The organism is Metapseudomonas resinovorans DSM 21078 (assembly GCF_000423545.1).
GTDB classification, from domain to species: domain Bacteria; phylum Pseudomonadota; class Gammaproteobacteria; order Pseudomonadales; family Pseudomonadaceae; genus Metapseudomonas; species Metapseudomonas resinovorans.
This window is the reverse complement of sequence record NZ_AUIE01000021.1, coordinates 1-109,921: the sequence shown is the minus strand read 5'-3', so window position 1 is coordinate 109,921 and position 109,921 is coordinate 1. Positions and strand designations below refer to the sequence as shown.

Here is a 109,921-nt window from a genome sequence, read left to right as displayed (position 1 = left end):
TCAGCACTGAGCACTTCGCCACCTTCGACCTGGACGGCAAGATCGAGCTTGGCGGCATGCAACATGACCTGCTGATGGGCGTGGACCACGAGTACCGCAAGTTCTTCCGCGAGGACCTCATCCGCCAGACCACCCGTCAGCGGCTGAACTACAACGCGCCGGTCTACGGCCAGGTACCGGTGCCCACCACCGTGGTCGCCAGCGACAGCGACCAGACCGACCGCATCGAAACCCAGTCGGCGTTCATCCAGGATTCGCTGCATCTGACCGATCGCTGGATATTCGTCGCCGGCGCCCGTTACCAGCTCTACGACCAGCTTGCCGGACGCGGTCGCCCGTTCGTGAAAAACACCGATATCAACGGCCAGACCTGGGTGCCGCGCGCCGGGCTGGTCTACAAGTGGAGCGATTCGCTGTCGTTCTACGGCGGCTACAGCGAGTCCTTCAAGCCCAACTCCACCATCGCCCCGCTCACCGGCAATGCCTCCATCAACGGCCTCGATCCGGAGGAGGGCAGGAGCTGGGAGATCGGCGCCAAGCTGGACCTGCCGGGGCGCATGACTGGCACCCTGGCGCTGTTCGACATCGACAAGTCCAACGTGCTGGTGATCCAGAGCATCGACGGCATCGCCTATGCCACTGCCGCCGGCGAGGTGCGCTCGCGCGGGCTGGAGCTGGACCTTACCGGCCAGCTCACCGACGAGATCAGTCTGATCGGCAGCTTCGCCCTCATCGATGCCGAAGTGACCCAGGACCCGGTGCTGGAAGGCAATCGCCTGCAGAACGTCGCCCGCCACACCGGCTCGCTGTCGGCGGTGTATGACTTCGGCCCGCTGTTCGATGGCGACCGGCTGCGTGCCGGCGTCGGCGCGCGCTACGTGGGCAAACGCGCGGGGGATGCGGAGAACACCTTCGACCTGGACGCCTATACCGTGGCCGATGCCTTCGCCAGCTACGAAACACCGCTGGGCGAGAATCGTCTCAAGGTGCAGTTGAACGTGAAGAACCTGTTCGACAAGACCTACTACAGTTCGGCGGTGAACAACCTCAACGTCTCCATCGGCGATCCGCGCCAGGTGCAGGTAGCGACCACTCTGGAGTTCTGACCGCGCTGCGCTTTTCACTTCCACCCTCAGGTGTTCGGGCCGGCTCCGATTGGTGGGTCGGTGAAGCGTGACCCACCCGACGAGGCCCATGTCGGATCGTTAACTTCGCCGTAACGATCCCCTCGCGGGCTTGATTGATGACCAACCGGTCGCGCTCCTAATGTGGGCCCCACGACAGCGGAACTCGTGGAGCCACCATGACAACAAGACCCTCTCCCCCGCCGCAATGGTCGCGTCGGCGCACAGAAAAGCAGCGCCGTCTCGACCAGGTACGCAACCTCGCCGATGGCGTCGTGCTGCCCAGTGAGCGGATCGTCGAAGCCCTCGAAGCATTGATCGCCCCAGGCGACCGTGTGGTGCTCGAAGGCAACAACCAGAAGCAGGCGGATTTCCTTTCCCGCTCCCTGGCCAAGGCGGATCCCGGCCGCCTGCATGACCTGCACATGATCATGCCCAGCGTCAGCCGCGCCGAGCACCTTGATCTCTATGAACGCGGCATCGCCCGCAAGCTCGATTTCTCCTTCGCTGGCCCGCAGAGCCTACGCATCGGCCAGCTGCTGGAAGACGGCCTGCTGGAAGTGGGCGCCATCCATACCTACATCGAGCTCTACTCGCGCCTGCTGGTGGACCTGATCCCCAACGTCGCCCTGGTGGCCGGATTCATGGCCGACCGCGACGGCAACATCTACACCGGCCCCAGCACCGAAGACACCCCCGCCCTGGTCGAGCCCACCGCCTTCAGCGACGGCATCGTCATCGTCCAGGTCAACGAGTTGGTGGACGACGTGCGCGACCTGCCGCGCGTGGACATTCCCGCGTCCTGGGTCGACTTCGTGGTGGTCGCCGACAAGCCCTTCTACATCGAGCCGCTGTTCACCCGCGACCCGCGTCATATCAAGCCGGTGCACGTGCTGATGGCGATGATGGCGATCCGTGGCATCTACGAGAAGCACAAGGTCCAGTCGCTCAACCACGGCATCGGTTTCAACACCGCCGCCATCGAGCTGATCCTGCCCACCTACGGCGAATCCCTCGGCCTGAAGGGCAAGATCTGCCGCAACTGGACGCTCAACCCGCACCCGACGTTGATCCCCGCCATCGAGACCGGCTGGGTGGAAAGCGTGCACTGCTTCGGCACCGAACTGGGCATGGAGGACTACATCGCCCAGCGCCCGGACGTGTTTTTCACCGGCCGCGACGGCTCCATGCGCTCCAACCGGATGATGTGCCAACTGGCCGGGCAGTACGCGGTCGACCTGTTCATCGGCGCCACCTTGCAAGTGGATGGCGATGGTCATTCCTCCACCGTCACCCGGGGCCGCCTGGCCGGTTTCGGCGGCGCGCCGAACATGGGCCATGACCCGCGCGGCCGTCGTCACGCCACGCCCGCCTGGCTCGACATGACTGAGCCGGTGACGATGCTCGAGCGCGGCAAGAAGCTGGTCGTCCAGATGGTCGAGACCTTCCAGGAAGGCGGCAAACCCACCTTCGTCGAGACGCTGGATGCCGTCGATGTGGCGAAGAAGGCCGGCATGCCCCTGGCACCTGTGATGATCTACGGCGACGACGTCACCCACCTGCTCACCGAGGAAGGCATCGCCTACCTCTACAAGGCGCGCAGCCTCGAAGAGCGTCGCGCAATGATCGCGGCGGTCGCCGGTGTCACCACCATCGGCCTGCGCCACGACCCGAAAGACACCTTGCGCATGCGCCGCGAGGGACTGATTGCATTGCCGGAAGACCTCGGCATCCGCCGTACACAAGCCACGCGGGAACTGCTGGCGGCGAAAAGCATCGCCGAACTGGTGGAGTGGTCCGGCGGCCTTTACAACCCCCCAGCCCGCTTCAGGAGTTGGTGATGAGCGCACTTGTCCTACGCAACGCCGACCTGCCGCTCGCCGACTGGCTGGCGGACCTGGCGGTCGATGCCCTGATCGACGAAGCCGACCTCTCGCCCAAGCCGGCGCTGGTTGACCGCCGTGGCAGTGGTGCCCACAGCGACCTGCACCTGGGCCTGATGCATGCCTCTGCGTTGTCTCTCTGGCCCTGCTTCAAGCAGATGGCCGAGGCGGCGCTGGAGCATGGCGAAGTCGGCCAGCCGCTGCGCGAAGCGCTTGGCCGGATTGGCCGCGAAGGTGAAGCGGCGATGCTCAGCATCACCGGCGGGGTGAATACTCATCGCGGCGCGATCTGGGCCCTGGGCCTGCTGGTGGCGGCGCTGGCGCTGAAACCCGCTAGCCGCGCCGCCCATGCCATCGCCCTGCGCGCTGCGCGCATCGCGCTGATCGACGACCGCGCCGCGCCGCTCAACGACAGCCACGGTGCCCAGGTCGCCCGCCGCTACGGTGCCCGTGGTGCGCGGGAAGAAGCCCAACTCGGCTTCCCCACCGTGATCGAACAGGGCCTGCCGCAACTGGCCCGCAGCCGTGCCGCCGGTGCCGGTGAGCAGAACGCCCGCCTCGATGCACTCTTGGCGATCATGACCACCCTGGCTGACACCTGCGTGCTCTGGCGCGCCGGCCTGGAAGGTCTCGCCGCTATGCAGCAGGGCGCCCGTGCCGTGCTCGACGCCGGTGGCAGTGCCAGCCTCGCCGGCCGCCGCCAACTGCGCGCGCTGGACGCCCGCCTGCTGCAACTCAACGCCTCGCCGGGTGGTGCCGCCGACCTGTTGGCCGCCTGCCTGTTCCTCGATAAAGCCGGGAGCCTGTGACCATGGAAACCCTATCCTTCCAATTCCCCGCCGGGCAGCCGGCACGAGGCCGCGCCCTGGTCGGCTGCGTCGGCTCCGGCGACCTCGAAGTGCTGCTGGAACCCGGCAGCGCCGGCACCCTGTCGATCCAGGTGGTGACCTCGGTGAATGGCAGCGGCCCGCGCTGGCAGCAGTTGTTCCAGCGCCTCTTCGACGGCCAGTCGCTGCCGGCCCTGAACATCGACATCCACGACTTCGGCGCCACGCCCGGCGTGGTGCGCCTGCGCCTGGAACAGGGGCTGGAGGCCCTTTCTTCTCAAAAGGAGCCCGCACATGACTGATATCGCACGCCTGCTCGAAGCGCGCAGCTTCATCGAACTTGGCGCCCGCCAGCGCGCCCGCGAGCTGCTGGATGCCGGAAGCTTCCGCGAACTCATCGGCCCCTTCGACCGGGTCATTTCCCCCTGGCTGCCGCAGCAGGGCATCGTGCCCCAGGCCGACGACGGCGTGGTGGTGGCCAAGGGCAGCATCAATGGCCAGCCGGCGCTGGTCGCCGCCATCGAAGGCGCCTTCCAAGGCGGCAGCATGGGCGAAGTCGGCGGTGCCAAGATCGCCGGTGCGCTGGAACTGGCGGCGCAAGACAACCGTCAGGGCATTCCGACCTGCGCCGTGCTGCTACTGGAGACCGGCGGCGTGCGCCTGCAGGAAGCCAACCTGGGGCTCGCCGCCATTGCGGAAATCCAGGCGGCCATCGTCGAGCTGCGCCAGTACCAGCCCGTGATTGGTCTGGTTGCAGGGCCGGTGGGTTGCTTCGGCGGCATGTCCATCGCCGCCGGCCTGTGCAGCCACCTGATCGTCACCCGCGAAGCGCGCCTGGGCCTCAACGGCCCGCAGGTGATCGAGCAGGAGGCGGGCATCGACGAATATGACTCCCGCGACCGTCCCTTCATCTGGAGCATCACCGGTGGCGAGCAGCGCATGGCCAGCGGCCTGGTGGACGCCTATGTCGCCGACGACATCGACGCCATCCGCGAAACCCTGCAAGCGTTGCTCGTGCAACCGGAACAGGGCCTGCCGCGCAGCCGCCGACATGCCTGGTTCCTTGAACGCCTGGCGCAACTGGGCGACGCGTGCGAACAACTGGACGCCGCCGCTGTGCGTGCCCTTTATCAAGGAGACCGGACATGAGCCGTGGACTGAACTGGCTGCAAGGCCTTGCCGGCGGCGAAACCCTGCAAGGCTTCCCGTCTTCGGTGAAGGTGATCGACGGTGAGCTGGGCAATCGCGCCGCGCGCTTCATCGCCGTTGTGCCCGACCCGCACAACCCGTTTCCCCGCGCCCGCAATGGCGAGGTCGGCCTGCTGGAAGGCTGGGGCCTGGCCAAGGCGGTGGATGAGGCCATCGAGGCTGATCGAGACGGCGCCAAGCGCGTGCTCGTGGCCCTGGTGGATGTTCCCAGCCAGGCCTATGGCCGCCGCGAGGAAGCCCTGGGTATCCACCAGGCACTGGCGGGAGCGGTGGACGCATACGCCCGCGCCCGCCTTGCCGGGCACCCGGTGATCGGCCTGCTGGTGGGCAAGGCCATGTCCGGTGCCTTCCTCGCCCACGGCTACCAGGCCCAGCGCCTGATCGCCCTGGATGACAGCGGGGTGATGGTCCACGCCATGGGCAAGGCCGCCGCCGCACGCATCACCCTGCGTAGTGTGGAGGAGCTGGAAGTGCTGGCCGCCAAGGTGCCGCCGATGGCCTATGACCTGGAGAACTACGCCTCCCTCGGATTGCTGTGGGAGCGGGTTGCCGTGGGCGATGCGGAGCAGCCGAACGAAGCCGATATCGGCCGGGTGCGTGAGTGCCTGCTGCGGGCAGTCGAGGACATCGGTGCGAGCACGGATCTGGCTGGAAGGCTGGGTGCGGAGAACCGTGCGGCGTCTTCGAGAGTCAGGGAGATGTTAAGGGTGCAGTGGTAGAGCCCCTCACCCCCAGCCCCTCTCCCGCAAGCGGGCGAGGGGTGAGGGGGAGGCCCGAGCCGCCGAACTTCAAGGAGCCACGAATGAACAAGACTCCAAAACCCCACGACCTGCTCTGGGGCATGACATCGGACCAGCTCCCCGCTGATGCCCCTGCCTGGGCACATCAGGCCCTGGCAGCCGGTCATCCTGTGGTGGTGCGCCGTGCTGTTTGTGCGGACGGCTGGGTTGCCGTCGGCATCCGTGGCACCAGCCGTGACCAGCGCCTTGCTGCTGTCATGCCCGTCCATGCCATCCAGCGCCTGCTCAGCCCCGAACAACTGCGACCTCGTGCTGTAGCCGATTTCCCGGCGCTGCGGGCGCTGGAAGTCGTTGCCCCGATACTGGCCGCCACCGGCTTGCCCTGGGGTCCCACCGGCAGCGTCGGCTTCCAGCTCGCCACCGGTATTGCCGTGCTGCACGAGGCCAGCGACCTCGATCTGATCCTGCGTACCCCATGTGCCATCGACCGCCAGCACGCCCGCGCGCTGCTGGCAGTGCTGGACGACGCGCCGTGTCGCATCGACCTGCAACTGGAAACCCCCAATGGCGCAGTGGCCTTGCGCGAATGGGCCGGTGAGGCGCGTCGCGTGCTGCTGAAATGCGTCGAAGGGGCCCGCCTTGTGGATAACCCCTGGCACGTTCTGGAGCATGCCGCGTGAGCAGCCTGTTCGCCTTTCCTGGCCAGGGCGCGCAGCAGGTGGGCATGCTCCACCAGCTGCCGGCGGAAACCGCCGACGTCCTGGAGGAAGCCAGCGCTGCCCTGGGCGAAAACGTGCTGGCGCTGGATTCGGCCGAGGCGCTGCAATCCACCCGTGCCGTGCAGCTCTGCCTGCTGGTGGCCGGTGTTTCGTGCGCGCGCTTGCTGCTCGAACGCAGCCCGGCGCCGGACTATGTCGCCGGGCTCTCCATCGGTGCCTATGCGGCAGCGGTGATCGCCGGTTCGCTGGACTTCGCCGATGCCGTGCGCCTGGTGGCCCTGCGCGGCGAGCTGATGCAGCAGGCGTATCCACAGGGCTATGGCATGACCGCCATCATCGGGCTCGATCAGGGCACCGTGGAGCGCCTGCTGGCTGACGCGCCAGGGCCGGTCTACCTCGCCAATATCAATGCCGACAACCAGCTGGTGATCGCCGGCAGCGATGCCGCCATGGCCGCCGTCGCCGAGCGTGCCCGGGTGCTCGGCGCCGGTGCGGCGAAGCGTCTGGCGATGAGCGTGCCGTCTCACTGCGAACTGCTGGAACAACCCGCCCGCGAGCTGGCCGACGCCTTTGCCGGGGTAGAACTGCGCCGCCCGGCGATCCGCTACCTCAGCGGCAGCACGGCGCGGCCGATCTTCGATCCGGAGCGCCTGCGCGACGACCTCGCTTTCAACATGTGCCGTGTCATCGACTGGCACGCCACCCTGCGCACCGCGTACGAGCGCGGCGTGCGCCTGCATATCGAACTGCCGCCCGGCACCGTGCTCAGCGGCCTGGCGCGGCGGGTCTTCGACCAAGGTACGGTGATCGCCTTCCAGGGCGCCCGTCTGGATACGCTGGACGCCTTGCTGCGTGAGGAGGTAAGCCGGACCCGATAACCGCCGTGCACTTCGAAGGACAAGAACAAGCAACTTCGACCCGAATGCGAGGACAACAACAATGATCATCTACGGTGTGGCCTTCCTGGCCCTGTGCACCCTGGCAGGCCTGTTCATCGGTGAACTGCTGGGCAAACTGCTGGGCGTCCCGGCCAATGTCGGCGGCGTCGGTATCGCCATGCTCCTGCTGATTTTCGTCGGCAGCTACCTGCACAAGCGCGGTCTCATGAGCGCCAAGTCCGAAGTGGGCGTGGAGTTCTGGAGCGCCATCTACATCCCCATCGTCGTCGCCATGGCTGCCCAGCAGAACGTACTTGGCGCGCTGTCCGGCGGCCCCATGGCCATCCTCGCCGGCGTCGCTGCGGTGGTGCTTGGCTTCGCCATGGTCCCGGTGCTCGATCGTCTCGGGCAAAAGAAGCCGGTGGCGGTCGCCGCTGAATCCCTGAATCCTGCCCAGCGGTGACCGCCATGTACGAATCCATGCTGAAAGTGATCAACGGTTACGGCCTGATCAGCGGTTTCGCCGTGATCGGCGTGACCATGTGGCTGTCCTACTGGCTCTCCGACAAGCTCACCCGTGGCCGCCTGCACGGCTCGGCCATCGCCATCTTCCTCGGCTTGGTGCTGTCCTATGTCGGCGGCGTGATGACCGGCGGGCAGAAGGGCCTTGTGGATATCCCGTTGCTGTCCGGCATTGGCCTGCTGGGCGGTGCGATGCTGCGGGATTTCGCCATCGTCGCCACGGCGTTCGGGGTGAATATTGAGGAGCTCAAACGTGCCGGCGTGTCGGGCGTGGTGTCGCTGTTCTTCGGCATCGGCACTTCGTTCGTTGCCGGTGTCGGCGTGGCCCTGGCCTTCGGCTACACGGATGCGGTGAGCCTGACCACCATTGGCGCTGGCGCAGTCACCTACATCGTCGGCCCGGTGACCGGTGCGGCCATCGGCGCCAGTTCCGAGGTCATGGCGCTGTCCATCGCCGCCGGCCTGGTGAAGGCCATCCTGGTGATGGTGGTGACGCCCTTCGTGGCGCCCCTGATCGGCCTGAACAACCCGCGCACGGCGGTCATCTTCGGTGGCTTGATGGGCACCTCCAGCGGTGTGGCGGGCGGCCTGGCCGCAACCGATCCGAAGCTGGTGCCCTATGGCTGCCTGACCGCGGCCTTCTACACGGCGCTCGGCTGTCTGCTCGGGCCGTCACTGCTGTTCTTTGCCATGCGCGGCATCGCGGGCTGATCCCGGCCTGCCCGACAACGCCCTGGCCAGTGCCGGGGCGTTGTCGTTTCAGCCCTCGTTGCGCAGGCTGTACATGCGGCACTCGGCGATCAGCGCGAGCAGGTTCGGGTCGCGCTCGCGGGCTTTCAGGAAGACCACGCCGATGTGTTGCAGCAGGCGATAACGCGCCTGCAGGCGGATCAGCTTCACCCGGTTCTCGTAGACCGCCGCGATGCGCCCGGGCAGCAGCGCGTAGCCGACCCCGGAACTGACCATGCTGAGCAGGGTGAAGATGTCGTTCACCTGCATCGCCACCTTGGGCTCGAAGCCGGCCTGCTGGAACACCCGCGCGCCGTCGCGGTGGGTGGCGAAACCCTGGGTCAGGGTGATGAAGGTGGAGTCGGCGAGGTCCGCCAGGTCCACTTCGTCCTGGTCGGCGAAGGGCGAATCGGTCGGGACGGCGAGGAAGATGTCGTCGGAGAACAGCGGCAATTGCTCGCAATCCGGGTCGTTCACGCTGTCATCCAGGGAGACCAGGATGGCGTCCAGTTCCATGTTCTTCAGGCGGTAGAGCAGGTCGACGTTGGATCCCAGGGTGAGGTCGATGTTCAGCTCGCTGCGTCGCAGCTTCAGGCCCATGACCAACTGCGGCACGGTCTTCACCGTCAGCGAATAGAGCGCGCCGAGCTTGAAGCGTTCGGCAGAGAAGCCGGCCGCCTCGCGGGTCAGACGGACCATCTCGACGGCGTCCTGGATCAGCTTCTGGGCCTTTTCTTCCAGCACGTAGGCGCTCTCCAGCGGCGTCAGGTTGCGCCCTTCATGCTTGAACAGCGGGCAGCGCAGGGCGCTTTCCAGCGAGTGGATGGCGCGGTGTACGCTGACGTTGCTGGTGTTCAGCTCCGCTGCCGCACGCGACAGGTTGCCGCTGCGCATGAAGGCGAGAAAGGTCTCCAGCTTCTTCAGGGTCAGTTCTTCGTCGATCTGCATGGGCGCCCGGCTGCCTTCATCGCGTTTGTGGGATGGGTATCGCATGACTCAACCCATCCTACAGGGGCGTCGCTGAGCCGCCGAGGCGACCTTTAGTGGATAAGCTAATAATGCATAAGCAAATAAATTCTTATTCCTTAACAGATATATGGCGAGCACCTAGACTGCCCAGCATCGAAATTCAGCAAGGAGGGCTCGCCATGCGCAGCCAGGCCATTCGCTACCTGATCCTGCCGGGATGGCAGGGCTCGCCAGACGAGCATTGGCAAAGCCACTGGCAACGCAGCCTGCCCAATGCGAGCCGGGTCGAGCAGGCCGACTGGAACAACCCGGACCGTGCGTCCTGGGTGGCGGCGCTGGAGCGCGCCATCGATGCCGAGCGTACCCCGGTGATCCTCATCGCCCACAGTCTGGGCTGCGTGACCGTGGCGCACTGGGCTGCGCAGTCCGATCCGGATGTGCTGCGTCGCGTGCGCGGTGCCCTGCTGGTCGCGCCGGCGGACGTGCAGCGCCCTGGTTGCCCGGACGCGCTCAAGGGCTTCGCGCCCATCCCGCGTGACCTGCTGCCCTTCCCCAGCCTGCTGGTGGGTTCGGACAACGACCATGCGGCCAGCCCCGCGCGAGCCCTGGAAATGGCCCGTGACTGGGGCTCGGAAGCCGCGATCCTCACCGGCGCCGGGCACATCAATGTGAAATCCGGGCATCACCGTTGGGAACAAGGCTTCGCCCATCTCTATCGCTTGCAAGCGCGCGTCGAGCAATCGTCCAGAAAACGCGCCTGATCCAATCCAATTCAGCAATACGTCGGGGCCCGCTGCATCGCAGCCTGGGCCCGGCGGGAGATTTCGCCATGAGCAAGGAAAAACCCGGTCAACCGCTGCTGACCTTCGCCGATGCCGACCGCAGCCCCCTCAGCATCCGCGCCCGTGCGCTGGTGTTCGTCGACGAGCGATCGCGGCGGTTGCGCGAGGAAGTCGATCAGCTTGCGCCGAGCACCCTGCCCGTGCTGATCCAGGGCGAAACCGGCACCGGCAAGGAATTGCTGGCCCGGCAGATCCATCGTTCCAGCGACCGTCCCGGCCTGTTCGTGGCGGTGAGCTGCAGCGCCATCAGCAAGGCCTACGCAGAGGCCGAGCTCTTCGGTCACACGGCCGGCGCTCACAGCGGCTCGGCCAGCAGCCGCGCCGGCTGGTTCGGTTCGGCCAATGGCGGAACGCTTTACCTGGATGAGATCGGCGACCTGCCATTGCCTCTGCAGACCAAGCTGTTGGCGGCGCTGGAAAGCCGCGAGGTGATCCGCGTTGGCGCCCACCAGCCGACCCCGGTGGACGCGCGTCTGGTAGCCGCTACCAGCATCGACCTGGCCAAGGCGGTGCGCGTCGGCAAGTTCAATGCGCGGCTCTACCAGTACCTGGACGAAGGAAGGGTGGAGCTGCCGCCATTGCGCGAACGGCCGGACGATATCCTGCCGTTGGCCGAGTATTTCCTCGGCATCTACGCACAGCGCCTGGACCTGTCATTGCCGCTGATCAGCCCGGCCGCCCAGGCTGCGCTGGAAGCTTACCCCTGGCCGGGCAATACCCGTGAGCTGGAGAACAGCGTGCACTTCGCCCTGCTGGTCAGCGAGGGCGCCGAGATTCTCCCCGAGCACCTCAACCTTCCACCGTTGCCGGGCTACGCACAGCTCGCCGTCCAGCTGCGCCGGCTGGCGGCCAACGACGAAGAGCGCGACCACCTGCGCTAGCTTTTCGCCGAGGTGCTGGCAGGGTAGCCATGCTTCACCGGTGCATCATTCGGGACATCGGAGAGCACCATCGGTGGATGTGAAAAGCGACATCCACCCTATGCACGGATTGAGCTTTTCGTAGGATGGACCACGCTTCATCGGTCCACCATGAGAGGTTGCGGCGGGCGCTACTCGTGCAGGTAGTAGAGCTTGTTGATGATGCTCCAGCGACCGCCGATCTTCAGCAGCGAGAGGAAGTCGGTGAAGCGCATGTCGGCGTAGTCGTCGACTACCTTCGCCGAGGCGGCGTCGCCGGTGATGTCCAGTGCCTCGATTTTCCAGACGGGCGTTTCGCCTTCAGCCAGCACCGGGCCGGCGTCGAGGATGGCGCCCGTGAAGTCGTCTACCGAGAGCCATTCGAGCTCACCCTGGAAGTGGCCGATGATGCGGCTCTGCGGGTGAAAGGCCCGGCGCAGGCGGTGTTCATCGGCGAATACCATGCCTTCGACATAGTCACGCACGACGCGGTGGATGGCGTCTTGGTCAGTCTCGTGGGCAGTCATTTCGCGCGCTCCGTTGATATCGGCGAATCAGCCAAGCCGAATGCTAGTTCGCCCGGTGCGGCGCGAGCGATCCATTGCGAATAAGCGCGTGGGGAGTGCTTCCGAATCGATCTCCGCGCGCTCGTCAGTGAATCTGTCCGCTTTCCTTGAGCCGATCACGTACCGCGCGCAAACGCGGCAGCGGAAGGCAGACGAGGATGGTCAAGGCCAGCACGCCCACACCCATCAGCGGCAGGCTGGACAGGCCCATGCTGGTGCTCAGCCACAGGCCGCCGATGAAGGCGCCGCTGGCATTCCCCAGATTGAACGCGGCGTGGCTGAGGGTGGCGGCCAGGCTCGCCGATTCGCCAGCCTGTTCCACCAGCAGCAGTTGCAGGGGCGAGGAAATGGCAAAGCTGGCCACGCCCCAGAGGAACAGGCAGCCCAGTGCCAGGGCTGGAACCTGCGCAAAGACGTATAGGCCCAGCAGGCATAGCGTGCTCACCCCGAAGGCCATCGGCAGCGCGTAGCGGAAGCCTTTGTCGGCCAGGCGCCCACCTAACAGGTTGCCCACGGTGAGGCCGACGCCGAACAGCAGCAGGGCGAAGTTGGCGTGCTCCGGGGAGAAGCCGGAGACGTCCCGCAGCAGCGGGCTGATGTAGGTGAACACGCCGAACAGCGCCACCGACGACAGGCTGCAGACGAACAGCGCATGCAGCACCGGGCGCCGCAGGATGCCGTCCCAGGCACCGGCCGCATTGGCCTGGGGCTTGGGCGTGGCGGGAAGCCAGAGGGCCTGGGCGAGCAGGGTGAGGAAACCGAGGGCCGCCACCACCATGAAGGTCACCCGCCAACTGGTGGCCTGGCCCAGCCAGGCGCCTGCCGGCACACCGAGCACGTTGGCGATGGTCAGGCCGCTGAGCACCAGGGCCATGGCCGAGGCGCGGCGATGCGGGGGGGCCAGTTCGGCGGCGAGCAGGGTGGCGCAGCCGAAGAAGCCGGCGTGGCTGAAGGCGGTGAACATGCGCATCGCCAACAGCCACTCGTAGTTCGGCGCCAGGGCGCAGCCGAGGTTACCCAGGGCGTAGGCACCCATCAGCCAGAGCAGCGCCTGGCGGCGCGGCAGGCGGCCGAGCAGCGGGCCCAGCAATGGCGCACCGATCACCACCCCCATGGCGTAGGCGCTGACCAGCAAGCCGGCGTCGGACAGACTGACCTGCAGGTCGCTGGCCACTTCGGGCAGCAGGCCCATGATGATGAATTCGCTGCTGCCGACGACGAAGCCGCCCAGGGCGAGGGCCAACAGCGGCAGAGAGAGGAGGGTGCTCGGGTTCATGCGTGTTCCGGTGGCGGGGCTGTATTGCGAGGGGCGCGGATTCTACGCGCATTTCCTTGCAGGGGGCTTGTGGGGTGTGGGCCGCCGGTGGAGATGGACACTGTGGGGGCGAATTCATTCGCCAAGGGCAGCGCAGCTGCCCCCATGAATGCTCGAATGGCAGGCCTGCGGCCTGCGGCCTGCTTGGCGAATGAATTCGCTATGTCTGCGTTAGCTGTTGCGAGAGATTTACCATCGAGCCAAGAGCCTTGTAGGAGCTGGCTTGCCAGCGAAACGCCGCCATTCGCTGGCAAGCCAGCTCCTACAGGCAATGCAGCTGCCTACAACACGTAGTGCAGACATAGCCAATGAATTCGCCCCCACAGGACCCGCCGGATCAGCCGCCCAGGAACTTGCTCAGGAACTGCTTGGTGCGCTCTTCCTTCGGTGCACTGAACAGGGCCTTGGCGTCGCCTTGTTCGACGATCACGCCCTTGTCGATGAAGATCGCGCGGTTGGCCACGTCGCGGGCGAAGCTCATTTCGTGGGTGACGATGACCATGGTGCGGTTCTCTTCGGCCAGGCCGCGAATGGTGGCGAGCACTTCGCCCACCAGCTCCGGGTCGAGCGCCGAGGTGGGCTCGTCGAAGAGAATCACGTCGGGCTCCATGGCCAGGGCACGGGCGATGGCCACGCGCTGTTGCTGGCCGCCGGAGAGGCGCTTGGGATAGGCGTCTTCCTTGCCTGCCAGGCCGACCTTTTCCAGCAGCTTGCGTGCCTTCTCGACGGCGCGCTCGCGGGGTTCCTTCTTCACCACCACTGGACCTTCGATGACGTTCTCCAGCGCGGTGCGATGGGGGAAGAGGTTGAAGTTCTGGAAGACAAAGCCGACGTGCTGGCGCAGCTTGCGGATCAACCCTTGCTGTTGCTTCAGCGGCTTGCTCGCGTCGATCTCGATGTCGCCCACCTTGATGAGGCCGCCACTGGGCACTTCCAGCAGGTTGAGGCAGCGCAGCAAGGTGGTCTTGCCCGAGCCGCTGGGGCCGATGATGGCCACCACTTCGCCCGGCTCGATGGTCAGGTCGATGCCCTTGAGCACCTCCTGGCCTTTGAAGGATTTGGTCAGGTTACGGACGGTGATCATCAGCTGTCCTGCTCATGCTGGTTGACCCGCGCCTCGAGGCGACTCTGGAAATGCGACAGCACGGTGGCCAGCACCCAGTAGATCAGCGCGGCGGCCAGGTACATGGTGAAGATCTCGAAGGTGCGCGCGGTGATCAGCTGCGCCTGGCGGAACAGTTCCGGCACCTGGATGGTGGCGGCCAGGGCGGTGTCCTTGACCAGCGAGATGAAACTGTTGCCCAGCGGCGGCAGGGCGGTGCGCGCAGCCTGCGGCAGGATGGCGCGGACCAGCGTCTGGGTGCGGCTCATGCCGATGCTGGCGGCGGCTTCCCATTGGCCCTTGTCGATCGAGGCGATGGCGGCGCGGAGGATTTCCGAGGTGTAGGCGGCCATGTTCAGCGAGAAGCCGATCAACGCCGCGGGCAGCGGATCGAGCTGGATACCCAGCTGCGGCAGGCCGTAATAGATCATGAACAACTGCACCAGCAGCGGCGTGCCGCGGAAGAACGACACGTAGATCCGCGAAAGCCACTGCAGGGCGGTGAAACCGTAGAGGCGCATCAGGGCGAGGACGAACCCCAGCAGCAGTCCGAAGAACATGCCGCCGAGGCTCAGTACCACCGTAAACACCGCGCCCTTCAGCAGGAAGGGCGCGGAATCCAGCGCAAGTTGCAGGCTGGTTTCGATCATTGGGTCACGTCAGCCTTGAACCATTTTTCGGAGAGTTTTTTCAGGGTGCCGTCGGCCTTCAGCTTGGCCAGCGCCTTGTCGATGGCCGCCAGCAATTCCGGGTTGCCCTTGCGTAGGGCGATACCGGCTTCCTGACGGGAGAAAGGTTCGCCGGTCACGGCCAGCTTGCCACCGGTTTTCTCGACCATTTCGAAGGCGGCCAGGCGATCCACCAGGATGGCGTCGATGCGGCCAACGTTCAGGTCCTGGAATTTGGTGGGGTCGTCGTCGTAGGTACGGATGTCGGCCTGCGGGACGTTTTCCTTCAGCCATTGCTCGTAGTTGGTACCCAGGCCCACGCCGACTTTCTTGCCGGCCAGGTCAGCGGCGGTCTTGATGCTGCCTTCGGTACCCTTGCGCACCAGCGCCTGGATGCCGGAGACGGTGTAGGGGGTGGAGAAGTCGTACTTCTTCTTGCGCTCGTCGGAGATGGTCACCTGGTTGATCACCACGTCCAGGCGCTTGGACTCCAGCGCGGCGAGGATGCCGTCCCATTTGGTCGGCTGGAACTCGGCCTTCACGCCCAGCTCCTTGGCCAGGGCCTCGGCCAGTTCCACTTCGAAGCCGGTCAGCTTGCCGCTCTCATCCTGGTAGTTGAAGGGCGGGTAGGTGCCTTCCAGGCCGACCTTGATGGCGCCTTTCTGCTGAATGTCCTGAAGCAGGTCGGCGGCGGAACTGGTGCCGACGAAGCTGGCGCCGAGCACCAGGCTCAGGCTGCCGAGGATGAACTGGCGACGCAGGGTTGCAAATGTCATATGAGCCTCACGGGGCAGGTGGCTAAAGGTGTCGCAACTCTAGGGATTTGGTTATATGCAATAAAATAATTAAAAATTATCTATTGCTTCAAATAGAGAATAAGCAGGTGTCACGGGGTACCCGCAGGATGATAGGCGAACAGCGCCGGCGAGCCACCGGTGTGCAGGAACAGTACCGGGCCGTCGCCATCGAAGGCGCCCTTGCCGATGCCATCCAGCAGACCGGCGAAGGCCTTGCCGGTGTACACCGGGTCCAGCAGCAGGCCTTCCAGGCTGGCGACCTGGCGCACCGCGTCCAGGGTGCCGGCGTTCGGTTCGCCATAGCGCGGGAAGAAGTACTGGTCCCACAACTCCACCTTGAGCCCGGCCGGTACCGGCACGCCGAGCAGGTCGGCGGTGCGTTGCAACAGGCCTTCGACCTTGGGTCGCTGGGTGGCGTCCGGGCGTGAGACGGTGACGCCGACCACGCGAGTGCCAGGCAGGGCGTATTCCAGCGCCAGGGCGAGGCCCGCGTGGGTACCGGCGCTGCCGGAAGCCAGGACCACGGCGGAGAAGTGCTCGCCACTGGCCTTGATCTGCTCGGCCAGTTCCAGGCCGGCGCGCACATAACCCAGCGCACCCAGCGCATTCGAGCCACCGATGGGCACCAGGTACGGTTTCTTGCCGGCGGCGCGCAGGCGCTCGCCAGTGGCGGCGAGGAGTTCGTCGGCGTTGTCCAGGTTGGGTACCAGCTCGCACTCGGTGCCGAACAGGTCCAGCAGCAGGCGGTTGCCGTTGCCGAGGTAGTTGCTGTCGGAGGTGCCGATGGGGTTTTCCAGCAGTGCTACACAACCGAGGCCGAGGCGCGCGGCGAGGGCGGCAGTCTGGCGAACGTGGTTGGACTGGATGGCGCCGGCGGTGACCAGGGTATCCGCACCCTGGGCCAGGGCATCGGCGGCGAGGAACTCCAGCTTGCGCACCTTATTGCCGCCGAGAGCGAAGGGGGTGATGTCGTCGCGCTTCACATAGACGCTGCGGCCGAGCTTCTGCGACAGATGCGCAAGCTTCTCTAGCGGGGTGGGCGAGGGAACCAGTTCCAGGCGGGAAAAGCGGGCGAGGGCTGCATCGAGCATGGCGTGGTTCCGATAGGCGGTTGCGAAGGCTGCCACTCTAGTGAGCCGGGGCGTCGCAGGCAATTCGCAGAGGCGACATGAACGTACCGGGCAGTCAGGGTGTGGGCATTAACATCCTGCATGTTTTTAATTCGATTATTGAATATAAAAATAAGAAATTAGTATTTTGTTGGAATAAAGAATTTCCGTAGTGTCGCCCTCAACCCGGCGCACCCAGACCGGGCATCCCAACACCCGCTCGTGGCTGAAGATCCAGCCGGAGCCGCAGATTCGAAAAGGACCACCATGAAGAAGACCTTGCTGTTGACCGCCCTGGCCGCTGCCCTCTCCGCCACCCTCGCCCATGCCGGCGAGAAGCTCGTAGTAGCCGCCACCCCGGTACCGCACGCCGAAATCCTTGAGCTGATCAAACCTCAGCTGGCCAAGGAAGGCGTGGACCTGGAAGTGAAGGTCTTCACCGACTACGTGCAACCTAACGTGCAGGTGGACCAGAAGCGCCTGGACGCCAACTACTTCCAGACCAAGCCTTACCTGGACAACTTCAACAGCGGCAAAGGCACCCACTTGGTGATCGTCAAGGGCGTGCACGTCGAGCCCTTCGGCGGCTACTCCAGCAAGTACAAATCTCTGAAAGAGCTGCCGGACGGCGCCACCATCGCCCTCCCCAATGAAGGCAGCAACAGCGGCCGCGCCCTGATCCTGCTGCAGAAAGCGGGTGTGATAAAGCTGAAGGACCCGAAGAACGCCCTGGCCACGCCGAAGGACATCGCTGAGAACCCGCACAACTTCAAGTTCAAGGAACTGGAGTCGGCCCTGCTGCCGCGCGTGCTCGACCAGGTCGACCTGGCCCTGATCAACACCAACTACGCGCTGGAAGCCAAGCTGAACCCGACCAAGGACGCGCTGGTGCTGGAAGACCGCACCTCGCCCTACGTGAACTACCTGGTAGCCCGTCCGGACAACAAGGACAGCGACGCCATCAAAAAACTCTCCTCCGCGCTGACCAGCCCGGAAGTGAAAGCCTTCATCGAGCAGAAGTACTCCGGCGCAGTGGTGCCCGCCTTCTGATCACCTGCTAGCCACGGTGGCGCACTGGCCAGTGCGCCTCTCCTCACGCCGACGAGTCTGTACTATCGTCGGCGTTCTTTTTTCTGCTGCACTTGCAGGGACGATTCCTTGTGGGGGCGAATTCATTCGCTGAGGACCGCGCAGCGGTCCCCGACCAGCCAGGGCAATCCTGCGGACTGCATAGCGAATGAATTCGCCCCCACAAAACAGCAAGAGCACCGTCCCTCGGCCTTCTATCCTTATGCAATAAAAGTATTTCGCTGATCGTTCTTATGCCCGCTATTCTCTCGCCACAACTTGTTATAACAAGTCAGGATCACGAGCGAACAACGACATGGCCGAACTGCTTCCCCTCTCCCCGGTACCGCTCTACAGCCAGCTCAAGGAGCTGCTGCGCGGGCGCATCCTCGACGGTACCTACCCGCCCCACAGCCGCATGCCTTCGGAAAGCGAGCTGGGCAAGGTCTTCGGCGTCAGCCGTATCACCGTGCGCCAGGCGCTAGGCGACCTGCAGAAGGAAGGGCTGATCTTCAAGATCCACGGCAAGGGCACCTTCGTGGCCAAGCCCAAGGCCTTCCAGAACGTCAGCACCCTGCAGGGGCTGGCCGAGTCCATGACGCAGATGGGCTACGAAGTGCTCAACCGCTTGCGCAGCTTCCGCCATGTGCCAGCCAGTCCGCTGGTGGCGGCGCGCCTGCAGCTGGAGGAAGGCAGCCCTGTAACCGAGATCCGCCGCGTGCGCCTGATCAACCGTGAGCCGGTATCTCTGGAAATCACCTGGTTGCCGAAGGCGGTGGGCGAAAAGCTGGAGAAGGCTGACCTCGCCACCCGCGACATCTTCCTCATCCTCGAGAACGACTGCGGCATTCCCCTCGGCCATGCCGATCTCGCCATCGACGCGGTGCTGGCCGACGGCGACCTGACCCAGGCGCTGGAGGTGGAGGAAGGTTCGCCGATCATGCGTATCGAGCGCCTGACCCACGCTGCCGACGGCACCCCGCTGGATTTCGAACACCTCTACTACCGCGGCGATGCCTTCCAGTACCGCCTGCGCATCGACCGTCAGAAGGGATCCCAGGCATGAGTACGCGAGAGCAGGACTACGACATCGTCGTCATCGGCGGCGGCACCGCTGGCCCCATGGCCGCGATCAAGGCCAAGGAGAAGAACCGCGAGCTGCGTGTGCTCCTGCTGGACAAGGCCAACGTCAAGCGCAGTGGTGCCATCAGCATGGGCATGGACGGGCTGAACAACGCCATCATCCCCGGCCACGCGACGCCCGAGCAGTACACCAAGGAAATCACTATCGCCAACGATGGCATCGTCAATCAGGCCGCCGTCTACGCCTACGCCACCCACAGTTTCGAAACCATCCAGCAACTCGACCGCTGGGGGGTGAAGTTCGAGAAGGACGAGACCGGCGACTACGCAGTGAAGAAGGTCCACCACATGGGCGCCTACGTGCTGCCGATGCCCGAGGGGCACGACATCAAGAAGGTGCTTTACCGCCAGCTCAAGCGTGCGCGGGTGGAGATCAGCAACCGTATCGTCTGCACCCGTCTGCTGCTGGATGGCGAGGGTGCGGCGAGCGGGGTGATGGGCTTCGACTGTCGCAGTGGCGAATTCCGGGTGATCCGCGCCAAGGCGGTGATCCTTGCCTGCGGCGCCGCTGGCCGCCTTGGCCTGCCATCTTCCGGCTACCTGATGGGCACCTACGAGAATCCCACGAATGCCGGCGACGGCTACGCCATGGCCTATCACGCCGGGGCGGAGTTGGCGAACCTGGAGTGCTTCCAGATCAATCCGCTGATCAAGGACTACAACGGCCCCGCCTGCGCGTACGTCACCGGCCCGCTGGGTGGTTACACCGCTAACAGCAAGGGCGAGCGCTTCATCGAGTGCGACTACTGGAGCGGCCAGATGATGTGGGAGTTCCACCAGGAACTCGAAGGCGGCAATGGCCCGGTGTTCCTCAAGCTTGATCACCTGGCCGAAGAAACCATCCAGACCATCGAAGAGATCCTCCATAGCAACGAGCGCCCCAGTCGCGGGCAGTTCCACGCCAACCGCGGCACCGACTACCGCTCGCAGATGGTCGAGATGCACATCTCCGAGATCGGCTTCTGCTCCGGCCATTCGGCCTCGGGTGTGTGGGTCAACGAGAATGCCGAAACCTCGGTGAAAGGGCTGTACGCAGCTGGCGACATGGCTGCCGTGCCGCACAACTACATGCTCGGCGCCTTCACCTACGGCTGGTTCGCCGGGGTCAATGCGGCGGACTACGTGGCCGGGCGCGACTTCGCCGAAGTCGACCCGGGACAGGTGGAGCGCGAGCAGGCGCGGGTCTTCGCGCCGCTGCAGCGTGAACATGGTCTGCCGCCGGCCCAGGTGGAGTACAAGCTGCGGCGCATGGTCAACGATTACCTGCAGCCGCCCAAGGTGACGAAGAAGATGGAGATCGGCCTCACGCGCTTCGCCGAGATCGAGCGGGACCTGGCGCAGATGAAAGCCAGCAACCCTCACGAGCTGATGCGCGCCATGGAAGTGGCGGTTATCCGTGACTGTGCCGAGATGGCCGCCCGCGCTTCGTTGTTCCGCGCCGAGAGCCGCTGGGGCCTGTACCACCACCGCGTCGACCACCCCGAGCGTAATGACATCGACTGGTTCTGCCATTGCCACCTGAAGAAGGGCGAGGACGGCCACATGACGAGCTTCAAGAAAGCGGTGGAGCCGTACCTGATCCCGCTGGATGCACAAGAGCAGCAGGCCTACGACCGCCTGCGCGTGAAGGCCGAAGCGGCAGCGTAGGTTTTAGGGTGGGCTTCAGCCCACCCTATGTTGACCAGCGTACAAGACCCATAACGAGAGCCCCAGGCTCCAAGGAAATCGTGAAATGGCCCATCAACCCCAGGAAATTTTCTTCCGCAGCAGTGCGCCGGTGACCATCGACGAAGACAAGTGCATCGCCGAGAAGGGCTGCACGGTCTGTGTCGAGGTCTGCCCGATGGACCTCTTGGCCATCAACCCGGCCACCCAGAAGGCCTACATGGCCTTCGACGAATGCTGGTACTGCATGCCCTGCGAGAAAGACTGCCCGACCGGCGCGGTGAAGGTGGAGATTCCTTACCTGCTGCGCTGACCGAGTGTGAGAAACCTCTAGGAGCCAGCTTGCTGGCGAACAACGGACCTGCAGGCAAGCGCTTCGCCAGCAAGCGGGCTCCTACAAAAAATGCAATCCGCCATCCGGCCAACCCCCGGACGCCTCACCTGAAAGCCCCTCGTTTCCCACCACCCGACCACGTGGCGGAGACGATTCCAACACTCATGATTCGAGGGGAAAAACCCATGCGTCTTCGTGCAACCGTCGCCGGCCTCGCGCTGGCCATCTCCAGCCTGTCCGCCTCCGCGGAAACCATCCGCATCGCCATCGGCACCCAGGACACCACCATCAACTGCGCCACCGGCGGTCTGCTCATCCGCGAGCTGGGCCTGCTGGAGAAATACCTGCCTCGTGATGGCAAGTACAAGGACGCCGACTACCAGGTGGAGTGGAAGAACTTCACCAGCGGCGCACCGCTGACCAACGAGATGGTCGCCGGCAAGCTGGACTTTGGCGCCATGGCCGACTTCCCCGGCTCCTTCAACGGCGTCGCCCATCTGGATGCGGGCAAGCGGAGCCTGTTCATCAGCGTGCTCTCGGGCAGCACCCTTGGCAGCGGCAACGGCATCGTGGTACCGGCGTCCTCTCCGGTGCAGTCGCTGGCCGAGCTCAAGGGCAAGACCATTTCCGTGCCCTTCGCCTCCACTGCTCACGGCATGTTGCTGCGCGCTGTTGCTGCCCAGGGCTGGGACCCGGAGAAGGACGTGCGCATCATCGCCCAGCCACCGGAGATCGCCGGCTCCGCGCTGCGCAGCAACCGCATCGAGGCTCACGCTGACTTCGTGCCCTTTGCCGAGTTGTTCCCCAACCGCGGCTTCGCAAGGAAGATCTATGACGGCTCCCAGGCCGAGGCGCCTACCTTCCACGGCGCACTGGTGGATGCGGCCTATGCGAAAAAGTACCCGGAGATCGTCACCGCCTACCTACGCGCCAGCCTGGAAGCCGACCGCCTGATCGCCGAGTCGCCTGAGAAGTACAGCGAGCTGATCGAGAAGGTCACCGGCATCGAGGCCGAGGTGAACTACCTGTTCCACGGCCCCCTTGGCCTGCAGACCCGCGACCTGACCTGGAAGCCCGAGTACCGCAAGGCGGTGGCCACCTCGATCGATACCCTGAAACTGCTGAAGAAGACCGATCGGGGCCTGGATACCGCCCAGTTCATCGACGACCAGTACATCCGCGCCGCCTTCGAGCAGGCCGGGCAGGACTACGACAAGGCGCTGAAGAACTATGCGCAGCTGCCACTGGTGGCCAACGACGCGGCCACCGGCAAGCCGATCACCGACTTCAAGCGCCTGGCGCAGATATGGGTGCGCGGTGAGGGCAAGGTCCGTCATTACGCGTCGCCGGAAGCTGCGCTGACCGCCCTGGCGCAGCTGGAACAGGAGGGCAAGGACATCCGCGCCATCTATGCCCAGGCCGCCGACAGCGGGATCAAGCTGCTGGCCAACCAGGCCTGGTTCGTGCGCAACGACAAGGGTGAGCTGAGCGCCTTCCTGCTCAAGTCCCAGGCCGAGCTGTACGCCCAGCAACACGGCGGCACGGCGCTCGATTTTGTCAGCGCCAATCAGAAGCAGGCTGTCGCCAGCCGCTGATCGCCTTGCCCTCTCCCCCAGCCCCTCTCCCGCAAGCGGGCGAGGGGTGACTCGCGCCGGTTACGCCGTGCACGGATCGCCCCCTCTCCCTTCAGGGATAGGGTTGGGGAGAGGGAAACGAGCAGGAGACGATCCATGACAAATCTGTACCGCTGGCCCCTGCGCCTCGCCTCATTGGCCGCCTGCCTGCTGTTCTGGCAACTGGCTGCCAACGCGCGCCTGGACCTCGGGCTGTTCACCTTCACCTACGTGCCCACGCCCGCCGCCGTGCTCGATGCGGCCTGGCAGCTGGTGCACTCCAGCAAGCTGTTGCCGCACCTCACCAACAGCCTTTCACGGGTGTTCGCCGGTTACCTGGCCGCGGCCTTGCTGGGCGTCCTGCTGGGCCTGGTCATCGGCCGTTCGAGATGGGCCGAGGACAGCCTGCTGCCGCCGTTGGAGGTGCTGCGGCCGATTCCTGCGGTGGCCTGGATTCCCCTGGCCATCCTGATGTTTCCCTCGTCGGAGCTGTCGATGGTGTTCATCACCTTCACCGGTGCGCTGTTCCCCATCCTGCTCAACACCGTGCATGGCGTCGAAGGCGTCGACCCCCGACTGATCGCTTCGGCACGCAGCCTTGGCGCTGGGCGTCTGGCGATCCTGCGCGAGGTGATCCTGCCCGGCGCGGCGCCGAGCATCGTCACTGGCCTCGCCATCGGCATGGGCACGTCGTGGTTCTGCCTGGTCACCGCCGAGATGATCTCCGGGCAGTTCGGCGTCGGTTATTACACCTGGGAGTCCTACGTGGTGCAGAACTACGCCGACATCGTCGTCGGCATGCTGCTGATCGGCTTGCTAGGCATGGGCAGCAGTGCCCTGGTCAAACGCTTGGGCGCGCTCGCCACACCCTGGTACCGCGCGCGGAGGAACGCCTGATGAGCAGCTTCGAGCGCGCAGTGGAACCAGGCCGCATCGAGGCCAGGGGCGTCTCCATCCGTTTGGGACAGGGCCGCGAGGCCTTCGAGGCGGTACAGACGTTGGACTTCGCCATCGCGCCGGGGGAGTTCGTCTGCATCCTGGGCCCTTCCGGCTGCGGCAAGTCCACCTTGCTCGGCGCCCTAGCCGGGCATCTGAAGCCCAGCGCCGGCAGCCTGGAGGTGGATGGCCAGCCGGTGGAGGGACCTTCACCCGAGCGTGGCATGGTGTTCCAGCACCACACGCTTTTGCCCTGGCGCAGTGTGCTCGACAACGTCGCCTTCGGCCTGAAGATGCAAGGCATCGGCAAGGCCGAGCGGCAGCGCCGCGCCGCCGAATTCCTGCGCCTGGTAGGCCTGGAGGATTTCGCCGGGCGCTGGCCCAACCAGCTCTCCGGCGGCATGCAGCAGCGTGCCGAGATTGCCCGCGTGCTGATCAACCGCCCGCGCCTGCTGTTGATGGACGAGCCCTTCGGCGCGCTGGATGCGCAGACCCGCTCGCGCATGCAGGAACTGCTGCTGGATATCTGGACGCGCATCCGCACCACCGTGGTGTTCGTCACCCACGACATCGACGAAGCCTTGTTCCTGGCCGACCGCATCCTGGTGATGAGCCCGCGCCCCGGACGCTTCATCGAAGACCTGCGCCTGGACTTCCCGCGTCCGCGCTGCGCCAGCCTCCTTACCACCCCCGGCTTCACCCATCTCAAGCGCCATTGCCTGGAACTGCTGCGCCATGAAGACGGCCGCGAGCTGCCACGCCTGACGCCGCTGGGGCTGCCCACCGATCACCCGCCACTGCGAGTTGCCCTATGACCAACCGTGAAACCGACAACCCCGACATCCTCGAACTGCTGCCACGCCTCGCCGATGACGACGCTGGTGTGCGCCGCATTGCCCTGATCGAACTCGCCGACCTGGCAGACCCGGAGGGCCTACCCTGGCTCACCGACGCCCTTGCCGTGGATGACGCTGCTGAGGTGCGCGCCGAGGCTGCGCGTCTGCTGGAGGCCTGGGAGGAACCCGACGTCGTCGAGGCACTCTGCGCGGCCCTGGCCGATGGTGCCGAGCCGGTGCGCCTGGCCGCTGCCCAGAGTCTCAGTGAGCTGAAGAGCCTGGAGGCGGGGAGGCTGATTCTGCCGTGGGTGACCCATGCCGATGCCTTTGTCCGCGCCAGTGCGCTGCGTGCTCTACGTGAGCTGCGCCTGGAGGAGGCCGCCGGCCCTGCATTGTTGGCGCTGCACGACGGCGAAGCGCCGGTGCGCCGGGAGGCGGTGGGCATCCTCGGCTGGTTGAAACACGAAGCTGCGCTGCCAGCGCTGGCCCGCCTGGCCAGTGACGACGCGGATACCGAAGTACGCCGCGCTGCCACCGGTGCCTTGGGGCTGGCCAGTGACGGGGAGGTACTGCCAGCCCTTTACGCTGCCTTGGCTGATAACGCCTGGCAGGTGCGCGAGGAGGCCGCCACCACCCTCGGCAAGGTCGGCCTGGCAGACGCTGGCGCGGCACTGGTGCGGGCCTTGGAAGACGATTACTGGCAAGTGCGTTTGCGCGCCGCGCGTGCCCTCGGTCGCCTGCGCTATCGCGAGGCTCTTGCAGAGCTTTCCGTGCTGCTCGGCCACGGCATCGCCAACTTGCGCAAGGAGGCTGCGCTGGCCTTGGGCGAGCTGGGCGACGCCGCCGCATTGACGGCGCTGCGCCAGGCCGAGGTCGATGGTGATCCGGAAGTGCGCAAGGCAGTACGCATTGCCCTGGCGCAACTCCAGGGAGCGGCCTGATGGACGCCCCCAGTGCCCTGCGCAGTTCGCGCAGCGAAGCACGTTTGTTTCTGGAGTGGGCAGATGGGGATCGGCGGGAGATCAGTCATGCCCGCTTGCGTGGTGCCTGTCCCTGCTCGCAGTGCAAGGCGACGCGGCTGCGTGGGGCGATTGCGCTGGTGGATGAAGGCGTGCGCCTGGAGCGCATCGCGCTACAGGGCTATGGCGTGCAGCTGGTGTTCAGCGATGGGCACGAGCGGGGGATCTATCCCTGGGGGTACTTGCGGGAGTTGGGCACCGCTGCCCTCACCCCCAACCCCTCTCCCTGAAGGGTTGGGGTTTGGGGGAGAGGGGGCGGACTTTCAGAACGGCTTGTCCCCCAGGATCGTTGCGCGGTGCATCACGCGACGCTGCGGACGGTAGTCGTCGACCGCGAAATGCTGGGTGATGCGGTTGTCCCAGAAAGCCACGTCATTGGCCTGCCAGCGCCAGCGGATGGTGAATGCCGGGTGGGTGGCATGGGCGAAGAGCAGGCGCAGCAGTGCATCGCTTTCCGTGGCCGACAGTTCGTTGATGCGGGTGGTGAAGCCTTCGTTGACGAACAAGCCCTTGCGTCCGGTGACCGGATGGGCGCGCACCACCGGATGGCTGCGAGGCGGGTACTTGCGCTTGGCGTCTTCCAGACGCTCGTGCTCTTCGGCTGTGAGGCTGAAGCGTTCCTCGGGAAAGGAACGGGACAGGTCGTGGGTGGCGGTCAAGCCATCCAGTAGCTCCTGGATGGGTTTCGACAATGCGTCATAGGCCGCGCTGCTGCTGGCCCAGAGGGTGTCACCGCCGTAGGGCGGGAGCTGTTTGGCGGCGAGCACCGCGCCGAGCGCCGGGGTTTCCAGGAAGGTCACGTCGGTGTGCCAGAGGGCGTTGTCGCGCACGTCGGTGACGGCGGTGTCGAGTACCAGCACCTCCGGCTGCTCGGGAATGTTCGGATAGATCGGGTGGATGTGCAGGTCACCGAAGTTGCGGGCGAAGGCTGCCTGCTGCTGCGGGTTCAGCGGCTGGTCGCGGAAGAACAGTACCTGGTGGTTGAGCAGAGCTTGCTCCACTGCAACGCGCTGCGAGGCGTCGAGCGGCTTGCTGAGGTCGAGGCCTTCGGCCACGGCGCCGAGGGCGGGGGAGAGCGGGGTGATATGCAGGGTCATGGCAGTGAATCTCCAGATAGCGCGGAGCGGGGATTCCCCTCACCCCGACCCTCTCCCGGAGGGAGAGGGGGTAATGCGGGATCAGTGGCTTTGCCCGTGCCAGGGCACGAGCTTGCGTTGCAGGGCGCGCAGGCCGAGTTCGAGGGCGAAGGCGATCAGGGCGATGACGAGGATGCCGAGGATCACCACATCGGTGACCAGGAACTGCGCCGCCGACTGCACCATGAAGCCCAGGCCACGGGTGGCGGCCACCAGCTCGGCGGCCACCAGGGTGGACCAGCCGACGCCAAGGCCAATTCGCACGCCGGTGAGGATGTCCGGCAGGGCACTGGGCAGGATCACATGGCGGATCAGTTGGGCCTGGCTGGCACCCAGCGACTGCGCCGCACGCAACCGCGCCGGGTCGACATTGCGCACGCCGGTGGCGGTGGCGATGGCGATGGGGGCGAAGATCGCGAGGAAGATCAGCAGCACCTTGGACAGCTCGCCGATGCCGCACCAGATGACGATCAGGGGCAGGTAGGCCAGCGGTGGAATGGGCCGATAGAACTCGATCAGCGGGTCGAAGATGCCACGGGCAATGCGGTTGCGACCGATAGCGATACCCAGCGGAACGGCGGTCAGTACCGCAGCCAGCAGCGCGGCGCCGATGCGTCCCAGGCTCGCGCTCAGATGCTGCCAGAGGCTGGCGTCCATGTAGCCCTGGGTCAGCAGCACCCAACCCTTGCGGGCGATGGCCTGCGGGCTGGGCAGGAACAGGGGTTCGATCAGGCCGGCGGTGGTCACGGCCCACCAGGCCAGCAGCAGGCTGCCGAGGGTCAGCAGGCTGATGGACAGGGTGCTCAGGGGCCGGCGCTGGCGTGGTTTCACAGTCGTGGCGGTCTTGCTGGCCAGGGTCAGGTCGAGACTACTCATGTGCTTCTCCTCTGGCGTTCGGCGAAGACCTGGGCGAGTACATGTTCGCGCGTCTCGATGAACTGCGGATCGGACTTGATCGCCCGTGCACTTTCCCCGGCGGCGTAGCGCTGGCCGAAGTCCAGGCGCAGGCGTTCGCTGATGCGGCCCGGGTTGGGCGACAGCAGGATGAGTTCGGTGGCGAGGAAAACCGCTTCCTCGATGTCGTGGGTGATCAGGAAAACGGGTTTGGCCGCGCGTCGCCAGACTTGCAGCAACAGCTCCTGCATCTGTTCGCGGGTGAAGGCATCGAGGGCGCCGAAGGGCTCGTCCATCAGCAGCACGCGCGGGTCGGCGGCCAGGGCACGTGCGATCCCGACGCGCTGTTTCTGTCCACCGGAAAGTTCCCAGATGCGGCGCTTGTCGAAGCCGACGAGGTCCACCAGGGCGAGCATTTCGCGGGCACGTGCCTCACGCTCGGCACGGGGAACGCCGGCGAGTTCGAGGCCGAAGGCGACATTGCCGAGCACGTCCTGCCAGGGCAGTGGGGCATCGTCCTGGAACACCACGCCGCGTTCGGCGCTGGGGCCGTTGACGGGCACGCCGTCGAGGCTGATGCGACCGGCGCTGGGGCTGACAAAACCGGCAATGAGATTGAGCAGGGTGGTCTTGCCGCTGCCGGACGGGCCGAGGGCTACCAGTAGCTCGCCTGGGCCGAGGTCGAAGGAAATGTCGGTCAGTACCGGCTCGGCCGCGCCTGGGTACTGTGCGCTGATGCGCTCCAGCTGGAGTAAGGCCATTTTCTGCAGGGTCTCGAAAGGGCCTGCCCGACGTGTCGGGCAGGCGGGGTGAATCAGTTCTGGACGTACTTGGAGCTTACGTACGGGGCGTAGTCAGGCAGCACGGCGTCGACCTTGCCTTGCTCCTTGAGGAAGCGCGCGGTCTCGCTGATGGCCTGGGTGGTCGGTGCACCGAGGGCGGTTACCTGGTCGGCGGCGAGCGGGAAGACGTTGCCCTGCAGCAGCAGCGGGATGTCCTCGGCCTTGGCGCCGGACAGTTTCACCAGCTTGTCGATGTTGGCCTTGTCGGCCAGCCAGGCTTTCGGGTCCTTGCGGTAGGCGGCGTAGGCGTCGAGGGTCACCTTGGCGAAGGCGCGGACGACTTCCGGATGCTTCTTGGCGAAGTCCTTGCGCACGATCCAGGCGTCGAAGGTGGGCGCGCCCAGCTTGCTCAGCTCACCGGAGCTGATCAGCACCTTGCCGTTGGACTTGGCAACGCCCAGGGCCGGATCCCAGACGTAGGTGGCATCGATGTCGCCACGCTGCCAGGCGGCGACGATGGCTGGCGGTGCGAGGTTGAGGATGGTGACCTTGGTGGGGTCGATCTGCCAGTGCTTGAGGGCGGCCAGCAGGCTGTAGTGGCCGGTTGAAACGAAGGGCACGGCGATCTTCTTGCCGATCAGATCTTCGGGCTTGGTGATACCGGCGCCATTGCGCGCCACCAGGGCTTCGGCGTCGCCGATCTGGGTGGCAATGAGGAATGTCTGGATCGGCAGCTGGCGAGTGGCGGCGGCGGCCAGCGGGCTGGAGCCGACATAGCCGATTTGCACGTCACCGGAGGCGACGGCGGTGATGACTTCAGCGCCGCTGTCGAACTTGCGCCAGTCAATGCTGGATTTGCTCGCCTTCTCATAGGCGCCATCGGCCTGGGCGACCTTGGCCGGGTCGACGGTGGTCTGGTAGGCGACGGTGAAATCCGCGGCCTGGGCGCTCAGGGCCAGGCCGCCAAGGGTCAGGGCCGCCAGCAGGCGACGGGGAAACTGGGACGAAAGCATGGGGTGCTCCTCAACGGGCTGGGGCCGGCCTAGGAGGCCGGTCCACGGGACAGGGGGTATTGCGTTCTGGGTGTCCGGTGGTCCGGTAGAGACAAGCTAATTGATCTAAAAAATAAGAAATAAATAATTTTTTAGAATTAGCTTAGGTCCGACGAATCGGGGGAGAGGAGCGGTCTGCGCACAATTGCTTATTTCTAAAAGTTATCTTTATCAAAAAAATAATTCTTTTTAGAAATTAGCATTCGCCTTCTAGAGTGGCGGCCTGCCGAAAGCGGACCGCCGCATCGCATATGCACCGGAGCCTGTGAAAACGACAGTGGCTTCGAAGGTCACGCGGCGGCGCATCGCGTCTGCTCCTGCTCCGGGCATCTCACTCCCCTACAAGATCGCAATGGAGCATCGAGCATGAACAAGTCGTCCCTCGCCCTGGCCGTCGCCCTCGGCGTGCTGGCCCAGCAGGCCGCCGCTGGCGGTTTCATCGAAGACAGCAAGGCCAGCCTGGCCCTGCGCAACTTCTACATCAACTCGGACAACCGCCAGTTCGCCGACGCACCTTCCAAGCAGGAAGAGTGGGGCCAGGGCTTCTTGTTCAACTACGCCTCCGGCTACACCGAAGGCACCGTTGGCGTGGGCGTCGACGCGCTCGGCCTGTTGGGGGTGAAGCTGGATTCCGGCAAGGGCCGCCACTACAACCCGACCAGCGCCAGCTACGGCGGCACCGTGTTTCCCACCGACAATGACGGTCGCGCCGAGGACGACTTCGGCAGCCTCGGTGTGACCGGCAAGGTGCGTATCTCCAAGACCGAAGCGCGCATCGGCACGCTGCTGCCGAAGCTGCCGGTGGTGACCTACAACGACGGTCGCCTGCTGCCGCAGACCTTCGAGGGTGGCCAGGTGACCTCCAGCGAGATCGCCGGCCTGACCCTGGTCGGTGGCCAGCTGGAACACGCCAAGGGGCGTAACTCCAGCGACGCCCGCGGCCTGTCCATCGCCGGCGCGAACAACGCCCGTACCGGCCAGTTCGTCAACACGTTCTACTTCGCCGGTGGCGACTACAAGGTCAGCGACAACCTGCTCGCGCAGTACTACTACGGCAACCTGGAAGACTTCTATAACCAGCACTTTCTCGGCCTGACCCACAACTGGGCGCTGCCGGTGGGCGCGCTGAAGTCCGACCTGCGCTACTTCTACAGCGACTCCGACGGCAAGAACGCCAGCGTCGCCGGCCGCCGCGAAGGCTTCCGCAGCTCGGGCAACTGGGCGGCCAACGATCCGGACCGCTTTGAAGTCGACAACCGCACCTGGAGCGCCCTGTTCACCTACACCCTCGGTGGCCACGCGGCCAGCCTGGGCTACCAGCAGGTCTCCGGCGACAGCGCCTTCCCCTTCCTCAACCAGGGTGATGGCGCCACCGCCTACCTGATCACCGACCGCCAGATCGGCAAGTTCCTCAGCGCCGGCGAGCGCACCTGGGTGGCCGAGTACGGCTACGACTTCGCCAAGCTCGGCGTGCCGGGCCTGAAGGCGGTGGGCACCTACCTGAAGGGCAGCAACATCGAGACCCAGGGCAGCGACCAGGGCGAGTGGGAGCGCGATTTTCGCCTCGACTACGTGCTGCAGGGCGGTCCGCTGAAAGGCCTGGGCGTGTCCTGGCGCAACGCCGCGCTGCGCAGTGATGCCGCCCGTGACCAGGACGAGAACCGCCTGATCCTGAGCTATACCCTGACGTTGCTGTAAGGCCGGTGGTGGGCTGAAGCCCACCCTACGATCGCGAATGAATTCGCCCTCCTGGCACTGACAGCCCCCTCTCCCTCCGGGAGAGGGTTGGGGTGAGGGCGACGGCCCGCAGTGAGCACCATGAGACCGCCGGGAACCTCATTCCAGAGGCCTTCCCGGCTTCTTCACGTTTGTATTTTTATATCTCTAAATCGCATAAATAAATCGTTATTTATTCTTTTTAATTTGCAGTGCAGCTACGCATAGTGGGCCCCACGGAACGACACCCAGACACAGGAGCCGCACCATGAGTATCCGCCTCGGCGACATCGCCCCCGACTTTGAACAGGACTCCAGCGAAGGCCGCATCCGCTTCCATGAATGGCTGGACGGTAGTTGGGGCGTGCTGTTTTCGCACCCCGCTGACTTCACGCCGGTGTGCACCACCGAACTGGGATTCACCGCCAAGCTCAAGGATGAATTCACCGCCCGTGGCGTGAAGGCGATCGCCTTGTCGGTCGACCCGGTGGATTCCCATCACCGCTGGATCGATGACATCAACGACACCCAGGGCACCCTGGTGAATTTCCCGATCATCGCCGACGCCGACCGCCAGGTGTCCGACCTCTACGACCTGATCCACCCGAACGCCAACGACACCCTCACCGTGCGCTCGCTGTTCATCATCGACCCGAACAAGAAAGTGCGCCTGATCATCACCTACCCGGCCAGCACCGGGCGCAACTTCAACGAGATCCTGCGGGTAATCGACTCCCTGCAACTGACCGACAACCACAAGGTCGCCACCCCAGCCAATTGGCAGGACGGTGACGACGTGGTGATCGTGCCCTCGCTCAAGGATGAAGACGAAATCCGCCAGCGCTTCCCGCGCGGCTACAAGGCGGTCCGGCCCTACCTGCGCCTGACGCCGCAACCCAACCGCTGATCCATCCGGCGCCTCGCGCGCACTTAACCCGCGCCTTACTCACCCGCCAACGGGCCAGCAGGCAACGACATCACAAGCAAAGTCATGAGGAGAGCGCCATGCGCACCATCACTTTGCGTCGGAGCCTGGCTGCCCTGTTCGCGGCTGCCCTGGCTTTCGGCGCCATCACTCAAGCACAGGCCGAAACCCTGCGAATCGGCTACCAGAAATACGGCACCCTGGTGCTGCTAAAGGCCAAGGGCACGCTGGAGAAGCGTCTGGCCGAACAGGGCATCGACGTCAAATGGACCGAGTTCCCCGGCGGCCCGCAGCTGCTGGAGGGCCTCAACGTGGGCTCCATTGACTTCGGCGTGACCGGCGAAACCCCACCGGTATTCGCCCAGGCAGCAGGCGCCGACCTGCTCTACGTGGCCTATGAGCCGCCGGCCCCGCAGAGCGAAGCGATCCTGGTGCCCAAGGGGTCGTCCATCCAGTCGGTGAAGGCGCTGGCCGGCAAGAAGGTCGCCCTGAACAAGGGTTCCAACGTGCACTACCTGTTGGTGCGTGCGCTGGAGGAGGCCGGTCTGAAGTACAGCGATATCCAGCCCGTCTACCTGCCCCCGGCCGACGCCCGCGCCGCCTTCGAACGCGGCAGCGTGGACGCCTGGGTGATCTGGGACCCCTTCCAGGCCGCCGCCGAGAAGCAGCTCGAGGCGCGCACCCTGCGCAATGGCGAAGGGCTTGTGGATAACCACCAGTTCTACCTGGCCACTCGCACCTATGCCCAGAAGCACCCGCAGGTGATCAACACCCTGATCGAGGAAGTACGCGCCGTGGGCGAGGACTCCAAGGCCGATCCGGACAAGGTCACCGAACAGGTCGCGCCGCTGCTGGGCCTGCCAAAGGACATCACTTCCATCGCCGTGAAGCGCCAGGGCTACGGTGCCCAGCCGCTGAGCCCGGAGGTGGTCACTGCGCAGCAGAAGATCGCCGACACCTTCACCGCGCTGAAGCTGATTCCGAAAAAACTCAGCATCGCCGACGTGATCTGGACGCCGCCGGCCAAGGTCGCGCAGCAGTGACTTGAACCCCTCTCCCGGAGGGAGAGGGGGACACCTTTAAGGAGACCACTCCATGAGCTTGAACATCTTCTGGTTCCTGCCGACCCACGGCGACGGCCACTACCTCGGCACCTCCGAGGGCGCCCGCGCCGTCGACCACGGCTACCTGCAACAGATCGCCCAGGCAGCCGACCGTCTCGGCTTCGGCGGCGTGCTGATCCCCACCGGGCGTTCCTGCGAGGACTCCTGGCTGGTGGCGGCTTCGCTGATCCCGGTAACCCAACGCCTGAAATTCCTCGTGGCCCTGCGCCCCGGAATCATTTCGCCGACCGTGGCCGCGCGCCAGGCGGCGACCCTGGATCGCCTGTCCGGTGGCCGCGCCTTGTTCAACCTGGTCACCGGTGGCGACCCGGATGAACTGGCCGCCGATGGCCTGCACCTGAACCACGCCGAGCGTTACGAAGCCTCGGTGGAGTTCACCCGCATCTGGCGCCGCGTGCTGGAGGGCGAAACCGTCGATTACGACGGCAAGCACCTCCAGGTGAAGGGGGCCAAATTGTTCTACCCGCCACTGCAACAGCCGCGTCCGCCGCTGTACTTCGGAGGTTCCTCCGAGGCCGCCCAGGACCTCGCCGCCGAGCAGGTCGAGCTGTACCTGACCTGGGGCGAGCCGCCGGCAGCGGTGAAAGAGAAGATCGAACAGGTGCGCGCCAAGGCCGCCAAGCTGGGTCGCACGGTGCGTTTTGGCATCCGCCTGCACGTGATCGTGCGTGAAACCAACGAAGCTGCCTGGGCGGCTGCCGACCGCCTGATCGAGAACCTCGACGATGCCACCATCGCCAAGGCGCAGGCTGCCTTCGCCCGCTTCGACTCGGTAGGCCAACAGCGCATGGCTGCCCTGCACAACGGCCGGCGCGACAAGCTGGAAGTCAGCCCCAACCTCTGGGCCGGCGTCGGCCTGGTGCGCGGTGGTGCCGGTACGGCGCTGGTGGGCGATGGCCCGACCGTGGCCGCGCGGGTGAAGGAGTACGCCGACCTCGGCATCGACACCTTCATCTTCTCCGGCTATCCGCACCTGGAAGAGTCCTATCGCGTTGCGGAATTGCTGTTCCCCCATCTGGATGTCGCCCGTCCGCGCACCAACGACGGCCTGGGCTTCATCAGCCCCTTCGGCGAGATGGTGGCCAACGAGGCCCTGCCCGAAGCCAAGCTGGCATCGCAGAGCTGAGGGCGCGGGGATGAAATTCAATTCCATACTCCTGCGCCTGGCGCCCTGGGCCTTGCCCGTGGCGCTGCTGGCGATCTGGCAGGGTGCAGTGGCAACCGGCCTGCTCTCCACCCGCATCCTGCCAGCGCCAAGCGCGGTGCTGGCGGCGGGCTGGAGCCTGCTGTCCAGCGGCGAGATCTGGACCCATCTGGCCATCAGCGGCTGGCGTGCGGGTATCGGTTTCTCCATTGGCGGCGGCCTCGGCCTGTTGCTGGGCTTCATTACCGGCCTGTCGAAGTGGGGCGAGCGCCTACTGGACAGCTCGGTGCAGATGATCCGTAACGTGCCGCACCTGGCGCTGATTCCACTGGTGATCCTGTGGTTCGGCATCGATGAATCGGCGAAGATTTTCCTGGTTGCCCTCGGCACCCTGTTCCCCATTTACCTCAACACCTACCACGGCATCCGCAACGTAGACCCGGCGCTGGTGGAAATGGCGCGCAGTTACGGGTTGTCCGGCTTCGCACTGTTCAGCCAGGTGATCCTGCCCGGGGCGCTGCCCTCGATCCTGGTGGGCGTGCGTTTCGCCCTTGGCTTCATGTGGCTGACGCTGATCGTCGCCGAGACGATTTCCGCCAGCTCCGGCATCGGCTACCTGGCGATGAACGCCCGCGAGTTCCTGCAGACCGATGTGGTGGTTCTGGCGATCCTGCTCTACGCGGTGCTCGGCAAGCTGGCCGACGTCGCCGCTCGGGGCCTGGAGCGCGTCTGGTTGCGCTGGCACCCGGCTTACCAGGCCAAGGGAGGTGCCGCATGACCGCTGCCCAGGTTCCACAACGCCTCAAGCGCGGCATTCCGCTGGCGTTGCGCGGTATCGGCAAGGCCTTTGGCGAGCGTGAAGTGCTCAAGGGTATCGACCTGCTGATTCCTGCCGGCCAGTTCGTTGCCGTGGTCGGTCGCAGCGGGTGCGGCAAGAGCACCCTGCTGCGCCTGTTGGCCGGGTTGGACAAGCCCTCCCGTGGCGAGCTGCTGGCCGGCTCGGCGCCGTTGGAAGACGCCCGCGAGGACACTCGCCTGATGTTCCAGGATGCGCGCCTATTGCCCTGGAAACGGGTGATCGACAACGTCGGCCTGGGCCTTTCCGGCGACTGGCGTCCGCGCGCCCTCGAAGCCTTGGACGCAGTGGGGCTGGCCGACCGTGCGCATGAGTGGCCGGCGGCGCTCTCCGGTGGCCAGAAGCAGCGCGTGGCCCTGGCCCGCGCCCTGATCCACCAACCGCGCCTGCTGCTGCTGGACGAGCCCCTGGGTGCCCTAGATGCCCTGACCCGCATCGAGATGCAGCAGTTGATCGAGCGCCTCTGGCAGCAACACGGTTTCACTGTCCTGCTGGTGACCCACGACGTGAGTGAGGCGGTGGCCGTTGCCGACCGGGTGATCCTGATCGAGGACGGTGCAATCGGCCTGGATCTACCGGTTGAGCTGCAACGTCCGCGAGCCCGTGGCTCGGCCCGTCTCGCTGCGCTGGAAGCCGAAGTGCTGGACCGGGTGCTGGCGCTACCGCCGGCCCCGCCGGAACCCGAACCCATATCCCCCCTGCCCACGCAATTGCGTTGGGCACTTTGACCCAAACCCCAATACCCCGAGCAAAGGAATAACCGCCATGACCATCAAAGCCATCAACGTCCGCAACCAGTTCAAGGGCACTATCAAGGAAATCATCGAAGGCCCGGTGCTCTCGGAGATCGACGTGCAGACCGCCGCCGGCATCGTGACTTCCGTCATCACCACCCGCTCCGTGCGCGAGCTGGAACTGGGCATCGGCTCCGAGGTGATTGCCTTCGTGAAATCCACCGAGGTGTCGATTGCGAAGCTGTGATGCAGGCTGTGCTTCCGTAGGATGGGTAGAGCGGAGCGAAACCCATGCTGGCGTGCCCAGCATTCGATGGGTTTCGCAGGCTCTACCCATCCTACGGATACAAAAAACGAACCCCCGCATCTGCGGGGGTTCGTTCATTCCAGCTTGGCTCAGCGCTTTTGCGGCGCCGGTTGCTGTTGGGTGATGCAGTGGATGTTGCCGCCGCCGAGGAGGATCTCGCGGCCGGGCACCATCACCACTTCGTGCTGCGGGAAGACGCGCTTCAAGATGGCTTCGGCCGTGGCGTCTTTCGCGTCGTCGAACTTGGGCGCGACGATGCCGCCGTTGACGATCAGGAAGTTCACGTAGGAGCCAGCCAGGCGGATCGACGGATCGCGTTCCTGGGTGCCTTCCACCAGGTCCACACCGGCGCATTCTTCCTCGGTGGCGTAGATCGGGCCGGGGATCGGCATCTTGTGCACTACCAGCTGGCGGCCCTTGGCGTCGCGGGCGTGCTCCAGAACCTTCATGGCCGCCTGGCAGCGCGGGAAGTTCGGGTCGTGCGGGTCATCGGTCCAGGCCAGCAGGACTTCGCCCGGGCGCACGTAGCAGCAGAAGTTATCCACATGGCCGTCGGTCTCGTCGTTGTACAGGCCGTCCGGCAGCCAGATCACAGTCTCGATCGACAGTTGCTCGCGCAGCACGGCTTCGATCAGGTCGCGGGTCAGGTGCGGGTTGCGGTTCTTGTTCAGCAGGCACTCTTCGGTGGTGATCAGGGTGCCTTCGCCATCCACGTGGATGGAGCCGCCTTCCAGCACGAAGCCATCGGTGCGGTAACGCTTGCAGCCTTCGATTTCGAGGACCTTGCGGGCCACCTGGTCATCGCGGTTCCAGGGGAAGTAGAGGCCGCCGTCGAAGCCGCCCCAGGCGTTGAAGGTCCAGTCCACGCCGCGCACGTCGCCGTTGTCGTTGACCACGAAGGTCGGGCCGGTATCGCGGACCCAGGCGTCGTCTGTGCTGATTTCCACCACGCGGATGTTCGGTTCGTCGAGGCGTGCGCGGGCATTCTCGTACTGGGTGGCGGAGACGCAGACGGTCACCGGCTCGAAGCGGGCGATGGCCTTGGCCACGGCGGTGAAGGCCGCTTGCGCGGGCTTTCCGCCGAGGCGCCAGTTGTCGGGGCGTTCCGGCCAGACCATCCAGGTGCGGGTATGGGGTTCCCATTCGGCCGGCATGCGGAAGCCGTCATCGCGGGGGAGGCTGCTCAGTGTGTTCATCAACAATTCACCGTCTGAAATGGAGCAGGGGCCAACCCGCTGGCGAACAGTGCATCGCCATCGGGCTGGCCCCTGGATTCGGGCATTACGACTCGAGGGAGCCGTCCAGGGTCTTGATCGGGGAGTATAGGTTCGGGCGGCGGTCGCGGAACACACCCCAGGCGCTGCGCACATGCTCCAGTTTGTCGAGGTCGAAGCTGTGCACCAGGATGCCTTCTTCGGTCTCGTTGAGTTCCTCGACCTTGGCGCCGAACTGGTCGGCGATGAAGGAGGAGCCATAGAAGGTGATGTCGTAGCCGTCCTGCTCTTCCTTGCCGATGCGGTTGGACGCCACCAGCGGCATCAGGTTGGCGCCGGCATGGCCTTGTTGCACGCGCTGCCAGTGATCACGCGAGGTGATGTTCGCATCATGCGGCTCGCTGCCGATGGCGGTCGGGTAGAAGAGGATCTCGGCACCCAGCAGGGCCATGCTGCGGGCCGCTTCCGGGAACCACTGGTCCCAGCAGATGCCCACGCCGATCTTGGCGTAGCGGGTGTTCCAGACTTTGAAACCGGTGTCGCCCGGGTTGAAGTAGTACTTCTCGTGGTAGCCGGGGCCGTCCGGGATGTGGCTCTTGCGGTAGACGCCGAGGTTGCTGCCGTCGGCATCGATGATGGCGATGCTGTTGAAGCGTGCACGGCCAGCCTGCTCGAAGTAGCTGATGGGCAGCACGACCTGCAGTTCCTTGGCGACATTCTGGAAATGCGCGATGGCTTCGTTGGTCTCGGTCGGGGTGGCCAGTTGCAGATAGTCCGGGTTCGGCTTCTGGCAGAAGTAGGGGGTCTCGAAGAGCTCCTGGATCAGGATGATCTGGGCGCCTTTGGCGGCAGCCGCGCGGACCAGTTTCTCGGCGTTAGCGATATTCGCGGCGCGATTCCAGGAGCAGGCCATCTGGGTGGCGGCGACGGTAACGATGCGGGACATGGAACACCTCGTCAGTACGAATCAGGGCCGGTTGCCGGATATCTATCGGCAATCGGTGGTTTTTCCGTGCTGGCGGAGTGTGCCGCCGTGCGGATGGCGACTTTATATCCGATAAAAATCCGCTTTCAAAGCTAGATTTATCTATCAAAGGCTGATTCTTGATTTATTTGCGGATAAATATCGGTTTTGCGTGAATTCAGTCGTCCCGCGGAAGGGCGCGCTTGGGCAGGTAGGGCGGCAAGTAGAGACCGAGGTAGGCGTCGAATACGCGCATGCCTTCTTCAGCCAGGCGCGGGGTGATTGCGCCGTGCAGCTGCACCGAGCGGGCGTAGACGCGGTCGCCCAGTTCCATGGCCAGGGCGAAGACGTCGACGTCATCCGGCAGCACCGGCAACTCGAAGTGGCGCGCGAAGAGGGCGTGCATCAGTCGGCCCAGTTCGATGTCGTGCTGGCGGTCGGCCTGGGTGACTTCGGTGAGGCCGTGCTGGGCGAGGATCAGCTGACGCGCAGCGGCGTCGGCGGCGTAGATCGACAGCATGCGCTCTTCCACCAGCCGCGAGAGGTCGTGCCAGTGGCGCAGGCCGTCGTGCTCGATGGGTTGCTGCAGGCAGGCGCGAAAGGCGGCGTGGATGTCGGCAGTCAGCGCTTCGAGGATCGCCGGCACGCTGGCGAAGAAGTGGTAGACGGAGGAGGGCGGCATCTCTGCGCGCTCGGCAACGCTGTAGATCGACAGGTTGGCCACGCCCTGTTCGGCCAGCAGGGCGCGGGCGGCGTCGAGAATCCCGGCGATGCGCAGCTGACTGCTGGCGCGCGGTTTGCGGGCGGTGGCGGGACGCGGCATGGGAGGCTCCTTTCCGAAGAGGCGCTATTGGACGCCAGGCGGTGGTTCAGGAGCAAGAGAGCGGATGCATGGCCCCCTCTCCCGCGTGCGGCAGAGGGCCGCGGGAGAGAGGATTTTCTGGCCGGACTGCGTCCTGCTTGGCGAATAAATTCGCCCCTATAGGCCTTCGCGAAACGCCGTCCAGACTTCGTCGCGGGTGGCGCTGAGCTTCTCCGGCACTGGCTCGACCGGGAACAGGCGACGCTTGGTGTCCTTGTCCGGGTACAGGCCGGGCTGGTTGCGCAGGGAATCATCCAGGTACTGGCGGGCGTCAGCGTTACCGCTCGGGTAGAGGGTGGCGCTGGTGACCTTTGCCGCCACCTGCGGACGCAGCATGAAGTCGATGAACCGGTGTGCGAGGTCGGCGCGGTTGGCGCTGGTGGGGATCGCCAGATTGTCGATGAAGACCACCGAGCCTTCGTCCGGGACCATGAAGGTCACCGGCTGGCCGGCCGCGGCGGCGTTCAGGGCGTCGCCGACCCAGGCCATGGCGACGCAGAGGTTGCCGGCATTGAGATCAGCAATGTAGCGCTCGCTGTCGATGTAGCGCAGGTTCGGGCGCAGGCCATTGAGTGCCTCGGCGCTGCGCTTGAGCCGGCTTGGCGCGCTGCGGGCGAAGTTACGGCCCTGGTAGTTGAACAGCACGGCGAGGGTTTCGTCGGGGGCGTCCAGCAGGCTGATGCCGCACTGGCCAAGGCGCGCACTCTGTTCGGCATCGAACAGCAGGCTCCAGCTCTGGGGCAGCGGGCCGCCAAAGGCCTTCTCCGCCAGGGGCGTGTTCACGGCCAGGCCAACGGCACCCCAGAGGTAGGGCACGGCATGCTGGTTGTTCGGGTCCATGGCGGCCAGCTTGCTCAGCAGTTGCTTGTCCAGGTGCTGGCGGTTGGGCAGTCGGGAGAAGTCCAGGGGTTGCAGGCGGCCTTCCTTGATCAGTCGCGGCAGGTCGTTGTGCGAGGGGACTGCCACGTCGATCGGTTCGCCGCTGGCCAGCGCGTTGTCCAGCTCTTCGGCGCTGCTGAAGGTGTGGTACTCGACCTTGATGCCGGTTTCTTTCTGGAACTCTTCCAGCACCTCCGGGGCAATGTAGTCGTTCCAGTTGTAGACACGGATCAGGTCTTCGGCCTGGGCCAGTGCGGGGAGCAATGCGAGCAACAGCGGGGCGAGCAAGCGGGGCATGACGTCCTCCCTGATAAAGCATGCAGGTTTTGTTTGTTGTTGTTTCTTGCGGGTGCTGCAAGACGCAGGCGGCCGGAAGGGTCCGTTGCGCCGGATGTTGCAAAGGGTCCAGATACGACAACGCCGGCCCTGGGGCCGGCGTTGTGGACTCGCTTACACGGTATGCAGGTACCAGTTGTACTCGAGGTCGGAGATGGAGTGCTCGAACTCCTCCAGCTCGCTTTCCTTACAGGCGACGAAGATGTCGATGTAGTCCGGGCTGATGTACTTGGCCAGGACTTCGCTGTCGTCCAGCTCGCGCAAGGCATCGCGCAGGTTGTTTGGCAGGCTTTGCTCCAGCTGTTCGTAGGAGTTGCCTTCGATGGGCGCCCCCGGCTCGACCTTGTTGGTCAGGCCGTGGTGAATGCCCGCGAGGATGGCCGACATCATCAGGTAAGGGTTGGCGTCGGCACCGGCCACGCGGTGTTCGATGCGCACGGCATCTGCGCTACCGGTGGGCACGCGAACAGCTACGGTACGGTTGTCCAAACCCCAGCTCGGCGCGTTCGGCACGTAGAACTGCGCGCCGAAACGGCGGTAGGAGTTCACGTTCGGGCAGAGGAAGCCCATGGATGCAGGCATGGTCTCGAGCACACCGCCGACCGCATGACGCAAAGCGGCGTTCTGCTCGGGATCATCGGCGGTGAAGATGTTCTTGCCGGTCTTCTTGTCGATCAGCGAGATATGCACGTGCAGGCCGTTGCCCGCCTGGCCCGGGTAGGGCTTGGCCATGAAGGTGGTATCCATTTCATGGTCGTAGGCGATGTTCTTGATCAGACGCTTGAGCAGTACGGCGTAGTCGCAGGCCTTCAGGGCGTCTTCAACGTGATGCAGGTTGACTTCGAACTGGGCCGGGGCGCTTTCCTTGACGATCGCGTCGGCCGGGATGCCCTGGACCTTGGCGCCTTCGAGGATGTCCTGCAGGCAGTCGGCGTATTCGTCGAGGTCGTCGATCAGGTACACCTGGGTGGACTGCGGACGCTTGCCGGAGATGGGAGAACGCGGCGGCTGCGGACGGCCGTTGATGTTCTCCTGGTCGATCAGGTAGAACTCCAGTTCGAACGCGGCGCAGATGGTCAGGCCGAGCTCATCGAATTTCTCCACCACACGACGCAAGACCTCGCGAGGGTCGGCAAAGAAGGGTTCGCCTTCGCCTTCGACCTCATGCATGGTCATAAGCAGCTGCGCGGTCGGGCGCTTCTGCCAGGGTTCGTCGCTGAGGGTGTCGGGGATGGGATAGCAGATGCGGTCTGCGTCGCCGATGTCCAGGCCGAGGCCGGTGCTTTCGACGGTGGATCCGTTGATATCGAGAGCGAAGATGGAAGCGGGGAGGTTGATGCCTTTCTCGTAGACTTTGGTCAGGCTGGCGCGTTCGATTCGCTTGCCTCGTACCACTCCATTCATATCTGCAATCAACAGGTCGACGAACTGGACCTCAGGATGCTCCTTAAGGAACTCGTTCGCTTCTTGAAGCTGAACGGCACGCGGGGGTACCGACATGATGCAACACCTTTATTGTTAAAAATATCAATCACGCTCTATCTAAGGTGTGAGTCAATCCGAATCACCCCTCGATGTCAAGCGAGCCCTATTTTGCCCCAAAAACGGGCTCGATGGCCAGTTTTGGGGCGTTCTGGGGCATCCGAACCTCTCTCAGAGCCCTGCCGGCTGCGGTGCTCAGCGGGGCGTGTTCAATTTTTTACAGCCCTATTGTGTAAAAAAATGAACAACGCTAAGCTCGGTCGCAACCCATAACAGACAAATAAAACGGGTGTCTCATGTCTCGCCTGCCGTTGATCGGCGTCTCCGCTTGCACCAGAGAGATCGGTCCTCAGACTTATCATATAGCGGGTGACAAGTATGTTCGTGCGGTGGCGGTCGGAGCTGGTGGTGTTCCGCTAGTGATCCCGGCCCTGGCTGAACTGATGGACCAGGCGAGCCTGCTGGCCAGCCTGGACGGTCTTCTCTTTACCGGCTCTCCTTCTAATGTAGAGCCCCATCATTATAGCGGCCCCGCTTCCGAGCCCGGCACCCGTCATGATCCCGCCCGGGATCGCACTACTCTGCCTCTGGTCCGTGCGGCCATCGCCGCCGGTATTCCCGTTCTGGGCATTTGCCGTGGTTTCCAGGAAATGAACGTGGCCTTTGGCGGCACCCTGCACCAGCGCGTGCATGAAGTAGAAGGATTCATGGACCACCGCGAGCCGGCCGACGAGCCGCTCGAGGTGCAATACGCTCCCCGTCACCTGCTGCGGGTGCAGCCCGGTGGCGTGCTCGACGGCATCGGCTTGCCGTCCGAGATTCAAGTCAACTCCATTCATGGCCAGGGCGTTGAACGTCTGGCGCCGGGCCTGCATGTAGAGGCTCTGGCGCCCGATGGGTTGGTCGAGGCCTTTTCGGTCGAAGGCGCCAAGAGCTTTGCCCTTGGGGTGCAGTGGCATCCCGAGTGGCAAGTGCGGACCAACCCGAACTATCTCGCCATCTTCCAGGCCTTTGGTGAGGCTTGCAGGGAGAAGGCGGGGCAACGCTGAGCGGGAGAACTCTTCAGGAAACCGGCGATTTGCCGTGTCGCGCAGTTCGGACTGTACTGATCGCGGCCGGTGTCTCGATGAGCGTGAACGGCACGAACCTGTAGATGCCTCCTAGCGAAGCTCTCAACCCTGAGGTCTTTATGACTACCAAGCTCGACCAGCTGACTAGCTGGCTGAAAGAACGCAAAATCACCGAAGTTGAATGCATGATCAGCGATCTTACCGGCATTGCTCGCGGTAAGATCTCGCCGACCAACAAGTTCCTGGACGAGAAGGGCATGCGTCTCCCCGAGAGCGTACTGCTGCAGACCGTGACCGGCGACTATGTTGAGGACGACATCTATTACGAGCTGCTCGACCCGGCGGACATCGATATGTTCTGCCGCCCGGACGAGAACGCCGTATACCTGGTGCCCTGGGCCATCGAGCCCACCGCAATGGTGATCCACGACACCTTCGACAAGCAGGGCAACCCCATCGAGCTGTCCCCGCGCAACCTGCTCAAGCGCGTGCTCAAGCTCTATGCCGACAAGGGCTGGAAGCCCATCGTCGCGCCGGAGATGGAGTTCTACCTGACCAAGCGTTGCGACGACCCGGACTTCCCGCTGCAGGCCCCCCTGGGTCGCTCGGGCCGCCCGGAAACCGGTCGCCAGTCTTTCTCCATCGATGCGGCGAACGAGTTCGACCCGCTGTTCGAGGATATGTACGACTGGTGCGAGACGCAGGACCTGGACCTCGACACCTTGATCCACGAGGAAGGTCCGGCGCAGATGGAGATCAACTTCCGCCACGGCGACGCCCTGGACCTGGCTGACCAGATCCTGGTGTTCAAGCGCACCATGCGCGAGGCCGCGCTCAAGCACAACGTGGCGGCGACCTTCATGGCCAAGCCGATCACCGATGAGCCGGGCAGCGCCATGCACCTGCACCAGAGCGTGATCGACATCAAGACCGGGAAGAACATCTTCTCCAACGATGACGGTTCCATGAGCGAGCTGTTCCTGAACCACATCGGCGGCCTGCAAAAGTACATCCCCGAAGTGCTGCCGCTGTTCGCGCCGAACGTGAACTCCTTCCGCCGTTTCCTGCCGGACACCTCCGCGCCGGTGAACGTGGAATGGGGCGAGGAGAACCGCACGGTGGGCCTGCGTGTACCGGATGCCGGTCCGCAGAACCGCCGCGTGGAGAACCGCCTGGCCGGGGCCGACGCCAACCCCTACCTGGCCATCGCCGCCAGCTTGCTGTGCGGTTACATCGGCATGGTAGAGGGTGTGAACCCCAGCGCTCCGGTCAAGGGTCGCGGCTATGAACGCCGCAACCTGCGCCTGCCGCTGACCCTCGAGGCAGCGCTGGAGCGCATGGAGTCCTGCCGGGATATCGAGAAATACCTGGGCGGCAAGTTCGTGACGGCCTATGTGGCGGTCAAGCGTGCCGAGCATGAAAACTTCAAGCGGGTGATCAGCTCCTGGGAACGCGAGTTCCTGCTGCTCTCCGTCTGATCCGGAACGGAGGCCGGCCGCCTCGGCCGGCCCTCCTGATACGTGTTTACTGAGGTAGAGAAATGAATAGCCAAGTGACCAACCCCAAGACCCTTGAATGGCAAGCGCTCGGTCGTGACCACCACCTGCCGCCGTTCACCGACTACAAGGCGCTGAACGCCAAGGGTGCGAGGATCATCACCAAGGCCGAAGGTGTGTACATCTGGGACAGCGAAGGCAACAAGATCCTCGATGGCATGGCCGGTCTCTGGTGTGTGAACGTCGGCTACGGCCGCGAGGAGCTGGTTCAGGCGGCGACCCGGCAGATGCGAGAGCTGCCTTTCTACAACCTGTTCTTCCAGACCGCGCACCCGCCGGCGGTGGAACTCTCCAAGGCGATTGCCGAGATCGCGCCGGAAGGCATGAACCATGTGTTCTTCACCGGCTCGGGTTCGGAAGCCAACGACACCGTGCTGCGCATGGTCCGCCACTACTGGGCGACCAAGGGGCAGCCGCAGAAGAAAGTCATCATCGGTCGCTGGAACGGCTACCACGGCTCCACCGTCGCCGGTGTCAGCCTGGGCGGGATGAAGGCCCTGCACGGTCAGGGTGACCTGCCGATTCCCGGCATCGAGCACATCGACCAGCCTTACTGGTACGGCGAGGGCGGTGACATGGCGCCCGCCGAGTTCGGTGTCTGGGCCGCCGAGCAGCTGGAGAAGAAGATTCTCGAAGTTGGCGAGGATAAGGTTGCGGCCTTCATCGCCGAGCCGATCCAGGGCGCGGGCGGCGTGATCGTCCCGCCGGAAACCTACTGGCCGAAGATCCGCGAGATCCTCGCCAAGTACGACATCCTTTTTGTCGCCGACGAAGTGATTTGCGGCTTCGGCCGTACCGGCGAATGGTTTGGCAGCCAGTACTACGGTAACGCCCCGGACCTGATGCCGATCGCCAAGGGCCTGACCTCGGGCTACATCCCCATGGGGGGTGTGATCGTGCGTGATGAGATCGTTGAAGTGCTCAACGAAGGCGGCGAGTTCTACCACGGCTTCACCTACTCGGGTCACCCGGTGGCGGCAGCGGTGGCGCTGGAGAACATCCGCATCCTGCGCGAAGAAAAGATTGTCGAGAGGGTCAAGGCCGAGACGGCACCGTATTTGCAGCAACGCTGGCAAGAGCTGGCTGACCACCCGTTGGTTGGCGAAGCGCGCGGTGTCGGCATGGTGGCGGCCCTGGAACTGGTCAAGAACAAGCAGACCCGTGAGCGTTTCGCTGGTGGTGTGGGGATGCTGTGCCGCGAGCACTGCTTCCGTAACGGCCTGATCATGCGTGCGGTGGGCGACACAATGATTATTTCGCCGCCGCTGGTGATCAGCAAAGACGAAGTCGACGAACTGGTGACCAAGGCACGCAAGTGCCTGGACCTCACCGCGGCTGAAGTCAAAGGTTAAGAAAAGTGGGCTTGGTGGTGGCATTTCGCGATGCCGCCTGTTGTAAGCAAGCCCTCTACCTTGCCAGACTTCGCTGGTGCGTTGGCCAGGCTCACCGAGTGGTGGCGTATTCGGTACGACGCCACTCGGACACTTCAACAAAAATGGAGCTACCCGCATGATCAAAACCTTCGGCAAGACCCTGCTCGCCATCACCCTGGCGGGTGCCGTGGCCGGTATGGCCCAGGCTGACGACAAGGTGCTGCACGTCTACAACTGGTCGGACTACATTGCAGCCGATACCGTCGAGAAGTTCACCAAGGAAACCGGTATCAAGGTCGTCTACGACGTCTTCGATTCCAACGAAACCCTCGAAGCCAAGCTCCTGGCCGGCAAGTCCGGTTACGACATCGTGGTGCCGTCCAACAACTTCCTGGCCAAGCAGATCAAGGCCAAGGTCTATCAGCCGCTGGACAAGTCCAAGCTGCCGAACTGGAAGAATCTGGACCCCAACCTGCTGAAGACCGTCGAAGTCTCCGACCCGGGCAACCAGTACGCCTTCCCCTACATGTGGGGCTCCATCGGCATCGGTTACAACCCGGACAAGGTCAAGGCCGCTCTGGGCGACAACGCCCCGGTCAATTCCTGGGACCTGCTGTTCAAGCCGGAAAACATCGAGAAGCTGAAGTCTTGCGGCGTGTCCTTCCTCGACTCGCCGACCGAGATCCTGCCGATCGCCCTGCACTACCTCGGCTACAGCCCGGTCAGCCAGGACGCCAAGGAGCTGAAGGAAGCCGAAGCGCTGTTCCTGAAGATCCGTCCGTACGTGACCTACTTCCACTCCTCCAAGTACATCTCCGACCTGGCCAACGGCAACCTCTGCGTGGCGGTTGGTTACTCGGGTGACGTGTACCAGGCCAAGTCCCGCGCCGAAGAGGCCAAGGCTGGTGTGACCGTGGCCTATAACATTCCGAAAGAGGGCGCAGGTACCTTCTTCGACATGGTCGCCATCCCAGCTGACGCTGCGAATCCGGAAGCCGCCCACGCGTTCATGAACTTCCTGATGAAGCCGGAAATCATGGCCGAGATCACCAACGAGGTGCAGTTCCCCAACGGCAACGCCGCTGCTACCCCGCTGGTCGACGAGGCGATTCGCCAGGACCCGGGCATTTACCCGAGTGCGGAAACCATGGCCAAGCTCTATGCCTTCCCGGACCTGCCGGCCAAGGTGCAGCGCGCCATGACCCGCGCCTGGACCACCATCAAGTCGGGCAAGTAAGTACGGCTGCCGTGCCCGGCGGGGGAGCCCCGCCGGTGCGCGGACCGCAAGTTCACTGGCTTGGGTTGCGGGACGAACCTGGGCTTCTTCCGGCACCGGCCGGACACAAAAAGAGGACGAACCTGTGCAATCTCCCATCCGCAAGATGATGATCACTGCCGCCGCTACCTTGACCCTGGCGTCACAGGCCCAGGCGGACCAGACGGTGCATATCTACAACTGGTCGGACTACATCGGCGAGACCACCTTGGCGGATTTCCAGAAGGAAACCGGCATCAAGCCGGTGTATGACGTATTCGATTCCAACGAGACCCTGGAAGGTAAGTTGCTGGCGGGCCGCACCGGCTACGACGTCGTCGTGCCGTCCAACCACTTCCTCGGCAAACAGATCAAGGCGGGCGCGTTCCAGAAACTCGACCGCAGCCAACTGCCCAACTGGCAGAACCTGGACCCCAACCTGCTCAAGCAGCTCGAGCGTAACGACGCGGGTAACCAGTACGCTGTTCCCTATCTCTGGGGCACCAACGGCATCGGCTACAACGTCGAGAAGGTCAAGGCTGTGCTCGGCGTCGACCACATCGATTCCTGGGCGGCGATCTTCGAACCCGAGAACATGAAGAAGCTCAGCCAGTGCGGCGTGGCCTTCCTCGACTCGGCGGACGAAATGATCCCAGCCGTACTCAACTACATGGGCCTGGACCCCAACAGCACCAACCCGGACGACTACAAGAAGGCCGAGGAGAAGCTGATGGCGGTACGCCCCTACGTCACCTATTTCCACTCTTCCAAGTACATCGGCGATCTGGCCAACGGCGACATCTGCGTCGCTGCCGGTTTCTCCGGTGACATCTTCCAGGCCTCCGCTCGCGCCGAAGAAGCCGGCAAGGGTATCGAGATTGCCTACGCGATCCCGAAAGAAGGCGGCAACCTCTGGTTCGACATGCTGGCCGTCCCGGCCGATGCCGCGAACGCCAAGGAAGCCCACGCCTTCATCAACTATCTGCTCAAGCCCGAGGTGATCGCCAAGGTCAGCGACTACGTTGGCTACGCGAACCCCAACCTCAAGGCTGGAGAGTTCATGGATCAGGAAGTACGCACCGACGAGTCCGTCTACCCGCCACAAGCGGTGCTGGACAAGCTCTACGTTTCGGCGGAACTGCCGCCGAAAGTCCAGCGGCTGATGACCCGCAGCTGGACCAAGGTCAAGTCGGGCAAGTGATACACGGCCGGCGGTGCCCGTAGTGTGGCGGGCCCGTCGGGTCAACCCTGGCTGCGCCAGGCAGGAAGCCTGGTTCACGCCCATGCTGTATAAGCGCGCCCGGCCGCGGTGGTCGGGCAGCAATTTCTGGGAGTGTGGTAATGGCAATAGCCTCCGGTGCCTACAAGAAAGCCCTCGAGGGCAACCAGCAGCCTAAAGAGGTGCTGGTAAAGATCGACCGGGTAACCAAGAAGTTCGACGAGACGGTGGCCGTGGACAGTGTGTCCCTGGACATCAAGAAGGGTGAGATCTTCGCCCTGCTCGGCGGTTCCGGTTCGGGTAAATCAACTCTGTTGCGTATGCTCGCAGGCTTCGAGCGACCCACCGAAGGGCGCATCATGCTCGACGGCGTGGACATCACCGACATGCCACCCTATGAGCGCCCGATCAACATGATGTTCCAGTCCTATGCGCTCTTTCCGCATATGACTGTTGCGCAGAACATCGCCTTCGGACTTAAACAGGACAAGCTCTCGAGCTCCGAGATCGACGAGCGCGTCAACGAGATGCTCAAACTCGTGCAGATGACCCAGTACGCCAAGCGCAAACCGCACCAGCTGTCCGGCGGCCAGCGTCAGCGTGTGGCGCTGGCCCGTTCGCTGGCCAAGCGTCCGAAGCTGCTGCTGCTCGACGAACCCATGGGCGCCCTGGACAAGAAGCTGCGTTCGCAGATGCAGCTGGAGCTGGTGGAGATCATCGAGCGCGTGGGCGTGACCTGTGTGATGGTGACCCACGACCAGGAAGAGGCCATGACCATGGCCCAGCGCATCGCCATCATGCACCTGGGTTGCATCGAGCAGATCGGCAGCCCTGTGGATATCTATGAGACGCCCATCAGTCGCCTGGTGTGCGAGTTCATCGGCAACGTCAACCTCTTCGATGGCGAAGTGGTGGAAGACGCCGAGGCCCATGCGCTGATCGCCTGCCCGCAACTGGAGCGCCCGATCTTCGTCGGCCATGGTGTAACCACCTCGGTGCAGGACAAGCGCATCACCTACGCGCTGCGCCCGGAAAAGCTGCTGGTGACCACCGAGCAGCCGACCTGCGAATACAACTGGTCGCGCGGCCGGGTCCATGACATTGCCTACCTGGGCGGTCACTCGGTGTTCTACGTCAAGCTGCCGAACGGCACGGTCGTCCAGTCCTTCGTGGCCAACGCCGAGCGCCGCGGCGCCCGCCCGACCTGGGATGACGAAGTGTTCGTCTGGTGGGAAGACGATAGCGGAGTGGTGCTGCGGTCATGAAAACCCCCAAACTGAAAAACCTGCTGCCGACCGGTCGACACCTCGTCATCGGGCTACCGTTCTTCTGGCTGTTCCTGTTCTTCCTGCTGCCCTTCGCCATCGTGCTGAAGATCAGTTTCGCCGAAGCCGATGTAGCGATCCCGCCGTACACGGAGATCTACACCTGGGCGGAAAACCAGATCCAGCTCATCCTCAATCTGGGCAACTACCTGATGCTCCAGGAGGACGAGCTGTATCTGGCGGCCTATATGGGCTCGCTGAAGATTGCCTTCTTCAGCACCCTGATCTGCCTGCTGATCGGCTACCCGATGGCCTATGCCATCGCCCGGGCCAGCAAGGAAGCCCAGACCGTGCTGCTGCTGCTGATCATGATGCCGACCTGGACTGCGATCCTGATCCGCGTCTATGCCTGGATGGGCATCCTCAGCAACAACGGCCTGCTCAATGCCTTCCTGATGGGCATTGGTCTGATCGACGAACCGCTGCAGATCCTCAACACCAACCTGGCGGTGTACATCGGCATCGTCTATTCGTACCTGCCGTTCATGATCCTGCCGCTCTACGCCAACCTGGTGAAGCATGATCAAAGCCTGTTGGAGGCTGCCTCGGACCTGGGTTCGAGCAACTTCAACAACTTCTGGAAGATCACCGTGCCGCTGTCGAAGAACGGCATCATTGCCGGCTCGATGCTGGTGTTCATCCCGGTGGTGGGCGAGTTCGTGATCCCGGAACTGCTCGGCGGCCCCGAGACCCTGATGATCGGCAAGGTGCTGTGGCAGGAGTTCTTCAACAACCGCGACTGGCCGGTGGCATCCGCCCTGGCAGTGGTGATGCTGGCGATCCTGCTGATACCTATCATTCTCTTCAACCGTAACCAGGCGAAAGAGCTGGAGGGCAAGGTATGAAGCGCTTCAGTTTCTCCACGCTGATGCTGTGGGCAGGTTTGCTGTTCATCTACCTGCCGATGGTCATCCTGGTCATCTACTCCTTCAACGCTTCCAAGCTGGTGACGGTCTGGGGCGGCTGGTCGGTGAAGTGGTACGTGGGCCTCCTGGACAATACCCAACTGATGAACTCGGTGGGTCGTTCCCTGGAGATCGCCCTCTACACCGCAGTCGCCGCTGTGGCCCTGGGGACCCTGGCTGCCTTCGTGCTGACCCGCATCCCGCGTTTCCGTGGCCGCACCCTGTTCGGCGGCATGGTCACTGCGCCGCTGGTCATGCCTGAAGTGATCACCGGTCTGTCGCTGCTGCTGCTCTTCGTGGCCATGGCGCAGCTGATCGGTTGGCCCCAGGAGCGCGGCATCGTCACCATCTGGATCGCTCACACCACCTTCTGCTCGGCCTATGTGGCCATTGTGGTGTCGGCGCGTCTGCGCGAGCTGGACCTGTCCATCGAGGAAGCCGCCATGGACCTGGGCGCGCGGCCGTGGAAGGTGTTCATCCTGATCACCATCCCGATGATCGCACCCTCCCTGGCGGCGGGCGGCATGATGTCCTTCGCCCTGTCGCTGGACGACCTGGTGCTGGCGAGCTTCGTGTCCGGCCCCGGTTCCACCACCCTGCCGATGGAGGTCTTCTCCGCTGTGCGTCTGGGCGTGAAGCCGGAGATCAACGCGGTGGCCAGCCTGATCCTGCTGACCGTCTCGCTGTTCACCTTCTTCGCCTGGTTCTTCACCCGTCAGGCCGAGGAGCGTCGCAAGCGCGCGATCCAGCAGGCGATGGAAACCATGGCCGAGGAAGCTTCGTCCTCCAGCTGGAAACCGGCGTCTACCCAGACCGCCTGATCCAGCGCCGCAAAACACAAAGGCCACCTTCGGGTGGCCTTTGTTTTTCCGGGAATCAAGGCGCCATTTCTTGTCAGCGAATGCCTTCGCGATTGAAATGAGGCCCGCAGGGTTCCGGGGCTAGTCCTGCAATTCCACCCTCACATCCCCCAGCTTGGCACCGTAGGGACCGTAGCTGCGTTCCATCAGCTCGCGACTGCCGTCGGCGCGGACGATCAGCGCCGAGCTGGCGCGGGTGCCGTAGGTGCGGGTGGCGATGAACACGCTGGAAAGCATGCGCTCGGTGTTCAGGCCCACGCCGGTGTCCGGCAGGATGTGATCCGGCGCTACTTCCGGGTCGTGCAGCAGGTTCAGCAGGGCATCGGTGGACGGCGGCGCCAGGCATTCGGCGATGGCCGCCTTGCCGCGCTCGACCTTCGGCCAAGGGGTGTCCAGGTCTGCGTTGGAAACACCATAGACACCGGCCTTGAGGTTGATCGGTCCACCACTGCGTGGGTTGAGGAACCAGAGTTCGCGGTCGTCCCCGATCACCAGGTTGAAGCCCGCGTAGTCGTTGGCGCGGCGCCAGGCGTCTTCGAGGAACTCTCCCGGCCCCATGCTGCCGCGCAGGTACTGCACGCAGAGCTCGCCACGGGTTCGGCCAACCGGGGGCGTGCGCGCGTCGCGGATGTTGGTGAGTGCGGCGAAGCGACCTTTGGGCCCGGCGCCAAGCCAGGTGCCTCCGGCTTCCAGGTCGCGGCCGGCAATCACGCCGGGCGCGTCTTCCCATCTCGCCATGGGAAGGGTGGGACGTGCGTAGAATTCATCGCGGTTTGCCGCGAGCACCAGCGGGACTTCGTGTCCGGGGCGCCATGCGAATACGATCAGGCACATGGAGTCTTCTCCTTGTTGTGAGCCGGAGTGTAGCAGCCGGTATGAAAGCTACATCGGCTGAACGCGCTTTTCCATGGGTGTTATCGGCAGCATTCGGCAGGTATCCATCGCCCCAGGTGGAGCGTGAAACAGCCTTCCGTTAACATGCCGCTTTGTTTTCGGGGGTGTCCATGGAATTCCTGCTCTACCTGGTGCTTGGCGCCTGTGCCGGGGTGCTGGCCGGGCTGTTCGGCGTCGGTGGCGGCATGATCATCGTGCCGGTGCTGGTATTCAGTTTCACCGCTCACGGCTTCGACCCGGGCATCCTCACTCACCTGGCCGTGGGCACTTCCCTGGCCACCATCATCTTCACTTCGGTCAACTCGGTGCGCGAGCATCACCGCAAGGGTGCGGTGCGTTGGCCGGTCTTCGCCTGGATGGCGGTCGGCATCCTGCTCGGCGCCGGTCTGGGTTCCCTGACAGCAGCTGGCATCCAGGGGCCGATGTTGCAGAAGATCATCGGTATCTTCGCCATACTTGTAGCGATGCAGATGGGCCTTGACCTGAAACCCAAGGCCAGCCGAGATGTCCCAGGCAAGCCTGGGCTGACCCTGGCAGGCCTGGTGATCGGATGGGCGTCGGCCATCTTCGGCATAGGTGGAGGGTCGCTGACCGTTCCCTTCCTGACCTGGCGCAGCGTACCCATCCAGCAGGCGGTGGCCACCTCCGCGGCCTGCGGTTTGCCGATCGCTGCGGCGAGCGCGCTGTCATTCATGGCGCTGGGTTGGAACAACGCCAATCTGCCGCCTTACAGCCTGGGTTTCGTCTACCTTCCGGCGCTGGTGGGCATTGCCGTCACCAGCATGTTTTTCGCCCGTTTCGGCGCGCGTCTGGCCCATCGGCTGTCGCCGCGCCTGCTGAAGCGCCTGTTCGCCCTGCTGCTGCTGGCAGTGGGCCTGAACTTCCTGATCTAAGGAGCTGTGATGCTGGCTTATCCCCAGATCGACCCGGTGGCCCTGGCTATCGGTCCACTGAAAATCCACTGGTATGGCCTGATGTACCTCATCGGCATCGGTGGCGCCTGGTGGCTGGCTTCGCGCCGGCTGAAGGCCTTCGACCCCGCCTGGACCAAGGAGAAGCTCTCCGACCTGGTGTTCTGGGTCGCCCTGGGTGTGATTGCCGGTGGGCGCCTCGGCTATGTGCTGTTCTACGACCTGTCGGCCTACATCGCCAACCCGCTGCTGATCTTCGAAGTCTGGAAGGGCGGCATGTCGTTCCACGGTGGTCTGATCGGTGTGATGCTGGCGACCCTCTGGTTCGGCAAGCGCAACAACAAGAGCTTCTTCCAGCTGATGGACTTCATCGCGCCGCTGGTGCCCATCGGCCTGGGTGCCGGCCGCATAGGCAACTTCATCAACGCCGAGCTGTGGGGCAAGGCCACCGACCTGCCCTGGGCGATGATCTTCCCTACCGATCCGGCGCAGTTGCCGCGCCATCCGTCGCAGCTCTACCAGTTCGCCCTGGAAGGCGTGGCGCTGTTCGCCATCCTCTGGTTCTACTCGCGCAAACCCCGGCCGACCATGGCGGTTTCCGGCATGTTCGCGCTGTTCTACGGCATTTTCCGTTTCACGGTGGAGTTTGTTCGCGTACCTGATGCCCAGCTCGGTTACCTGGCCTTTGGCTGGCTGACCATGGGCCAGATCCTCTGCCTGCCCATGATCCTCGGTGGCATTGCCATGATCGTCTGGGCCCACCGCCGCCAGGCTGCCCAAGGAGTCGTCTGATGAAACAGTACCTTGACCTGATGCGCCGCGTGCGCGAGACCGGCACCTTCAAGAGCGACCGCACCGGCACGGGCACCTACAGCGTGTTCGGCCACCAGATGCGCTTCGATCTGGCCGATGGTTTCCCTATGGTGACCACCAAGAAGTGCCACCTCAAATCCATCATCCATGAGCTGCTGTGGTTCCTTCAGGGCGACACCAACATCAAGTACCTGAAGGACAACGGCGTCTCCATCTGGGATGAATGGGCCGACGAAGAGGGCAACCTGGGGCCGGTCTATGGCTACCAGTGGCGCTCCTGGCCGGCGCCCAACGGGGAGTCCATCGATCAGATCGCCAAGGTCGTGGAAATGATCAAGAAAAGCCCGGACTCGCGCCGGCTGATCGTTTCTGCCTGGAACCCGGCACTGGTGGACGAGATGGCCCTGCCGCCCTGCCACGCGCTGTTCCAGTTCTACGTGGCCAACGGCAAGTTGAGCTGCCAGCTCTACCAGCGCTCCGCGGATATTTTCCTCGGGGTGCCGTTCAACATCGCCAGCTACGCGCTGCTGACCCTGATGGTGGCCCAGGTGTGCGACCTGGAGCCCGGCGAGTTCATCTGGACCGGTGGCGACTGCCACCTGTACGCCAACCACATCGAGCAGACCGACCTGCAGCTCACCCGCGAGCCGCTGCCGCTGCCGACGATGAAGCTCAACCCGGCCGTGAAAGACCTTTTTGCCTTCACGTTCGAGGATTTCGAGTTGGTGGGCTACCAGTCGCACCCGCACATCAAGGCCCCGGTCGCCGTCTGATCCGCCGTGCCGGGTGCTCCTTGCCCCGGCATCTCCAGTCAGGAGTCTCCATGAAAGCCCCCTTTGCGGCACTGCTCGCCGGCCTTGTCGGTGTATGGTCGAGCGTTTCCGCCTGGGCCGAGCCTGCCCAGGGCAGCTTCGTGGCCCGCCAGCATTGCGAAGCCTTCCAGTCCATCCGCAAGCAGACCAACCCGGACGACCTCAAGGTGCAGCCGGGCCAGCGTTACGAGGTGGTGGAGGTGAACAAGCGCGAGTACGACTGGCTACGTATCCGCGTTCCGGGCAGTGACACGCCATTGCGCTGGGTGTCTGCCGACTGCGGCTCGGCCGAGGGGCTTGCGTTCAATACGGGCAAGTCTGCCGCCTCCGGAGAGAGCGCTGGCGCCTGCAACGTGCCGGACCAGCACGACAGCTACGTGTTGGCCGCCACCTGGCAGCCGGGCTTTTGTGAACATGCCCGCTACAAGGGCAAGAAGCCTGAGTGCGAAGGCCTGGATTCCGGTGAGCTGCAAATCTCCCACCTGACCCTGCATGGCCTCTGGCCCAATCGCCAGTCTTGCGGTAAGGACTACGGCCACTGCGCCGGGCCAGAGATGAAGCTCAGCGGCGACACACTGGCCTACGTCCGCCCCTGGATGCCGAACTTCCGCTACGGCACCAGCTTCGGCCGTTACCAGTGGGACAAGCACGGCATCTGCCAGACCCAGATGGACGACGACGCCTACTTCCGCCGCGCGGTGGACCTGGTGCGGCAGCTCGACCAATCGGCGGCGGGCCAGTACATCGTCACCAACATCGGTGGTGCCATTTCGAAGCGCGCCTTCTACGAGCGCGTGGAAAAGGACTTCGGCAGCCGCGATGCACAGAACAACTTCCTGCTTATCTGCAGCGGCAAGTACCTGCAGGAAGTTCGCGTCTCGCTGCCTCGTGAGCTGAAGCCGGCTGACAGTCTGGTCGGGGTGGTCGATGGCCAGTTCGCCGAGCGTCGCGCGCGTGACCGCAGCGAGTGCAGTGCCGACCGCATCCTTATCGAGGCCGGCGGCCGCTGACCGCCGGGCCCGATTTCAGGGCCGCAAACCTTCCGCCAGGGTGGCAACCCAACCCTGGCGCTCTGCCTGCTCCAACTCCGCGCCAGGATTCAGCGACGACCATTCCGGATGGGCGCGAGCCTTGGCCAGCACGGCTGGCAGCTTGCCTTCTCGCCACTGTTTCTCTTCTGGCGTATCGATGCGCACGGCCTCGAACGCAGCGTGCCCACGGGCATCCAGTGCTGCCAGAAGCTTGCGCTGACGCAGGGCCAGGAGACGCAGGATTGCGTCGTCCACTGTCAGCTCTCGCTGTCCCTTGATCTTGCCCAACAGGCGTTCGCCGTAGTGGCCAAAGGTCTGCCAGGCGCCACCGGCCAGGGCGCCCAGCGCAGCCGCGGCACCGAGCGTGAGACCGCCCACCAGGAGGTCGACACCCGCACCGGCAGCCGCACCAGCCGCCATGCCACCGCCCAGGCGCACGCCAAGCTGCTTGAGGGTTTCCGGGTTGAACAGGTCATCACCCCAGCGTCCTCCCAGCAGCGGCAGTTCGCTGGCGGAGGCGTCATCCTGGCCAAAGGCATAGAGCCGCAGCAGGGCTTCCACGCAGCGTTGTTCGCGCTGGCGCACCTGCTGGCGCAAGGCCTCGGTGGCGGCCTGCAGGGCGGCGTCCTGCGCCGGCACGCTGCGCCGGCAGGCCGCTACGTCCAGCAGCAGCTCCGCGATCAGCCGGCTGCCGGCCTCCAGGCGCAGGCGACGCTGTGCCTGATGGTCGTCCACCAGTCGCTGCAGCTGCGGGCGGGCCCGCTCCAGCAGCAGGGCCAGACTGTCATAGAGCCGCTGCTCGCCATCCAGCGGCGGCGCCACACTGTCGAAGCGCACCAGGGCGTGCAGGCCGAGGCGAGCCAGGGCCTCGCGCCAATCCGCTTCGCGGTGGCCTTCGACGGCGACGAAGTTCAGCACGGGTAGCAAGGGGCGACCGCACATGGCGAGTACCGTCAGCTCATCGCGGTACTTGGCCAGCACCGGCTCGCGGGCGTCGATCACATAGAGCCCGGCGTCGGAGGCCATCAGTTGCCGCAGCACCTTGGCCTCCTGTTCGAAGCGTTGGCGCGCCTCGCTGCCATCGAGGAAGCGGGCGAGTCGGGCGGGGCCATCCAGGCGCTCGCCAGGACGTTCCAACCGCTCCAGGTGGTCCAGCAGGGCGATGGCGTCTTCCAGGCCGGGGGTGTCGTAGAGTTCCAGCAGCGGTTGGCCCTCCACCGACAGCCGCGCACCTTCCACACGGCGCGTGGTGCTGGGGCGATGGGATACCTCGCCAAACGCGCGGTCGCGCAGCAGCGTGCGCAGCAGCGAGGTCTTGCCCACGTTGGTGTGGCCGACCACGGCCAACTTCAGTGGCTTAGTCATGGCCAGTCTCCAGCCAGTTCATCGGCGCCCCTTGGGCATGCGGCAGGGCCAGGCTATCGAGCGCCTGGTGCCAGTCCTCCAGGCGCTGGCTGTCGAGGGCTTCGCCGGATGGTGGGGGCAGCAGCCAGACGCGGGTTTGCGCGGCGCTGCGCGCCAGTTCACCAATCAGTGCCAGGGTGCCGCGGTCCGGCGACCGACGCGGGTCGCAGGCCACCGCCAGGCGCTCCGGCGGGAAGCGGCTGAGTTGGTCCAGCAGACGCTGGCGTTGCTCACGGCTGTCCAGCACGCCGGCATCGCCTACACCCTTGGGCAGGGCCGGTGGCCAGGGGCGGCGGTCATCCAGTTCGATGGCCACCAGCAGCGCGCCCTGGCTCTCGCCGTTCAGGCTTCCCGCCTGAGGTTCCATCAGTTCGGCGGGCGCCGCATCAAAGACGCCCAGGCGCTCGCTGGCCGGCTGCAGGCGCTCGCGCAGCAAGCTGTAACCGGGCAGGCCGAGATCCAGATTCAGGCGCGCGCGCCCCTGCGTCCAGCGCCACAGGCAGAACAGCGCGAGCAGCAAGCGTGGCAGCAGGCCGTAGGTGAAGGTGACGCCCAGCAGCCAGCCCGACCAGGCCTGGCGTGCAGGCTCCGCGCCGACCACGCTGCTGCTCGTGCGGATGGTTTCGGCATCCGGCAGGCTGAAGCCGAGCAGGCCGGGCAGGGCGCCCAGCGCCTGGGTGAGGAAGACGAAGGTGTCGCTGCCGAGGATGGTGGTTTCCCAGACGAAACCGTAACGGCGGGTGGCAAGCAGCAGCAACAGCACCATCAGGGCGCTGCTCAGCGCCAGCAGCCAGGCGCCATGGACCAGCGCGCCCAGGCCCCAGCGGGTCAGTCCCTGGCGCTGCAGCAGCAGGAGCAGGGCCGGGGCCAGGTGTGCGGCTTGTGCGTCGCGAGCCAGCTTGCCGCTCGTCCAGAGCCAGAGCCGGCCAAGCGCGCTGGCGCTGCTGCCGAGGGCGAAAGACAAGGCCCAGCCCAATAGCGTCAGTACGTGCAGTCCGAGCAGGGTGCCCAGGGCCCAGAACAGGTTGACCGGGCGTTGGCCGTCACCCAAGGCGGCAAAGGCCGCTCCGGTGCCGCTGACCAGCGCCAGCACCACCAGCAGCAGGACTGCGAGCCGGGCGCCCTGGCGCCAATGCTGCAGGGCCTGTGCCTGACCGTCGCGCTGGGCCAGCCAGAGGGCGCGGGCCTGGATGCGTTGCCCCAGGTCGCCGCCGGCGGCGTTGGCGCGGCGATTGGCTTCGGCATCTTCGAGTGGGCCGGCATGTTCTTCACGCAGGCGGATGGCCTCGGTCAGCCAGAGTTGGTCGAGGCGGGAAAGGGAGGTAGGGCTGGTATCGCTCACGAAGGGCCTCTTGGCCAAGGGTGAGCCGTGAGGATAGCCGCTGCGGGCTGCCCCTTCATCAAGAGAAAGGCCGGCGCTGGGCGCCGGCCTTTCTGGTCAATGGCTGTGGGAACTGGCCGCGACCTTCACCCTCGGTGTGGGTGGCGCGTCGTGGTGATCATCCTGGCCGGTTACCTTGACTTCGTTGCCGTCGCAGTCATACAGCTTGCCGTCGCGGAAATAGTCCCCCTCGTGCAGGGCGGCGATGTCCTGGTAGCGCAGGGTGCGCTCGCTGGCGGCGACGAATACCGACTGCTGGTCCGAGTTGCCGGCCTTCAAGTGGTTGAAGATGAGGTTCAGCGCGATGGCCATGATGGCGGCCGAGCTGATGCCGGAGTGGAAGATGGTTTCGAACCAGGCCGGGAAGTGGTGGTAGAAGGTCGGCGCGGCGATCGGGATCATGCCGAAGCCGATCGAGGTGGCGACGATGATCAGGTTCATGTTGTTGCGGTAGTCCACCTGCGCCAGCGTGCGGATACCGGAGGCAGCCACGGTGCCGAACAGCACCACGCCCGCGCCACCCAGAACCGAGGTGGGCACGGCGGCGATCAGGCGACCCATCACTGGCAGCAGGCCGAGGGTGACCAGGATCAGGCCCGCACTGGCCACGACGTAGCGACTCTTCACGCCGGTCACGGCCACCAGGCCGACGTTCTGGGCGAAGGCGCTCTGGGTGAAGGAGCCGAACAGCGGCGCCAGGGAGCTGGAGATCATGTCGGCGCGCAGGCCGTTGCCCAGGCGCTTGGAGTCGACCTTGGTACCGATGATTTCGCCGACGGCGAGGATGTCGGCCGAGGTTTCCACCAGGGTCACGATGATCACGATCAGCATCGACAGGATTGCCGCGATATGGAACTCCGGCATGCCGAAGTGCAGCGGCGTGGGCAGGGCGACCAGCGGGCCTTCGAGCACATTGGAGAAGTCCGCCATGCCGAAGAACACGGCCACCACGGTACCGATGACCATGGCCAGCAGGATCGACAGGCGAGAGATGCTCGAGCTGCCCAGCTTGCTCAGCAGCAGCACGGTCGCGAGGGTGAAGGCGGCCAGGCTGACGTTGGCCATGCTGCCGAACTCCGGCGACTGGCTATTGCCGCCCATCGCCCAGCGTGCCGCGACAGGCATCAGCGTGAGGCCGATGGTGGTAATCACGATGCCGGTCACCAGCGGCGGGAAGAACTTGGTGATCCGCGAGAACACCGGGGTGATCAGCAGGCCGATCAGCGAGGCTGCGATCACCGCGCCCAAGACAGCGGGGATGCCGCCGGCGCCGTTGCTGCCGATGATGGCGATCATGGTCGCCACGCCGGCGAAGGACACACCTTGCACCAGGGGTAGCTGACAGCCGAAGAAGGGGAGGCCGATGGTTTGTAGCAGGGTGGCCAGGCCACCGGCGAACAGGGAGGCTGCGATCAATAGGCCGATGTCTGCGGGCGACAGCCCGGCAGCCTGGCCGATGATCAGGGGTACCGCGACAATGCCGCCATACATGGTCAGCACATGCTGCAGACCGTAGGCGAGGTTGGCTCCAATGCCGAGGTTTTCGTCTTCCGGGCGTTGCACCGGAGACGGACTTGCGGATGGGACTGTCATGGTGGGCTCTCGGTTTTGTTATTGTGCTGGCAACTGTAGACAATTACTAAGCCTATTGACTAGTACTTTGTATACAATTTTTCGTGCAGCCTTTTTCGTCTATCTCCTCAGTTTTACGGCCTACTTCAGCGAAATCTGGAAATCATGTTCCTGACCTTTTGGTCAGGTTGGTGCTTGTCGACGAATGGCGATGGCGGAGGGGCTGGATGGGAACCGTGATACCCATTCGCGTAGCGGCCGGTGCCCATCCTCCGTTGGCTTTCTCTCGCAGGCGGCAGTCGGTATCCTCGCCGCCATGAACAAGACCCTGCCCCTCTGCCTGATCGCCGCCCTCGCGCAGAACCGCGTGATCGGCCGTGATAACCAACTGCCCTGGCACCTGCCGGCGGACCTCAAGCACTTCAAGGCCATGACCCTCGGCAAGCCGATCATCATGGGCCGCAAGACCTGGGACTCCCTCGGTCGCCCGCTGCCTGGCCGGCTCAATCTGGTGGTCAGCCGCCAGAGCGGACTGGTGCTGGAGGGGGCGGAAGTCTTCCCCAGCCTGGAGGCCGCAATCGAACGCGCTGCCGCCTGGGCGCGCGAGGAAGAGGCCGAGGAGCTGATGCTGATCGGCGGCGCCCAGCTGTACGCCGAGGGCTTGGCCCAGGCCGATCGCCTCTACCTGACCCGCGTGGAGCTGGCCCCGGAAGGCGATGCTCACTTCCCTGAAGTGTCGCAGCAGGACTGGCGCCTGGCTTCCAGCATCGAGCACGAGGCGACGACCGACACGCCCGCCTACGCCTTCGAGGTCTGGGAGAGGCGTTGAGTCAAGGCTGCCGGCAGGCTCAGTTCGTCTCGCCGCGCAGCAAGCGTAACAAGGCGTCTGCATCCATTCGGGCGCTCAGCTCACCGCCCTCCAGCAAGCTGTCCGCCAGCTCGCGCTTCTTCTGGTGCAGGGCAACGATCTGCTCTTCGATCGTGTTCTCGGTCACCAGGCGGTAGATGGTGACCGGCCGCTGCTGGCCCATGCGGTGGGCACGGTCGCTGGCCTGGTCCTCGACGGCCGGGTTCCACCAGGGGTCGAGGTGGATCACATAGTCGGCCGCCGTCAGGTTTAATCCACTGCCACCAGCCTTGAGGCTGATGAGGAAGAGGTCGCCGTTGCCAGCCTGGAAAGCGTCGATGCGCTTCTGGCGCTCCTTGGCCGGTGTGGCGCCATCCAGGTACTGGTAGTGCATGCCTTTCTGTTCGAGCCAGGCGCGAACAATCTCCAGATGGTCGACGAATTGGCTGAACACCAGTGCCTTGTGACCATTCTCCAGCAACTCGTCGGCGATTTCCGCGAAGGCTTGCAGTTTGCTCCCCGGTAGCGGGCTGCCGGGCACTGATAGCGAGGGATGGCAGCAGAAGCGCCGCAGGCGGGTGATCTCTGCGAGTACCTGCAGGGGGCGGCTGGCGTTCGAGTCGAGCTGGCTGACGCTGTCCAGGGCCTGTTGGCGCAATGCCTCGTACAGGTGCGCCTCTTCTGTAGAGAGCGGCACCCGGTAGGTGATCTCGGTTCGGGGTGGAAGCTCGTCCAGTACCTGGCTCTTCAGGCGACGCAGGATGAAGGGTTGGATCAGGTTCCTGAGGGCCCTGCGTGCGGCTGCATCACCTTGTTCGATGGGGGTGGTGAAGCGCGCCGAGAAGCTTTCCTGGCTACCGAGAAGGCCCGGGTTGATGAAGCGGAACAGGTTCCAGAGTTCGCCAAGATGGTTTTCCAGCGGGGTGCCGGTGGCTACCATGCGGAAATCCGCCTGCAGGGCCATGGCTGCCTGGGAGCGCTTGGTCTGGGCGTTCTTGATCGCCTGTGCCTCATCGAGCACCGCGCTGGTCCAGCGGCGCGCGGTGAAGGCTTCGCTATCCTGCTGCAGCAGGCCGTAGCTGACGATCAGCAGGTCCATGGGGCCCAGGTCTTCCAGGCTGCGCGTCTCGTGGTAGAGGCGTGCTCTGAGGGTGGGAGCGAAGCGGGTACATTCCGCCCGCCAGTTGAGGGTCACCGAGGTAGGGGCGACGACCAGTTGGGGGCCTTGCGCCGCCCGCTCAAGCAGTAGCGCCAGGATCTGAATGGTCTTGCCGAGGCCCATGTCGTCCGCCAGGCAGGCGCCGACGCCCCAATGCGCCAAGCGGGATAGCCAGTAGAAGCCTTCCTGCTGATAGTCGCGCAGCTGGGCTCGCAGGGTCTGCGGCACCTGCGGCTGGTGGCGGCGCATCGAAGCGAGGCGCTCCAGGTGTTCCTGCCAGCGTTTGTCGGCCTCGAAGGCGCCTGCCTCGTTAGCCAGGGTTTCCAGCAGGGGGGCGCTTAGTGTGCTGAGTTGCAGGCCACGGTCGGTGACTCGTTCGGCCAGTTGCCCCAGGTCTTCCAGGTGCTTGCGCAGGTTGTCGCTCAAGGCCAGCCAGTCGCGGTCGTCAAGTCGGATGAAGCGCCCGGGCGAGGCCTTGAGCAGGTCCAGCAACTGCCGCAGTTGCAGCACCTTGCCATCATCCAGAGTGATCCCGCCCTGCAGCATGAACCAGTCCCCTTGCTGCTTCAGGCCCAGGCGCAATTGGCTCAGGCCGGGGCGGGCCTTGATGCGCATGCGCTCACCTTCCGGCCACACGCACTGCAACCACTCGTCGTCCTGGGCCTGCAGCTCGCAGAGGACCTGCAAGGCGTCCTCGGGATGCTGCAGTTGCCATTCCCGACCATCGCTCTCGGCCCTGGCCAGCCCAGGGCAGGCGCCTAGTACACGCTCCAGCAGTTCGCGTTCTGCCGGCAAGTCGCGGCAGACCTGCACGGCCTTGCCGTCGCGTTCACCGAGCAGGTTGCGACTCCCTTGACCAGGGCGGAACCAGCCGCCTTCGGTCAGTGGCCGCACCAGCAGCTGCAGGCGCAGTCCGGCTTCCAACGGCAGCAGATGGGCGTACAGCCGCACATCCGCAGGCACCGTCTCCAGGTGAGCGGCCAGTTCCGGGATCTCGGAATGGATTGGCAGCAACGGGGCGATCGCGCCCATGGCCTCGATCAGCTGCGCTTTGGCCGATAGCGGCATGCTCAGGCCATCGCCGACGATAGCGGCGATCTGCCTCAGCTCCGGGCTGATCGGGTAGACGAGCACGCGGGTCGGGGTTTCCTTTTCGATCACCAGGTTGCTGTTGGCGACGAGGCTCTCAGGCGCAAGCCGCAGCTGAATGCACTCGCCTTCGACCTGCAGGTGCAGTCCGGGTTGTCCGGCCACCAGTTCGAGGCGGACATCGGGCCTGTCCATCCAGAACAGCGCGGGATGGCCCACCAGTGCCGGCAGGGCCAGGTCTGTAGGCAGCTCGTAGCGGTCGCTGTAGTAGTTTGCGGAGACCTGGATCTTGCGGATGGCCTGGCGGTCCTGCTCATTGAGAAAGTCGATGGAATCGCCTTCCTCTGCCAGGCGTTGCAACGCGACGACCCGCCCTTTGCTCCACTGGCCCTTGGCGCTGAGCTTTTGCTCTCGTGGCTCGACGCGAGTCATGTAGCGGTCCAGGTTGATGAACCAGGCCAGTCGCGCACTTTTTGCCGGGGCAGCCTTGTCGCCGGATCTGGGCTTGAGTTGGCTCAGGGCCTGCAGCGCCTGCTGCCAGGCTTCCTGGCGTTCATGGAGCTTCAGCAGGGGGCGAAGGGCCGCGTCCTTGTGCACGTGGCCAAGGGTGCGTGGCAGGCCGAACTGTGCTTCCAGCAACGCGTCGAACTCGGCGGCCAGCCACAGATAGCCGGCGTCACCGAGCGTCCTGCAATAGTCCTCAAGACGCTGGCGCCATGCGGGCGCGCGTGCTTCGGGTGCGTCTAGCCAGTACAGCCCCAGGGCCAGCATCAGGCTGTCAAACCCGTTGAGCTCCGTGGGAATGAAGAGCGTCGACTTCCGGTGCGAGTTGCCCTGGAGCCGTTCGAAGAGTTCCTGGAGGATCGGGTAGGCGCGGCCGTAATTATTCTTCACGCCCGTTGCCAGTGTCTGCTTGAGCGCGACCCTGTGTCCGGGCTCGTAGGCGCCGATCAGGGCCAGGCAGTAGAGGTGGTTGAGGACAGGAGGCAGGTCGAGCTTGCGCTTTCCGGTCTGCTTCCGCACGCCGGCCAGCCATTCCCTGATGAGTTCCAGAGAGCGCTGGACGTTACCGGTCAGCAAGCTGCTGATGACCTCGCGGAACAGGCTGTATCCATGCTCGCCCAGGCTTTCCATGCGTTGCCAGTCGCCGCGCCAGAGCGCCTGCAGCAGGAGTTGCAGATGCAGTTCACCTTCCTCCTGCAGGTGCTGGATCGCCTCCAGCCCCCATTCGTAGGCAGGTTGCGTCGGCGCGAGATGGACATTGCAGAGGTCGAGGTAGTCTTCCAGCAGGAGCTCGCGGATCCACCCATCAAGACGGTCGAACAGCTGCTTGCCCCAATGATCCGCTCCCAGCTGGTGCATGGGGTGGATAGCCTGTAGTTGATTCAGGGGGAGCAGGCGGGACAGCAGCTGAAACGAATTCAGCATCGCACTGGCATCCCCGCTGAGCAGGTTCAGCCAGAGCTCCTGTTGTGCCTGGCTCTTGCTGGGAACTTGCCAGGTGTCGCGGCTAGGCAGGCTTGCTTTCAGCGTTGCCAGCCAGCTCGCCGCATGGGGTGATTGCATGAGGTGCAGCAGGACGCGGTTGCGCTGCTCTTGCGCCAGATTATTGAAACGCCCCCGGGGAAGCTCTTCGTGGTAGATCCAGCCCAGTTGCTCAAGGGTGTCCAGCAGGTCCGGCATGTGTTCGCTGGAAATCGGCCAGCCGCCAGCAGTCGTCACATTGCGCATCTGCAGCAGTTTGAGCAGAGCGGTCTTGCCTTTGCCGCCGAAGGCTGTGGCCAGCGCATAAAGGAGTGCCTGACCGGAGTGTGGTAGGGCGTCGATGTCCAGCATGGGGGTGTTCATGAGCAACCTGAAGCCTGAGTCCGGCGAGCATGGTCAGGCAGTTTGGAGCGGATTTCAACGGACCGGGCTGGCCTTGCGAGGCGGCGCGCCGATGCGGCCGCTCAGGGCAGGAGCGCCAACAGCTCCGCTTTCACCTCGCGCGCTTGTATATGGAGAAACCCCACCGATACCGGCAGCTTGAAGCGTCGCGGCCCGGCACTGCCGGGGTTGATGTGCAGCAGTCCATCACGCTCGACGATCAGTGGCTTGTGGGAGTGCCCGGTGACGACGACCTTGAAGCCGCGTTCGGCGAGATCGTCGGGGATGTCCGCCTGGTCGTGCACCAGGTAGATGCCCACGTCCCCCAGGCGCAGCTCTTCCGCTTCACGAATGGCATCCGCCCAGGCGGCGCGGTCGTTGTTGCCGCGCACGGCGGTCAGCGGCGCCAGTTGGGCGAGGGTGTCGAGTATCTCGGGTTTACCGATGTCACCGGCGTGGAGGATGTGGTCGCAGCCCGCTAGCGCCGCGAGGGCCTGGGGGCGGAGGAGGCCGTGGGTGTCGGAGATCAGGCCGATGCGAAGAGAGGTCATGAAGTGGGCCCTGCCAGGAGACAGGGCACATTCTGCCACTTAGCGGGACTGCACCGGGGTATCCGGCAGGAACCAGTTCAGCAGCAGGGCACAGAGGCCGCCCGTGGCCACGCCGGACTCGAGGATGTTGCGCAACGCCGCGGGCATGTGCGCAAGGAACTCGGGCACTTGGGACACGCCCAGCCCCAGGGCCAGGGACACGGCGATGATCAGCAGCGCGCGGCGGTCCAGGGTGATGCCGGCGAGGATGTTGATGCCCGAGGCGGCCACGGCACCGAACATCACCATGGCGGCGCCGCCGAGCACCGGCTCGGGAATGGCCTGGAGTACGCCGGCTACCGCCGGGAACAGGCCCAGCAGCACCAGCATCAGGGCGATCCACAGGCCGATGTGGCGGCTGGCGATGCCGGTCAGCTGAATCACGCCGTTGTTCTGCGCGAACACCGAGCTGGGGAAGGTGTTGAACAGGCCGGCCAGTAGCGAATTGGCGCCGTTCACCAGTACGCCGCCCTTGATCCGCTGCATCCACAGCGGGCCTTCCACCGGCTGGCGCGAGACCTTGCTGGTGGCGGTGACGTCACCGATGGCTTCCAGTGAGGTCACCAGGTAGATCACCAGCATCGGCACGAACAGCGACCAGGAGAAGCCCAGGCCGAAGTGCAACGGCACCGGGACCTGCACCAGCGGCGCGTCATGCAGGCCGCTGAAGTCCAGGCGACCCAGCCAGGAGGCCAGGGCATAGCCTGCGAGCAGGGCGATGACGATGGCGCAGCTGCGCATCCACACCAGCGGGATGCGGTTGAGCAGCAGGATCACCCCCAGCACGGTGCCGGACAGCAGCAGGTTCTCGCCATTGGCGAAGGTGCCGTTGGCCATGGCGCCGAAGCCACCGCCCATGCTGATCAGGCCCACCTTGATCAGGGTCAGGCCGATCATCAGCACCACGATGCCGGTCACCAGCGGGTTGATCAGCCGCTTGACGAAGGGCAGCACGCGGGAAATGCCCATCTCGACGAAGGCCCCGGCCATCACCACACCGAAGATGGCAGCCATCACCGCTTCCACCGGGGTGCCTTGCTTGACCATCAATGCGCCGCCGGCGATCAGCGGGCCAACGAAATTGAAGCTGGTGCCCTGGACGATGAGCAAACCGGCCCCGAACGGACCGAAGCGCTTGCACTGGACGAAGGTGGCGATACCGGAAACCACAAGGGACATGGAGACGATCAGGTTGGTATCCCGCGCCGACACGCCCAGCGCCTGGCAGATCAGCAGGCCGGGCGTGACGATGGGAACGATGATGGCCAGCAGGTGTTGCAACGCGGCCAGCAGGGCCGCCAGCGGGCGCGGCTTGTCTTCCAGGCCGTAGAGCAGCTCGTTGCGAGCTTCGGTGACGGGGGGCTTTTCCAGTGAAGTCATGGCGATCGACCGCAAAAAAGCCGCGATTCTACCTGAGTGGTCAGGTTGGGTGAGGGAGGCTGGATCTGGTGGGGGCGAGTTCATTGGCTATGACTGCATTACGTGTTTCAAGCAGATGCATTGGCCTACAAGGTTCTTGGCCCGATGGTAAATCTCTCGCAATGGCTAACGCAGACATGGCCAATACATTCGCCAGCGAACAGACCGAGCACGATCCTTCGCGAGCAAGCTCGCTCCTACACGTCAGTAGCCCGGCTGAATCCGAGGGGGCCATAGGCAAATCACCCCCCACGGAAAACAGAAAGCCCGGCGCAAGGCCGGGCTTCCCGTGTGTCGCGAACGATCAGTCGTCGAGCATCGCCTTGTCACGCACCGCGCCCTTGTCGGCGCTGGTGGCGAGCAGGGCGTAAGCCTTGAGGGCGGTGGTCACCTTGCGCGCGCGCGGGGCGGCAGGTTTCCAGCCTTTCTTGTCCTGCTCGGCGCGGCGAGTCGCCAGTTCTTCATCGGATACCAGCAGGTTGATGCTGCGGTTGGGGATGTCGATCAGCACCTTGTCGCCGTCCTGCACCAGGCCGATGGCACCGCCTGCGGCGGCTTCCGGCGAGGCGTGGCCGATGGACAGGCCCGAGGTGCCGCCGGAGAAGCGGCCGTCGGTGAGCAGGGCGCACTGCTTGCCCAGGCCCTTGGACTTCAGGTAGCTGGTCGGGTACAGCATTTCCTGCATGCCCGGGCCGCCTTTCGGGCCTTCGTAGCGGATGATCACGATGTCGCCGGCCTTCACTTCGTCGGCGAGGATGCCTTTCACGGCACTGTCCTGGCTTTCGAAGATCTTCGCGGTGCCTTCGAAGACATGGATGGACTCATCCACGCCGGCGGTCTTCACCACACAGCCGTCGAGGGCGATGTTGCCGTAGAGCACCGCCAGGCCGCCTTCCTGAGAGTAGGCGTGCTCGACGCTGCGGATGCAGCCTTCGGCGCGGTCGTCGTCCAGGCTGTCCCAGCGGGTGGACTGGCTGAAGGCGACCTGGGTCGGGATGCCGGCCGGGCCTGCCTTGAAGAAGGTATGGACGGCTTCATCCTTGGTCTGGGTGATGTCCCACTGGGCGATGGCGTCGGCCATGCTCGGGCTGTGCACAGTGGCGACGTCGGTGTGCAGCAGGCCGCCACGGGCCAGCTCGCCGAGGATGGAGAAGATGCCGCCGGCGCGGTGCACGTCTTCCATGTGGTACTTCTGGATGTTCGGCGCCACCTTGCACAGCTGCGGCACCTTGCGCGACAGGCGATCGATGTCGCGCAGGTCGAAGGCGACTTCGCCCTCCTGGGCGGCGGCCAGCAGGTGCAGGATGGTGTTGGTGGAACCGCCCATGGCGATGTCCAGGGTCATGGCGTTCTCGAACGCCTTGAAGTTGGCGATGTTGCGCGGCAGCACGCTGTCGTCGCCTTCGCCGTAGTAGCGCTGGCACAGCTCGACGGCCAGACGGCCGGCGCGCAGGAACAGCTGCTCGCGGTCGGCGTGGGTGGCCAGGGTGGAGCCGTTGCCCGGCAGCGACAGGCCGAGGGCCTCGGTCAGGCAGTTCATCGAGTTGGCGGTGAACATGCCGGAGCAGGAGCCGCAGGTGGGGCAGGCGCTGCGCTCGTACTCGGCGACCTTCTCGTCGGAGCAGGAGTCGTCGGCGGCCACCACCATGGCGTCGACCAGGTCCAGGCCGTGGTTGGCCAGCTTGGTCTTGCCGGCTTCCATCGGGCCGCCGGAGACGAAGACCACCGGGATGTTCAGGCGCAGGGCGGCCATCAGCATGCCGGGGGTGATCTTGTCGCAGTTGGAGATGCAGACGATGGCGTCGGCGCAGTGGGCGTTGACCATGTATTCCACGGAGTCGGCGATGATCTCCCGGCTCGGCAGCGAATAGAGCATGCCGTCATGGCCCATGGCGATGCCGTCGTCCACGGCGATGGTGTTGAATTCCTTGGCCACGCCGCCGTGTTTTTCGATCTCGCGGGCGACCAACTGGCCCAGGTCCTTCAGGTGCACGTGGCCGGGCACGAACTGGGTGAAGGAGTTGGAGATGGCGATGATCGGCTTCTTGAAGTCCTCGTCCTTCATCCCGGTGGCGCGCCACAGGGCACGGGCGCCGGCCATGTTGCGGCCGTGGGTGGAGGTTTTCGAGCGGTAATCGGGCATGACGGTTTCCTGCGGCTAATCAGGTATCGGTAAGAGTCTCATCGTGAGCGCGGAACGTACCGGATGCAAACGGCAGATGGCCATTCGGTCGGTGGTGGCCGGAAGGCGGGGCGGGGTCACCGCTCGCTCGGCCGGGGCTCACTGGCCCGCCGGAGGATGGTTGGCGAGGAATCGCCCGATTCTACGCCGGGCCCGGCCGGCAGGGAAAGGCTGGCGGTCGGGCCGGCGCAGCGGCCGGCCCGGTGCCGAGCAGAGGTGCTTAGCTGTTGGGCAGCAGGCGGCAGGTCAGGCTCTTGATGTAGCGGGTTTCGGCAATGGCCGGGTGCACCGGGTGATCGGGGCCCTGGCCGCCGCGCTCCAACAGCTGGATGTTGCGGTCCAGGTGGCGGGCGCTGTTGAGGAGGATGTTCTGCAGGTCGTCTTCCGGCAGGTGCATGGAGCAGGAAGCGCTGACCAGGATGCCGTCCTTGTTCAGGAGGCGCATGGCCTGCTCGTTGAGGCGACGGTAGGCGGCCTCGCCGTTCTTCAGGTCTTTCTTGCGCTTGATGAAGGCCGGCGGGTCGGCGACCACGACGTCGAAACGCTCCTCGGCGGCTTTCAGTTCCTTCAGGGCTTCGAAGACGTCGCCTTCCACGCAGGTGACCTGCTCGGCCACGCCGTTGAGGGTGGCATTGCGCTCCACGCCATCGAGGGCGAAGCCGGAAGCGTCGACGCAGAACACTTCGCTAGCGCCGAAGGCCGCCGCCTGCACGCCCCAGCCGCCGATGTAGCTGAACAGGTCGAGTACACGCTTGCCCTTGACGTAGGGGGCCAGGCGCGCGCGGTTCATGCGGTGGTCGTAGAACCAGCCGGTCTTCTGGCCTTCCATTACCGGGGCCTCGAACTTCACGCCGTTCTCTTCCAGGGCGACCCACTCCGGCACTACGCCGAAGGCGGTGTCGACGTAGCGCTCCAGGCCTTCGGCTTCACGGGCACTGGAATCGTTCTTCCAGAGCACGCCACGGGGTTTCAGCACCTGTACCAGGGCGTCGAGTACGGCGTCCTTGTTGCGCTCCATGGCGGCGGAGGCGAGCTGCACCACCAGGTGATCGCCGAAGCGGTCCACCACGAGGCCCGGCAGCAGGTCGGAGTCGCCATAGACCAGGCGATAGAAGGGTTTGTCGAAGAGGCGCTCGCGCAGGCTCAGGGCGACATTGATGCGGTGCACCAGCAGGGATTTGTCCAGGGTGTGCTTGGTATCGCGGGACACCAGGCGCGCGCAGATCAGGTTGTTCGGCGAGAGCGCGACCACGCCCAGCGGCTTGCCGCCGGCGGCTTCGAGGATGGCCTGATCGCCCGGCTGGAAGAGGTTCAGCGGGGTGGCGACAACGTCCACTTCGTTGCTGTAGACCCACAGGTGGCCGGCGCGCAGGCGTCGATCGGCGTTGGCTTTGAGGCGCAGGCTGGGCAGGGACATGTGTCGCTCTCCGGAAAAAAGGCGGGGATTATACCCTAGCCCGCATGTGCTCCGGGGTCCGCCCGGCGGCGCTTCGGGGCACTTGGCACGATGGTCGGAAAATCGCTGGAAATCCCGCGCAACTGGCGGGTGCAACCGGGTAGACTGTCGACTCGGTCAACCTTCACTCTCATCCCAATGGCTCAAGAACTTTCCGCAGATCAGATCCGTCAGGTCCTGCAGGGCATCAGTGTGCCGCCGCAGCCGCAGATCATGGTCGACCTGCAAATGGAGCAGGTCATGCCGTCCCCGGACCTCAAGTCCATCGCCCGCCTCATCAGCCAGGACCCTGGCCTGTCGGGCGCGTTGCTGAAGATCGTCAATTCGCCCTTCTTCGGCCTGACCAATCGCATCGCCTCGATCCAGCAAGCGGTCAACCTGCTCGGCTGCAACACCGTGATCAACCTGATCAACGCGCAGTCGATCAAGGGCGAGATGACCGATGAGACCATCGTCACGCTGAACCGCTTCTGGGATACCGCCCAGGACGTGGCCATGACATGCCTGACCCTGGCCAAGCGCATCGGCTACCAGTCCGCCGACGAGGCCTATGCCCTGGGGCTGTTCCACAACTGCGGCATCCCGCTGATGCTCAAGCGCTTCCCCGACTACATGATGGTGCTGGAAGAGGCCTATGCCAGCGCAGGTCCGGAGCGCCGTGTGGTGGACACCGAGAATCGCCTGCTGAACACCAACCATGCGGTGGTCGGCTACTTCACCGCGCGGTCCTGGCGTTTGCCGGAGCATCTCTGCGAGGCGATCGCCAACCATCACAACGCGCTGTCCATCTTCACCGACGAGTCGGGCCGCGATGCGCCGCTCAAGACCTTGCTGGCGATCCTCAAGATGGCCGAGCACATCTGCGCGTCGCACCTGGTGCTGGGCAATCAGGCCGAAGATTACGAATGGATGAGCATCCGCTCCCAGGTGCTGGACTACGTGGGGTTGTCGGAGTACGACTTCGAGAACCTCAAGGAAAGCATCCGCGAGCTCGGGACGAGCTGAGCCGTCCCGCTGCCTGAACCGAGATATCGATGCCTGAGTTACCTGAAGTCGAAACCACCCGCCGTGGCATCGCGCCCTTCCTCGAAGGCCAGCGCGTCAGCCGGGTGATCGTTCGTGAGCGTCGACTGCGCTGGCCGATTCCCGAGGACCTGGATGTGCGCCTGTCGGGCCAGCGCATCCTGCATGTGGAACGCCGTGCCAAGTACCTGCTGCTTGAGGCCGAGGTCGGCACCCTGATCAGCCACCTGGGAATGTCCGGCAGCCTTCGCCTGGTGGAGGCCGGACTGGCTGCGGCCAAGCACGAGCATGTGGATATCGAGCTGGAATCGGGTATGGCGCTGCGCTACACCGATCCGCGTCGCTTTGGCGCGTTGCTCTGGAGCGACGATCCGCTGAACCACGAGCTGCTGCGCCATCTGGGCCCGGAGCCCCTGACCGATCTGTTCGACGGCGAGCGCCTGTTCCAGCTGTCCCGTGGCCGCAGCATGGCGGTGAAGCCTTTCATCATGGACAACGCAGTGGTGGTGGGCGTCGGCAACATCTACGCCAGCGAGGCGCTGTTCGCCGCCGGCATCGACCCGCGTCGCGAGGCCGGCTCCATCTCGCGGGCGCGCTACCTGACGCTGGCCGTGGAGATCAAACGCATCCTCGCCCAGGCCATCGAGTGCGGCGGCACCACGCTGCGTGATTTCGTCGGCGGCGACGGCAAGCCGGGCTACTTCCAGCAGGAACTGTTCGTCTACGGCCGCACTGGCGAATTCTGCAAGCGCTGTGGCTCGACCCTGCGGGAAATCCGCCTGGGCCAGCGTGGCAGCGTCTACTGCCCGCGTTGCCAACGCTAATCCCTCGCCGGGTCGGCAGACTCGGCGTCGAGCATTCCTAGAACAAGAAAGAAGTCTGTCCTATGTACGGTAACTACCTGCCCCGCAATCCCTTTGCCGAAACGATCGGCCACGGCGTGCTGCGCCTGATGGGGTGGCGCATCGAAGGGTGCCTGCCGCCACTCGACAAGTTCGTGGTGATCGGCGCCCACCACACCTCCAACTGGGATTTCGTGATCTTCCTCGCGGTCAAGTTCGTGCTGCGGCTGAACGCGCGCTGGTTCGGCAAGCACACCATCTTCCGCTGGCCTTTCGCTGGATTGATGCAGCGTTGGGGCGGCGTGCCGATCCGCCGTCACCTCAAGCTGAACATGGTGGATCAGGCCGTGGAGCGTTTCCGTGAGAACCGCGAGTTCATGCTGGTGATCTCGCCGGAAGGCACTCGCAAGCGGGTCGATCGCTGGAAAATGGGCTTCTATCACATCGCCTGCGGCGCCGGAGTGCCTATAGTTCCGGCTGCGCTGGACTACGCCAACCGCCGGGTAGTGCTCGGCCAGCCGTTCTACCCCACGGGCGACGAACAGGCCGATCTGCGCCAGTTGCTGGCCTTCTATCGCCCGTACGTGCCGAAAAAACCCGACTACGCTTTCAATGGCGATTGAAGGCCGTCACGCCGTCAATGCGCCATGCACTGTTATAGTTTTCCGCACACCCCTAGCTGAAGGATCGCCCGCATGAACCTGTTCCGCACATCCGCTGCTGTCCTGGCGCTGACCACTGGCCTGCTGGCGCTGCCGGCTCATGCGGAAGTGGTGCAGGAAAATACCAGCGGCGACCCCATGTACACCGTCAACGCGCCCAGCGGCTACAGCATGGCCGGCGACGTGATCATCGCCCGACCGCTGCTGCTGGGGGCCACCATCATCGGTACCGGCCTGTTCATCATCAGCCTGCCGTTCTCCGCGCTGGGCGGGAACGTTGGTGAGGCTGCCCATGAACTGGTGGTGGTGCCGGCAAAGGAAACCTTCGTGCGCTGCCTGGGCTGCACCATCAGTGGCTACAAGGCTGACTGACCGCCCGCTCCGGCATCATCGAGACGGCCCCTTTTCGGGGCCGTCGGCGTTTTCGGGCTTCCTGCGGGTTGCCGGCCGGCCGCCGCATCGGGTAATAGCTGGGCCTCGTCTGGTGAAGGAATACCGCCCGTGAAGCACTACTCCCGCATCGTTCTGCTCGCCCTGTCGGCCATCGGCCTGGCCTTGAGCTTCTGGTTCAGCTCCGGTTGGCTGGAACTCTGCGCGGGCCTCGCGCTGTTCCTGTTCGGTATGCAGTGCCTCGAAGAAGGCTTGCGCCAGTTGGCCGGCGGCAAGCTGGAGCAACTGTTGGCGCGCAGTACGGCCACCTCCTTCAAGGGGCTGATGTTCGGCATCTGCGGCACCTTGCTGTTGCAATCCAGCACGCTGGTGTCGCTGCTCACCATCGCGTTCATCAGTGCGGGGCTGATCCAGCTCGCCGGGGGCATTGCCATCCTGTTTGGCGCGAACCTGGGCGCTACAAGCGGCATCTGGCTGCTGGCGCTGGCCGGGCAGAATCTCAGCCTTAGTCCACTTGCGCTGCCGTTGCTGGTCTTCGGTGTGCTTGGCGGTTTCATGGGCGAAAAGAGCAAGGCGGCTGGGCGCATTGTCCTGGGCGTCGCCTTCATCTTTCTCGGCATCGACCAGATCAAGGAAGGCTTTTCCGCCTTCGGAGATGGCCTCGACCTCAGCGCCTACCAGGCCGACGGGTTGGTGGGCAGCTTGCTGTTCGCCCTGATCGGCCTGTTGATAACGGTGGTACTGCAGTCCAGCCACGCCACCCTGATGTTGACCCTGGCTGCCCTGGCCGGCGGCCAGCTGGATTTGGCGCAGGGCTTCGCCATCGCCATCGGCTCCAATGTCGGCAGCAGCGTCACCACCGCCTTCGTCGGCTCCCTTGGCGGCAACCGCAGTGGCCAGCGCCTGGCCCTGGCGCACGTAACCTTCAACGTGGTCACCTGCACGCTGGCGTTCATCCTGCTCGGGCCGTTGAGCTGGATGGTCGATCGGATTGCCGACGCGACGAGCTTGGGTGAGAACGAGCTGATCCAACTGGCGATGTTCCATAGCTTGATCAATGCCATGGGCGTGCTGCTGTTCTGGCCGCTGCAGGAGCGCCTCGCCGGCTGGCTGGTGCACTGGTTGCCGGAGCGCGAAGAACCGCAGGTGCTGATTACCGAGCTGGCTGCCGGTCCAGAAGAGCCGCCGCGCACCCAGGCGCGCTACCTCAATGAACGTGCGCTGGATTCGGTGGACGCTGCCGCCAGCGCGGTGGTGCGCGAACTGCGCCACCTGGGTCGCCTGAGCCTGGAGGTGATCTGCCACGCGCTCTACCTGCCGGTGGACCAGTTGGCCCGTGCGCAGGTCGATGAGAGCCTGCTGCGGGCGCGGCCGGAACGCTACCACCTGGATGCCGAAGCGCTCTATCAACGGCACATCAAGGGCGTGTACGGCGATTTGCTGAGTTTCATGGGCCGGCTCGATCTGCCGCTGGACGAAGCACACCAGCAATTCTGGGTCAGCTGCCAGTTGGCGGCACTGCAACTGGTGGATGCGGTGAAGGATGCCAAGCACCTGCAGAAGAACCTCGGCCGCTACCTGGACCAGGACCCGTCAGCCATCCGGGATGCCTACGTGGACCTGCGCCGCCACCTGCTGGCGATGCTCCACGAGCTGCGCGAGCTGGGCCGCTCCGACTTGCCCGAGGAAGCCTGGAACGAGCGCCTGGGCTGGCTGGATGGGAGAGCCGCAGCCTTCGACGGCGCTTTCCGCACGCGCCTGTTCAATTCTGTGCGCAACGGCGATCTGGATGGCCTGCAGACCAGCTCGCTGATGAACGACCTGGGCTACGCCAGCCGCATCTTCCAGAGCCTGCGTAACGTCTTGATGCTGGGTGAGGGGCAACTGCTGTTCCGCGAGCTGCGTCGGCTGGAACAGGATGACGAATCGCTGATCGTGCTCGAGGGGAATCGGTCGTAGCCCATAGGGTGCGCACGGCGCACCCCTACCCGCATGTAGGGGGCCGCTGCGCGGCCCTTGGCGAATGAATGCGCTATGTCTGCGTTAGCTGTGGCGAGAGATGTACCATTGGGCCAAGAACCTTGCAGGTGCTTGCAACACGTCATGCAGACATAGCCAATGAATTCGCCCCTACTTCATCTTCTCGATTTCAAGCGTTTCGGACAGGCCCAGGCCGCGGGGGTCGCTGGCGGCTTCAAGGTTGCCCTTGGCTTTGTTCCAGAGCAGTACCTGCTGGTTGCCATAGTTGCGCTCAAGCGGTTTCAGGCTGTAGCCACGGGCGCGCAGTTCGGCGCTTTCGCTGCTGCTGAAGGCGCCTGGCTCGTGCTCGATCTGGTCCGGCAGGTATTGGTGGTGGTAGCGCGCCACGGCCGGCCAGCGGCTTACCGGCTGGCCGTCGAGGTACTCCAGCACCGACAGCAGCACCATGCTGGGAATCCGACTGCCACCGGGCGTGCCGAAGGCGGCGAATTCCGTTTCGCTCTCGATGAACGTAGGACTCATGGACGACAGCGGGCGCTTGCCCGAGCCGACGGCATTGGCCTGGCTGGCGGCAAGGCCGTAGGCATTGGAACCAGTCGGGTTGGCGGCGAAGTCGTCCATCTCGTCGTTCAGCAGCACACCGGTGCCGGGCACGGTGAAGGCGGCGCCGAATGGCAGGTTGATGGACAGGGTGGCGGCGACGGCGTTGCCGTCCTTGTCGATCACGGCGAAGTGGGTGGTGTGGTCGCCTTCGCGCCAGGGCGGTGACGGTGGCAGGCTGCTGCTGGGGGTGGCACGGCGGGCATCGATGCCGGCGGCGAGTTTCTTCAGGTAGCTGGCGTCGAGCAATCTGGCCTGGGGGATCGCGACGAAATCCGGGTCGCCCAGCAGGCCGCGGTCGCGGTAGGCGCGACGCAGCGCTTCCACCACGTAGTGGGCGCGTTGCACGCGGTCGGCCTTGCGCCATGGCAGCTCCTGCAGCATGCCCAGGCTCTGGGCAAGGGCGATGCCGCCGGCGGAAGGGGGCGGGGCGCTGATCAGTTCGCGGCCTTCGGCGAGGCGGAAGCGGATCGGCTGGCGCTCCACCGTCTTGTACTCGGCGAGATCGCGCAGGCTCCAGATACCGCCGGCGGCCTTCACGCCCTGCACCAGTTTCTCGGCGGTGGGCCCGCTGTAGAAGCCGGCCTTGCCGTAGCGGGCGATGCGTTCCAGGGTGTTGGCCAATTCAGGCTGGCGCAGCAGGCTGAACTCTTCCGGAATCTCACCCTTGTGATCGAGAAACAGGCGCGCCGTCTCGCGGTCGTCGCGCATCGACGACAGGCGCCAGGCGGCGCGTTGGCGGTAGATGCGATCCACCGAAATACCGTCGCGGGCCAGACGGATGGCCGGCGTCAGGCTGTCGGTCAGCGGCAGGCGGCCGTAGCGGCTGGCGAGATCCGCCAGGGCTGCTGGCAGGCCCGGGATGGCAGCGGCGAGGGGACCGTCCAGGGACAGCGCCGGGTCAACCTTGCCGTCGCGCACGTAAAGGTGCGAATTGGCCGCCAGCGGCGCGCGTTCACGGGCGTCGAGGAAGCGGTAGACGGGCTTGTCTCCGCCTTGGCGGAGCAGGAAGAAGCCACCGCCACCCAGGCCCGAACCGTAGGGCTCGGCAACCGCCAGCGCAGCGCTGATGGCCACGGCAGCATCGAAGGCATTGCCGCCTTGGGCCAGGGTTTCCAGGCCCGCCACGGTAGCCGACGGATGGGGCGTGGCTACCGCCGCCCGGCCCGGCTCGGCGGCCTGCGGGGCGCTCGCGAGCAGCAGCAGCGTCGCGAGTAGTGCGCCACGGTAGGCGCCGCGTACCGGGCGGCCCATGGGTCAGGCCTTGCCGGTGAGCTTCAGGTATTTCTGCATCAGCTCATCCTTGCTTTCGACATGGGTTTCGTCGAGGGGAATGCAGTCGACGGGGCAGACTTGCTGGCATTGGGGTTCGTCGTAGTGGCCGACGCATTCGGTGCACAGGTTGGGATCGATCACGTAGATCTCTTCGCCCTGGGAAATCGCGCCGTTCGGGCACTCGGGCTCGCAGACGTCGCAGTTGATGCAGTCGTCGGTGATCTTGAGGGACATGGGAACAACTCCTGCCGTCGCCAGGCAGCGGCGGCCTTGAACAGAAAATAGCGGAATTGTGCCGGATTGCCGTGATCGGCGCACGCGCCGATCGCCATGGTTCAGGACCGGCGCTGGCGAGCCTTCAGTATCAGCGCTTGAAACGCTCGGCCAATGCCGCAGCGACAGCCGGATGGACGAACTTGCTGATGTCACCGCCCAGGGCCGCTATTTCGCGCACCAGGGTGGAGGAAATGAAGGAGTACCGTTCCGACGGAGTGAGGAACATGCTCTCCACGTCCGGCGCCAGTTGGCGGTTCATGTTGGCCAGCTGGAACTCGTACTCGAAGTCGGAGACCGCGCGCAGGCCGCGGAGGAAGACATTCGCATTCTGCTCCTTGACGAAGTGCGCCAGCAGGGTGGAAAAGCCCACCACCTCGACGTTCGGCAGGTGCTTGGTGACTTCGCGGGCCAGTTCTACGCGCTGCTCCAGGCTGAACAGCGGATTCTTCTTCGGGCTCGCGGCTACGGCGATGATCACCGTATCGAACAGGCGCGAGGCGCGTTCGATCAGATCGCCGTGGCCCTTGGTGATGGGGTCGAAAGTGCCCGGATACAACACTCGGTTCATCGCGACGTCCTGGCAGGGGACCGAAAGGGAATCGGATGGTAGCGCAGCGGGCCCCCGCGGCCAAGATTAGCTGGCATGCGGGGACGCGCGGCAGGCATCTCACGCCTTGCCCAGACGCTCGGCCAGGGCGCTGGCCAGCTTGGCCGTGAGGCCGTAGACCGACAGCTGCGGGTTGGCGCCGATGCTGGTGGGGAACAGCGAGCCGTCGTGGATCGACAGGTTGGCCAGTTGATGGTGCCGGCCCAGGCTGTCGGTGACCGCCTGCTTCGGGTCCTCGCCCATGGCGCAGCCGCCCATCACGTGGGCGCTACCCAGGCGTGCGCGGTAGAGCTCCATCGACAGGCCGTCGATCTGGTTGCGTGCTTGGTCCAGGGTCTTCACGTAGTCGGCGTCGTTGTGCATCGGCAACACGGCGCGGGCGCCTGCTGCAAACTGGATTTCGGCCATGACGTGGTAGGCCCGGCGGATGCCGTCCCAGGTGTAGTCGGTCATACGGTAGTCGAGCACCGGGCTGCCGTCGCCGCGCAGCTCTACCGAGCCCTCGGCGCTGTGCGGGTGGAAGCCGTCGCGCATCAGCGCCAGCATCACGTTGGTATGCGGCAGCTGCTCCATGCGCAGGGCGTTGTCGATGCCGAATCTTCCCAGCAGGGTGGTGGTGAGCGCGGGCTGCAGCGGCGGCACTTCCAGCTTGTAGGACATGCGCCCGGTGGCGCCGTCGTCCCACTGGAAGTGATCGGAGTAGATGGACTGTGGCGCGCCGTAGAAGGGGTTGATCACCCGGTCGAACTGCGCGGCGGAGAAGTTCACCACATGCAGGAAGGTGCGCTTGCCGGTGCGGCCGTGCGGGTCCGGCGCGTTGGAGCGCAGGAGCAGGCCGGGGGTGTTGATGCCGCCACCGGACAGCACGTAATGGCGCGCCTTGACCGTGATCTTGCGGCCATTGGGCGCCACGCAACGGTCGTCCAGGCCGAGGCACTCGATGCCGGTGACCTTGTCGCCTTCGATCAGCAGTTTGTTGGCGCGGGCCAGATAAAGCAGCTCGCCGCCCTTTTCCAGGGTGGCGGGAATGGTGGTGACCAGCATCGACTGCTTGGCGTTGGTCGGGCAGCCCATGCCACAGTAGCCGAGGTTCCAGCAGCCGCGCACGTTGCGTGGGATGACTTTCCAGTGCAGCCCGAGCTTCTCGCAGCCCAGGCGGATCACATCGTTGTTCGGGTTCGGCGGGATGGCCCAGGGCGCGACGCCGAGGCGCTGTTCCATGTTCTCGAACCAGGGGGCCATCTCGGCCACTGACAGGCCTTTCACGCCGTGCTCGCGGGCCCAGTGCTCCAGCGTGGGCTCCGGGGTGCGGAAGCTGGAGGTCCAGTTGATGAGCGTAGTGCCGCCTACTGCGCGGCCCTGGAGGATGGTGATGGCGCCATCCTTGGTCATGCGGCCGATGCCTTCCTGATAGAGGCTCGGGTAGGCCTCGGCTTCCTGCATCTTGAAGTCGGAGCTGGTCTTCAGCGGGCCTTCCTCGATCAGCAGCACCTTGAAACCGGCTGCGCTGAGGATTTCCGCCGTCGTGCCGCCACCGGCGCCGCTGCCGACGATGGCGACATCGGCTTCCAGGGTCAGGTCTTGTTCCAGGCGTGAGCCGTTGTGGGTTTTCCAGCCACGGGCCAGGCCCTCGGCGAACAGATCGGGTACAGGCATGTCAGGGTCTCGGGCGAGTTCTTGTCGTTATGGTGTGGATCAGATGGCGGGTGGCCCTGGGTAACCGCAGTGCACCCAGGATTCCGGGCGGCCATACCAGGCCATCAGCACCAGTTGCAGCAGGGACGCGTGGCCCATCTTCAGGAGGCCGACGGAGCTGTTTTCCCAGCGCGTGAGGAAGTCGCGAATGTCCTGGGCGCTGGCTTTCTCCCAACTGCCCCAGACGCCGGTCAATGGGCCGCGGGTGACCGGCAGGGCCAGTACGTCGAAGAGCTGCTGGGTCAGTTTGAGCATTTCCGGCGACAAACGGTGCAGGGCGTAGTCGAGGCTCTGCAAGGTGCTGTCCACGGCCTGGGCCATCTTTTCGCCGGGCACGGCGCCCTCGAGCATTACCGGGACCAGCGCGCGAAGGAACGGCAGGTCGGAGTCACGCAGCACGGCGAAGCCGCCCGCCGGCACGCTGGCCGAACAGCCGGTGAGGCTCGCGGTGACCCCTACGGTGGCGAGGAAGGCCGAGCCGAACAGGCCGACCTTGAGCAGGTTGCGCCGGGAAAGGCCCGGCGCGTCGAAGGTGGTTTCGCTCATTCTTGTTATCTGCCTGCGAAAGCCCGGCTCAGCGGACGAAGAGTTTGTAGACCAGCTTCTGGATGGCCTTGCCGTAAGGCGGGTAAATCATTTTCGCGGCATTGAAGCGCTGCTTGATGAATACGCCCTTGGCCTTGCTGAAGGTCAGGAAGCCTTCATGGCCATGATAGTGGCCCATGCCGGAGGGGCCGACCCCGCCGAAGGGCATGTCGTCCTGGGCCACGTGCAGCAGGGTGTCGTTCAGGCACACGCCGCCGGAGTGGGTCTCGTGCAGCACGCGCTGCTGCTCCGACTTGCCGTAGCCGAAGTAGTAGAGGGCCAGTGGGCGCGGGCGGTCGTTGATATAGGCGAAGGCGTCGTCGATACGGCGGTAAGGGACGACCGGCAGCAAGGGGCCGAAAATTTCCTCTTGCATCAGCTTCATGTCGTCGGTGGCGTTCAGCACCAGGGTGGCGGGCAGGCGGCGGCCCTGGGATTCGGGGAACAGCGGCACCAGGCGCGCGCCCTTGGCTTCTGCGTCGCTCAGGTAGCCTTTGAGGCGGCCCAGTTGGCGCTCGTTGATGATGGCGGTGTAGTCGGGGTTGTCGCTCAACTGCGGGTAGAAGCCCTGCACCGCCTGGCGATACGCCTCGACGAAGCCCTCGACCCGGTCTTCCGGCACCAGCACGTAGTCCGGTGCCACGCAGGTCTGGCCGGCGTTCATGGTCTTGCCGAACGCGATTCGCTCCGCGGCATCGGCCAGGGGCACATCGGCGGAGACGATGGCTGGCGACTTGCCGCCCAGTTCCAGGGTGACCGGGGTCAGGTTCTCGGCGGCGGCGCGCATCACATGCTTGCCGATGCTGGTGGCACCGGTGAACAGCAGGTGGTCGAAGGGCAGTCGGGAGAAAGCCACACCCACTTCGGCCTCGCCCAGTGCCACGGCCACCAGGTCCTCGGGGAAGATGCGTGCCAGCAGGTCCTTGACCAACTGGGAGGTGGCCGGGGTGGATTCGCTCATCTTGATCATCACCCGGTTGCCGGCTGCCAGAGCGCCCACCAGCGGGCCGATGGCCAGGTACAGCGGGTAGTTCCACGGCACGATCACGCCGACCACACCAAGCGGCTGGTACACCACCTTGGCCGATGCTGGCTGGAAGGCCAGGCCGACGCCGCGGCGGGAAGGCTTCATCCACTTCTTCAGGCGCTTGGCGGCATAGTGGATGCCATGGAGGCTGGGCATGATCTCGGCCAGCAGGGTCTCGTTGGCCGAGCGGTTGCTGAAATCCTGAGAAATCGCGTCGATCAGGGCCTGTTTTTCGGCGAGCAGCAGATCACGAAGGGCGTTGAGCCACTGGATTCGCTGGTCTGCGCTGGGCATGGGGTTCGCGCGGAATGCCTCGCGCTGGCGCTGGAAGAGGGTTTCCAGCTGGCTGATCTGCTGCTGGCTCTGTTGCAGGTAGGCGATGTCGGCGACCATGGCGCGGTTCCTCGGGGGTTCCGGAAGCGTTCGAATCCACTGGGGCGGATACGAAGCGGCTCTGTTGTTGTAGTGTCGCTGGTTTTTAGAGCAATTGCTCTAAAGTGTCAAATAGCTTGCCTGCCGGACTGCCCGGCGGCAGCCCAACGAAAAGCTGGGCGGGGTGGCTGCGGGTAACACCAGGTGTTTCCGAGCGCCTGGGCGGTGTACCTTTGGTGCACGCCGTGCCCCACCGATTGCAGGAAGATTCACCCGATGGCCCCAAGACCCAAGACTCGCGACCGCATCGTTCTGGAGAGCCTCGCGCTATTCAACACCCAGGGCGAGCGCAATGTGACCACCAACCACATCGCCGCACATCTGGGCATGTCGCCGGGCAACCTGTATTACCACTTCCGCAACAAGCAGGAGATCATCGCCGAGCTGTTCGATCACTACGAAGCACGGGTGGACAGCTTTCTTCGCCTTCCGGAAGGGCGCGAGGTATCGGTAGAGGACAAGACCTTCTACCTGGAATCCCTGTTGGCGGCCATGTGGGACTTCCGCTTCCTGCACCGCGACCTGGAACACTTGCTGGAGTCGGATGCGGAGCTCGCCGCGCGCTACCGCCTGTTCGCCCAGCGCTGCCTGGACCACGCCCAGGCCATCTACCGGGGGTTCGTCGCTGCCGGCATCCTGTTGATGAACCCCGCGCAGGTCGAAGCCCTGACTCTCAATAGCTGGATCATCGTCACCTCGTGGGTGCGTTTCCTCTGTACGACGCGGGGCGATTCCGCAGATCTCAGCCAGGAACTGCTGCGCCGCGGCATCTACCAGGTGCTGGCGTTGGAAGGTGGCTACCTCGCGCCTGAAGCGCAGCCAGCGGTCAAGGCGCTCTACGAGAAGCTGTACGTGCCGCTGGAGCAGATTGTTCCAAACTAGCGGCAGCTCCCCAGCCAATCCGGAATCCGTCGCTCCAGATAGTAGGCGGGTTTCTGCGGCGATCCTTCGACGAAGCCCACATGCCCGCCGCGCGCATGCAGTTCCATGCGGGTAGTGGCCGAAAGTTCGTGGGCGTCCGGCAGGCTGTGGCGAAAGACGAAGGGGTCGTCGGAGGATTGGATCAGTAGCGTGGGGATGCGGATACCACCCAGATAAAAGCGGCTGGAGGCGCGGCGGTAGTAGTCGTGGGCGTCGTTGTAGCCGTGCAGCGGCGCGGTGATGCGGCCGTCGAAGTCCCAGAAGGTGCGCATGCCCTCCAGTGAGCCGAGGCGTTCCAGGGTGGACAGATGCTCGGCCTGACCCTGGTGGGCGAACAGGCGCTGCTTGTTCTTCACGTAGGCCACCATCTCGCGCATGAAATGCGCCTGGTAGACACGCGAAAAACCCAGGGCGATACGGTCGGCGCACTGGTCCAGGCGGTACGGCACCGATACTGCTACCGCTCCTTGCAGGCCACAGTCGTCGCCGGTTTCCCCCAGGTGTTTGAGCAGTACGTTGCCCCCCAGCGAGTAGCCCACGGCGTAGAGCGGTGCCAGCGGTCGGCTGGCGCGCAGGTGCCGGACGGTGGTCGCCAGGTCCTCGCTGACACCCGAGTGGTAACCGCGGGGCAGCAGGTTGGGCTCGCCCGAGCAGCCGCGCCAGTTGATGGCTACGCTGGCCCAGCCACGGGTGGCCAGTTCCTGCTGCAGGCCGAGCACGTAGAGCGAGTTGGACGAGCCGGTCAGCCCGTGCAGGACCAGCACCAGAGGTGCATCGGCTTCATGGGGGCCATACCAGTCCAGATCGAGGAAGTCGCCGTCCTCCAGCCACAGGCGCTCGCGTTGCCGCTCCAGGTGGGGCGGCGTGCGACAGAACGGCGACCAGAGGGTCTGCAGGTGCGGACCCGGCAACCACCAGGCGGGCTGGAAGCTGGTGCGGTTGGTGACTGGGGTGTGGAACGAGTTCATCGGCGCGGCCGTTACTCAGAGGGCGGGATTTCCCTGTCTGCGCGTTGCCAAAGGGCGTAGTACACCTGGCCGGTTTTCTTTTCGCGGTGCAGGCGCCAGTTGCCTGGAAGGCCAAGTGTGGAGGGTGGATTCTCACTTTCGGTATAGACCCAGGCGCGGGGAGTCAGCCAGCCACGGTTTTCCAGCAAGTTGCAGACCGGCTGCAGCAGGCCCTGGTTGAAGGGGGGGTCGAGGAACACCAGGTCGAAGGCGCTGGGTGCCTGGTTGTCCAGGTAACGCAGGGCATCGCTCTGCAGCAGTTGGCCCCTGTCGCAGCGCAGTACGTTCAGGTGACCGCGCAGGGCAGCCACGGAATCGGGGTTGAGGTCCAGCGCAAGCCCTTCTGCCGCGCCGCGCGACAGGGCTTCCAGGTAAAGCGCGCCGCTGCCGGCGAAGGGGTCCAGTACGCGCGCGCCCTCCACGTGGGGCGCAAGCCAGTTGAACAGCGTCTCGCGCACCCGGTCGGGAGTGGGCCGCAGGCTGGGGCCGTCGGGGAAGGCGAAGCGCCGCGAGCGCCATTCGCCGCCGATGATGCGGAGCTGGCCCTGGCCTCCGTGGGACGGTCTGGCGGGTTTGGCGTTTGGCTTGCGCATTAGTGCTCCGGTACGCCGCTGGGCATTTCGGCGGGTTTGTCGGTGGGCGGCGGCAGGTCCTTCTGGGTGACGGTCGGACCGGCGGTGACGATGACGAACTGGTCGGGATTCAGGTGTTTGGCCATGGCGGTCTTGACCTGGGCGACGTCCAGCGTCTGGACCTTCGCCATGAAGTCTTCCAGGTAAGTCAGCGGCAGGTCGTAGAAGCCGATGGCGCCCAACTGGCCGACGATGGCGGCGTTGCTCGCGGTGGAGAGCGGGAAGCTGCCGGCCAGTTCGCGCTTGGCGTCGTCCAGTTCCTTCTGGGTGGGACCGTCGGCCAGGTACTGGCGGACGATGTCCTGGATCAGCTTGAGAGTGCCCTGGCTCATTTCGGCGCGGGTCTGCAGGCCGATCATGAAGGGGCCTCGCACCTGCATGGCGGTGAAGCCGGAGCTGACGCCGTAGGTCAGGCCGCGCTTCTCGCGAATCTCTTCCATCAGCCGGGTGCCGAAGCCGCCGCCGCCGAGGATCTGGTTGCCCAGGTAGAGCGCCGCGTAGTCCGGGTCGTTCCGGTCGATGCCGAGCTGAGCCAGCATCAGATGGGTCTGGTTGGAGGGGAACTCGATATGGTTGAGACCGGGCTTGGGTGCTTCGGGCTCCGGCAGCCTGGCCAGGGCCGGGCCTTTGGGCAGGGCCCGGGATACCTGGTTGGCGATGGCTTCGGCGTCAGTGCGGGACAGGTCGCCGACCAGGGCGATCACCAGGTTGCCGGCGGCGTAGGCCTTTTGATGGAAGTCGCGCATCTGGGCGACGGTGATGCCGGGGATGGACTTCTCGTTGCCTTCGCTGGAGTGGGCGTAGGGATGTTGGCCGTAGAGCTTCTTGAAGAGTTCCAGGCCAGCGAGCTTGCCCGGGTTCTGCTTCTGGTATTCGAAGCCAGCGAGCATCTGATTCTTGATCCGCGCGAGGGAGTCTTCAGGGAAGGTCGGGGCACCGATCACCTGGGTAAACAGCGCCAGGGCAGGCGCGCGTTGCTCGGCGGCGGTGAGGCTGCGCAGGCTGGCAATGGCCATGTCACGGTAGGCGCCGTTGCCGAACTCCGCGCCCAGGCTCTCGAAGCCTTCGGCGATGGCGGTGACATCCTTGCCGGCCACGCCCTCGTTGAGCATGGCATTAGTCAGGGTCGCCAATCCGGGAGTGCCGCCGTCCTGGCTGCTGCCGGCCGCAAAGGTCAGGCGCAGGTCGAACATCGGCAACTCGGGAGCGGCGACGAACAGCACCTTGGCGCCTTCGGCAGTCGTCCAGCTCTGGATGTCCAGCGTGCGGCGGCCGGGCGCCTTGTTACCCAGCTCAGCCAGTGATTGCAGGCCTTCAGCCGGTGCCGGGGTGGCGGTTTCAGCGGTGGCGGTACTGGCCGGGCGGTTGGCGATGACGCCGAGCACGCCGAGCAGGACGATCAGGGCCAGACCGAGCAGGCCGTAACGCAGGCCGTTGCGCTCACTCATGGTGGGCCTCCTCGGGCAGGATGTGGGCGACGCTCAGGCGGTCGCGGGTGAAGTAAGTCTTGGCAGCGGCCTGGATATCGGCGGGGGTCACGGCTTCCAGGGCGGCGAGGTCCTGGTCCATCAACGTCCAGGACAGGCCGACGGTTTCCAGCTGGCCGATGGTGGTGGCCTGGCTGGTGATGGAGTCGCGCTGGTAGACCAGGCCGGCGATGGCCTGGGCGCGCACGCGCTTGAGCTCCTCGGCGCTGGGCGGGGTGTTCTTCAGGTCTTCCAGCTGGCGCCAGATGCCGGCCTCGGTCTGCTCCAGGGTCTTGCCCTTCTGCATGTTGGGGGTGGCACTGATGACGAACAGGCTGTCGCCGCGGGGGAAGCCGTCGTACCAGGCGGAGGCGCCGCTGACCAATTCTTCGCCGCGCTCCAGGCGGCTCGGCAGTCGTGCGCTGTAGCCGCCGTCGAGCAGGGTGGAGATCAGGCGCAGGGCGTGGACCTGGCGAGCGTCCTTGGCGGTCGCCAGGCCGGGCACGTTGAAGCCCATCAGCAGGCTCGGCAGCTGCGTGCGCACGTGCAACGTCAGGCGGCGTTCGCCGGGGGCGGCCAGCTCCAGGGGTTTCTTCGCGGGCGGCACTTTGCGCTTGGGAATTCCGGCGAAATAGCGCTCGGCAAGGCCCTTGACCTCGTCTGGGGTAACGTCGCCCACCACTACCAGGGTGGCGTTGTTCGGGGCGTACCAGGATTCGTACCAGTGGCGCAGCTCCTCCACCTTCATGCGGTTGAGGTCAGCCATCCAGCCGATGGTGGGGATGTGGTAGCCGCTGGCCGGATAGGCCATCGCCTTGAAGCGCTCGAAGGCCTTGGCCGTGGGCTTGTCATCGGTGCGCAGGCGGCGTTCTTCCTTGATTACCTCGATCTCCCGAGTGAATTCCTCGGGCGGCAGCTTGAGGCTGGCGAGGCGATCGGCTTCCAGCTCGAAGGCGACGCCCAGGCGGTCACGGGCGAGCACCTGGTAATAGGCGGTGTAGTCGTCGCTGGTGAAGGCGTTTTCCTCGGCGCCGAGCTCCCGGAGTATGCGTGAGGCTTCGCCGGGGCCGAGATTGCGGCTGCCCTTGAACATCATGTGCTCGAGGGCGTGGGAGAGACCGGTCTGGCCGGGCGTTTCGTAACTCGAGCCAACTTTGTACCAGAGCTGGGACACCACCACGGGGGCACGATGGTCCTCACGGACGACGACTTTCAGGCCGTTGTCCAGGGTGAACTCGTGGGTGGGCTGGTTGTCTGCAGCGAGGGCCAGAGCAGGCAGGCAGAGGGCGCAATACAGCAAGCCGGCGGCTTGTCGGGCAATGGCTTTCATTGATGTTCTTGACCTGTCGGACGGCCCCGGCGGTCGTACCGCCTGCGGGCGAAGAGGTGCTAGGATACCCCATCCTTTCCCGGGGCGGCGAAGCTGGCCGGCATAGAGCCAGCGCGGTCGCTCCCTTGAGATGCAATCGACTCATGTTTGGTTCCAACGACGACAAGAAAGCTCCGGCCCAGGCCGGGGAAAAGAAATCCTTGTTCGGCTGGCTGCGCAAGAAGCCCCAGGAAACCGTCCCCGCCACTCCGGCGGAGCCGGTGGTTCCTGTCGAGGCCGAGGTGCCGGCCGCATCCACGCCTGCGCCCGAAGCAGTTTCAGCTCCCGGACCGGTCACTGACACGCTGGCCGAGGCGACCCCGGCTGCCGCGCCTGCGGCCGCTCCGGTGATTGCCGAAGTGCCTGTGCCCGAAGCCACGCCCGTGGCGGCCGAGGCCCCGCCTTTCGCCCCCGCACCTGTCGCCGCGCCTGTGGTTGTTGAATCCCCGGTCGTCGCCGAGCCTGCTGCACCTGCACCTGCACCTGCACCTGCACCTGCACCTGCAGCCGCCCAGCCGGTTTCGCTCAGCGAACCTGTCCCGGTTGCCGAAATTGCCCCTGCCGTCCCGGCCGAGCCCGCCAAAGCCGGGTTCTTCACCCGCCTCAAGCAGGGCCTGTCGAAGACCAGCGCCAGCATCGGCGAAGGCATGGCCAGCCTGTTCCTCGGGCGCAAGGTCATCGACGACGATCTGCTGGATGAAATCGAAACTCGCCTGCTGACCGCCGACGTTGGTGTGGAAGCGACCAGTGTCATCGTCCAGAGCCTGACCCAGAAGGTCGCGCGCAAGCAGCTTGCCGATGCCGATGCCCTCTACAAGGCGCTGCAGGACGAACTGGCTGCCCTGCTGCGTCCGGTCGAACAGCCGCTGAAGATCGAAGGCGGTCGTACGCCTTACGTGATCCTGGTGGTTGGCGTGAACGGTGTCGGCAAGACCACCACCATCGGCAAGCTGGCCAAGAAACTGCAACTGGAAGGCAAGAAGGTCATGCTGGCTGCCGGCGACACCTTCCGCGCCGCCGCAGTGGAGCAGCTGCAAGTGTGGGGGGAGCGCAACAACATCGCCGTGATCGCCCAGCACACCGGCGCCGATTCCGCTTCCGTGATCTTCGACGCCGTGCAGGCCGCCAAGGCCCGGGGCGTCGATGTGCTGCTTGCCGACACCGCCGGCCGTCTGCACACCAAGGACAACTTGATGGAAGAGCTGAAGAAGGTGCGCCGCGTGATCGGCAAGCTGGACGAGTCGGCTCCCCACGAAGTGCTGCTGGTTCTGGACGCCGGCACTGGGCAGAACGCCATCAACCAGGCCAAGCAATTCCACCAGGCGGTCAACCTGTCCGGCCTGGCGCTGACCAAACTGGACGGCACCGCCAAGGGCGGGGTGATCTTCGCCCTGGCCAAGCAATTCGGCCTGCCGATCCGCTACATCGGTGTGGGTGAAGGCATCGACGACCTGCGCACCTTCGAAGCCGACGCCTTCGTGAAGGCCCTCTTCGCTGAGCGGGAGTCCGCATGATTCGATTCGAGCAGGTCGGTAAACGCTACCCCAATGGCCATGTTGGCCTGCACGAACTGAGCTTCCGCGTCCGCCGCGGCGAGTTCCTCTTCGTTACCGGCCACTCCGGCGCCGGCAAGAGCACCTTGCTGCGCCTGCTGCTGGCGATGGAGCGCCCCACCAGTGGCAAGCTGCTGCTGGCCGGCCAGGACCTGTCGAGCATCACCAACTCGCAGATTCCCTTCCTGCGTCGTCAGATCGGCGTCGTCTTTCAGAACCACCAATTGCTCTTCGACCGTAGCGTGTTCGACAACGTCGCCCTGCCGCTGCAGATCCACGGTTTGTCCAAGGTGGAGATCGCCAAGCGGGTCAGCGTGGCGCTGGAGCGCGTGTCATTGGCGGACAAGGCCGAGCTCTATCCGGCCGACCTGTCCACCGGTCAGCAGCAACGCGTCGGTATCGCCCGCGCCGTGGTGCACCGGCCGGCCCTGCTGCTGGCCGACGAACCCACCGGCAACCTGGACCCGCGCCTGGCCGCCGAGATCATGGGCGTGTTCGAGGACATCAATCGTTTGGGCACCACAGTGCTGATCGCCAGTCACGACCTGGCGCTCATCGCGCGCATGCGCCACCGTCTGCTCACCTTGCAACGCGGCCGCCTGATCGGCGACGGGGAGGCTGTCTGATGAGTGCCAAGCAGATGCCGCCGCCAAAGCCTGCCGAACGTGTAGGGGCTTCGCCCCGGCATGTCGAGTCGCCGGAGACGGGTGACGAAGGTCCGGATTTCCGCACCCTGTTGCACGCCTGGCTGGAAAGCCATCGGGCCAGCCTGGTAGACAGCCTGCGTCGTCTGGGGCGTCAGCCCATCGGCAGCTTCTTCACCTGCCTGGTGATGGCCATCGCCCTTAGCCTGCCCATGGGCTTGTCCCTGCTGCTTAGCAACGTCGAGCGCCTGGGTGGCTCTTGGCAGCGAGCGGCGCAGATTTCCCTGTTCATGAAGATCGACGCCAGCGAGTCCCAGGGTCAGAAGTTGCGCGATGAGATCGCCGGCATGCCTGACGTGGCCGAGGCCGAGTGGATCAGCCGCGAGCAGGCCCTGGCGGAACTGCAGCAGCAGTCCGGTCTGGGGGAAGCCCTCAAGGAACTACCGGAGAACCCGCTGCCGGGCGTGGTCCTGGTGACGCCCAAGGAAGTCGACAAGGCCGGCCTGGAAGCCCTGCGCCAGCGCCTGTCCGAACTGCCCGGCATCGAGCAGGCGCAGCTGGACCTGGTTTGGGTCGAGCGCCTGTCGGCCATCCTCAAACTGGGCGAGCGTTTCGTCTTCGGCCTGGCGGTGCTGCTGATCCTGGCGCTGCTGCTGGTGATCGGTAACACCATTCGTCTGCATATCGAGAACCGCCGTACCGAGATCGAGGTGATCAAGCTGGTGGGCGGGACCGACAGCTATGTGCGCCGTCCCTTCCTCTATATGGGCGCGCTCTATGGCACCGGCGCCGGCCTGCTGGCCTGGCTGGTGCTGGCCTACGGCCTGGACTGGTTGAACGATGCCGTGGTGCGTCTTGCCGGGCTGTACGGCAGCGACTTCGCCCTGGCAGGCGTGCCATTGGCCGATGGTCTATCCCTGCTTCTGGGCGCCGTGCTGCTGGGTTACATTGGTGCCTGGCTGGCTGTCGCCCGTCATCTCAGCGAACTGGCGCCGCGCTAGAAGGCGACGCGTTTCGCAGCTTTTGCGAGGGGTGTAAGGAAACTTTTACACCCCCTTGCAGTCATATAGGCCAGTGCTACACTGCGCGAGCTTTAGTGAATCGGAGGATTCGCATGACCACTTCCCTGCAACCTGTCTATGCCCTGGCCCCCGGCGCGAACCTGGAGGCATACGTGCATGCGGTCAACGGCATCCCGCTGTTGTCTGTCGAGCAGGAGCGCGAACTGGCCGAACGCCTCTTCTACGAACAAGATCTGGAAGCGGCACGGCAAATGGTGTTGGCGCACCTGCGCTTCGTCGTGCATATCGCCAAGAGTTATTCCGGCTATGGCCTGGCTCAGGCCGACCTGATCCAGGAAGGCAACGTAGGCCTGATGAAGGCCGTCAAGCGCTTCAACCCCGAAATGGGTGTGCGCCTGGTGTCGTTCGCGGTCCATTGGATCAAGGCCGAGATCCATGAGTTCATCCTGCGCAACTGGCGGATCGTCAAGGTCGCCACCACCAAGGCGCAGCGCAAGCTGTTCTTCAACCTGCGCAGCCAGAAGAAGCGTCTGACCTGGCTGAACAACGATGAAGTCCACGCGGTGGCCAACACCCTTGGTGTCGAGCCACACGAAGTGCGCGAGATGGAGAGCCGTCTCACCGGCCAGGACATGGCGTTCGACCCGGCGGCGGATGCCGACGACGACACTGCCTTCCATTCGCCGGCGCACTACCTGGAAGACCACCGCTACGACCCGGCGCGCCAGTTGGAGGAAGCCGACTGGAGCGACAGCTCCACCGCCAACCTGCACGAGGCGCTGGATGGCCTGGACGATCGCAGTCGCGACATTCTCTACCAGCGCTGGCTGGCCGAGGAAAAGGCGACGCTGCACGACCTGGCGGCCAAGTACAACGTATCCGCCGAGCGTATTCGCCAGTTGGAGAAGAACGCCATGAACAAGCTCAAGGGCTTCATTCAGGCGTGACGTTGAAACCCGAAAAAGCCGCACCTTGGTGCGGCTTTTTTCTGTCTGGAGAAAATCGCCATGCCCCTGCCGTCCCTGCGTTCCAGTCACTGGCTGCTGCTCGCCGCGGTCGCCGTGCTGTTCTTTTCCCTGGCGCTGTGGATGAGCAAGCAGTCCGACCGGGCCGATCCGCTGCCCTGGTTGGTGGACTGGCAGGAGTCGGTCATCGTCCCCCTGGCCGACGATGACTTGACCCTGGAAAGGCTGACTGAGCTGGCGTCGGGAGAGCTCTGGTTGCAGCCACGCGCAGAAGGACCGCGTCTGGTCTACCGCTCCGAACAGGAGAGGGAGGAAGGGATCTGGCGTCTAGAGGCAGAGCTGGAGCTCAGTGACAGTGAGCACGCCAGCCTGGCCAAGGCCTTGGGCAAGGGTACCGAAGAGCAGCCCCTGAGCGGCGAGATGCTGGGGCAACTGAGTGGGCACCGCGTGGCGGTGCTGAATATGGTACCCATGTCCGATGTTTCGGCGGCGCGCCTGGCCGCCAGTATCGGCCCGCCGCGGCTGCGCCTGCGCACCGGCGAAGGTGAAGTCTGGGTCTATCCCCAGCAGGGGCTGAGCGTGCACTTGCTCGAAGGCAAGCTGCAGCTGCTGCACCTGGTGCCGCGTGAGGCAATGAAGAACTGAGTTGCCCCGGGTCTCAGAGCTGCTCCAGGTAGCTACTGCCGCCCAACTGGTTCATCTGTCGGCGAATCCAGCCGGCGCGAGTGGCGACATACCCGCTTGGCCGCGAAGGGCTCCATTTGCGCGGGTTGGGCAGCACCGCTGCAAGCAGGGCCGCCTGCTGGCGTGACAGACGCTTGGCGGGCACCCCGAAGTGCTGGTGTGCCGCAGCCTCTGCGCCGAAAACGCCGTTGCCCCATTCGACGCTATTCAGATAGACCTCAAGGATGCGGTGCTTCGGCCAGAACAGTTCGATCAGTCCGGTGAACCAGACTTCCAGCCCCTTGCGGACCCAATTGCGGCCGGACCAGAGGAACAGATTCTTCGCCACCTGCTGGCTGAGGGTGCTGGCGCCGCGGACGGACCCGCCGCGCTCGTTGTGCGCCAGGGCCTTGCGGATAGCCGGAATATCGAATCCCCAGTGCTCGGCGAATTTCTGGTCTTCAGCGGCGATCACCGCGATTTTCAGGTCGTTCGGCAACTCGTCCCAGGACACCCAGTCGCGTTTGATGTCGATGGGTTTGCCGTCGATCCACGACTCGATCTTGCGTTCTACCATCAGCATCGAGCCTGGCGGAGGCAACCAGCGGAACAGGATCACCAGCAGCACGGATGCCGCCGCGAACCAGAGCAGCAATTTGAAAAGGCGGCGGCGAATGGTGTGGAACATCTAACTTGGCCCGGGGAAAGTTGCGCGCCATTATAGCGGCCGTCTGTCCCTGGTCTGGAGTCTCCATGACGCGCCTGTTCCTGCTGCTGTCCGCATTCGCCGGTTTCACCGGAGTGGCCCTGGGCGCGTTCGCCGCCCACGGATTGAAAAACAGGCTGACTCCGGAGTACCTGGCGGTGTTCCAGACCGGCACGCATTACCAACTGATCCACGCCCTGGCCCTGTTCGGTGTCGCCCTGCTGGCGATGCATGCGCCCGGTCGGCTGGTGAGCCTGGCGGGTGGCTTCTTCGCCCTCGGCATCCTGTTGTTCTCCGGCAGCCTCTACCTGCTGACCCTATCCGGCGTCGGCAAGCTCGGCATCATTACCCCCTTTGGCGGGCTGGCCTTCCTCGCCGGCTGGCTGTGCTTGGGGTTGGCCGCCTGGAACCTCGCCAATCGGTAACTTGACCGTGGCGTCAAATTTCGGGACGAATGGCGTCCATTTGCCTTGGTCCCGCGCGGCGATCGGGCTAGAATGCCGTCCCCTTTCCAGTTGTGACTGATCCGTCATGCGCATTCAGTTGAACGGCGATTCCTTCGAGCTGCCCGATGGCCAGACCGTCGCGGACCTCATTGCCCGCCTGGATCTGGCCGGCCGCCGCGTCGCGGTCGAGCTTAACCTCGACATCGTGCCGCGCAGCCAGCATGCCAGCACCGCCCTGCGTGAGGGCGACCGCGTCGAGGTGGTACACGCCATAGGCGGCGGCTAGTCGCGCGGGCCATGTGCCTGCCCGGTCGCCCCATTTGCAGCATCCGTTCCGCGCTTCGCGCACTTTCCTCTGCCCGCCAGGAGTCCAGCATGAGCCAAACGCCGATCGACAAGCCCTTTACCCTCGCGGGCCGCACCTATCAGTCGCGTCTCCTGGTGGGTACGGGCAAGTACAAGGACCTCGAGGAAACTCGCGTTGCCATCGAGGCTTCCGGTGCCGAGATCGTCACGGTCGCCGTGCGCCGCACCAACATCGGCCAGAACCCGGGCGAGCCGAACCTGCTGGACGTGATTTCCCCGGACAAGTACACCATCCTGCCGAACACCGCCGGTTGCTATAACGCCGAAGAGGCCGTACGCACCTGCCGTCTGGCTCGCGAGCTGCTGGATGGCCACAACCTGGTCAAGTTGGAAGTCCTGGCTGACCAGAAAACGCTCTTCCCCAATGTCGTCGAAACCCTCAAGGCCGCCGAGGAGCTGGTCAAGGACGGGTTCGACGTCATGGTCTACACCAGCGATGACCCCATCATCGCTCGCCAACTGGCCGAGATGGGTTGCATCGCCGTGATGCCCCTGGCTGGCCTGATTGGCTCGGGCATGGGCATCTGCAACCCCTGGAACCTGCGCATTATCCTCGAAGAGGCCAAGGTTCCGGTGCTGGTGGATGCCGGTGTGGGCACTGCCTCCGACGCCACCATCGCCATGGAGCTGGGCTGCGAGGCCGTGTTGATGAACACCGCCATCGCCCACGCACAGAACCCGGTGATGATGGCCGAGGCCATGAAGCATGCCATCGTCGCAGGTCGTCTCGCCTATCTGGCCGGACGCATGCCCCGCAAGCTATACGCCAGCGCCTCGTCGCCGCTGGATGGTCTGATCCGCTGAGAATCCGCGATCAGCTGCGCGTCGGCCCTGCAGCGTTAAAAACAGGCTCGGAATGCTCATTTACAGCTGTAAACTCCGCTTCCTCGCCTGTTTTTGCCTTGCATGGCTCTAGCTCGCAAGATCGATCAGGTTCTGTAAGTTTTGCTAACAGGTTTTCGCGATGATTGAAGAACAGGGCTCGCCGGCCGCCGCCGACGAAACGCGCCACCACCGCACCATCAAGAGTTTCGTGATGCGTGCCGGGCGCATGACCGAAGGCCAGCAACGTGGCCTCGACCAGGGCTGGCCGAAGTTTGGCCTGGAGCTGGCCGATGGCCCGCAGGACTTCGACGCCCTGTTCGGCCGCAAGGCGCCGCGCACCTTCGAGATCGGTTTCGGCATGGGCCACGCCACCTTGGAGATGGCCGCTGCAGCGCCGGAGCAGGACTTCATTGGCGTTGAGGTACACCGTCCGGGTGTCGGCGCGTTGTTGAACGGTGCCATGACCCAGGGCCTGACCAATATCCGCGTATACAGCTGCGATGCCCTGGAAGTGCTGCGCGACTGTGTCGCTGACGCCAGTCTGGACCGCGTCCTGCTGTTCTTCCCCGACCCCTGGCACAAGTCCCGTCACCACAAGCGACGCATCGTCCAACCGGCTTTCGCAGAGCTGGTGCGGCAGAAGCTCAAGGTTGGCGGTGTGCTGCACATGGCCACTGATTGGGAGCACTACGCCGAACACATGCTGGAAGTGATGAACGTCGCGCCGGGCTTTCGCAACCTGGCTGCGGACGGTCGCTACGTCCCGCGTCCGGACGAGCGCCCGGTGACCAAGTTCGAGCGTCGCGGCGAACGCCTCGGCCACGGCGTCTGGGACCTCAAGTTCCAGCGCATCGATTGACCGGGCGCCGCCCAGCGGCGCACCGGTACACCTGACTAGACCGGGTCGACCCGGCACCTCACCTGATCCGACGATAGCAACGCCTGCCACTGAGCGGGCGACATAAGAATAAGAGCGACGTAGCGCCAAGTACGTCGTTAGGAGAAGGCTGTGTTGTTGAAAACTTTCGGATATCTGCTTCTGGCCGGCTGCGCCCTGCAGGCCCAGGCCAAGGTCGACGTTACCCAGGCCGCCCGTCTCGGGCAGGACCTCACCCCCATGGGCGGCGAGCGCGCCGGCAATGCCGCCGGCACCATCCCGGCCTGGGACGGCGGTCTCGCCACCCCGCCGGCCGGCTACCAGCCGGGTATGCACCACCCCGACCCCTACGCCGGCGAAGCCCCGCGCTTTGTCATCGACGGCAAGAACCTTGGCCAATACGAACAACTCCTGACACCGGGCCACAAGACCCTGCTGCAGGCGCATCCGGACTACCGGCTACGGGTTTTTCCGACCCACCGCAGCGCCGCCGCTCCACAGCGCATCTACGACGCGACCCGCTTCAATGCCGAGAACGGCACGCTGATTGCCGGAGGCAACGGCGTGGAGGGCGTGGCTGCAGGTGTTCCCTTCCCGCTCCCGGCCAACGGCCTGGAGGCCATCTGGAACCACATCCTGCGCTATCGCGGCGAGCAGATTCACTTCACCACCAACCAGGCGGCGGTCCTCGCCAACGGTAGCTACAACCTGCTGAAGCTGGAGCGGGATATCTACTTCGTCTACGGTCGCGAGGGCATGACGCCGGGCAACCTGGAGAACACCCTGTTCTTCTACAAGTACCGCGTCGTGGCACCGGCCAAGCTGTCCGGGTCGGCCCTGGTGGTGCAGGAAACCCTCGATCAGGTGTTGTCGATCCGCAAGGCCTGGCGCTTCAACCGTGGCGAGCGTCGGGTGCGACGCCTGCCGATGCTGGCCTACGATACCCTGCAGCCGGATACCAACGGCCTGGCCACTGCGGATGTGGTGGACGCCTACAACGGCGCGCCGGACCGTTACGAGTGGCAGTTGCTGGGCAAGCAGGAAATGCTGGTGCCCTACAACAGCTACGCGGTGCACCAGAAGGGCATAGCCTACGAGCAGATCCTCAGCGCCAGCTACGTGAACCCCGACCTGCTGCGCTACGAGCAGCACCGCGTCTGGGTGGTGGAGGCGACCTTGCGCAAGGGCTTCAGCCATCCCTATGCCAAGCGCCGCTTCTATCTGGATGAGGACAGCTGGCAGATCCTCGCTGTCGATCTCTACGACAAGGACGGTCGCCTCAGCGGCCTGCAGGAAAGTCATCCGATCAGCTACTACGATGTACCCATGTTCGGCAGTACGCTGGAAACCATCTACGATTTCGTCGGCAATCGTTACTTCGTCGATGGTCTCGACAACAACGAACCCATGTATGATTTCAAGGCCGCGCTCAGCCCGAGGGACTTCACGCCCCAGGCGCTGCGACGCGAAGGCAACTGATTCCGGCCTGCCTGGCCATCCCAGCCGCCCCTCGGGGCGGCTTTTTAATGGGCGGGTGTTTTGCCGGGGCGGTGGGGGCGAGTCCAATCGCGAATGAATTCGCTCCCGCAAGGTCGCTGCACTCGTAGGGTGGATGGCGCTTTTGCATCCACCATCGGAGCCGCGGTGGAGCGCGAGTGGTGGACCGATAGATCGTGGCCCGCCCTACGGAGCGGCGCCATGCCAGCTCAGTTGATCAGCTCGGCCCCTGTCAGGGTCGCTTCCGGCAGCGAAGGGGGCGCAGGGCTGATCTGCATGTACTTGATGCTCTCCCGGGGAATCAGCAGCAGGTCGCCATCCACTTCGATGCTGAGGAAAGGGGATTCCAGCTGGCGGCGCAGGCCGCGGGCGACTTCCACCGGGTCGGCAGATTGCTGGGGAAAGCGCAGGGCCAGGCGCTGGCCGTCCTGAAAGTGCAGGTAGAGGTGCTTGATCGGCTTCATCGGGGTGCTCCCTTGTTGGGCCGCCGGGAGAGCCGCCGGCCTCAGAACCCATTTACGACCTGCTGTGCGTCGGCCCTGCTGCGTTAAAAACAGGCTCGGATGCTCATTTACAGCGCGTAAACTCCGCGTCCTCGCCTGTTTTCGCCTTGCCTGGCTCTAGCTCGCGAGGTCGTAAAACGGGTTCTCAGTTGCGATCGGCGATCACGCCAATCACGAAGAAGACTAGTAGCAGGACGGGCGCCAGGGTGTAGTTGTTGAAGTAGCCCAACCCTTGGGCCAGCCAGGGTGTGAGGTAGATCATGGCCAGCCCGTAGCCGACCGCGCAGAGCAGCACGAATAGCAGGGTACGGAAGAGGAAGTTGAGGCTACCGATGCGTTGCTGCACCCAGGCATTCAGCGAGGGTCCGAACAGCACCAGAACGGTGGCCATGATGGCCAGCGCGATGTCATGCAGGTGGCCGCGGCTCCAGCGCGACAAGGTAGCGATCAGGTCCAGTACGACGTCCATCCAGGGGGTCCTTGGCGAAGTGGTTCGGGGGCAGACGATTCCAAATCCGCACGCTGCCCGTCAAGGCAGAAAGTGCTGCAGCAGATCGTTCAGGAACAGCTGGCCTTCGTGAGTGGCGACCAGCCGTTGCGGGTCCTTCAGCAGCAGGCCGCGTGCCTCGGCTTCGGTACGGGCCGCCGCCAGGCTGGTCAGTGGCATGCCGGTGCGTTGAGTGAACAACTCCGCGGGCACGCCGTCCGTGAGGCGCAGCACGTTCATGAGGAATTCGAAGGGCAGTTCGTTGTGGTCGAGGTGGCGCTCACCAGCCTGGTAGTGCTTGGCCGGGTCCAGGTAGTCCTTCGGCAGGCGGGTCTTCCAGCTGCGAATGATGCGGCCTTCCGGGCTGCTCAGTTTGGCGTGCGCACCGGCGCCGATGCCGAGGAAGTCGCCGAAGGACCAATAGTTGAGGTTGTGGCGTGCGCGCAGGCCGTCCCGGGCGTAGGCGGATACCTCGTACTGCGCGTAGCCGTGGTCGGCCAGGAGCGCCTGACCGGCTTCCTGGATGTCCCACAGGATGTCGTCCTCGGGCAGTTCCGGCGGCTGGCTCCAGAACACCGTGTTCGGCTCCATGGTCAGCTGGTACCAGGACAGGTGCGTCGGCCCCTGGGCGATGGCCGTGCGCAGGTCTTCCAGGGCGTCCTCCAGGGACTGGTCCGGCAGGCCGTGCATCAGGTCCAGGTTGAAGTTGTCGAAGCCGGCCTTGCGTGCCATGTCGGCAGCGCGCACGGCTTCCTCGCCATCGTGGATGCGTCCCAGGGCCTTGAGCTTGGCCTCCTGGAAGCTTTGCACTCCGATGGACAGGCGGTTGATGCCGAGCTGGCGGTAGGCGGCGAACTTGGCCTGCTCGAAGGTGCCGGGGTTGGCTTCGAGGGTGATCTCGATATCGCGGGCGAAGGGTATCCGCTGCTCGACGCCGTCCAGCAGCCGGCCGATGGCGTTGGCGCTGAACAGGCTGGGGGTGCCACCGCCGAAGAAGATCGAGGTCAGCTCGCGGCCATGGACATGGCCGAGGTCCTGCTCGAGGTCGGCGAGCAAGGCGTCGATGTAGGCCTCCTCAGGCAGCTCGGAACCGGCGGCGTGGGAGTTGAAGTCGCAGTAGGGACACTTGCGCACGCACCAGGGAATATGGACGTAGAGCGCCAGGGGAGGCAGCTGGAAGCCGATGGCCTGGCTTCCCGCCCCCGGGTGCGCGACGCTGGCTTTCATATTCCCAGCCGTTGCTTGAGCAGGGCCATGGCGCGGGCGCGGTGGCTGAGCTGGTTTTTGTCGATGGGAGAGAGTTCGGCGCTGGAGCACCCGCTTTCAGGGACCCAGAACAGCGGGTCGTAGCCGAAGCCCTGTTCGCCGCGGGCCTCGAACAGGATGCGGCCGCGCCAGATACCCTCGCAGAGGATCGGTAGCGGATCTTCCGCGTGGCGCATCAGCGCCAGGCTGCAAATGAACTGGGCGCCGCGCTCGGCCTCGGGCACGTCACGCAGGACGTCCAGCAGCTTGGCGTTATTTGCCGCGTCACCCTTGCCGTCGGCATAGCGGGCCGAGTAGATGCCTGGGGCGCCGCCGAGGTAGTCCACCGCCAGGCCGGAGTCGTCGGCCAGCGCGGGCAGGCCGGACACCCGCGCCGCGTTGCGGGCCTTGAGGATGGCGTTCTCGACGAAGGACAGGCCGGTTTCTTCGGGTTCGACAGCGCTGAACTCGGCGATCGAGCGCACCTTCACGCTGTCGCCGAGCATGGCCTGGAGTTCCTTGAGTTTGCCGGCGTTGTGGCTGGCCAGCACCAGTTCTTTGAAGGGCATCATTCGTCGGGGAAAAATTCCTGGTCGAAGCTGAAGCTGTGGGGGGCCTCATCTCCGCGTTGCACATTGAGGGTGAAGTTCAGCATCTCACGCTCGTCGAAGGGGAACTGCGCCAGGTAGTAGATGGCCTCGCCCTCGGTGACCTGCTTGAACTTCAGCGCGGTGACCTGGCCAAGCAGGTTCTTCACCTGGCCGCTGACCTGGGCGGTGCTGGCCTTGCCGGACTTGAGCACGGCGACGTTGACCACGCCCTGGGTCTTGCTGCGGGTCAGACCCGCCGCGGCGGCGATGTCGGGCTGCAGGAAGCTGGAATTGAACGCGTTGTAGTGCACGTCCAGGTCCCCAAAGGTCTGCTTGCGCTCGGCAGCTGCCGGCAGGGCCAGACAAAGGGCGAAAAGGAACAGGGCTAGACGACGCATGGCAGGACTCCTTTGATTCAGACCGCGACGCGGTGGTCCGCAAGACCCGGACCGCTGACGCGATAGATACCGATCTCACCCAACAGATTAGGCCAAACGCGGCTGGGCAGATTGTGCCGGTGCGCGTGGTCCACGGCCAGGCGGTCGAGGACCTTCACCTGCATTTCGCGACACAGTGCCTCGAAGTCCTTGAAGGTGCAGAAATGAATGTTCGGCGTGTTGTACCAGGTGTAGGGCAGGAACTCCGACACCGGCATGCGTCCGTAGCGTGCCAGGTACCAGCGGCAGCGCCAGTGGCCGAAGTTGGGGAATGTGATGATGCACTCACGGCCAACCCGCAGCATCTCCTGGAGGATGCGGTCGGGGTAATGCACGGCCTGCAGGGCCTGGGTCATGACCACCACATCGAAGCTGTTGCTGGCGAAGTTGCCCAGGCCCTTGTCCAGGTCCTGCTCGATCACGTTCACGCCATGGTCGATGCAGTGGGCGATGTTCTCCGGGTCGATCTCCAGGCCGTAGCCGGTGACCTGTTTGTTGTCGCGCAGCCAGGCCAGCAGTTCGCCCCGGCCGCAGCCGAGGTCGAGCACCCGGCTGCCGGCGGGAATCCAGTCCTGGATGATTTCTAAGTCGGCACGCATGGGTTACACCACAATCCTGTTCATGTAGCTGCTGAAGGCCTGGAGGTAACGCGGAATCGGAATAAGGAAGGCATCGTGGCCCTGCGGGGCGTCGATTTCCAGGTAGCAGACGTTCTTCCTTGCCGCGGTCAGGGCGTCGACGATCTCTCGCGAACGGGCCGGGGAGAAGCGCCAGTCGGTGGTGAAAGACATCACGCAGAAGTCCGCCTTGGCCCCGGCCAGGGTGCGCGCGAGGTCGCCGTCATGGGCGGCGGCAGGGTCGAAGTAGTCCAGCGCCTTGGTCATCAGCAGGTAGGTGTTGGCGTCGAAGCGTCCGGAGAACTCTTCGCCCTGATAGCGCAGGTAGCTTTCGACCTGGAATTCCACGCTGTGGAAGTCGTAGTTGAGTTTCTCGCTCTTCAGGCCGCGGCCGAATTTCTCGCCCATGGCGTCATCCGACAGGTAGGTAATGTGGCCGACCATGCGTGCCAGCATCAGGCCGCGCTTGGGGATCACGCCCTGGTCCTGGAAGTGACCGCCGTGGAAGTCCGGATCGGTGAGGATGGCCTGGCGCGCCACTTCGTTGAAGGCGATGTTCTGAGCCGAGAGCTTGGGGGCCGAGGCAATGGCCAGGCAGTGGCGCACGCGGTCCGGGTAGCTGATGGTCCACTGCAGGGCCTGCATGCCGCCGAGGCTGCCGCCTACCACGGCGGCCCATTGCTGGATGCCGAGGGTGTCGGCCAGGCGGGCTTGGCTGTTGACCCAGTCTTCCACCGTCATCACCGGGAAGTCGGCGCCGAAGGGCGTGCCGGTCGCCGGGTTGATGCTGGATGGCCCGGTGGAACCGTTGCAACCGCCGAGGTTGTTCAGGCTGACGACGAAGAACTTCAGGGTGTCGATGGGCTTGCCCGGGCCGATGCAGCTGTCCCACCACCCCGGCTTGCGGTCTTCCATGCTGTGGTAACCGGCGGCGTGGTGATGGCCGGACAACGCATGGCAGATCAGCACCGCATTGCTGCGGTCTGCGTTCAGTTCGCCGTAGGTTTCAAAGACCAGTTCGTAGTCGGCCAGGCTTCGGCCGCAGGCGAGTGCCAGCGGGTCGCTGAAGCGTTGCACCTGGGGGGTGACCAGGCCGACGGAATCTGCGGGAATGGCGGTGGGCATCGCGACCCTGCTCTCAATCTGGGAAGGGCGCCAGTCTAAAGAGCGCCGCCCCCTGCGGCAAGCGCAGGGGGCGGCGGCTAAAGCGTTGAATAATCAGGCGCTGCGGGCGTTCAGGCGGACTCGTTGCCACGCTGTTTGCGGGGCACCACCGGCAGATTGACCACCTTGCCCATACGGCGCATGGGTGAGGGGAGGCGGAAGGTGCGCAGCATTTCGTTGGCCTCGGTGATCTGCTGCTCCAGCTCTTCGGTATAGCGTTCCAACTGCTGGCCGCGCTGGCGAGTGAGCTGGGTTTCCTGGGCCAGGGCCTTGAGCCGCAGCATGTGGGTTTCCAGCAACTGCTTGTGTTCCAGGGTGTGCTGCATCAACGGCATCAGCGCGTCGCTGGCCCACTGTGCGACCTCCAGGCGCAGGCGCTGGTGCATGCCGATGACTTCCTGCACCAGGGTGTCGAAGAAGCGCTTGCCGAGCTGGCGTTGTTCGGTCAGCAGGGTCTTCGGGTGCAGACGGAATTGATCGGCCTTGGTGCGTAGCTGGGCAATCTCGCGCAGGTAGCGCTGGACATTGAACTGCGGTGCATCGACGCCGTTCAGCGGGTTCTCTTCGTTGTGCCGGCGGTAGATGGCCGCGACCATCTTGTTGGCCATGTCAGCCTCGTGCTCCAGGCTGCGCAGGTCATGCTCCAGCGAACGGAAGAAGTGCAGGATGCTCTGATTGATGCCAACGGTGGTCCAGCTGCCGGTGAGTTCGCGGCGCAGGCGTGCCAGGTGCTCGTCCAGGCGCTCCGTGCGTGCGGCGTTGCGCAGGACATCGCCCTGGCGCTTGAGCAGGCGCTGGTTGGTCTTCAGGCCGAGCAGGCGACGATGGTGCTGGGCATGGTCTTCCTTGGTGCGTGCGGTCAGCTCGAACAGCATCTGGCCGTTGTCCTGCTGGTGGTTGTCGAGCATCGCCTGCTGCTCGCGGACCTTCTCCAGGCGCAGGTTGAGCACATGCAGGTTGTTCTGCAGCAACGTCAGCATCTGATGCGCCACATGGTCTTCGATCAGGCGTTCCTTTTGCGTGACGATCCGGTCGCAGAGCAGCTCTTCGAGGGTGCTGATCTGGCTGCGGGCGAGCAGCTCACTGTCCTTGCGCACCTTGGCCAGCAGCGCCTGCTTGGCCGACAGTGGCAGCACTTCGTCACTGCGGATGCCGAGCTGCCGGGCGGTCGATTCCTGGATGCGGCGAATGGCGTTCTGCACGAAGGTCTCGCCGGCCAGGTCATCCCACAGCACGTCGATCTTGTTCAGCACGGCAAAGAGATGGGACTGGGTGTCCTCGTCCAGCTGACGGATGTGCTGCTTCCAGACGCTCATGTCGCTGGCGGTGACGCCGGTATCGGCCGAGAGCAGGAAGATGATGGCTTGGGCGCTGGGCAGCATCGACAGGGTCAGTTCGGGCTCGCTGCCGAGGGCGTTCAGGCCGGGGGTGTCGAGGATGCGCAGGCCTTGGCGCAGCAGCGGGTGGTCGAAGTTGACCATGGCGTGACGCCAGGCCGGCACCATCACTTCGCCCGGGCGGCCGGTGGGGTCGAGCATGTCCGGATGGAAACCGAGCTGGATGGCCTGCTCGACCGGCATTGGCTTGGTCCGCGCCACCTGGGCAAAGGCCTGGATCATGTTGTCCGGGTCGCTCGGGTCGAGCGGGATGTTCACCCAGTGCCGCGGTGCGCGCTTGAACTGGGCCACGCTGGCGGAGGCGGTGCGCGATTCGATGGGCAGCAGGCGGATGTAGGAGCGCTCGGAGCGGGGGTCGTAGAACAGCTCGGTGGGGCACATGGTGGTGCGCCCGGCCTGGGACGGCAGCATGCGCTGGCCGAACTCGGAGAAGAACAGGCTGTTGATCAGCTCGGTCTTGCCGCGGGAGAACTCGCCGACGAAGGCCAGGGTGATGTGATCGGTGCGGAGCAGGCGCTGTGCCCGTTCCAGCTTGGCCGAGAGCGCGTCGGAATTCAGCCGGTTGTGCTCCAGCCAGCTCCGGTAACGGGTGATCTCCCGCAGCAGCTCACGTTTCCAGGCAACGTAGGCGTCGACTTGCTGACTGAGACGCTCCATGCTCATTCAGACTCTCCTCGCGATCACGCATCCTGCGTACGGGAATGGACGAACTTCGAATTCGGTTGTCGACGATGCTGGTGGTCATACGGCGCCGTCCGGGGACTTGCTCCGGCGTGCGGTAAAGGCAGAGTGCCAGCGGGTCATTGCTCGGCATTATGCGCCTTGGGTTTTGGCCGTCAATTGCCGGGCGCGCTAAGCCCGCCTTAAGGTCGGTCAGGGTTGCCGAGCGGTCAGTCCGGGCAGACCGGGAAGGGTGCGCGGGCGCTGGATGCGCACGCGCTTCTGGCGGTTCAGTTCGCCGCTTTCCAGGCTCACCTGGCTCTTGGCGACACCGAAGGCGTCCGCCAGGAACGCCATCAACTGGGCATTAGCCTTGCCCTCCACCGGCGGGGCGGTAAGGCGAATCTTCAGGCGCTCGCCGTGCAGCCCGGCGAACTCATCACGGCTCGCCTTGGGCTGCAAATGGCAGTCGAGGATCAGGTCCTCGCCTGCCCAGCGGAACCAGGTCATAGGAAGGGGCTGAGAATCTGCGGCATGCCGGTCATGGTAGCCAGGTTGCCGATCACCAGCATGTCCAGCAGCTTCAGCGCAATAAAGGCGAAGATCGGCGAAATATCCAGGCCGCCGAGGTTCGGCAGCAGCTTGCGGAACGGCATCAGCAACGGCTCGCAGATCTGGTTCACCAACTGGGCGCCGGGGTTGTAGCTGCCCGGGGCGACCCAGGACAGGATCACGCTGATGATCAGGGCGAAGAAGAACACCTTCAGGAACAGCGAGGTGACGCCGATGATCGACCAGATCAGCAACTGCAGTAGGTAGCCGCCGACGCCGTAGCCCATCAGGGTCAGGGTGATGACCATCAGCAGCAGCTGGACGAGGATGGCCAGCGCCAGGGAGGCGAGATCCAGTCCGCCCAGGCCGGGGATGATCTTGCGCAGCGGGTTGAGCAGCGGCTTGGTGGCACGTACCACGAACTGGCTCAGGGGGTTGTAGAAGTCGGCGCGCACCAGTTGCAGGATGAAACGCAGCAGGACGATCAGCAGGTAGAGGCTGCCGAGGGTCTGGATCACGTAGATGGCTGCGGTGTTGAGTCCGGTCATCGAAAGCTCCTTATTGGCCGAGTTGTTCGGCCAGTTCAGCCGAACGCCGGTCGGCGGCGTTCAGGGCCTGTTGCACCAGGGCTTCGAAGCCGCCGGCCTGGAAAGTCTTGATTGCCGCTTCGGTGGTGCCGTTGGGCGAGGTGACGCGGCGACGCAGCTCGGCAGCATCCACGTCGCTGGAAACCGCCATGTGCGCGGCGCCCAAGGCCGTCTGCAGGGTCAACTGCTCGGCGGTGGCGCGGGGCAGCCCCAGTTTCTCGCCGGCGGCAGTCATGGCCTCCATCAACAGGAAGAAGTAGGCCGGACCGCTGCCGGACACGGCGGTCACCGCGTCGATCAGCTTCTCTTCTTCCAGCCAGAGGGCGATGCCCACGGCAGACAGCAGTTGCTCGGCCTGCTCGCGCTGGGCGGCGCTGACCTCGGCGTTGGCGTACAGGCCGCTGACGCCCTGGCGCAGTAGCGCCGGGGTGTTGGGCATGCAGCGTACGATCGGGCGGGCGCCGAGCCAGGCGGCCAGGCTGGCACAGGTGATGCCGGCGGCTATGGAAACGACCAACTGGCCGTCCTTGAGGCTCGGCGCCAGGGCCTGGCAGACGGTCTTCATGACCTGCGGCTTGGTTGCCAGGACCACCACATCGGCGTCCTGCACGGCTTCGGCGTTGCTTTCCACGACCTTGATGCCGTGCTCGGCAGCAACCTTCGCGCGCTGCTCGGCGCCTGGATCGCTGGCGCGGATGTGGTCGGCGGCAATGCCCTGGGCGCGCAGGCCGCCGATCAGGCTGGCGGCCATGTTGCCGGCGCCGATGAATGCGATGCGGGGAGTGCTCATGAATGCTTCCTTATGAATGCGAGGGCTGGCCATAGTCGCGGGCGCCGAACAGCGCGGTGCCGATCCGCACCCAGGTGGCGCCTTCGGCGATGGCCGCTTCGAGGTCATGGCTCATGCCCATGGACAGGGTGTCCAGGGCGGGGTTCAGTGCGGCCTGCAACTGACGCAGGCGGGCGAAGGCGGCGTGCTGCTGCGCCAGGTCGTCAGTGGGCTCCGGGATGGCCATCAGGCCGCGCAGGCGCAGGTTCGGCAGTTCGGCCACGGCAGCGGCCAGGGCCGGCAGCTCTTCAGGGGCGCAGCCGGACTTGCTGGCTTCTCCGCTGACGTTCACCTGCAGGCAGATGTTCAGCGGCGCCAGGTGTGGCGGGCGCTGGGCGGAGAGGCGCTCAGCGATCTTCAAACGATCCACCGAGTGCACCCAGTGGAAATGTTCGGCAATGGATTTGGTCTTGTTCGACTGGATAGGGCCGATGAAATGCCAGGTCAGCGCCAGGTCGGTGAGCTCGGTCTGCTTGGTCAGGGCTTCCTGCAGGTAGTTCTCGCCGAAATCAGCCACGCCAGCGGCAAAGGCCTCGCGGATGGCTGCAGCGGGTTTGGTCTTGCTCACGGCCAGCAGGCCGATGCTCGAAAATTCTCGCCCAGAGGCTTGCGCCGCCTCACGGATACGCGCGCGAACCTTTGCAATATTGTCTGCTATCGTGGACATTACCTGCGCTCTACAGCCCGGCCTGAGTGGGGTCTGCGGCATTCTAACTGCCGCTGAAAAATGTAGCGAGCGACGGCCAGGCTGGTCGGCTTCGATAGCCGCGGGCCCGGCGCAGTGATCATTCAGCGGTCTGCAAACCGTTTGCTTCGAATTGGGGAACCGAATGGACATTACTGAGCTGCTTGCCTTCAGCGCCAAGCAGGGCGCTTCGGACCTGCATCTCTCGGCCGGCCTGCCACCGATGATTCGCGTCGATGGCGATGTGCGTCGGATCAACCTGCCGGCCCTGGACCACAAGCAGGTCCACGCGCTGATCTACGACATCATGAACGACAAGCAGCGCAAGGATTTCGAGGAGTTCCTCGAGACCGACTTCTCCTTCGAAGTTCCTGGCGTCGCGCGTTTCCGGGTCAACGCCTTCAACCAGAACCGTGGCGCCGGCGCCGTGTTCCGGACCATTCCCTCCAAGGTGCTGAGCATGGAAGACCTGGGTATGGGCGAGATCTTCAAGAAAATCTCCGACGTTCCCCGTGGCCTGGTGCTGGTCACCGGCCCGACCGGTTCGGGCAAGTCCACCACCCTGGCGGCGATGCTCGACTACCTGAACAGCACCAAGTACCACCACATCCTCACCGTGGAAGACCCGATCGAATTCGTCCACGAGTCGAAGAAGTGCCTGATCAACCAGCGGGAAGTGCACCGCGATACGCTCGGCTTCAACGAAGCCTTGCGCTCGGCCCTGCGTGAAGACCCGGACATCATCCTGGTGGGCGAGATGCGTGACCTGGAAACCATCCGCCTGGCGCTGACCGCAGCGGAAACCGGGCACCTGGTGTTCGGCACCCTGCACACCACCTCCGCGGCCAAGACCATCGACCGGGTGGTCGACGTGTTCCCCGCCGAGGAAAAGTCCATGGTCCGCTCCATGCTTTCCGAATCCCTGCAGTCGGTGATTTCCCAAACCCTGCTGAAGAAGATCGGCGGCGGCCGGGTGGCGGCTCACGAGATCATGATCGGCACCCCGGCCATCCGTAACCTGATTCGCGAAGACAAGGTGGCGCAAATGTATTCCGCCATTCAGACCGGTGGCTCGCTCGGCATGCAGACCCTCGACATGTGCCTCAAAGGGCTGGTCGCCAAGGGGCTGGTCAGCCGCGAGAGCGCACGGGAAAAGGCCAAGAGCCCAGAAAATTTCTGATCCGCCTGAGCGGCCAGCGAGAACGTCATGGAATTCGAGAAACTGTTGCGCCTGATGGTGGAAAAAGGCGGTTCCGACCTCTTCATCACGGCAGGCGTGCCGCCGTCGATGAAGGTCAACGGCAAGATCATGCCGGTGACCAAGAACCCGATGTCGCCGGAAATGACGCGGGAAACCGTGATCGGCGTGATGAACGAGCAGCAGCGCCGTGAGTTCGCCGAAAACCACGAGTGCAACTTCGCCATCAGCGCGCGGGGCATCGGCCGCTTCCGGGTCAGTGCCTTCTATCAGCGCAACCTGGTGGGCATGGTGCTGCGCCGGATCGAGACCACCATTCCCACCATCGACGAGCTGAAGCTGCCGGAAATCCTCAAGAAGCTGTCGCTGACCAAGCGCGGCCTGGTGCTGTTCGTCGGCGCCACCGGTACCGGCAAGTCCACCTCCCTGGCGGCAATGATCGGTCACCGCAACAAGAACAGCAGCGGCCACATCATTTCCATCGAAGACCCGATCGAGTTCATCCACCAGCACCAGAGCTGCATCGTTACGCAGCGCGAAGTGGGTATTGATACCGAGTCGTTCGAGGTAGCCCTGAAGAACACCCTGCGCCAGGCGCCCGACGTGATCCTGATCGGTGAGGTGCGGACCCGCGAGACCATGGACCACGCCATCGCCTTCGCGGAAACCGGCCACCTGTGCCTGGCCACCCTGCACGCCAACAACGCCAACCAGGCGCTGGACCGCATCATCAACTTCTTCCCCGCCGACCGGCAGCAGCAGGTGTGGATGGACCTGTCGCTGAACCTCAAGGCCATCGTCGCCCAGCAACTGGTGCCGACCCCGGATGGCAAGGGCCGCCGTGCGGTGATCGAAGTGCTGCTGAACACCCCGCTGGCCGCCGACCTGATCCGCAAGGGCGAGGTGCACGAACTCAAGGGGCTGATGAAGCGCTCCACCGAGCACGGCATGCAGACCTTCGACCAGGCGCTTTTCCACCTTTATTCCCAGGGCGAGATCACCTACGAGGACGCCCTGCTCTACGCCGATTCGGCGAACGACCTGCGCCTGCTGATCAAGCTGGGCTCGGAGACTGACGGCGAGCACCTGCAGCACATGAGCGACGGCCTGTCGCTGCAGGTTTCGGAAGAAGACCCGGGTCGCCGCTTCCGTTAAGCTCGCGCCCGAAGAAGAAGCCCGCCTCGGCGGGCTTCTTCGTGCCCGGACACATTCACACCCTGCAGGAGGCAGCATGAACACCCGTCAGGACACCCACAGCAAGGCCATCGGCTACCTGCTCTGGATTTTTGGATTCCTCGGTTCCCACCGCTTCTACTACGGCAAGCCGGTGACCGGGACTATCTGGTTCTTCACCTTGGGCCTGTTCTTCATCGGCTGGATCATCGACCTGTTCCTGATCCCGTCCATGGACCGCGAGGCTAGCCTGCGCTTCAACGCCGGCCAGTACGACTACAACGTCGCCTGGATCCTGCTGACTTTCCTCGGCATCTTCGGCGTACACCGCATGTACCAGGGCAAGTGGATCAGCGGCATCCTCTACCTGCTCACCGGCGGTTTCTTCCTGATCGGCGTGCTCTACGACTTCTGGACCTTGAACACCCAGGTGTCGGTGCTCAACGCCCGCTGAGCCGTGCTTTTCCTTGTAGGGGCGAATGAATTCGCCCCTTCTATGAAGATCTCGGTGTCAAGGCCTGTTCCTCCGATTCATG

108 protein-coding genes (1 of these 108 cut by a window edge) are annotated in these 109,921 nt (G+C 64.7%); 60 read left to right on the top strand and 48 right to left on the bottom strand.

The features are described from left to right. From G559_RS0115615 to madM, 10 genes are all read left to right on the top strand, one after another. On the top strand, positions 1-1,106 hold the 3' end of the coding sequence (locus G559_RS0115615) for a TonB-dependent siderophore receptor (protein ID WP_051246698.1). 1,261 nt of this gene lie to the left of the window's left edge; only the last 1,106 of its 2,367 coding nucleotides appear in the window; the start codon falls outside the window, past its left edge; the stop codon is at positions 1,104-1,106. Positions 1,107-1,303: 197 nt separating this feature from the next. Next, a complete protein-coding gene (gene mdcA, locus G559_RS0115610) occupies positions 1,304-2,965 on the top strand; it encodes a malonate decarboxylase subunit alpha (protein WP_028629131.1) in 1,662 nt (553 codons plus the stop codon). Next, entirely contained in the window at positions 2,965-3,816 is an 852-nt protein-coding gene (locus G559_RS0115605) for a triphosphoribosyl-dephospho-CoA synthase (protein ID WP_028629130.1), read from the top strand. Before mdcA ends, G559_RS0115605 begins: the two co-directional genes overlap by 1 nt. Before the next feature lie 2 nt (positions 3,817-3,818). Continuing rightward, complete coding sequence (locus tag G559_RS0115600) at positions 3,819-4,136, top strand: malonate decarboxylase subunit delta (protein WP_028629129.1); 318 nt, start codon at positions 3,819-3,821, stop codon at positions 4,134-4,136. Next, on the top strand, positions 4,129-4,983 hold the full coding sequence (locus G559_RS0115595; protein WP_028629128.1) for a biotin-independent malonate decarboxylase subunit beta: 855 nt from the start codon (positions 4,129-4,131) through the stop codon (positions 4,981-4,983). The genes G559_RS0115600 and G559_RS0115595 overlap by 8 nt, the downstream gene beginning before the upstream one ends. Continuing rightward, entirely contained in the window at positions 4,980-5,762 is a 783-nt protein-coding gene (mdcE, locus tag G559_RS0115590; protein WP_028629127.1) for a biotin-independent malonate decarboxylase subunit gamma, read from the top strand. The genes G559_RS0115595 and mdcE overlap by 4 nt, the downstream gene beginning before the upstream one ends. Positions 5,763-5,845: 83 nt before the next feature. Further along, positions 5,846-6,463 carry a malonate decarboxylase holo-ACP synthase gene (locus G559_RS0115585; protein ID WP_028629126.1) on the top strand — a complete coding sequence of 206 codons (618 nt, stop codon included), beginning with the start codon at positions 5,846-5,848 and terminating at the stop codon, positions 6,461-6,463. Next, on the top strand, positions 6,460-7,380 hold the full coding sequence (gene mdcH / locus G559_RS0115580) for a malonate decarboxylase subunit epsilon (protein WP_028629125.1): 921 nt from the start codon (positions 6,460-6,462) through the stop codon (positions 7,378-7,380). The genes G559_RS0115585 and mdcH overlap by 4 nt, the downstream gene beginning before the upstream one ends. Before the next feature lie 61 nt (positions 7,381-7,441). Beyond that, positions 7,442-7,843, top strand: coding sequence for a malonate transporter subunit MadL (madL, locus tag G559_RS0115575; RefSeq protein ID WP_028629124.1), 402 nt, complete (start codon positions 7,442-7,444; stop codon positions 7,841-7,843). Positions 7,844-7,848: 5 nt separating this feature from the next. Further along, positions 7,849-8,613 (top strand): malonate transporter subunit MadM, encoded by a 765-nt coding sequence (gene madM / locus G559_RS0115570; protein ID WP_028629123.1) that lies wholly within the window; start codon positions 7,849-7,851, stop codon positions 8,611-8,613. A gap of 48 nt (positions 8,614-8,661) precedes the next feature. On the opposite strand, the gene G559_RS0115565 is transcribed toward madM, so the two are convergent. Beyond that, entirely contained in the window at positions 8,662-9,579 is a 918-nt protein-coding gene (locus G559_RS0115565; protein ID WP_028629122.1) for a LysR family transcriptional regulator, read from the bottom strand. A gap of 200 nt (positions 9,580-9,779) precedes the next feature. Between G559_RS0115565 and G559_RS0115560 the strand changes: the two genes are divergently transcribed. Then, positions 9,780-10,361, top strand: coding sequence for an RBBP9/YdeN family alpha/beta hydrolase (locus G559_RS0115560; protein WP_028629121.1), 582 nt, complete (start codon positions 9,780-9,782; stop codon positions 10,359-10,361). Between the two features lie 68 nt (positions 10,362-10,429). After that, positions 10,430-11,323, top strand: a complete 894-nt coding sequence (locus tag G559_RS0115555) for a sigma 54-interacting transcriptional regulator (protein WP_028629120.1) — start codon at positions 10,430-10,432, stop codon at positions 11,321-11,323. 170 nt (positions 11,324-11,493) lie between these two features. On the opposite strand, the gene G559_RS0115550 is transcribed toward G559_RS0115555, so the two are convergent. From G559_RS0115550 to G559_RS0115525, 6 genes are all read right to left on the bottom strand, one after another. After that, complete coding sequence (locus G559_RS0115550; RefSeq protein WP_028629119.1) at positions 11,494-11,868, bottom strand: nuclear transport factor 2 family protein; 375 nt, start codon at positions 11,866-11,868, stop codon at positions 11,494-11,496. Positions 11,869-11,992: 124 nt separating this feature from the next. Beyond that, positions 11,993-13,183 (bottom strand): MFS transporter, encoded by a 1,191-nt coding sequence (locus G559_RS0115545; RefSeq protein ID WP_028629118.1) that lies wholly within the window; start codon positions 13,181-13,183, stop codon positions 11,993-11,995. A gap of 376 nt (positions 13,184-13,559) precedes the next feature. Further along, on the bottom strand, positions 13,560-14,306 hold the full coding sequence (gene tcyN, locus G559_RS0115540) for an L-cystine ABC transporter ATP-binding protein TcyN (protein WP_028629117.1): 747 nt from the start codon (positions 14,304-14,306) through the stop codon (positions 13,560-13,562). Next, positions 14,306-14,974 carry a cystine ABC transporter permease gene (gene tcyL, locus G559_RS0115535; protein WP_028629116.1) on the bottom strand — a complete coding sequence of 223 codons (669 nt, stop codon included), beginning with the start codon at positions 14,972-14,974 and terminating at the stop codon, positions 14,306-14,308. Before tcyL ends, tcyN begins: the two co-directional genes overlap by 1 nt. After that, on the bottom strand, positions 14,971-15,768 hold the full coding sequence (gene tcyJ / locus G559_RS0115530; protein ID WP_028629115.1) for a cystine ABC transporter substrate-binding protein: 798 nt from the start codon (positions 15,766-15,768) through the stop codon (positions 14,971-14,973). Before tcyJ ends, tcyL begins: the two co-directional genes overlap by 4 nt. Before the next feature lie 110 nt (positions 15,769-15,878). After that, positions 15,879-16,880, bottom strand: coding sequence for a D-cysteine desulfhydrase (locus G559_RS0115525; RefSeq protein ID WP_028629114.1), 1,002 nt, complete (start codon positions 16,878-16,880; stop codon positions 15,879-15,881). Between the two features lie 285 nt (positions 16,881-17,165). Here G559_RS0115525 and G559_RS0115520 point away from each other — a divergent pair, with 285 nt between their 5' ends. The 9 genes from G559_RS0115520 (at position 17,166) to G559_RS0115480 (ending at position 25,742) form a co-directional block, all read left to right on the top strand. Next, on the top strand, positions 17,166-17,948 hold the full coding sequence (locus tag G559_RS0115520; RefSeq protein ID WP_028629113.1) for a MetQ/NlpA family ABC transporter substrate-binding protein: 783 nt from the start codon (positions 17,166-17,168) through the stop codon (positions 17,946-17,948). Positions 17,949-18,282: 334 nt separating this feature from the next. After that, the gene (locus tag G559_RS0115515; protein WP_028629112.1) at positions 18,283-19,032 is read left to right on the top strand and encodes a GntR family transcriptional regulator; all 750 of its coding nucleotides are present in this window, start codon (positions 18,283-18,285) and stop codon (positions 19,030-19,032) included. Then, positions 19,029-20,756, top strand: a complete 1,728-nt coding sequence (locus tag G559_RS0115510) for a fumarate reductase/succinate dehydrogenase flavoprotein subunit (RefSeq protein ID WP_028629111.1) — start codon at positions 19,029-19,031, stop codon at positions 20,754-20,756. The genes G559_RS0115515 and G559_RS0115510 overlap by 4 nt, the downstream gene beginning before the upstream one ends. An 85-nt stretch (positions 20,757-20,841) precedes the next feature. After that, entirely contained in the window at positions 20,842-21,087 is a 246-nt protein-coding gene (locus G559_RS0115505) for a 4Fe-4S dicluster domain-containing protein (RefSeq protein ID WP_028629110.1), read from the top strand. Between the two features lie 206 nt (positions 21,088-21,293). Continuing rightward, the gene (locus tag G559_RS0115500) at positions 21,294-22,703 is read left to right on the top strand and encodes an ABC transporter substrate-binding protein (RefSeq protein ID WP_028629109.1); all 1,410 of its coding nucleotides are present in this window, start codon (positions 21,294-21,296) and stop codon (positions 22,701-22,703) included. A 135-nt stretch (positions 22,704-22,838) separates the two neighbouring features. Beyond that, positions 22,839-23,618: an ABC transporter permease gene (locus tag G559_RS0115495; protein ID WP_028629108.1), complete on the top strand. Its 780-nt coding sequence runs from the start codon at positions 22,839-22,841 to the stop codon at positions 23,616-23,618. Next, positions 23,618-24,472, top strand: coding sequence for an ABC transporter ATP-binding protein (locus tag G559_RS0115490; RefSeq protein WP_028629107.1), 855 nt, complete (start codon positions 23,618-23,620; stop codon positions 24,470-24,472). Before G559_RS0115495 ends, G559_RS0115490 begins: the two co-directional genes overlap by 1 nt. Then, positions 24,469-25,434 carry a HEAT repeat domain-containing protein gene (locus tag G559_RS0115485; protein ID WP_028629106.1) on the top strand — a complete coding sequence of 322 codons (966 nt, stop codon included), beginning with the start codon at positions 24,469-24,471 and terminating at the stop codon, positions 25,432-25,434. The genes G559_RS0115490 and G559_RS0115485 overlap by 4 nt, the downstream gene beginning before the upstream one ends. Beyond that, the gene (locus tag G559_RS0115480) at positions 25,434-25,742 is read left to right on the top strand and encodes a DUF971 domain-containing protein (RefSeq protein WP_028629105.1); all 309 of its coding nucleotides are present in this window, start codon (positions 25,434-25,436) and stop codon (positions 25,740-25,742) included. Before G559_RS0115485 ends, G559_RS0115480 begins: the two co-directional genes overlap by 1 nt. A gap of 33 nt (positions 25,743-25,775) precedes the next feature. Here the strand turns inward: G559_RS0115480 and tauD are convergent, their stop codons facing one another. The 4 genes from tauD to tauA all read right to left on the bottom strand — a co-directional run bounded on the left by tauD (position 25,776) and on the right by tauA (position 29,337). Further along, positions 25,776-26,609, bottom strand: a complete 834-nt coding sequence (tauD, locus tag G559_RS0115475; protein WP_028629104.1) for a taurine dioxygenase — start codon at positions 26,607-26,609, stop codon at positions 25,776-25,778. 81 nt (positions 26,610-26,690) lie between these two features. After that, a complete protein-coding gene (gene tauC, locus G559_RS0115470; protein ID WP_028629103.1) occupies positions 26,691-27,524 on the bottom strand; it encodes a taurine ABC transporter permease TauC in 834 nt (277 codons plus the stop codon). Then, positions 27,521-28,303: a taurine ABC transporter ATP-binding subunit gene (gene tauB, locus G559_RS0115465; protein WP_028629102.1), complete on the bottom strand. Its 783-nt coding sequence runs from the start codon at positions 28,301-28,303 to the stop codon at positions 27,521-27,523. The genes tauC and tauB overlap by 4 nt, the downstream gene beginning before the upstream one ends. 53 nt (positions 28,304-28,356) lie before the next feature. Further along, entirely contained in the window at positions 28,357-29,337 is a 981-nt protein-coding gene (gene tauA / locus G559_RS0115460; RefSeq protein ID WP_028629101.1) for a taurine ABC transporter substrate-binding protein, read from the bottom strand. 405 nt (positions 29,338-29,742) lie between these two features. On the opposite strand from tauA, the gene G559_RS0115455 reads away from it, so the two are divergent. The 7 genes from G559_RS0115455 (at position 29,743) to G559_RS0115425 (ending at position 36,122) form a co-directional block, all read left to right on the top strand. Then, the gene (locus tag G559_RS0115455) at positions 29,743-31,074 is read left to right on the top strand and encodes an OprD family porin (RefSeq protein ID WP_028629100.1); all 1,332 of its coding nucleotides are present in this window, start codon (positions 29,743-29,745) and stop codon (positions 31,072-31,074) included. A 286-nt stretch (positions 31,075-31,360) separates the two neighbouring features. Beyond that, the gene (locus G559_RS0115450; RefSeq protein ID WP_028629099.1) at positions 31,361-31,999 is read left to right on the top strand and encodes a peroxiredoxin; all 639 of its coding nucleotides are present in this window, start codon (positions 31,361-31,363) and stop codon (positions 31,997-31,999) included. A 98-nt stretch (positions 32,000-32,097) separates the two neighbouring features. Beyond that, the gene (locus G559_RS0115445; protein WP_028629098.1) at positions 32,098-33,060 is read left to right on the top strand and encodes a sulfonate ABC transporter substrate-binding protein; all 963 of its coding nucleotides are present in this window, start codon (positions 32,098-32,100) and stop codon (positions 33,058-33,060) included. Between the two features lie 52 nt (positions 33,061-33,112). Further along, the gene (ssuD, locus tag G559_RS0115440) at positions 33,113-34,267 is read left to right on the top strand and encodes an FMNH2-dependent alkanesulfonate monooxygenase (protein WP_028629097.1); all 1,155 of its coding nucleotides are present in this window, start codon (positions 33,113-33,115) and stop codon (positions 34,265-34,267) included. 10 nt (positions 34,268-34,277) lie between these two features. Further along, a complete protein-coding gene (ssuC, locus tag G559_RS0115435; protein WP_028629096.1) occupies positions 34,278-35,063 on the top strand; it encodes an aliphatic sulfonate ABC transporter permease SsuC in 786 nt (261 codons plus the stop codon). After that, a complete protein-coding gene (gene ssuB, locus G559_RS0115430) occupies positions 35,060-35,869 on the top strand; it encodes an aliphatic sulfonates ABC transporter ATP-binding protein (protein ID WP_028629095.1) in 810 nt (269 codons plus the stop codon). The genes ssuC and ssuB overlap by 4 nt, the downstream gene beginning before the upstream one ends. 37 nt (positions 35,870-35,906) lie before the next feature. Beyond that, positions 35,907-36,122, top strand: coding sequence for a TOBE domain-containing protein (locus G559_RS0115425; protein ID WP_003455791.1), 216 nt, complete (start codon positions 35,907-35,909; stop codon positions 36,120-36,122). A gap of 149 nt (positions 36,123-36,271) precedes the next feature. Here G559_RS0115425 and aguA read toward each other — a convergent pair whose 3' ends face one another. From aguA to G559_RS0115400, 5 genes are all read right to left on the bottom strand, one after another. After that, positions 36,272-37,378: an agmatine deiminase gene (aguA, locus tag G559_RS0115420; protein WP_028629094.1), complete on the bottom strand. Its 1,107-nt coding sequence runs from the start codon at positions 37,376-37,378 to the stop codon at positions 36,272-36,274. 85 nt (positions 37,379-37,463) lie between these two features. Beyond that, positions 37,464-38,342 (bottom strand): N-carbamoylputrescine amidase, encoded by an 879-nt coding sequence (gene aguB, locus G559_RS0115415; protein ID WP_028629093.1) that lies wholly within the window; start codon positions 38,340-38,342, stop codon positions 37,464-37,466. Between the two features lie 196 nt (positions 38,343-38,538). Further along, positions 38,539-39,183, bottom strand: a complete 645-nt coding sequence (locus G559_RS0115410; protein ID WP_028629092.1) for a TetR/AcrR family transcriptional regulator — start codon at positions 39,181-39,183, stop codon at positions 38,539-38,541. A gap of 156 nt (positions 39,184-39,339) precedes the next feature. Continuing rightward, positions 39,340-40,398, bottom strand: coding sequence for a polyamine ABC transporter substrate-binding protein (locus G559_RS0115405; RefSeq protein ID WP_028629091.1), 1,059 nt, complete (start codon positions 40,396-40,398; stop codon positions 39,340-39,342). Between the two features lie 153 nt (positions 40,399-40,551). Next, positions 40,552-41,937, bottom strand: coding sequence for a glutamine synthetase family protein (locus tag G559_RS0115400; protein WP_028629090.1), 1,386 nt, complete (start codon positions 41,935-41,937; stop codon positions 40,552-40,554). Positions 41,938-42,215: 278 nt separating this feature from the next. On the opposite strand from G559_RS0115400, the gene G559_RS0115395 reads away from it, so the two are divergent. From G559_RS0115395 to G559_RS0115360, 8 genes are all read left to right on the top strand, one after another. Then, a complete protein-coding gene (locus tag G559_RS0115395) occupies positions 42,216-42,968 on the top strand; it encodes a gamma-glutamyl-gamma-aminobutyrate hydrolase family protein (RefSeq protein WP_028629089.1) in 753 nt (250 codons plus the stop codon). 140 nt (positions 42,969-43,108) lie between these two features. Next, positions 43,109-44,467 carry a glutamine synthetase family protein gene (locus tag G559_RS0115390; RefSeq protein WP_028629088.1) on the top strand — a complete coding sequence of 453 codons (1,359 nt, stop codon included), beginning with the start codon at positions 43,109-43,111 and terminating at the stop codon, positions 44,465-44,467. A 62-nt stretch (positions 44,468-44,529) separates the two neighbouring features. After that, positions 44,530-45,897 carry an aspartate aminotransferase family protein gene (locus tag G559_RS0115385; RefSeq protein ID WP_028629087.1) on the top strand — a complete coding sequence of 456 codons (1,368 nt, stop codon included), beginning with the start codon at positions 44,530-44,532 and terminating at the stop codon, positions 45,895-45,897. Positions 45,898-46,054: 157 nt separating this feature from the next. After that, positions 46,055-47,155: a polyamine ABC transporter substrate-binding protein gene (locus tag G559_RS0115380; protein WP_028629086.1), complete on the top strand. Its 1,101-nt coding sequence runs from the start codon at positions 46,055-46,057 to the stop codon at positions 47,153-47,155. Between the two features lie 145 nt (positions 47,156-47,300). Further along, positions 47,301-48,374, top strand: a complete 1,074-nt coding sequence (locus tag G559_RS0115375) for a polyamine ABC transporter substrate-binding protein (RefSeq protein WP_036997468.1) — start codon at positions 47,301-47,303, stop codon at positions 48,372-48,374. Positions 48,375-48,514: 140 nt separating this feature from the next. Next, positions 48,515-49,657, top strand: coding sequence for an ABC transporter ATP-binding protein (locus G559_RS0115370; protein ID WP_028629084.1), 1,143 nt, complete (start codon positions 48,515-48,517; stop codon positions 49,655-49,657). After that, on the top strand, positions 49,654-50,562 hold the full coding sequence (locus G559_RS0115365; protein WP_028629083.1) for an ABC transporter permease subunit: 909 nt from the start codon (positions 49,654-49,656) through the stop codon (positions 50,560-50,562). Before G559_RS0115370 ends, G559_RS0115365 begins: the two co-directional genes overlap by 4 nt. Then, positions 50,559-51,443, top strand: a complete 885-nt coding sequence (locus G559_RS0115360; protein ID WP_028629082.1) for an ABC transporter permease subunit — start codon at positions 50,559-50,561, stop codon at positions 51,441-51,443. The genes G559_RS0115365 and G559_RS0115360 overlap by 4 nt, the downstream gene beginning before the upstream one ends. Positions 51,444-51,563: 120 nt before the next feature. On the opposite strand, the gene G559_RS0115355 is transcribed toward G559_RS0115360, so the two are convergent. Then, positions 51,564-52,316 (bottom strand): NRDE family protein, encoded by a 753-nt coding sequence (locus G559_RS0115355; RefSeq protein ID WP_028629081.1) that lies wholly within the window; start codon positions 52,314-52,316, stop codon positions 51,564-51,566. 170 nt (positions 52,317-52,486) lie between these two features. Between G559_RS0115355 and G559_RS0115350 the strand changes: the two genes are divergently transcribed. Genes G559_RS0115350 through G559_RS0115335 form a run of 4 tightly spaced genes read left to right on the top strand, consistent with a single transcriptional unit; the run spans position 52,487 to position 55,922 of the window. Next, positions 52,487-53,269 carry a sulfite exporter TauE/SafE family protein gene (locus G559_RS0115350; protein WP_028629080.1) on the top strand — a complete coding sequence of 261 codons (783 nt, stop codon included), beginning with the start codon at positions 52,487-52,489 and terminating at the stop codon, positions 53,267-53,269. 9 nt (positions 53,270-53,278) lie between these two features. Further along, a complete protein-coding gene (gene lgt / locus G559_RS0115345; RefSeq protein WP_028629079.1) occupies positions 53,279-54,079 on the top strand; it encodes a prolipoprotein diacylglyceryl transferase in 801 nt (266 codons plus the stop codon). Then, positions 54,079-54,873 (top strand): thymidylate synthase, encoded by a 795-nt coding sequence (locus G559_RS0115340; protein ID WP_028629078.1) that lies wholly within the window; start codon positions 54,079-54,081, stop codon positions 54,871-54,873. Before lgt ends, G559_RS0115340 begins: the two co-directional genes overlap by 1 nt. A 50-nt stretch (positions 54,874-54,923) precedes the next feature. Beyond that, positions 54,924-55,922 (top strand): ribonuclease T2 family protein, encoded by a 999-nt coding sequence (locus G559_RS0115335; protein WP_028629077.1) that lies wholly within the window; start codon positions 54,924-54,926, stop codon positions 55,920-55,922. A gap of 15 nt (positions 55,923-55,937) precedes the next feature. Here G559_RS0115335 and G559_RS0115330 read toward each other — a convergent pair whose 3' ends face one another. The 3 genes from G559_RS0115330 to G559_RS0115320 all read right to left on the bottom strand — a co-directional run bounded on the left by G559_RS0115330 (position 55,938) and on the right by G559_RS0115320 (position 60,321). Beyond that, positions 55,938-57,308 carry a GTPase/DUF3482 domain-containing protein gene (locus G559_RS0115330; protein ID WP_028629076.1) on the bottom strand — a complete coding sequence of 457 codons (1,371 nt, stop codon included), beginning with the start codon at positions 57,306-57,308 and terminating at the stop codon, positions 55,938-55,940. Then, positions 57,301-58,689: a DUF2868 domain-containing protein gene (locus G559_RS0115325; protein ID WP_028629075.1), complete on the bottom strand. Its 1,389-nt coding sequence runs from the start codon at positions 58,687-58,689 to the stop codon at positions 57,301-57,303. The genes G559_RS0115330 and G559_RS0115325 overlap by 8 nt, the downstream gene beginning before the upstream one ends. 96 nt (positions 58,690-58,785) lie before the next feature. Then, a complete protein-coding gene (locus tag G559_RS0115320) occupies positions 58,786-60,321 on the bottom strand; it encodes a nucleobase:cation symporter-2 family protein (RefSeq protein WP_028629074.1) in 1,536 nt (511 codons plus the stop codon). Positions 60,322-60,616: 295 nt separating this feature from the next. Between G559_RS0115320 and G559_RS0115315 the strand changes: the two genes are divergently transcribed. Next, positions 60,617-61,129 (top strand): dihydrofolate reductase, encoded by a 513-nt coding sequence (locus G559_RS0115315; protein ID WP_155945727.1) that lies wholly within the window; start codon positions 60,617-60,619, stop codon positions 61,127-61,129. A gap of 19 nt (positions 61,130-61,148) precedes the next feature. Here G559_RS0115315 and G559_RS0115310 read toward each other — a convergent pair whose 3' ends face one another. The 5 genes from G559_RS0115310 to G559_RS0115290 form a co-directional block, all read right to left on the bottom strand. Further along, complete coding sequence (locus tag G559_RS0115310) at positions 61,149-65,243, bottom strand: DEAD/DEAH box helicase (RefSeq protein ID WP_028629072.1); 4,095 nt, start codon at positions 65,241-65,243, stop codon at positions 61,149-61,151. A gap of 101 nt (positions 65,244-65,344) precedes the next feature. After that, positions 65,345-65,812, bottom strand: coding sequence for a metallophosphoesterase family protein (locus G559_RS0115305; protein WP_028629071.1), 468 nt, complete (start codon positions 65,810-65,812; stop codon positions 65,345-65,347). 39 nt (positions 65,813-65,851) lie between these two features. Continuing rightward, the gene (locus G559_RS0115300) at positions 65,852-67,231 is read right to left on the bottom strand and encodes a nucleobase:cation symporter-2 family protein (protein ID WP_028629070.1); all 1,380 of its coding nucleotides are present in this window, start codon (positions 67,229-67,231) and stop codon (positions 65,852-65,854) included. Between the two features lie 343 nt (positions 67,232-67,574). Beyond that, positions 67,575-69,413: a dihydroxy-acid dehydratase gene (gene ilvD, locus G559_RS0115295; protein ID WP_028629069.1), complete on the bottom strand. Its 1,839-nt coding sequence runs from the start codon at positions 69,411-69,413 to the stop codon at positions 67,575-67,577. Positions 69,414-69,672: 259 nt separating this feature from the next. Then, on the bottom strand, positions 69,673-70,869 hold the full coding sequence (locus G559_RS0115290) for a class I SAM-dependent rRNA methyltransferase (protein WP_028629068.1): 1,197 nt from the start codon (positions 70,867-70,869) through the stop codon (positions 69,673-69,675). Between the two features lie 177 nt (positions 70,870-71,046). Between G559_RS0115290 and G559_RS0115285 the strand changes: the two genes are divergently transcribed. The 5 genes from G559_RS0115285 to G559_RS0115265 all read left to right on the top strand — a co-directional run bounded on the left by G559_RS0115285 (position 71,047) and on the right by G559_RS0115265 (position 75,784). Then, complete coding sequence (locus G559_RS0115285) at positions 71,047-71,913, top strand: HDOD domain-containing protein (protein WP_028629067.1); 867 nt, start codon at positions 71,047-71,049, stop codon at positions 71,911-71,913. Positions 71,914-71,942: 29 nt separating this feature from the next. After that, positions 71,943-72,755: a bifunctional DNA-formamidopyrimidine glycosylase/DNA-(apurinic or apyrimidinic site) lyase gene (gene mutM / locus G559_RS0115280; RefSeq protein ID WP_028629066.1), complete on the top strand. Its 813-nt coding sequence runs from the start codon at positions 71,943-71,945 to the stop codon at positions 72,753-72,755. 62 nt (positions 72,756-72,817) lie between these two features. Continuing rightward, positions 72,818-73,396, top strand: a complete 579-nt coding sequence (locus G559_RS0115275; protein WP_028629065.1) for a lysophospholipid acyltransferase family protein — start codon at positions 72,818-72,820, stop codon at positions 73,394-73,396. Between the two features lie 72 nt (positions 73,397-73,468). Further along, positions 73,469-73,807 carry a hypothetical protein gene (locus G559_RS0115270; protein ID WP_028629064.1) on the top strand — a complete coding sequence of 113 codons (339 nt, stop codon included), beginning with the start codon at positions 73,469-73,471 and terminating at the stop codon, positions 73,805-73,807. Between the two features lie 129 nt (positions 73,808-73,936). Beyond that, positions 73,937-75,784 carry a Na/Pi cotransporter family protein gene (locus G559_RS0115265; RefSeq protein WP_028629063.1) on the top strand — a complete coding sequence of 616 codons (1,848 nt, stop codon included), beginning with the start codon at positions 73,937-73,939 and terminating at the stop codon, positions 75,782-75,784. 171 nt (positions 75,785-75,955) lie between these two features. On the opposite strand, the gene ggt is transcribed toward G559_RS0115265, so the two are convergent. The 6 genes from ggt to G559_RS0115235 all read right to left on the bottom strand — a co-directional run bounded on the left by ggt (position 75,956) and on the right by G559_RS0115235 (position 82,263). Continuing rightward, on the bottom strand, positions 75,956-77,659 hold the full coding sequence (gene ggt, locus G559_RS0115260; RefSeq protein ID WP_028629062.1) for a gamma-glutamyltransferase: 1,704 nt from the start codon (positions 77,657-77,659) through the stop codon (positions 75,956-75,958). 3 nt (positions 77,660-77,662) lie between these two features. Further along, positions 77,663-77,914, bottom strand: coding sequence for a YfhL family 4Fe-4S dicluster ferredoxin (locus G559_RS0115255; RefSeq protein WP_028629061.1), 252 nt, complete (start codon positions 77,912-77,914; stop codon positions 77,663-77,665). A 130-nt stretch (positions 77,915-78,044) separates the two neighbouring features. After that, positions 78,045-78,524, bottom strand: coding sequence for a pantetheine-phosphate adenylyltransferase (gene coaD / locus G559_RS0115250; RefSeq protein ID WP_028629060.1), 480 nt, complete (start codon positions 78,522-78,524; stop codon positions 78,045-78,047). A 99-nt stretch (positions 78,525-78,623) separates the two neighbouring features. Next, positions 78,624-80,219 carry a GMC family oxidoreductase gene (locus G559_RS0115245; protein WP_028629059.1) on the bottom strand — a complete coding sequence of 532 codons (1,596 nt, stop codon included), beginning with the start codon at positions 80,217-80,219 and terminating at the stop codon, positions 78,624-78,626. Between the two features lie 39 nt (positions 80,220-80,258). Beyond that, positions 80,259-80,804, bottom strand: coding sequence for a hypothetical protein (locus tag G559_RS0115240; RefSeq protein ID WP_028629058.1), 546 nt, complete (start codon positions 80,802-80,804; stop codon positions 80,259-80,261). Between the two features lie 28 nt (positions 80,805-80,832). Beyond that, a complete protein-coding gene (locus G559_RS0115235; protein ID WP_028629057.1) occupies positions 80,833-82,263 on the bottom strand; it encodes a coniferyl aldehyde dehydrogenase in 1,431 nt (476 codons plus the stop codon). Between the two features lie 255 nt (positions 82,264-82,518). On the opposite strand from G559_RS0115235, the gene G559_RS0115230 reads away from it, so the two are divergent. After that, on the top strand, positions 82,519-83,184 hold the full coding sequence (locus G559_RS0115230; protein ID WP_028629056.1) for a TetR/AcrR family transcriptional regulator: 666 nt from the start codon (positions 82,519-82,521) through the stop codon (positions 83,182-83,184). Here G559_RS0115230 and G559_RS0115225 read toward each other — a convergent pair. The 4 genes from G559_RS0115225 to G559_RS0115210 are packed head-to-tail and all read right to left on the bottom strand — an operon-like array spanning position 83,181 to position 87,658. Further along, the gene (locus tag G559_RS0115225) at positions 83,181-84,191 is read right to left on the bottom strand and encodes a hydrolase (RefSeq protein WP_036997467.1); all 1,011 of its coding nucleotides are present in this window, start codon (positions 84,189-84,191) and stop codon (positions 83,181-83,183) included. The genes G559_RS0115230 and G559_RS0115225 overlap by 4 nt on opposite strands. Before the next feature lie 11 nt (positions 84,192-84,202). After that, complete coding sequence (rsmD, locus tag G559_RS0115220; RefSeq protein WP_028629054.1) at positions 84,203-84,823, bottom strand: 16S rRNA (guanine(966)-N(2))-methyltransferase RsmD; 621 nt, start codon at positions 84,821-84,823, stop codon at positions 84,203-84,205. Continuing rightward, the gene (locus tag G559_RS0115215; RefSeq protein WP_028629053.1) at positions 84,823-86,310 is read right to left on the bottom strand and encodes a M16 family metallopeptidase; all 1,488 of its coding nucleotides are present in this window, start codon (positions 86,308-86,310) and stop codon (positions 84,823-84,825) included. The genes rsmD and G559_RS0115215 overlap by 1 nt, the downstream gene beginning before the upstream one ends. Beyond that, positions 86,303-87,658 carry a M16 family metallopeptidase gene (locus G559_RS0115210; protein ID WP_028629052.1) on the bottom strand — a complete coding sequence of 452 codons (1,356 nt, stop codon included), beginning with the start codon at positions 87,656-87,658 and terminating at the stop codon, positions 86,303-86,305. Before G559_RS0115210 ends, G559_RS0115215 begins: the two co-directional genes overlap by 8 nt. A 143-nt stretch (positions 87,659-87,801) precedes the next feature. Between G559_RS0115210 and ftsY the strand changes: the two genes are divergently transcribed. The 5 genes from ftsY (at position 87,802) to G559_RS0115185 (ending at position 92,526) form a co-directional block, all read left to right on the top strand. Beyond that, positions 87,802-89,211 (top strand): signal recognition particle-docking protein FtsY, encoded by a 1,410-nt coding sequence (gene ftsY / locus G559_RS0115205; RefSeq protein ID WP_028629051.1) that lies wholly within the window; start codon positions 87,802-87,804, stop codon positions 89,209-89,211. Continuing rightward, complete coding sequence (gene ftsE / locus G559_RS0115200; RefSeq protein WP_028629050.1) at positions 89,208-89,876, top strand: cell division ATP-binding protein FtsE; 669 nt, start codon at positions 89,208-89,210, stop codon at positions 89,874-89,876. The genes ftsY and ftsE overlap by 4 nt, the downstream gene beginning before the upstream one ends. Then, complete coding sequence (gene ftsX, locus G559_RS0115195; protein WP_028629049.1) at positions 89,876-90,895, top strand: permease-like cell division protein FtsX; 1,020 nt, start codon at positions 89,876-89,878, stop codon at positions 90,893-90,895. Before ftsE ends, ftsX begins: the two co-directional genes overlap by 1 nt. 113 nt (positions 90,896-91,008) lie before the next feature. Further along, positions 91,009-91,863, top strand: coding sequence for an RNA polymerase sigma factor RpoH (gene rpoH / locus G559_RS0115190; protein ID WP_028629048.1), 855 nt, complete (start codon positions 91,009-91,011; stop codon positions 91,861-91,863). A 60-nt stretch (positions 91,864-91,923) separates the two neighbouring features. Beyond that, positions 91,924-92,526, top strand: coding sequence for a hypothetical protein (locus G559_RS0115185; protein WP_028629047.1), 603 nt, complete (start codon positions 91,924-91,926; stop codon positions 92,524-92,526). Positions 92,527-92,539: 13 nt separating this feature from the next. Here G559_RS0115185 and mtgA read toward each other — a convergent pair whose 3' ends face one another. Then, complete coding sequence (gene mtgA, locus G559_RS0115180; protein ID WP_028629046.1) at positions 92,540-93,232, bottom strand: monofunctional biosynthetic peptidoglycan transglycosylase; 693 nt, start codon at positions 93,230-93,232, stop codon at positions 92,540-92,542. Between the two features lie 65 nt (positions 93,233-93,297). On the opposite strand from mtgA, the gene G559_RS0115175 reads away from it, so the two are divergent. The 5 genes from G559_RS0115175 (at position 93,298) to G559_RS0115155 (ending at position 97,243) form a co-directional block, all read left to right on the top strand. Next, positions 93,298-93,675, top strand: a complete 378-nt coding sequence (locus G559_RS0115175; protein ID WP_028629045.1) for a DUF423 domain-containing protein — start codon at positions 93,298-93,300, stop codon at positions 93,673-93,675. A gap of 106 nt (positions 93,676-93,781) precedes the next feature. Then, positions 93,782-93,982, top strand: coding sequence for a sulfur carrier protein ThiS (gene thiS / locus G559_RS0115170; RefSeq protein WP_028629044.1), 201 nt, complete (start codon positions 93,782-93,784; stop codon positions 93,980-93,982). 89 nt (positions 93,983-94,071) lie between these two features. Further along, complete coding sequence (locus tag G559_RS0115165) at positions 94,072-94,866, top strand: thiazole synthase (RefSeq protein WP_028629043.1); 795 nt, start codon at positions 94,072-94,074, stop codon at positions 94,864-94,866. A gap of 160 nt (positions 94,867-95,026) precedes the next feature. Then, positions 95,027-95,746 (top strand): tRNA (guanosine(46)-N7)-methyltransferase TrmB, encoded by a 720-nt coding sequence (gene trmB, locus G559_RS0115160; protein ID WP_036997464.1) that lies wholly within the window; start codon positions 95,027-95,029, stop codon positions 95,744-95,746. A 153-nt stretch (positions 95,747-95,899) separates the two neighbouring features. Next, positions 95,900-97,243 carry a DUF1329 domain-containing protein gene (locus G559_RS0115155; protein ID WP_028629041.1) on the top strand — a complete coding sequence of 448 codons (1,344 nt, stop codon included), beginning with the start codon at positions 95,900-95,902 and terminating at the stop codon, positions 97,241-97,243. Between the two features lie 227 nt (positions 97,244-97,470). On the opposite strand, the gene G559_RS0115150 is transcribed toward G559_RS0115155, so the two are convergent. The 12 genes from G559_RS0115150 to G559_RS0115095 form a co-directional block, all read right to left on the bottom strand. After that, positions 97,471-97,725 (bottom strand): hypothetical protein, encoded by a 255-nt coding sequence (locus G559_RS0115150; protein WP_028629040.1) that lies wholly within the window; start codon positions 97,723-97,725, stop codon positions 97,471-97,473. Positions 97,726-97,909: 184 nt separating this feature from the next. Further along, positions 97,910-98,233 carry a DUF3392 domain-containing protein gene (locus tag G559_RS0115145; protein WP_028629039.1) on the bottom strand — a complete coding sequence of 108 codons (324 nt, stop codon included), beginning with the start codon at positions 98,231-98,233 and terminating at the stop codon, positions 97,910-97,912. Positions 98,234-98,293: 60 nt separating this feature from the next. Continuing rightward, positions 98,294-99,478 (bottom strand): radical SAM family heme chaperone HemW, encoded by a 1,185-nt coding sequence (gene hemW, locus G559_RS0115140; RefSeq protein ID WP_028629038.1) that lies wholly within the window; start codon positions 99,476-99,478, stop codon positions 98,294-98,296. Next, the gene (gene rdgB, locus G559_RS0115135) at positions 99,475-100,068 is read right to left on the bottom strand and encodes an RdgB/HAM1 family non-canonical purine NTP pyrophosphatase (protein ID WP_028629037.1); all 594 of its coding nucleotides are present in this window, start codon (positions 100,066-100,068) and stop codon (positions 99,475-99,477) included. Before rdgB ends, hemW begins: the two co-directional genes overlap by 4 nt. Then, positions 100,065-100,484, bottom strand: coding sequence for a DUF4426 domain-containing protein (locus G559_RS0115130; protein ID WP_028629036.1), 420 nt, complete (start codon positions 100,482-100,484; stop codon positions 100,065-100,067). The genes rdgB and G559_RS0115130 overlap by 4 nt, the downstream gene beginning before the upstream one ends. A gap of 17 nt (positions 100,485-100,501) precedes the next feature. Continuing rightward, complete coding sequence (metW, locus tag G559_RS0115125; RefSeq protein ID WP_028629035.1) at positions 100,502-101,122, bottom strand: methionine biosynthesis protein MetW; 621 nt, start codon at positions 101,120-101,122, stop codon at positions 100,502-100,504. 3 nt (positions 101,123-101,125) lie between these two features. Further along, positions 101,126-102,265, bottom strand: coding sequence for a homoserine O-succinyltransferase MetX (metX, locus tag G559_RS0115120; RefSeq protein WP_028629034.1), 1,140 nt, complete (start codon positions 102,263-102,265; stop codon positions 101,126-101,128). 110 nt (positions 102,266-102,375) lie between these two features. Then, the gene (locus G559_RS0115115; RefSeq protein ID WP_028629033.1) at positions 102,376-104,364 is read right to left on the bottom strand and encodes a dynamin-like GTPase family protein; all 1,989 of its coding nucleotides are present in this window, start codon (positions 104,362-104,364) and stop codon (positions 102,376-102,378) included. Between the two features lie 210 nt (positions 104,365-104,574). Next, entirely contained in the window at positions 104,575-104,871 is a 297-nt protein-coding gene (locus G559_RS0115110) for a DUF167 domain-containing protein (protein WP_028629032.1), read from the bottom strand. After that, positions 104,868-105,461 (bottom strand): YggT family protein, encoded by a 594-nt coding sequence (locus G559_RS0115105; RefSeq protein ID WP_028629031.1) that lies wholly within the window; start codon positions 105,459-105,461, stop codon positions 104,868-104,870. Before G559_RS0115105 ends, G559_RS0115110 begins: the two co-directional genes overlap by 4 nt. Before the next feature lie 10 nt (positions 105,462-105,471). Further along, a complete protein-coding gene (proC, locus tag G559_RS0115100; protein WP_028629030.1) occupies positions 105,472-106,290 on the bottom strand; it encodes a pyrroline-5-carboxylate reductase in 819 nt (272 codons plus the stop codon). Positions 106,291-106,300: 10 nt separating this feature from the next. After that, positions 106,301-106,996, bottom strand: coding sequence for a YggS family pyridoxal phosphate-dependent enzyme (locus G559_RS0115095; RefSeq protein ID WP_028629029.1), 696 nt, complete (start codon positions 106,994-106,996; stop codon positions 106,301-106,303). Positions 106,997-107,159: 163 nt separating this feature from the next. Here G559_RS0115095 and pilT point away from each other — a divergent pair, with 163 nt between their 5' ends. From pilT to G559_RS0115080, 3 genes are all read left to right on the top strand, one after another. Further along, the gene (pilT, locus tag G559_RS0115090; protein WP_028629028.1) at positions 107,160-108,194 is read left to right on the top strand and encodes a type IV pilus twitching motility protein PilT; all 1,035 of its coding nucleotides are present in this window, start codon (positions 107,160-107,162) and stop codon (positions 108,192-108,194) included. Between the two features lie 27 nt (positions 108,195-108,221). Next, positions 108,222-109,367, top strand: coding sequence for a PilT/PilU family type 4a pilus ATPase (locus G559_RS0115085; protein ID WP_028629027.1), 1,146 nt, complete (start codon positions 108,222-108,224; stop codon positions 109,365-109,367). 76 nt (positions 109,368-109,443) lie between these two features. Beyond that, positions 109,444-109,839, top strand: a complete 396-nt coding sequence (locus G559_RS0115080; RefSeq protein WP_028629026.1) for an NINE protein — start codon at positions 109,444-109,446, stop codon at positions 109,837-109,839. Positions 109,840-109,921 lie beyond the last annotated feature (82 nt).

What these genes read in the sequence shown, in the direction of transcription:
- ggt (WP_028629062.1), bottom strand. Translation starts at nt 77,659, where the DNA reads ATGGGCCGCCCGGTACGCGGCGCCTACCGTGGCGCACTACTCGCGACG.
- G559_RS0115390 (WP_028629088.1), top strand. Translation starts at nt 43,109, where the DNA reads ATGACTACCAAGCTCGACCAGCTGACTAGCTGGCTGAAAGAACGCAAA.
- G559_RS0115445 (WP_028629098.1), top strand. Translation starts at nt 32,098, where the DNA reads ATGCGCACCATCACTTTGCGTCGGAGCCTGGCTGCCCTGTTCGCGGCT.
- metX (WP_028629034.1), bottom strand. Translation starts at nt 102,265, where the DNA reads ATGCCCACCGCCATTCCCGCAGATTCCGTCGGCCTGGTCACCCCCCAG.
- G559_RS0115165 (WP_028629043.1), top strand. Translation starts at nt 94,072, where the DNA reads ATGAGCCAAACGCCGATCGACAAGCCCTTTACCCTCGCGGGCCGCACC.
- G559_RS0115240 (WP_028629058.1), bottom strand. Translation starts at nt 80,804, where the DNA reads ATGAGCGAAACCACCTTCGACGCGCCGGGCCTTTCCCGGCGCAACCTG.
- hemW (WP_028629038.1), bottom strand. Translation starts at nt 99,478, where the DNA reads ATGAAAGCCAGCGTCGCGCACCCGGGGGCGGGAAGCCAGGCCATCGGC.
- G559_RS0115380 (WP_028629086.1), top strand. Translation starts at nt 46,055, where the DNA reads ATGATCAAAACCTTCGGCAAGACCCTGCTCGCCATCACCCTGGCGGGT.
- G559_RS0115605 (WP_028629130.1), top strand. Translation starts at nt 2,965, where the DNA reads ATGAGCGCACTTGTCCTACGCAACGCCGACCTGCCGCTCGCCGACTGG.
- G559_RS0115595 (WP_028629128.1), top strand. Translation starts at nt 4,129, where the DNA reads ATGACTGATATCGCACGCCTGCTCGAAGCGCGCAGCTTCATCGAACTT.
- G559_RS0115300 (WP_028629070.1), bottom strand. Translation starts at nt 67,231, where the DNA reads ATGACTTCACTGGAAAAGCCCCCCGTCACCGAAGCTCGCAACGAGCTG.
- G559_RS0115150 (WP_028629040.1), bottom strand. Translation starts at nt 97,725, where the DNA reads ATGAAGCCGATCAAGCACCTCTACCTGCACTTTCAGGACGGCCAGCGC.
- tcyJ (WP_028629115.1), bottom strand. Translation starts at nt 15,768, where the DNA reads ATGACATTTGCAACCCTGCGTCGCCAGTTCATCCTCGGCAGCCTGAGC.
- G559_RS0115505 (WP_028629110.1), top strand. Translation starts at nt 20,842, where the DNA reads ATGGCCCATCAACCCCAGGAAATTTTCTTCCGCAGCAGTGCGCCGGTG.
- G559_RS0115230 (WP_028629056.1), top strand. Translation starts at nt 82,519, where the DNA reads ATGGCCCCAAGACCCAAGACTCGCGACCGCATCGTTCTGGAGAGCCTC.
- G559_RS0115335 (WP_028629077.1), top strand. Translation starts at nt 54,924, where the DNA reads ATGAAAGCCCCCTTTGCGGCACTGCTCGCCGGCCTTGTCGGTGTATGG.
- G559_RS0115215 (WP_028629053.1), bottom strand. Translation starts at nt 86,310, where the DNA reads ATGAGTGAGCGCAACGGCCTGCGTTACGGCCTGCTCGGTCTGGCCCTG.
- G559_RS0115305 (WP_028629071.1), bottom strand. Translation starts at nt 65,812, where the DNA reads ATGACCTCTCTTCGCATCGGCCTGATCTCCGACACCCACGGCCTCCTC.
- mutM (WP_028629066.1), top strand. Translation starts at nt 71,943, where the DNA reads ATGCCTGAGTTACCTGAAGTCGAAACCACCCGCCGTGGCATCGCGCCC.
- G559_RS0115520 (WP_028629113.1), top strand. Translation starts at nt 17,166, where the DNA reads ATGAAGAAGACCTTGCTGTTGACCGCCCTGGCCGCTGCCCTCTCCGCC.
- G559_RS0115480 (WP_028629105.1), top strand. Translation starts at nt 25,434, where the DNA reads ATGGACGCCCCCAGTGCCCTGCGCAGTTCGCGCAGCGAAGCACGTTTG.
- thiS (WP_028629044.1), top strand. Translation starts at nt 93,782, where the DNA reads ATGCGCATTCAGTTGAACGGCGATTCCTTCGAGCTGCCCGATGGCCAG.
- madL (WP_028629124.1), top strand. Translation starts at nt 7,442, where the DNA reads ATGATCATCTACGGTGTGGCCTTCCTGGCCCTGTGCACCCTGGCAGGC.
- madM (WP_028629123.1), top strand. Translation starts at nt 7,849, where the DNA reads ATGTACGAATCCATGCTGAAAGTGATCAACGGTTACGGCCTGATCAGC.
- tauD (WP_028629104.1), bottom strand. Translation starts at nt 26,609, where the DNA reads ATGACCCTGCATATCACCCCGCTCTCCCCCGCCCTCGGCGCCGTGGCC.
- tcyL (WP_028629116.1), bottom strand. Translation starts at nt 14,974, where the DNA reads ATGATCGAAACCAGCCTGCAACTTGCGCTGGATTCCGCGCCCTTCCTG.
- G559_RS0115490 (WP_028629107.1), top strand. Translation starts at nt 23,618, where the DNA reads ATGAGCAGCTTCGAGCGCGCAGTGGAACCAGGCCGCATCGAGGCCAGG.
- tauA (WP_028629101.1), bottom strand. Translation starts at nt 29,337, where the DNA reads ATGCTTTCGTCCCAGTTTCCCCGTCGCCTGCTGGCGGCCCTGACCCTT.
- G559_RS0115270 (WP_028629064.1), top strand. Translation starts at nt 73,469, where the DNA reads ATGAACCTGTTCCGCACATCCGCTGCTGTCCTGGCGCTGACCACTGGC.
- G559_RS0115340 (WP_028629078.1), top strand. Translation starts at nt 54,079, where the DNA reads ATGAAACAGTACCTTGACCTGATGCGCCGCGTGCGCGAGACCGGCACC.
- G559_RS0115525 (WP_028629114.1), bottom strand. Translation starts at nt 16,880, where the DNA reads ATGCTCGATGCAGCCCTCGCCCGCTTTTCCCGCCTGGAACTGGTTCCC.
- tauB (WP_028629102.1), bottom strand. Translation starts at nt 28,303, where the DNA reads ATGGCCTTACTCCAGCTGGAGCGCATCAGCGCACAGTACCCAGGCGCG.
- G559_RS0115350 (WP_028629080.1), top strand. Translation starts at nt 52,487, where the DNA reads ATGGAATTCCTGCTCTACCTGGTGCTTGGCGCCTGTGCCGGGGTGCTG.
- G559_RS0115235 (WP_028629057.1), bottom strand. Translation starts at nt 82,263, where the DNA reads ATGGTCGCCGACATCGCCTACCTGCAACAGAGCCAGCAGCAGATCAGC.
- G559_RS0115225 (WP_036997467.1), bottom strand. Translation starts at nt 84,191, where the DNA reads ATGAACTCGTTCCACACCCCAGTCACCAACCGCACCAGCTTCCAGCCC.
- G559_RS0115410 (WP_028629092.1), bottom strand. Translation starts at nt 39,183, where the DNA reads ATGCCGCGTCCCGCCACCGCCCGCAAACCGCGCGCCAGCAGTCAGCTG.
- G559_RS0115405 (WP_028629091.1), bottom strand. Translation starts at nt 40,398, where the DNA reads ATGCCCCGCTTGCTCGCCCCGCTGTTGCTCGCATTGCTCCCCGCACTG.
- ftsE (WP_028629050.1), top strand. Translation starts at nt 89,208, where the DNA reads ATGATTCGATTCGAGCAGGTCGGTAAACGCTACCCCAATGGCCATGTT.
- G559_RS0115500 (WP_028629109.1), top strand. Translation starts at nt 21,294, where the DNA reads ATGCGTCTTCGTGCAACCGTCGCCGGCCTCGCGCTGGCCATCTCCAGC.
- G559_RS0115330 (WP_028629076.1), bottom strand. Translation starts at nt 57,308, where the DNA reads ATGACTAAGCCACTGAAGTTGGCCGTGGTCGGCCACACCAACGTGGGC.
- G559_RS0115560 (WP_028629121.1), top strand. Translation starts at nt 9,780, where the DNA reads ATGCGCAGCCAGGCCATTCGCTACCTGATCCTGCCGGGATGGCAGGGC.
- G559_RS0115355 (WP_028629081.1), bottom strand. Translation starts at nt 52,316, where the DNA reads ATGTGCCTGATCGTATTCGCATGGCGCCCCGGACACGAAGTCCCGCTG.
- G559_RS0115285 (WP_028629067.1), top strand. Translation starts at nt 71,047, where the DNA reads ATGGCTCAAGAACTTTCCGCAGATCAGATCCGTCAGGTCCTGCAGGGC.
- G559_RS0115245 (WP_028629059.1), bottom strand. Translation starts at nt 80,219, where the DNA reads ATGCCTGTACCCGATCTGTTCGCCGAGGGCCTGGCCCGTGGCTGGAAA.
- G559_RS0115275 (WP_028629065.1), top strand. Translation starts at nt 72,818, where the DNA reads ATGTACGGTAACTACCTGCCCCGCAATCCCTTTGCCGAAACGATCGGC.
- mdcE (WP_028629127.1), top strand. Translation starts at nt 4,980, where the DNA reads ATGAGCCGTGGACTGAACTGGCTGCAAGGCCTTGCCGGCGGCGAAACC.
- G559_RS0115375 (WP_036997468.1), top strand. Translation starts at nt 47,301, where the DNA reads ATGATGATCACTGCCGCCGCTACCTTGACCCTGGCGTCACAGGCCCAG.
- G559_RS0115365 (WP_028629083.1), top strand. Translation starts at nt 49,654, where the DNA reads ATGAAAACCCCCAAACTGAAAAACCTGCTGCCGACCGGTCGACACCTC.
- G559_RS0115450 (WP_028629099.1), top strand. Translation starts at nt 31,361, where the DNA reads ATGAGTATCCGCCTCGGCGACATCGCCCCCGACTTTGAACAGGACTCC.
- rsmD (WP_028629054.1), bottom strand. Translation starts at nt 84,823, where the DNA reads ATGCGCAAGCCAAACGCCAAACCCGCCAGACCGTCCCACGGAGGCCAG.
- aguA (WP_028629094.1), bottom strand. Translation starts at nt 37,378, where the DNA reads ATGAACACACTGAGCAGCCTCCCCCGCGATGACGGCTTCCGCATGCCG.
- tauC (WP_028629103.1), bottom strand. Translation starts at nt 27,524, where the DNA reads ATGAGTAGTCTCGACCTGACCCTGGCCAGCAAGACCGCCACGACTGTG.
- G559_RS0115485 (WP_028629106.1), top strand. Translation starts at nt 24,469, where the DNA reads ATGACCAACCGTGAAACCGACAACCCCGACATCCTCGAACTGCTGCCA.
- G559_RS0115105 (WP_028629031.1), bottom strand. Translation starts at nt 105,461, where the DNA reads ATGACCGGACTCAACACCGCAGCCATCTACGTGATCCAGACCCTCGGC.
- G559_RS0115080 (WP_028629026.1), top strand. Translation starts at nt 109,444, where the DNA reads ATGAACACCCGTCAGGACACCCACAGCAAGGCCATCGGCTACCTGCTC.
- mtgA (WP_028629046.1), bottom strand. Translation starts at nt 93,232, where the DNA reads ATGTTCCACACCATTCGCCGCCGCCTTTTCAAATTGCTGCTCTGGTTC.
- G559_RS0115555 (WP_028629120.1), top strand. Translation starts at nt 10,430, where the DNA reads ATGAGCAAGGAAAAACCCGGTCAACCGCTGCTGACCTTCGCCGATGCC.
- G559_RS0115145 (WP_028629039.1), bottom strand. Translation starts at nt 98,233, where the DNA reads ATGGACGTCGTACTGGACCTGATCGCTACCTTGTCGCGCTGGAGCCGC.
- ftsY (WP_028629051.1), top strand. Translation starts at nt 87,802, where the DNA reads ATGTTTGGTTCCAACGACGACAAGAAAGCTCCGGCCCAGGCCGGGGAA.
- G559_RS0115310 (WP_028629072.1), bottom strand. Translation starts at nt 65,243, where the DNA reads ATGAACACCCCCATGCTGGACATCGACGCCCTACCACACTCCGGTCAG.
- G559_RS0115095 (WP_028629029.1), bottom strand. Translation starts at nt 106,996, where the DNA reads ATGTCCACGATAGCAGACAATATTGCAAAGGTTCGCGCGCGTATCCGT.
- G559_RS0115400 (WP_028629090.1), bottom strand. Translation starts at nt 41,937, where the DNA reads ATGTCGGTACCCCCGCGTGCCGTTCAGCTTCAAGAAGCGAACGAGTTC.
- G559_RS0115495 (WP_028629108.1), top strand. Translation starts at nt 22,839, where the DNA reads ATGACAAATCTGTACCGCTGGCCCCTGCGCCTCGCCTCATTGGCCGCC.
- tcyN (WP_028629117.1), bottom strand. Translation starts at nt 14,306, where the DNA reads ATGATCACCGTCCGTAACCTGACCAAATCCTTCAAAGGCCAGGAGGTG.
- G559_RS0115585 (WP_028629126.1), top strand. Translation starts at nt 5,846, where the DNA reads ATGAACAAGACTCCAAAACCCCACGACCTGCTCTGGGGCATGACATCG.
- G559_RS0115175 (WP_028629045.1), top strand. Translation starts at nt 93,298, where the DNA reads ATGACGCGCCTGTTCCTGCTGCTGTCCGCATTCGCCGGTTTCACCGGA.
- trmB (WP_036997464.1), top strand. Translation starts at nt 95,027, where the DNA reads ATGATTGAAGAACAGGGCTCGCCGGCCGCCGCCGACGAAACGCGCCAC.
- G559_RS0115600 (WP_028629129.1), top strand. Translation starts at nt 3,819, where the DNA reads ATGGAAACCCTATCCTTCCAATTCCCCGCCGGGCAGCCGGCACGAGGC.
- ftsX (WP_028629049.1), top strand. Translation starts at nt 89,876, where the DNA reads ATGAGTGCCAAGCAGATGCCGCCGCCAAAGCCTGCCGAACGTGTAGGG.
- G559_RS0115255 (WP_028629061.1), bottom strand. Translation starts at nt 77,914, where the DNA reads ATGTCCCTCAAGATCACCGACGACTGCATCAACTGCGACGTCTGCGAG.
- G559_RS0115210 (WP_028629052.1), bottom strand. Translation starts at nt 87,658, where the DNA reads ATGAAAGCCATTGCCCGACAAGCCGCCGGCTTGCTGTATTGCGCCCTC.
- pilT (WP_028629028.1), top strand. Translation starts at nt 107,160, where the DNA reads ATGGACATTACTGAGCTGCTTGCCTTCAGCGCCAAGCAGGGCGCTTCG.
- lgt (WP_028629079.1), top strand. Translation starts at nt 53,279, where the DNA reads ATGCTGGCTTATCCCCAGATCGACCCGGTGGCCCTGGCTATCGGTCCA.
- proC (WP_028629030.1), bottom strand. Translation starts at nt 106,290, where the DNA reads ATGAGCACTCCCCGCATCGCATTCATCGGCGCCGGCAACATGGCCGCC.
- G559_RS0115545 (WP_028629118.1), bottom strand. Translation starts at nt 13,183, where the DNA reads ATGAACCCGAGCACCCTCCTCTCTCTGCCGCTGTTGGCCCTCGCCCTG.
- G559_RS0115110 (WP_028629032.1), bottom strand. Translation starts at nt 104,871, where the DNA reads ATGACCTGGTTCCGCTGGGCAGGCGAGGACCTGATCCTCGACTGCCAT.
- G559_RS0115370 (WP_028629084.1), top strand. Translation starts at nt 48,515, where the DNA reads ATGGCAATAGCCTCCGGTGCCTACAAGAAAGCCCTCGAGGGCAACCAG.
- G559_RS0115455 (WP_028629100.1), top strand. Translation starts at nt 29,743, where the DNA reads ATGAACAAGTCGTCCCTCGCCCTGGCCGTCGCCCTCGGCGTGCTGGCC.
- ssuC (WP_028629096.1), top strand. Translation starts at nt 34,278, where the DNA reads ATGAAATTCAATTCCATACTCCTGCGCCTGGCGCCCTGGGCCTTGCCC.
- G559_RS0115320 (WP_028629074.1), bottom strand. Translation starts at nt 60,321, where the DNA reads ATGACAGTCCCATCCGCAAGTCCGTCTCCGGTGCAACGCCCGGAAGAC.
- metW (WP_028629035.1), bottom strand. Translation starts at nt 101,122, where the DNA reads ATGCGTGCCGACTTAGAAATCATCCAGGACTGGATTCCCGCCGGCAGC.
- G559_RS0115360 (WP_028629082.1), top strand. Translation starts at nt 50,559, where the DNA reads ATGAAGCGCTTCAGTTTCTCCACGCTGATGCTGTGGGCAGGTTTGCTG.
- ssuD (WP_028629097.1), top strand. Translation starts at nt 33,113, where the DNA reads ATGAGCTTGAACATCTTCTGGTTCCTGCCGACCCACGGCGACGGCCAC.
- G559_RS0115385 (WP_028629087.1), top strand. Translation starts at nt 44,530, where the DNA reads ATGAATAGCCAAGTGACCAACCCCAAGACCCTTGAATGGCAAGCGCTC.
- mdcA (WP_028629131.1), top strand. Translation starts at nt 1,304, where the DNA reads ATGACAACAAGACCCTCTCCCCCGCCGCAATGGTCGCGTCGGCGCACA.
- G559_RS0115290 (WP_028629068.1), bottom strand. Translation starts at nt 70,869, where the DNA reads ATGTCCCTGCCCAGCCTGCGCCTCAAAGCCAACGCCGATCGACGCCTG.
- G559_RS0115315 (WP_155945727.1), top strand. Translation starts at nt 60,617, where the DNA reads ATGAACAAGACCCTGCCCCTCTGCCTGATCGCCGCCCTCGCGCAGAAC.
- coaD (WP_028629060.1), bottom strand. Translation starts at nt 78,524, where the DNA reads ATGAACCGAGTGTTGTATCCGGGCACTTTCGACCCCATCACCAAGGGC.
- G559_RS0115510 (WP_028629111.1), top strand. Translation starts at nt 19,029, where the DNA reads ATGAGTACGCGAGAGCAGGACTACGACATCGTCGTCATCGGCGGCGGC.
- rpoH (WP_028629048.1), top strand. Translation starts at nt 91,009, where the DNA reads ATGACCACTTCCCTGCAACCTGTCTATGCCCTGGCCCCCGGCGCGAAC.
- rdgB (WP_028629037.1), bottom strand. Translation starts at nt 100,068, where the DNA reads ATGATGCCCTTCAAAGAACTGGTGCTGGCCAGCCACAACGCCGGCAAA.
- G559_RS0115130 (WP_028629036.1), bottom strand. Translation starts at nt 100,484, where the DNA reads ATGCGTCGTCTAGCCCTGTTCCTTTTCGCCCTTTGTCTGGCCCTGCCG.
- ilvD (WP_028629069.1), bottom strand. Translation starts at nt 69,413, where the DNA reads ATGCCCGATTACCGCTCGAAAACCTCCACCCACGGCCGCAACATGGCC.
- aguB (WP_028629093.1), bottom strand. Translation starts at nt 38,342, where the DNA reads ATGTCCCGCATCGTTACCGTCGCCGCCACCCAGATGGCCTGCTCCTGG.
- G559_RS0115515 (WP_028629112.1), top strand. Translation starts at nt 18,283, where the DNA reads ATGGCCGAACTGCTTCCCCTCTCCCCGGTACCGCTCTACAGCCAGCTC.
- G559_RS0115185 (WP_028629047.1), top strand. Translation starts at nt 91,924, where the DNA reads ATGCCCCTGCCGTCCCTGCGTTCCAGTCACTGGCTGCTGCTCGCCGCG.
- ssuB (WP_028629095.1), top strand. Translation starts at nt 35,060, where the DNA reads ATGACCGCTGCCCAGGTTCCACAACGCCTCAAGCGCGGCATTCCGCTG.
- G559_RS0115550 (WP_028629119.1), bottom strand. Translation starts at nt 11,868, where the DNA reads ATGACTGCCCACGAGACTGACCAAGACGCCATCCACCGCGTCGTGCGT.
- G559_RS0115425 (WP_003455791.1), top strand. Translation starts at nt 35,907, where the DNA reads ATGACCATCAAAGCCATCAACGTCCGCAACCAGTTCAAGGGCACTATC.
- G559_RS0115115 (WP_028629033.1), bottom strand. Translation starts at nt 104,364, where the DNA reads ATGAGCATGGAGCGTCTCAGTCAGCAAGTCGACGCCTACGTTGCCTGG.
- G559_RS0115565 (WP_028629122.1), bottom strand. Translation starts at nt 9,579, where the DNA reads ATGCAGATCGACGAAGAACTGACCCTGAAGAAGCTGGAGACCTTTCTC.
- G559_RS0115395 (WP_028629089.1), top strand. Translation starts at nt 42,216, where the DNA reads ATGTCTCGCCTGCCGTTGATCGGCGTCTCCGCTTGCACCAGAGAGATC.
- G559_RS0115085 (WP_028629027.1), top strand. Translation starts at nt 108,222, where the DNA reads ATGGAATTCGAGAAACTGTTGCGCCTGATGGTGGAAAAAGGCGGTTCC.